Here is a 115343-nt window from a genome sequence, read left to right as displayed (position 1 = left end):
TGGGAAGAGATCAAAAACATCCCTGGCGCACTTGATCCCAACGAACTTGGCTAAGGGGTGAAAAATGGAAATCAATGAAAAGCTGCTGCGCCAGATAATTGAAGACGTACTGTCTGAAATGCAGACCAGCGACAAACCCGTCTCATTCCGCACATCGTCAGCGGCAAGCGCGCCACAGACCACAGCGGTACAGGCCGACAGTTTTCTGACCGAGATTGGCGAAGCTAAACAAGGTCAGCAGCAGGACGAAGTGATTATTGCCGTAGGTCCGGCGTTCGGGCTCTCACAAACTGTCAATATCGTCGGGATCCCGCATAAGAATATCTTGCGCGAAGTGATTGCCGGGATTGAAGAGGAAGGCATTAAAGCACGCGTTATCCGCTGCTTTAAATCCTCTGATGTCGCGTTTGTCGCCGTGGAAGGCAACCGTCTGAGCGGTTCCGGGATCTCTATCGGCATCCAGTCAAAAGGCACCACGGTTATCCACCAGCAGGGGTTACCGCCGCTTTCTAATCTGGAACTGTTCCCTCAGGCGCCGCTTCTGACGCTGGAAACCTATCGTCAGATCGGTAAAAACGCCGCGCGTTATGCCAAGCGTGAATCTCCGCAACCGGTCCCTACGCTGAATGACCAGATGGCCCGACCTAAGTACCAGGCGAAATCGGCCATTCTGCATATTAAAGAGACCAAATACGTCGTGACGGGCAAAAACCCGCAGGAACTGCGCGTGGCGCTTTGATAAAGGATAACTCCATGAATACCGACGCAATTGAATCGATGGTTCGGGATGTGCTGAGCCGGATGAACAGCCTGCAAAGCGAGTCCGCTACTCCGGTTGCGGCAAGTTCATCAGCACATACCGCGAAAGTCACGGATTACCCTCTCGCGAATAAACATCCTGAGTGGGTAAAAACCGCGACCAATAAAACTCTGGATGACTTCACGCTCGAAAATGTTCTGAGCAACAAGGTGACGGCACAGGACATGCGAATCACACCTGAAACGCTGCGCCTGCAGGCGGAAATCGCCAAAGATGCCGGGCGTGACAGGCTGGCGATGAACTTTGAGCGCGCCGCAGAGCTAACCGCTGTACCTGATGATCGCATCCTGGAGATCTACAACGCGCTTCGCCCGTATCGCTCTACTAAAGATGAGCTGATGGCTATCGCTGACGATCTCGAAAATCGTTATCAGGCAAAGATCTGTGCGGCTTTCGTTCGTGAAGCGGCAGCGCTGTACGTTGAGCGTAAAAAACTCAAAGGTGACGACTAACTCAGGGACAGGATCATGCGATATATAGCTGGCATTGACATAGGTAACTCATCAACGGAAGTCGCTCTGGCTACCCTGGATGAGGCTGGAGCGTTGAGTATTACCAACAGCGCCCTGGCAGAAACCACCGGGATTAAAGGCACATTGCGTAATGTGTTTGGCATTCAGGAGGCACTTACGCTGGCAGCAAAAAACGCCGGCATCAATGTCAGCGATATTTCGCTCATCCGTATTAATGAAGCCACTCCGGTCATTGGCGACGTGGCGATGGAAACGATTACCGAAACCATCATCACTGAATCCACCATGATCGGCCATAACCCTAAAACGCCGGGCGGTGTCGGGCTGGGTGTTGGCATTACTATTACGCCGGAAGACCTGCTCAGCCGTCCGGCGGATACACCTTATATTTTGGTGGTGTCATCAGCATTCGATTTCGCTGATGTCGCCACGATGATTAATGCCTCGGTACGCGCCGGATACCAGTTAACTGGCGTAATTTTGCAGCAAGACGATGGCGTGTTGGTCAGCAATCGTCTGACTCACCCCCTGCCCATCGTGGATGAAGTGCTTCATATCGACCGTATCCCATTGGGTATGTTAGCTGCTATTGAAGTCGCGGTTCCAGGAAAGGTCATTGAAACGCTTTCTAACCCCTACGGGATTGCGACCGTTTTTGGTCTCAATGCCGACGAGACTAAAAACATTGTCCCGATGGCGCGGGCGCTGATCGGCAACCGCTCAGCCGTAGTGGTGAAAACGCCGTCAGGCGATGTGAAAGCCCGAGCCATTCCTGCCGGGAATCTGGAGCTACAGTCACAAGGCCGTACCGTACGCGTCGACGTAGCAGCTGGCGCTGACGCGATTATGAAAGCCGTTGGTGAGTGTCCGAAACTGGATAACGTCACCGGCGAAGCGGGGACCAATATTGGCGGCATGCTGGAGCATGTACGCCAGACAATGGCTGAATTAACCAACAAACCCAGTCAGGAAATCTTTATTCAGGATCTACTGGCGGTTGATACCTCGGTTCCCGTCAGCGTGACCGGCGGGCTTGCCGGTGAATTTTCGCTGGAACAGGCTGTCGGCATTGCCTCAATGGTGAAATCAGATCGCCTGCAAATGGCGATGATTGCTCAGGAAATCACGCAAAAGCTCAACATTGATGTCCAGGTTGGCGGGGCTGAAGCCGAAGCTGCCATACTCGGGGCTTTAACCACTCCGGGCACAACGCGACCACTGGCTATTCTGGATCTCGGTGCGGGATCGACCGACGCCTCCATCATCAACCCGAAAGGCGAAATTATTGCCACACACCTGGCGGGCGCGGGCGATATGGTCACGATGATTATTGCCCGTGAACTGGGGCTGGATGACCGTTATCTCGCCGAAGAGATCAAAAAGTACCCGCTGGCGAAAGTTGAGAGCTTGTTCCATCTTCGCCACGAAGATGGCAGCGTTCAGTTCTTCCCTGAGCCTCTTCCGCCAACGGTTTTTGCCCGCGTGTGCGTAGTAAAACCTGATGAGCTGGTGCCCCTGCCAGGCGAACTGGCGCTGGAGAAAGTACGGGCCATTCGCCGCAGCGCCAAGGAGCGCGTTTTTGTCACCAACGCGCTCAGAGCGTTACGTCAGGTGAGTCCGACCGGGAACATTCGGGATATTCCCTTTGTGGTGCTGGTTGGCGGTTCATCCCTGGACTTCGAAGTACCGCAACTGGTCACCGATGCACTGGCGCATTATCGCCTGGTTGCCGGGCGCGGCAACATTCGTGGCACCGAAGGTCCGCGCAATGCGGTTGCGACCGGGCTGATTCTCTCCTGGCACAAGGCGTTCGCTCATGGAAAGTAATCTCAACACGCCAGCCATCGTTATCTTCACCACCGGTGACTGCGCCAACGCCTGGAGCGACGTGCTGCTGGGTATTGAAGAAGAAGGGATCCCCTTTGTGATTCAGGAGGGCCATTCAACCGACGTTACGCACAACGCATGGCTCGCGGCATGTCAGTCGCCACTGCTGGTTGGCATTGGCTGCAGTCGCGAAAAACTGATCGTGCACTACAAAAACCTACCCGCGTCAGCGCCGCTTTTTACGCTGATGTATCAACAAGATAACCACGCTCGTCGCAGCATCGGTAATAACGCTGCGCGGCTGGTTAAAGGCATTCCATTCCGGGAATGCCACTCATAACCCACAGGAGACAAGCAGTATGAATAACGCACTGGGACTGGTTGAAACAAAAGGGCTTGTCGGCGCTATTGAAGCCGCTGATGCCATGGTGAAATCCGCAAACGTGCAGTTGGTTGGTTACGAAAAAATCGGCTCAGGCCTGATCACCGTTATGGTCCGTGGTGATGTCGGCGCGGTGAAAGCCGCAGTAGATGCAGGAAGCGCAGCGGCAAGCGCCGTTGGCGAGGTGAAATCCTGCCACGTTATCCCGCGTCCGCACAGCGACGTTGAAGCCATTTTACCTAAATCCGCATAAGTCGTTGCAACCAAGGAGCACAGCGTGAAGCAATCACTGGGATTACTCGAAGTTAGTGGTCTGGCATTAGCCATCAGTTGCGCGGACGTCATGGCGAAAGCCGCCTCCATCACGCTGGTGGGCCTCGAAAAAACCAACGGTTCAGGCTGGACGGTGATCAAGATTATCGGGGATGTGGCCTCCGTGCAGGCGGCCATTTCTACCGGTGTCAATTTCGCTGACCAACGCGATGGGCTGGTGGCTCACAAAGTCATTTCCAGACCGGGGGACGGAATCCTGTCACATAGCGTTGCCCCGGAAGCAGAGCCAACACCCGCCCCCATCCAGGTCGAGCCGCAAGAAGAGATATTGGTGGACAGTACAGCGTCCGAAGCGCCGCAAAATGCGGAGTTGATTAGCTGCAATCTGTGCCTTGACCCAGCCTGTACCCGCCAGAAAGGTGAGCCCCGCTCTCTTTGTCTGCACTCTGGAAAACGAGGTAAAGCGTGATGGATAAACAGCAACTCAAGTCAACGGTCACCAAAGTTCTGGATGAAATGCGCGAGCGCCCTATTCCGCTGGGGATCTCTAATCGTCATATTCATCTTTGCGCTGAAGATTACGTCCGTTTGTTTCCCAATCAGCCTATCAGCGAGAAAAAAGGGCTATTGCAGCCAGGCCAATACGCTGCAGAGCAGACCGTCACGCTGGTCGGACCTAAAGGACAGTTAAAAAATGTGCGTTTACTCGGCCCGCTACGTAGCACCAGTCAGGTTGAAATTTCACGTACCGATGCCCGTACGCTAGGTATTGCTGCCCCGCTGCGTATGTCGGGCAATATCCAGGGCACGCCGGGTATTCGCCTTGTCAGTCCATTTGCTGAACTGGACTTAACATGCGGCGTCATCGTTGCTCAACGGCATATCCATATGTCGCCGCTCGATGCCTTGATCCTGCGGGTTTCCCATGGCGATAAAGTCTCGGTCGCCATTAATGGCGATGAACGCCGGCTGATTTTCGATAACGTCGCCGTACGCGTTTCGCCGGATATGCGCCTTGAGATGCATATTGATACCGACGAAGCCAATGCTGCGGGGGCGGATAATCCTCAGGCATTCGCCACATTGGTGACTTCACGATGAACAACGAACTGCTGCAACGCATTATCGAGGAGGTTGTTTCCCGATTAAAAAAACGCGCGGCAAGCACGATCTCCCTTAGCGTCGCGCAGTTACGGGAAATAGACCCACGGATACTATGCTGCCAGTATTCGTCGCTGCACATTTTACAGGCTGATCTGCTCCTGCTGGAACAAATTGCCGAAAGCAGCTCTGCCAATATGTCGGTGGTCACGATCCACGAAGCGCTGGCATGCGGAGTCCGCGTGAAAATTTCACTACATCACCACTTGTTACCCGCAGTACCCGTGAAAAAACTCGCGCGTCTGCCGCTGGAATTTGGTGACGAACTGGGGCGAGCCATCGTTCTGCATCCTGAAAAACTTCTCAGTTACGCCGACGTCGCCCAATTGCACGATGCGGTTTTAGTGCTACGCCGTCGATGTGTCGTCACTGCGCTGGCTCAGGAAACTGTCAGTACGCGAAATGTCCAATTAATTAAGCAGGAGTGAGCTATGCATCTGGCACGGGTTACAGGCGTTGTTGTCTCCACGCAAAAGTCCCCCTCCCTGGTCGGGAAGAAGCTGTTACTGGTACGTCGGGTGAGTGCTGACGGAGAGCTGCCAGCCTCCCCGACGACCGGGGACGAAGTCGCCGTTGATTCTGTCGGCGCGGGAACCGGCGAACTGGTTTTACTCAGCAGCGGCTCCAGTGCCAGGCACGTTTTCTCCGGCCCAAATGAGGCCATCGATCTGGCTATTGTCGGCATTGTCGACACGCTTTCTCGTTAGGAGGAACTATGGCGATTTATACCCGCACTGGCGATGCCGGCACAACGGCCCTCTTTACCGGGCAACGCGTAAGCAAAACGCATCCACGCGTCGAGGCTTACGGGACGCTGGACGAACTCAATGCAGCACTTAGCCTGTGCGTTTGCGCGGCGAAAAACCCACAGCACCGCAAGTTACTTGAAAACATTCAACTGCAGCTTTTTTGGTTCAGCGCCGAACTCGCCAGCGAGAGCGAACAACCAAACCCAGAGCAGCGCTACATCAGCTCAGAAGAAATTGCAGCGTTGGAAACCGCCATCGATACCGCGATGGGTAGAGTACCGCCGCTGCACAGCTTTATTTTACCTGGCCGCAGCGAAGCCGCCAGCCGTCTGCACTTTGCCCGCACGCTGGCCCGCCGCGCAGAGAGGCGACTGGTCGAGCTCTCTGCCGATATCGACGTCAGACACGTTCTGATGCGTTATATCAATCGTCTGTCCGACTGCTTATATGCGCTCGCACGGGCAGAAGATCATGACGCCCATCAAAACGACATTATTCAGAAAGTGGCTGAGCGCTATCTCTCCGCCATCCGTACATCAGCCATAAAGGAGCCGGCGATGTCTCTGTCTTTTCAGGAACTCCACCAACTGACTCGCGCTGCGGTAACAAGAGCAGAAGAACTTCAGGTCCCGGTCGTCATCAGCATTGTTGATGCGAACGGGACCCAAACGGTGACCTGGCGCATGCCTGACGCATTGCTCGTCAGTAGCGAACTGGCTCCCAAAAAAGCCTGGACCGCCGTGGCGATGAAAACCGCCACGCATGAATTAACGTCTGCGGTGCAACCAGGCGCGGCGCTTTACGGTCTGGAAAGCCATATGCAGGGAAAAGTCGTCACTTTTGGCGGCGGGTTCGCATTATGGCGTGAAGGTTTACTTCTTGGGGGTCTTGGCATCAGCGGAGGAAGCGTTGAACAGGATATGGACATTGCAGAAACGGCCATTGCGGCGATAAACGTGAGAACACATCAATGAATACTTCAGAACTTGAAACCCTCATCCGTAACATTTTGAGTGAACAACTCGCCCCGGCAAAAACAGAAACCAAAGGAAACGGAATCTTTCCGTCCGTTGGTGAAGCTATCGATGCCGCTCATCAGGCTTTTTTACGTTACCAGCAATCGCCATTAAAAACCCGCAGTGCCATCATTCACGCCCTGCGAGAAGAACTGACCCCTCATCTTGCTTCCCTGGCCGCTGAGAGCGCATCTGAAACAGGAATGGGCAACAAAGAGGATAAATTCCTCAAGAATAAAGCTGCGCTGGACAACACTCCAGGAATCGAAGATCTCACCACCACGGCACTGACCGGCGATGGCGGCATGGTGTTATTCGAGTATTCACCGTTTGGCGTGATTGGCTCCGTCGCCCCCAGTACCAACCCGACGGAAACCATAATTAACAACAGCATTAGTATGCTGGCTGCGGGGAACAGCGTTTATTTTAGCCCGCATCCGGGCGCGAAAGCGGTCTCACTGAAACTGATTGCCATGATTGAAGATATTGCTTTCCGCTGCTGCGGGATCCGGAATCTTGTCGTCACGGTCACAGAACCCACCTTTGAGGCTACCCAGCAGATGATGGCACACCCTAAAATTGCAGTTCTGGCGATTACCGGTGGCCCTGGCATTGTTGCTATGGGCATGAAAAGCGGGAAAAAAGTCATTGGCGCAGGCGCAGGAAACCCTCCCTGTATTGTCGATGAAACTGCCGACCTGGTTAAGGCGGCGGAAGATATCATCAACGGCGCATCTTTTGATTACAACCTCCCCTGCATTGCTGAGAAGAGCCTGATCGTCGTTAGTGACGTTGCCGAACGCCTGGTTCAACAGATGCAGTCTTTTGGCGCACTGCTTCTCACTAGCGAAGAGGTAGACAAACTGCGCGCAGTCTGTCTGCCCGAAGGCATGGCCAATAAAAAGCTGGTAGGGAAAAGCCCGGCAACCTTACTGGAAGCCGCAGGAATACCTGTTCCGGCAAAAGCACCTCGATTACTGATAGGTCTCGTCAAGGCTGACGACCCGTGGGTTACCAGCGAGCAACTGATGCCAATGCTCCCCGTCGTCACGGTGAGCGATTTTGACAGTGCGTTAACGTTGGCTCTGAAAGTTGAAGAGGGATTGCATCACACCGCCATTATGCATTCACAAAATGTGTCGCGTTTGAATCTTGCCGCACGCACGCTTCAAACCTCCATTTTTGTGAAAAATGGCCCCTCTTACGCCGGGATTGGCGTGGGTGGTGAAGGCTTTACCACCTTCACGATCGCGACGCCAACCGGTGAAGGAACAACATCGGCACGTACTTTCGCACGCTCTCGTCGTTGCGTGCTGACAAACGGTTTTTCTATTCGCTAATGGGGCCGTTATGAAAAGCTTTTCACTGCAAACTCGATTGTACAGCGGTCAGGGAAGCCTGGATGTGCTCAAACGTTTCACGAATAAGCATATCTGGATTATCTGCGATGGTTTTCTGGCGCGTTCTCCTGTGATTGAAAAGCTGCGCAACACGCTTCCTGCGGATAATCGCATCAGCATTTTCAGCGATATTACCCCCGACCCAACCATTAGCACGGTGGTGCAAGGGATTGCGCAAATGCAGTCCCTGCGACCGGATGTTGTCATTGGTTTTGGCGGAGGCTCAGCGCTGGATGCCGCGAAAGCCATCGTTTGGTTCAGCCGACAGTTTGGTATTGAAATCGAAACCTGTGTTGCTATTCCCACCACCAGCGGCACAGGCTCGGAAGTGACCAGCGCCTGCGTGATTAGCGATCCGGATAAAGGCATTAAATATCCCTTGTTTGATAATGCGCTTTACCCGGATATGGCCATCCTCGATCCAACACTGGTTGTCAGCGTACCTCCTGCCATCACCGCGAATACCGGCATGGACGTCCTGACACATGCGCTGGAGGCTTACGTGTCCACGAAGGCCAGCGACTTTACCGACGCGCTGGCGGAAAAAGCGGCACAAATCGTCTTCCAGTACCTTCCCGTCGCCGTCAGCAAAGGCAAGTGTCTGGCAACCAGGGGAAAAATGCACAACGCGTCAACGCTCGCAGGAATGGCATTTAGCCAGGCGGGGTTGGGGATAAACCATGCGATTGCCCATCAGTTAGGCGGCCAGTTTCATCTGCCACACGGACTTGCCAATGCGCTGCTGCTGGCCCCTGTCATTCATTTTAACGCCCGCGACCCCAGGGCCGCGAAGCGCTATGCCCGTTTCGCTAAAGCCTGCCATTTATGCCCGGATAATGCGAACGATACGGCTGCGCTGAATGCGCTCATTCATCACATTGAGCTTCTCAAAAAACAGTGTGCGTTACCTTCTTTCGTTGACGCACTCAAAGACGGAAAGCAAAACTGGTCACAGCGTATACCGTCGATGGTTCAGGCCGCGCTGGCTGATGTCACGCTGCAAACCAATCCTCGTGTTGCCGACGCCAGTGCCATGCAGGAACTGCTTGAGGAATTATTATGAATACAGCCATGACGGCAGAGTCCACGCTTTATGATGCGCAGACGATACGCGAACGCGTTCGGGCTGCTGGCGTTGTTGGAGCCGGCGGTGCTGGCTTTCCTGCGCACGTAAAATTACAGGCGCAGGTCGATACATTTCTGGTGAATGCCGCCGAATGTGAACCGATGTTAAAAGTTGACCAGCAATTGATGAGCGTCCAGGCAGGTCGACTTATTCGCGGCGTTAAATATGCCATGACGGCTACCGGAGCCAGTGCCGGTATTATTGCGCTCAAAGAAAAATACCAGAAGGCTATCAATGCGTTAGCTCCTCTGCTACCTGCCGATATCCGGTTACACATTTTACCTGATGTCTACCCGGCCGGTGACGAGGTGCTGACCATCTGGATGGCAACAGGCCGGAGGGTCCCACCTGCCGCACTGCCGGTCAGCGTCGGCGTGGTGGTTAATAACGTCCAGACCGTGCTCAACATCGCCAGAGCGGTTGAACAGCAATATCCCGTTACCCGTCGTACGTTGACCGTCAACGGCGCAGTCGCCAAACCAATCACTCTCACTGTCCCTATCGGGATGTCACTTCGCGAGGTGCTGGCGCTGGCGGGAGGCGCAACCGTTGACGATCCAGGATTTATTAATGGCGGCCCGATGATGGGCGGTCTGATTACCTCCCTGGATACCCCCGTCAGCAAGACCACCGGTGGGTTGCTGGTTTTACCAAAATCTCATGCGCTGATTCAGCGGCGAATGCAGGATGAACGCACCGTGCTTTCCGTCGCAAAAACCGTATGCGAGCAGTGCCGTTTGTGTACGGATTTGTGCCCAAGGCACTTAATCGGCCATGAATTATCACCACATCTGCTGGTTCGCGCGGTTAATTATCAGCAGGCGGCCACACCACAGCTGCTGCTCACGGCCCTGACCTGTTCAGAATGCAATGTCTGTGAAAGCGTTGCCTGTCCGGTTGGAATATCGCCGATGCGAATCAACCGTATGCTTAAACGCGAACTACGGGCGCTCAACCATCGTTATGAAGGGCCGCTAAATCCTGAGGATGAAATGGCGAAGTACCGGTTGATCCCGGTTAAGCGCCTTATTACCAAACTGGGTCTTAGCGACTGGTATCACGATGCGCCACTGGCTGAGACTGATTTTTCCACCGATGAAACGACGCTGTTGCTACGCCAGCATATTGGCGCCAGCGCCATCCCATGTGTGCAGCAAGGCGATCGCGTTGTTCGCGGTCAATGCGTTGCCGATGTGCCGACGGGCGCATTAGGTGCGACTGTCCACGCCAGTATTGACGGTATTGTCAGCGAAATCACTGAGCAATCCATCACGGTAATAAGAGGTTAATCATGTCTCAGGCTATAGGGATCTTAGAACTCACCAGCATTGCCAAAGGAATGGAAGCTGGCGATGTCATGTTAAAAAGCGCGAATGTGAATTTACTGGTCAGCAAGACCCTCTGCCCGGGAAAATTCCTGCTTATGCTTGGTGGTGACGTAGGCGCAGTACAGCAGGCGATAGCCACTGGTACATCTCTTGCTGGCGATATGCTCGTTGACAGCCTGGTACTGCCTAATATTCATGCCAGCGTACTCCCGGCAATCAGCGGGTTAAATAGCGTGGATAAGCGTCAGGCCGTCGGGATTGTTGAAACATGGAGCGTGGCGGCCTGTATCTGCGCCGCGGATCGCGCAGTTAAAGCTTCCAATGTCACATTGGTTCGCGTGCACATGGCATTTGGTATTGGCGGCAAGTGCTACATGGTTGTCGCTGGCGATGTATCCGATGTGAATAACGCAGTAACGGTTGCCAGTGAAAGCGCGGGTGAAAAAGGCCTGTTGGTTTATCGTTCTGTCATACCTCGCCCGCATGAAAGCATGTGGCGGCAGATGGTGGAGGGATAATGGAAAGACAGCCCACCACGGATCGTATGATCCAGGAATATGTTCCTGGCAAGCAGGTCACGCTGGCGCATCTTATCGCCAATCCCGGAAAAGATTTGTTCAAGAAGCTGGGATTACAGGATTCAGTATCCGCAATCGGGATTTTGACGATTACCCCCAGCGAAGCCTCAATTATCGCCTGCGATATCGCCACGAAATCCGGGGCGGTAGAGATTGGTTTTCTCGACCGATTTACCGGCGCAGTGGTACTGACGGGCGATGTCTCCGCCGTTGAGTACGCGCTGAAACAGGTAACCCGAACGCTGGGCGAAATGATGCGTTTTACCGCTTGCCCCATCACCCGGACGTAATCTCATGAAACGCATCATGCTAATCGGACCCAGCCAGTGCGGAAAAACGTCGCTTACACAATGCATGCGGGGAGAAGCGCTTCACTATCAGAAGACCCAGGCCATAGTCTGGTCGCCCACAGCGATAGATACACCGGGCGAATATCTTGAAAACCGCTGTCTGTATAGTGCGCTGCTGGCCAGCTCCTGTGAAGCAGACATCATCGCGCTGGTCCTCAATGCTGACGCGCCGTGGTCACCATTTTCTCCCGGTTTCACCGGCCCAATGAACCGACCCGTTATTGGCCTCGTCACTAAAGCCGATTTAGCCAACCCGCAGCGCATTTCCCTCGTTGAGAGCTGGTTAGTCGAGGCTGGCGCGCAAAAAGTGTTTGTCACCAGCGCGCTGGAGAATACAGGGGTCGATGAGATGTTCATTTTTCTGAATGCAAAGGAACTTTCATGTCTCACAAAATAATGGCCATTAACGCGGGGAGTTCCTCGCTTAAGTTTCAGCTGCTGGCGATGCCACAAGGTGAAATGATTTGTCAGGGGTTGATCGAACGTATCGGTATGTCTGATGCGCAGGTCACCCTTAAGACGCCAGCGCAGAAATGGCAGGAAACATTGCCCGTAGCCGATCACCGTGAAGCAGTGACGCTGTTACTGGAAAAACTGCTCAGCCACAACATTATTAGCAGCCTGCAGGAGATCGACGGCGCAGGGCATCGCGTTGCGCACGGCGGGGAATCTTTTAAAGACTCCGCGTTGGTGACTGATGAAACGCTGGCGGAAATCGATCGCCTTGCGGAACTGGCGCCGCTACATAACCCGGTAAATGCCCTGGGGATCACGGTATTTCGCCAGCTATTACCCGAAACGCCAGCCGTTGCGGTTTTTGACACGGCTTTTCATCAGACTCTTGACGAGCCTTCTTTTATTTATCCCCTGCCCTGGCGTTACTATTCAGAGCTGGGTATTCGTCGTTACGGTTTTCATGGCACCAGCCACAAATACGTCAGCGCCCAGCTTGCTGAAAAGCTGGGCGTGCCCCTCAGCGCCCTGCGCGTCGTTTGTTGCCATCTCGGCAACGGCAGCAGCATCTGCGCCATTAAGGGTGGGCAATCGGTTAATACCTCAATGGGATTTACGCCGCAGTCAGGCGTAATGATGGGCACGCGAAGCGGCGATATTGACCCATCGATTTTGCCATGGATTGCCCTGCGCGAAGGCAAAACACCGCAGCAGCTCAACCAATTGCTCAACAATGAATCCGGACTACTCGGTGTCTCTGGCATCTCACCTGACTATCGCGATGTTGAACATGCCGCAGATGCAGGTAATCATCAGGCGGCGCTGGCGTTGACGCTTTTTGCCGAGCGAATTCGCGCCACCATTGGCAGCTATATTATGCAGATGGGCGGTCTGGACGCGCTGGTGTTTACCGGTGGGATCGGCGAGAACTCAGCGCGAGCGCGAGCGGCAATTTGTCGCAATCTGAATTTCCTGGGACTGGCCGTCGATGAAGAAAAAAATCAGCGAAACGCCACGTTTATTCAGACAGAAAATGCGCTGGTTAAAGTGGCGGTGATTAATACCAATGAAGAGCTGATGATAGCGCAGGACGTTATGCGTTTAGCGATATCAGAAACTGTGACATTGGGCATTCCCGCTTAGCGCTGCCGCACCGCAAATTGCGGCAAATCATGGTAATAGCATGATCGCCATGACACTATGCGCCGAAGATTGCTGATCACAAAGGTGAAGACGTGGCTGTTGCGCAATGTCCCGCATCGTGCGGAGAACTTATCCAGGGCTGGATTCTGGGCAGTGAGAAATTAGTCTCCTGCCCGGTCGAATGGTATAGCACCGTTGAGGTCACTTCAGGCTCGCCGCTGGCAGAGGAACGTCCACTTTCACGGGCGATGGTTAATCGGCTATTGCAGCACTGGCAATACCCGGCGCAGATGAGTCAGGATATCCGAATTGATGTCCAGTCAACTATTCCCATCGCTAAAGGAATGGCCAGCAGCACTGCAGATATTGCCGCCACCGCTGTCGCCACAGCACATCATCTGGGCCATCACCTGGATGAGCCTACGCTGGCGCACCTTTGCGTTTCGCTGGAGCCTACCGACAGCACCGTTTTTCGTAAGCTTACCCTTTTCGATCATAACGACGCCTCCACGCAAATTGCCTGCGAAGCCCAGCCTCAACTCGATCTGTTGGTTCTCGAAAGCCCGGAGACCTTGCGTACTGCGGATTATCACCGTATTCCCCGTCATGCCGGGTTACAGGCAGGCGCTCCGGCCCTCAAACGAGCATGGGAAAAGGTACAGGAAGCCTGTATCAGCCAAAATCCTTACCGGATGGGCGAAGCCGCCACGCTTAGCGCAACCGCCAGCCAATTGCTGTTACCGAAACCAGATTTTGATTCACTATTAGCGCTGGTAGAGGAATGTGATTTATACGGTGTTAACGTTGCGCACAGCGGCAGCGTTGTCGGCCTGATGCTGGACAGAACACGTCATGATGTGGATTACATAAAATGGATGCTGACACAGAAAAAACTAACGGTTCACTGGCCAGAACAGCATTTATTGCGGATGGTCACAGGCGGAGTTGAACTGCAATAAGGGTCGCCGCACAGCAGCGACCCGGACAAGCATAAATCGTTACTCAGCTTTGGCTTCGCCGTTTTTCAGTTCACCCATGGCTTTCAGCTTCTTAGAAATATCGCGGCGCTCTTTTGAGATCTCAGCATTTTTGATGATGTAATCATCAACGCGATCTTCGTAATCGCTTTTCATGCTGGCAATAATGCCCTGGATCGCTTCGACGCTCATGCCAGGCTTGATGTAGTCGCTCAGGTTGTCCAACAGCAGGACACGTTTCTGGTTGTCACGGATCTTTTTCTCAACGTCCTGGATTTCACGTTGCAGTTTGTTTTTACGACGGAACAGACGAACAAATTCCAGCACGTCCTGGAAAGAAGGCTTGGTAGTTTCCATTTTTACACCCCTGATAATGTGAGATTCGGATTCGTTAAAACAACGGCTAAAGTGGGTCAACATTACTTTCATGCCCGCCATACTTCAAGTTGCATCTGCATCGACAATGCATGGCTGAAACCTGAATTATCGAGGGTAAAGCCATTGCAGTTACCAATGGTTTTAGCCTTTTTCAGTATCATACCTCTAATCTTTGCTGAATCGAAGCAGCAGTAGAACCAATCCCCTCATCTGCTCTTTATTTGCGCAACGCGCGACAGATTAAATGCGAAAGTAACTCCAGCTGTCGCGCCATCTCCATATTTAACCAAACGTAGCCGTGAATAGGCGTTTCCGCGACATTATCACCTTTATGCTCAGCGATAAGCTGACGCAGCTCCACCACGGTATCATTGAGCTTCTCCGTATTGGCAAGCACTGGCTGCGGGTTACCTTCATATAATGCATGCGTTATTGTCAGTAGCGCCTGCTGCGTCCTGAGCTGGGTTTCACGCAGAGTATGCGCGTTCAGCATAACAAAATGGCTGGTACGGCTGGCCCAGAGCGCATTAATTTGCAGCTCCAGCATGCAGACGAGGTTACGATTAACCGTCTGAATAGCTTCAAAAATGGATTTTTGAATGTGGGTTTCTTTACTGGCAGGGACGATGAGCCCGCGCATTTTGACAACCTCGCTCAACAGCTGTTGTAAATGCTTCTCCAGTCGCGGTTGTTCAAGCAGATTGGGGGAGAGCGCCGCCTGGTACACCCGATTGTACCCGGTTACGCAATGCGCCAGCTGAATACGCCAGTGTATAAATGCCCGTTGTGGCCACACGCCGGTAAACAGCATCGCCAGTAACGAACCGAGAATAACATCGCCACCGCGCCATAACGCCGTATTCATATCCCCAGCGGGCGCGCCCACAACGACAGCAAGCGTAATACCAATCAGCAGCGCCTGATACGGTTTTTTGCCCAATGCCAGCCAACCGCAGAGAAACATCGCCACCGCGCACCATATCAGCATTAGCGGAAGCGAAAAGAGCTCCAGACGCAGTGCCACCAGCCCAAGCACCGATCCCAGGATCGTGCCGCCAATCCGTTCAAAAGCTCGGGGAACAACGTTACCCCAAAAAGAAATAGGCCCCATGATCACCACCAGCGTGATCAGAGGCCATGTACCTTCAGGAATGTTTAACAGGCGTACCAACAGAAAAGTGAGAATAAACGCAAGCGCAATGCGAATACCGTGCACTACACGATAATGACGATACAAACGAATTTCAAAAGGACTCAGTGACTTATTGGCACGCACTCATGCACTCCGTCAGCGAATAGCAAAGAACAAAATTGTACTCGTTTTTTGCCTGAAAATATCATCCTGTTTTGCATCAAAAACAGTTACTTCGACTGCACCGGTATGTACATTTCAATGTCCCAGTAGCCATCCTCCATGCCATTGTTCATGTACACTTCAAAGCAGGGTTTAGCGGCTATTTCGTAAGTCGTATCCTGCATCAGGCGGTCAAAGAACTGATACCAGGGCGTGGCAAAATCATGATTTTCAACGCGCGCAACGGCAATAGCATAGTCGCCACCCGCCACTTCGGTCAGGATCACCCCTTCGCTATTTTCCGGGATCGCAAAATCTTCAGGCACGGATACCACGGTATCGCAACGCAGTTTCTCCGCCGGGACAACGTCAGGATTGTCGTAATAAACGGCTATCCATTCCAGCGGAACAATTTGCTTCCCGTCGACCCACTTCATTAACTGCTCAAAACCCTGCTTTACCGTTTGTTCCCACGGACCAACCATATGAAAACCGGCAATCCTGCGTTTATCGACCTGCTTAATCTCGTACTCCATATAACCTCCGCGATTACACTGTATTTATATACAGTGTAATTTTTAGGTATTACGGCCACAAGCAAATAGTGATTATTATGTGAGCAGATTCGCACTCTTGCCAGTCAGGCATTCCAGGAAATAACTACGCCTTATGGTGGAAATAATCGCTCAGACGCGAGAAAACGCCACCTTCGCTGACGGACTCCAGCGTAACCAGAGGCCAGTGCGCCACCAGCTTATCCCGATCGTAGAGTTCAATTTCACCCACACGCTGATGTGCCGCGATTGGCGCGACCAGTTCTTTCTTATCAAGGACATATTTTGCTTTAATGTTAGCGACTTCCGCTTTAGGCAGGGCCATCCAGAAATCCTGCTCGGTGCCCAGGCTGATTTTTTCTTTGTCGCCATACCAGATCCGTTCAGTACCGACCTGCTTACCGCTACGCAAAACCTGCACCGTATCGAAGTTTTGTTGCCCCCATTGCAGCAGCTTACGCGCCTGGTCTTCGCGCCCTTTCGCACTCTCAGCCCCCATCACAACCGCAATCAGTCGACGTTGTCCATCAACGGCGGAAGCGATCAGGTTGAACCCGGCCCCGGAGGTATGCCCTGTCTTCAGACCATCAACGTTCATGGTTTTATCCCACAACAGGCCATTACGGTTTTGCTGCGTGATTCCGTTCCAGGTAAGGCTTTTCTCACTGTACATATGGTAGAAATCTGGTTCACCATGGATGATAGCCCTCGACAATACGGCCAGATCGTAAGCAGAGCTATGCTGACCTGGCGCATCCAGACCATGGACCGTTTCAAAATGGGTGTCCTGCAGGTTCAGCTTTTGCGCATAGTTGTTCATCATCGCGACAAACTGCGGTTGTCCCCCGGCGATGTAATCCGCCAGCGCCACGCAGGCATCATTACCTGAATCAACAATTAGCCCGCGGCTGAGGTCGCGCACCGAAACACGATCGCCTTGTTTCAGGAACATCAGGGATGAACCGACGAATACCGGATTGTCTTTCGCCCAGGCATCGCGCCCAACGGTGACAATATCGGTTGGACTAATGCGCTTACTGTCGATTGCGCGATCAACAACATAGCCGGTCATCAGCTTGGTCAGACTGGCGGGGTTACGTTGCTGGTGTTCATTACCGGCTGTCAGAATTTGGCCCGTGGTGTAATCCATTAATACCCACGCCCCGGCATTTATCGCAGGCGGCTGAGGGGCGAAGCTGGCGGCATCGGTCGCCCAGGCGGACGTAAAACTCATCGTGAATAGTGAAGCGGCAATAAACAAACGGCGTTTCAACAGCATGTCCTCAGAAAAGGGAGAAATAGCCGTTCTTTTTACGGAAGTTCTGTCGAACAAACTTGAATAAATTGCAAGAAAATGTGACATAAGGCACATTTTCTTGCTGTTATACAAGGCTGTCAGAGACAAACCGCGCGCGAAATTATCCTTTGCGTGGCGCAGTCTCTGCGTGATGACTGCGATGGCGATGGTAGCCGTCGATCATACTGCGGAAAATTTGCCCTGGCGTGTCGCCCAGCGTACACAGGTAAATATGTGCGCAGATGAACAGTAAACCCACAATCGCTAACGCCATATGCAGCACCAGCATTACAGGCCCTGCCGCTACCACCTGCGGGTAGAGGCATAACAACCCTGTGATGATCAACAGCGGAACCAGCGCGTACATAATGGCCAGGTAGGCCAGTTGTTGCAGTGGGTTAAATTTATCCTTTGCCGTTGCGGCAAACGGATGCGGCTCGCCTTTCATGATGCCATACAGATAAAAGCGCGTTTGCAGCAGGCAGCGTGATATCAACCCGTTTAACTTCACGCGATAATGGCAGCCGTTGCCGCTGGTTGCGTTTATTAACACAAAGCCTATCCAGAAGGCCAGCAATGCGAAGCCGCACCAGGTATGCACCTGTACCATCAACGCTACCGGTCCGACAGAGAAGTGGCCAAACAGGCCGCTCAGCAAAAGCAGAATAAAGAGTAGCGCATTTCCCCAGTGCCAACGGCGAACAGCCAGCGAATAGAGGTATTCCCGGTGCTCCTCTCCGGTTGCCGTTTTCGGCGCCAGCATCCGACGTAACAGCGCGTGCGTGATCAACCCTGCAATCATCAGCACAACAATAACGCCCGCATAAATGAGCCACAGCGGCCAGTAGTCCGGCGCATAGTTAAGCTCCGCTCCCCAGATAGAATTCATACTTTACCCTCCTGATGGATCTCTTTACGCCGATAAACACTCACCGGACCACTACGCGTATCCTGCTGGCGATAAACCTCTTTTTGATTGATCCAGTGCTGTATTTCTGGATCATCGCGACGACCAAACTTCAACGCATCCGTAGGACAAACGGAAACGCAGGCGGGTGACTGTCCGACCTCCAGGCGGGTATCCGCGCAGAAATTACATTTGTCTGCGATTCCCGTTTGTGGATTGAGATAACGGACATGGAACGGACAAGCAGCAACGCAGTAGTCACAGCCAATACAGCGGGATTTATCCACCTGCACAATACCGTTTTCATCACGGAATGAAGCACCGGTTGGACAAACGCTGACGCACGGCGCATCTTCACAATGCTGGCAGGAAACACGAACAAACTGGAAGTGGGACAGTGCCTCGGGTTCCTGTTCCGGTGAACGGATCTGCACCTGTAAGCGGCTAAAACCTTCAGGCACGTCATTCAGTACCTTGCAGGCAACCGTACACGCCTGACAACCAATACAGCGTTTTTCGTCATGCAGCATGACATAAGGGTTTGTTGATTGATTCATGATGTACTCCTTTCTCATGCCCGACGAAGCGTAACGCCAGAGGTGTGGACCACCGTACCTGACACCGGACTGGTGACATGCGGAAGCAAATTACCGCAGTGAATTCCGTGCGTCGTCGCGGCTGTTTTGGCTCCTGCCTTGGCGCCAAATCCCATATAGACGAATAGCGTATCGGGTCGAATACCGGCGGTGACCAGCGCTTTGCCTTTTTCCTTACCGGTTGCATTTTCCAGCCAGATGTCATCGCCGCTTTTGATGCCTTTTTCACGGGCCGTTTGCGGGTGGATCCACACAGCGTTGTCCCACATCAACTCACTCAGCAGTGGCACATATTGCGTTGCGCCATTGGTATGAACCGCCACTTTCCCTTGAATAAAGTAGAGTTCATTGTCGCCTTTGAGCGCGAAATTGCGGGCGCGAGGAACACCGTAGCCAGGCAGGAGTGTTTCCAGCTCCGCAGAGTAGAGTTCGATTTTTCCTGACGGGGATTTAAAGCGCAGTTGTTCACCATAGGTGCCGTCGCTATCAACCGCAACCGCGCCCGGATAGCGCGCCACAAACTGACGCACCGCTTCGGGTTCGCGCAGCAATAGCGGAACACCCCACTCCCGATACCCTTTCTGACGTAGCTCAGCAGATAACGCATGATCGCCATTAAGCTGGTACAGCTGACGCGTTTGCATATCCTGCCATGGGTAGAATTGCCCAAGGCCTAACTGAACAGCCAGTTCTTTCCAGATTTGCCAGCTCGGACGCGCATCACCGATAGGCTCTACAACCTGCTGACGCAGGGCATAGGCTGGATTCAGCCCTGACATATCAGAAACTTCTTCATCGCGCTCAAGGTAAGTACATTCAGGTAAAAGATAATCGGCATACGCCGCGCTTTCGCTTAAATAGACATCGCAGCTGACCACCAGGTCGAGCTGTTCAACAGTCTTAACCAGATCTGGTCGACAGGTCACGGTCTGGAAAGGGTTGTGTCGGGACATAATCCATCCCTTCACCGGATACGGCGTTTGATTTAAGACGGCATCAATAATGCTCTGCACTACGCCGCCGCCGGCCGCGATGTACTTGAACTGCGGGGCAACCAGATCGATACGCTGCGCCGTTGGTTTGGGTAACTTGGCATCGGGTTTTGCCAGCACGGGAGCAACTTTCTCTCCGGCCAGCTTATTGTACGTTGCCGCCGCTTTTTTCTGATACAATCCCCCCTCACGCTCAATATTTCCAAGTAACACATTGAGGGTGAAAATCATGCGCCGCATATCAATTTCTTCTTGCGAAAACGTCGCACGATGACCCGGACTGACGATGGCGTGAGGCGCGCAGGCGGCCATTTCGCGGGTGACCCGGATAATCACATCTGCAGGCACATCAGCGAGCTTTTGCGCCCATTCCGGCGTGGTCTCTTGCACCGCTTCAGCCAGTTGGTCAAACCCTGTGGTGTAGCGTGCCACAAAGTCTGCGTCATACAGATTTTCTTTGATCATGACGTGACACATCGCCATAAGCACCGGTAAGTCACCGCCAGGCTTAAGCGCATGCCATTCATCCGCTTTGCTGGAGAAGACGGACAAACGGGGATCAAAACTGACCATCTTCGCGCCCTTTTCCTGCGCGGCCATCAGTTCATGCGTGTCGGCAACTTCAATGCCTTCATAGAGGTTATGGCCAAAAGAGACCATATAACGGGTATTGACGATATCCATGGCTAAATCGCCGCCCATCATAACTTTAGCGGCAATCGCTTTTCCGGCGGGACATGTCGACGCGTGAGTAAACGTGTTCGGCGATCCAAAAGCCGTTGCGAGATGAAATAAATGGCCAGAAAGCGAACCGGACTTGGAAGAGAATACGACCCCCTCGGGACCATGCTGCGCTTTTATTGCCGTCATTTTCTCGGCAATTTCTTTATATGCCTGCTGCCAGCTAATCACCTGCCATTCACCGCTCCCGCGAGGTCCTGTGCGTTTCATCGGTTTAACAATACGATGCGGGTCGTTGACCAGGCTAACACCGCTGCCTCCGCGCGCGCAGACACGCGTCCCCTGCTGAGGCGCATTAGGGTTTCCTTGAATAAAAACCGTCTTATTATTAATTACCTGAGCCTGAATTGGGCAGCGAAAAGAACACATTTCGCACAAACTTGGCGTCAGGGATGTTTTCCCTTTTATGTGCTCGGGAGAATTCCGCGCCAGTGCGCCTGGTGGAAAACTGCCTATCGCACAGGCTGAGCAACCTATACCCACCCCTCGTAAAAAATTACGCCGACTTATGCTCATATAACCTCCTGTTATTAGATATATCCAATTATTATATGGAGTTTATATTATTAATTTTTAACCTCACTCACATTTTATTACAATGCATACAAGCGCATTAATAAAAATATAAGGTCGTTGTTTTTAAAAGACTTTTAAAACATCCAGAAAACAGAAAATGAAATAACAATAATGGTTATCAATTAACTTATTTCCCAAGGTGTGATTTTAAGAAAGTTTATTCCAGTAATTTCCTTTAACGGTAAGAAAATAATTAATCATTCGTTCGAAGCCGTGTTCAGCGCAATTTTCTTGCGTAGGCCATTCCGCATCGATAATCCTCTTGCTGATTACCTCGCTATTTTTTGGTATTCTTGGATAAGCGCTAAATTGATCCCGGACATAACTGAACAATGAATGACGGCAAGCAGCAACCTGGCTTTCTCTTCCACGATTACGAGACTTTTGGTACCCATCCGGCGCTGGACAGACCCGCACAATTTGCGGCCATCCGCACAGATAACGATTTCAACATTATCGGTGAACCTGAAGTCTTTTATTGCAAACCCGCAGACGACTACTTGCCACAGCCAGAGGCGGTGCTGATTACCGGCATCACACCGCAGGAAGCACGTGAAAAGGGAGAAAATGAAGCTGCTTTTGCTGCGCGTATTCACGCCCTGTTTACCGTGCCGAAAACCTGCATTTTGGGCTATAACAATGTGCGCTTCGATGATGAAGTGACGCGAAATATCCTGTATCGCAATTTCTACGATCCCTATGCATGGAGCTGGCAGAACGATAATTCGCGCTGGGATCTGCTGGATGTAATGCGAGCCTGCTATGCCCTGCGTCCTGAAGGTATTAACTGGCCAGAAAATGACGATGGCTTGCCCAGCTTTCGCCTGGAACATTTGACCAAAGCGAATGGGATTGAGCATGCCAATGCCCACGATGCAATGGCCGATGTGTATGCCACGATTGCGATGGCGCAATTAGTCAAGTCACGCCAGCCTCGTCTGTTTGAGTATCTCTATAGCCATCGTAATAAGCACAAGCTGGCGGCGCTAATTGATGTGCCGCAGATGAAGCCGCTGGTCCATGTCTCGGGCATGTTCGGCGCATGGCGCGGTAACACCAGTTGGGTGGCGCCAATGGCCTGGCATCCGGAAAATCGCAACGCGGTTATCATGGTCGATCTGGCCGGTGATATTTCACCACTGCTCGAACTGGACAGCGACGCGCTGCGTGAGCGGCTCTATACCGCTAAGGCAGATCTGGGAGATAACCCCGCAGTTCCGGTTAAACTGGTGCACATCAACAAATGTCCGGTACTGGCACAGGCGAACACCCTGCGCCCGGAAGATGCCGATCGTCTCGGTATTAACCGCCAGCATTGTCTGGATAATCTCAAAATTCTGCGCGAAAACCCCCAGGTGCGCGACAAAGTCGTGGCTATCTTTGCCGAGGCAGAACCCTTTGCGCCATCGGATAACGTAGATGCCCAGTTGTACAACGGCTTTTTCAGCGATGCCGACCGCGCCGCGATGAAAATCGTTCTGGAAACCGAACCGCGCAATTTACCGGCGCTGGATATCACCTTTGTCGATAAACGCATTGAAAAGCTGCTGTTTAACTACCGCGCGCGTAACTTCCCTGGAACGCTGGATGAAGCCGAACAACAGCGCTGGCTGGACCATCGTCGTCAGGTATTCACGCCGGAGTTTTTGCAAAATTACGCCAATGAGTTACAGATGCTGAGTCAGCAATATGCGGATAACAAAGAAAAGCTGACGCTGCTGAAAGCGCTCTGGCAATATGCGCAAGAGATTGTATAAATCCCACGTATAAAAAAACGGAGAACATGTCTCCGTTTTTTTTCAGCTAAATGCAATTATTACGCGATATCTTCGTCGTACTGCGGGACCGGGTTGCGGAAGCTTTTGGTCACGCAAGCCAGGTAGATCAGACCGATACCCGCCCAGATCAGGCCCAGAACCATTGAGCTTTCTTCCAGGTTCACCCACAGCGCGCCAACGGTCAGCGCACCGCACATTGGCAGGAACAGGTACTGGAAGTGATCTTTCAGCGTCTTGTTACGCTTCTCACGGATCCAGAACTGGGAGATTACCGACAGGTTAACGAAGGTAAACGCCACCAGCGCACCAAAGTTAATCAGCGCCGTCGCCATCACCAGGTCGAAGTTGATTGCCAGCAAAGCAATCGCACCAACCAGAATGATGTTCATGGACGGAGTACGCCATTTCGGGTGTACATAACCGAAGAAGCTTTTCGGGAATACGCCGTCACGGCCCATCACGTACATCAGACGCGCAACGCCTGCATGCGCCGCCATACCGGACGCCAGTACGGTAATGGTAGAGAAAATCAGCGCGCCTACCTGGAAGAACTTACCCGCAACATACAGCATGATTTCCGGCTGCGAAGCATCTGGATCCTTAAAGCGCGAGATATCCGGGAAGTACAGCTGCAACAGATAGGTGGAGACGATAAAGATCAGGCCACCAATCAGAGCAGTCAGGAAAATCGCACGCGGGATCACGCGCTCAGCGTCTTTGGTTTCTTCTGACAGGTTGCTGATACCGTCAAAACCGGTGAACGAGAAGCACAGGATGGTCGCACCGGTGATCATCGGGATCACGTGCGCATCACCAGACCAGAACGGACGGCTGCTTGCCAGCGTACCGGCCCCTTCCCCTTCGAACACGCCATAAACGACCATGCCGAGGATCACCGCAATCAGCACCACCTGCAACAACACGATCACAGTGTTGAAATTGGCGACGGATTTGAGGCTACGCAGGTTGAAGGCGGTCATAAAGGCCACCAGCGCCACCACGAACATCCACGATGGAATCGAGGGCACCAGCGCTTCAAAATATATTTTCGCCAACAGAATGTTGATCATCGGCGCGAACAGGTAGTCCAGCAGCGATGACCAGCCAACCATAAAGCCAACGGTCGGGCTAATGGATTTCTGAGCGTAAGTGTAGGCAGAGCCTGCAGACGGATAGCGGCGTACCAGTTTACCGTAGCTTAGTGCGGTAAAGAGGATGGCGATCAGTGCAAAGGCGTAAGCTGTCGGGACGTGACCATCGGTCATTCCTGAGACGATACCGAATGTATCGAACAGCGTCATCGGCTGCATATAGGCAAGGCCCATCATGACAACCGGAACCAGCGTAAGCGTTTTACGTAATTCCACGCGAGAGGTGTTTGGAGTAGCGTTATGCGACATGGTTATCCCCCATTACGGCGAAAACCGTCGCGTAAGCAAAAAATTGCCCCATTTTTTGTTAATCCTCAGCGACAACAACTGTCGATTTTTAAGTAAGTATCTATCCGGTACGAAGCCCGGCCTCTTTTATGAATGATTGGTTTGATGCAAAAAAATAACCGACGCGTATTAAAACGTCGGTTAATGTCATTTTTTGCAAGCGGCGTATTTTGCACTAATTTGGAGAGAAATAACAAGAGATTGAAGCCACTGTAAAAAAATATTTTTTCTCAACTGATTGATTTATCAGCATCCGTTTTAACGTACACCCCGGCAATAGCACTATTTGCTAAAATCTCATCCCGCCACCAGGCGCTGGCAAGCCCGGCGGTCTGTTCATTCCACCCTATCCATACGGGTTCAAACAGAATTTGTCCGACCACTTTCTTCTCAATCAGCGCGCCGCTGTCCAAAAATCGCTGCGCCAGATAACGTGGAATATATCCGCATCCGAGACCACTGATTTGCAGCTCCAGCTTGGTTTTGAAGTCAAAAACGGTAATCGCTTCCTGATCGTCCAACACCTGAACACCGGAGATGTTCACTTGATGCGCATTTTCTCCCACCACGATGGCGCGAAATCGTCGAATAGTGCGACGATTTAACGGTTCCTGTTCCTGCGCCAAGGGGTGATGCGGCGCAACAACAAACACCTGTTCCAGAGCACCCAGCCGCGCAAAGCCAAATTCGCTCCCCGCAGGCGGTTCATGCATAGCGCCGACAATAATATCCGCCCGCCCCTGAGTCAGTGCATCCCAGGAGCCCCCCAGCACGCCGTTAATAAATTTCAGACGCGTCACACTGTGACGTTGATAGAACGATTCGATGAGGGGGGCCAGCAGTGAAAAGGGAAACGTATCATCGACGCCGATAACCAGTTCATTTTCCCAGCCTTCATGCAGCTTAATGGCTTGCTTTTCGAGTTCGCGAACGGAGTGCAATACCTCTCGCCCCTTTTCCAGCAGCATTTGGCCGGTGCGGGTAAACTTAGCCCGGTGTCCACTGCGATCTAATAACTGAATATTAAGATCGCTTTCCAGTTTATGGACGGTGTAGCTAAGCGCAGACGGCGTCTTATACAATTTTGCCGACGCCGCCGCGAAACTGCCCTCTTTTTCTAACGCATCGAGAATGATAAGAACGTCCAGCAGTGGTTTCATACTCGCCCCCTGGCGGTATACAGCGACACTCTGCTGGCCTGTCACTCCATCGGCATCACCAGCGGATCGGGATACTGGTACTCAAATCCAAGCTCATTACAAATACGGCTGCCATCAATGACTTTACCTTTACCGTTATCCGCACCGCCGCGAAATTCTGGAGGTTCCATCCCCAACTGGCGGGCCATCTGTGGATAGAACACGTTACGCGCCGGATGCAAAGGCGCACATATATTATAGATGTGTCCCCCTTTAGGCGCTTGCAGCAGCAACGTGATGGCAGAAACGACATCATCCAGATGCACCAGATTGACGCCATGGTTTCCATCCGGCGCCGTCTTACCCGCGAAAAAGCGGCCGGGATGTCTTCCCGGGCCAACCAGCCCGGCCAGGCGCAGAATATCTACCGAGGTGCCTGGCAAGTTGTGCAGCCAGTCTTCAAGTTCTTTCAGCACACGCCCGCTGGCGGTGACCGGGTTACGCGGTGTTCCCTCTTTTACGATGCCCTGGACATCGCCATAGACCGATGTCGAGCTGGTAAAAATAATCCGCGGGATCCGGTACGCCAGCGCACTATCAACCAACTCCTGCATGGCCTGCAGGTAAAATGCCTCCCCCGGCCCGCTACGGCGAGCAGGTAGCGTAATAACCAGTGCATCAGCGTCCATCAGTGCGTCGAGATCGTCGGTCTCACAGACCAGTTCAGGCTCCAGGCGCAGCGAGTAACTCTCGATACCGCTCATGCGGGCCGCTTCCACCCCATCTAATGTGGTTTTGCTGCCGGTCACCTGCCAGCCTCTCGCCGCCAGCGACATGGCTAACGGCATGCCTAACCAACCTAACCCGACAATTGCGACCTTTTTCATGCCTTCTCTCCTGACTTTTGGCCTATAACGCAAGGCTACGCCAGCCCACGGTGGCTGACAATTCATAGTATCAATATGAAATGAATTAATGATCAAAAAAAGCCCTTGCTTTCCGTAGCTAAAGTGGTTTACGTTAAAAGACATCAAATGAATAAACATTCATCGAGAAAATTTATGACACGCGCTCAATTTAAACACCATCATCACCATCATCCTGACTAGTCTTTCAGGCGATGTGTGCTGGGAGACATTTAAATCTTCCAGCGGTGCATGAGCGTATGAGAAAGCCCCCGGAAGATTTCTTCCGGGGGCTTTTTTTTGTGCGTGACCCAAACTGATTCAGACAGGATAACAAGGAACAAACAATGTTAGACAACACCCGTTTACGCATAGCTATGCAGAAATCAGGCCGTTTAAGCGACGATTCACGCGAATTACTGGCCCGTTGCGGCATTAAAATTAATCTTCACACCCAGCGCTTAATTGCGATGGCAGAGAATATGCCGATTGATATTCTGCGCGTGCGTGATGACGATATCCCGGGTCTGGTGATGGACGGCGTCGTTGATCTTGGCATCATTGGGGAAAACGTTCTGGAAGAAGAGCTGCTCAACCGTCGGGCACAGGGTGAAGATCCTCGCTATTTTACCCTGCGTCGTCTGGACTTCGGTGGCTGCCGTCTTTCGCTGGCAACCCCGGTTGATGAAGCCTGGGATGGCCCGGCCGCGCTGAACGGGAAGCGTATCGCCACCTCTTACCCGCACCTGCTCAAGCGTTATCTCGATCAAAAAGGGGTGTCATTTAAATCCTGTCTGTTAAACGGTTCTGTCGAAGTCGCACCCCGCGCGGGCCTGGCCGATGCGATCTGCGATCTGGTCTCAACCGGTGCGACGCTTGAAGCCAATGGTCTGCGTGAAGTGGAAGTGATTTATCGCTCTAAAGCGTGTCTGATTCAGCGCGACGGCGAAATGGCCGCAGCCAAGCAGCAGTTGATCGACAAACTACTGACCCGCATCCAGGGGGTTATTCAGGCTCGTGAATCCAAATACATCATGATGCACGCCCCGAGCGAGCGTCTGGACGAAGTCATCGCCCTGCTGCCTGGCGCTGAGCGCCCTACCATTCTGCCACTGGCGGGTGATCAGCAGCGCGTGGCGATGCACATGGTCAGCAGCGAAACCCTGTTCTGGGAAACAATGGAAAAACTGAAAGCGCTCGGCGCCAGCTCAATTCTGGTGCTGCCGATTGAGAAGATGATGGAGTAACGACCATGAGCTTCAATACCCTGATTGACTGGAATAGCTGTAGCCCGGAGCAGCAGCGCGAACTGCTGATGCGCCCGGCGATCTCCGCCTCTGAGAGCATCAGCCGCACGGTGGCCGAGATCCTTGAGAACGTCAAAAATAATGGCGACCGGGCGCTACGTGAATACAGCGCGAAGTTTGATAAAACCGAGGTCGGCGCACTGCGCGTCACCGAGGAAGAAATTCAGCAGGCCAGCAGTCGCCTGAGCGACGAACTGAAACAAGCCATGCAGGCGGCGGTGCGTAATATTGCTACTTTCCACACCGCGCAAATCCTGCCACCGGTGGACATCGAAACCCAGCCGGGTGTCCGCTGCCAGCAGGTTACCCGCCCTATCGCTTCCGTGGGCCTGTATATTCCAGGGGGATCGGCGCCGCTGTTCTCTACCGTATTAATGCTGGCGACCCCGGCGCGTATTGCGGGCTGCAAAAAAGTGGTGCTGTGCTCGCCGCCGCCAATTGCCGATGAAATCCTCTACGCTGCGCAGCTATGTGGCGTGAAAGAGGTGTTTAACGTGGGTGGCGCGCAGGCTATTGCCGCGCTGGCGCTGGGTACGGAGTCTATTCCAAAAGTCGATAAAATATTCGGGCCGGGCAATGCGTATGTGACCGAAGCCAAACGCCAGGTCAGCCAGCGTCTTGACGGCGCCGCCATCGACATGCCCGCGGGCCCGTCCGAAGTATTGGTTATCGCCGACAGCGGCGCAACGCCGGATTTTGTCGCCTCCGACCTGCTCTCTCAGGCCGAGCACGGCCCGGACTCGCAGGTGATCCTGCTGACGCCGGACGCTAAGCTTGCAGAGGGCGTTGCCGAAGCCGTTGAACGCCAGCTCGCCGAGCTGTCCCGCGCCGACACTGCGCGTCAGGCGCTCTCCGCCAGCCGCTTAATCGTGGCGAAAGATCTGGCGCAGTGCGTTGAAATCTCCAACGCCTACGGTCCGGAGCACCTGATCATTCAGACCCGCAACGCACGTGACCTGGTTGATGACATTACCAGCGCCGGTTCGGTGTTCCTTGGCGACTGGTCGCCGGAATCCGCAGGCGACTACGCTTCCGGCACCAACCACGTGCTGCCAACCTACGGTTATACCGCAACCTGTTCCAGCCTGGGGCTGGCTGATTTCCAGAAACGGATGACCGTACAGGAATTAACACCACAAGGTTTCTCTGCGCTGGCCGCCACCATTGAAACCCTGGCCGCGGCTGAGCTGCTGACCGCCCACAAAAATGCCGTCACCCTGCGCGTTAACGCCCTGAAGGAGCAAGCATGAGCACTGACAACGTTCTCAGCGTCACTGATTTAGCCCGTAAGAATGTCCGCGAGTTAACGCCTTATCAGTCTGCCCGCCGTCTTGGCGGTAACGGCGACGTCTGGCTCAACGCGAATGAATACCCCACCGCCGTTGAGTTTCAGCTCAGTCAGCAAACGTTGAACCGCTACCCAGAGTGCCAGCCGAAAGTCGTGATTGAGAATTACGCGCAGTATGCAGGCGTCAAGCCGGAGCAGGTGCTGGTCAGCCGCGGCGCAGATGAAGGGATCGAACTGCTGGTGCGCGCTTTTTGCGAACCCGGTAAAGATGCGATTCTGTACTGCCCGCCGACTTACGGCATGTACAGCGTCAGCGCCGAAACGATTGGCGTTGAATGTCGTACCGTCCCGACACTTGACGACTGGCAACTGGATTTACAAGGTATCGCGGACAAGCTTGATGGCGTAAAGGTGGTTTACGTATGCAGCCCAAATAACCCAACGGGCCAGTTGATTAAGCCACAGGATCTGCGTGCGCTGCTCGACATGACGCAGGGTAAAGCTATCGTGGTTGCCGATGAAGCGTATATCGAGTTTTGCCCGCAGGCCACGCTGGCAGGCTGGCTGTCTGAATATCCGCACCTGGTGATTTTACGCACGCTGTCCAAAGCGTTTGCTCTCGCCGGTTTACGTTGCGGGTTTACGCTGGCCAATGAAGAGGTTATCAATCTGCTGTTAAAGGTGATCGCCCCTTACCCGCTCTCTACGCCGGTGGCGGATATCGCCGCCCAGGCGCTGACGCCGCAAGGGGTTGCCGCCATGCGTCAACGCGTAGAGCAGATCCTGCAAGAGCGTCAGTATCTGGTAGATAACCTGAAAACAATTCGCTGTGTAGAACAGGTTTTCGCTTCTGAAACCAACTATGTTCTGGCGCGCTTCATCGCATCGAGCAGCGTATTTAAATCTTTGTGGGATCAGGGCATTATCTTACGAGACCAGAACAAACAACCCTCGTTAAGCGGCTGCCTGCGAATTACTGTCGGAACCCGTGAAGAGAGCCAGCGCGTCATTGACGCCTTACGTGCGGAGCAAGTATGAGCCAGAAGTATCTTTTTATCGATCGCGATGGAACCCTGATTTCTGAACCGCCAAGTGACTTTCAGGTTGATCGCTTTGACAAACTGGCTTTTGAGCCGGAAGTCGTTCCTGTTTTGCTGAAACTGCAAAAAGCAGGCTATAAGCTGGTGATGATTACCAACCAGGATGGACTGGGAACGCAGAGTTTCCCGCAGGCCGATTTTGACGGTCCGCATAACCTGATGATGCAAATTTTCACCTCTCAGGGCGTGGCATTTGATGAAGTGCTGATTTGCCCGCACCTGCCGACGGACGAATGCGCTTGCCGGAAGCCAAAAGTGAAGCTGGTTGAGCAGTACCTGGTTGAACAGGCCATGGACATAGCAAACAGCTACGTCATTGGTGATCGTGCCACAGATATTCAGCTGGCTGAAAACATGGGAATTCGCGGATTGCGTTATCACCGTGACACCCTGAACTGGGCGATGATCGGCGAACAGTTGACCAAGCGTGACCGCTACGCGCACGTTGAGCGCAATACCAAAGAAACGCAGATTGACGTCAAAGTCTGGCTGGACCGCGAAGGCCAAAGCAAAATCAATACCGGCGTTGGCTTCTTTGACCACATGCTGGATCAAATCGCCACTCACGGTGGTTTTCGCATGGAGATAGCCGTTAAGGGCGATCTGTATATTGACGATCACCACACCGTAGAAGATACCGGTCTGGCGCTGGGTGAGGCCTTAAAGCTGGCATTAGGCGATAAACGTGGCATCAACCGTTTTGGTTTTGTCCTGCCGATGGACGAGTGTCTGGCACGTTGCGCGCTGGATATCTCCGGGCGTCCGCACCTGGAATACCGCGCTGAGTTTACCTACCAGCGCGTGGGCGATCTGAGCACGGAGATGATTGAACACTTCTTCCGCTCACTCTCTTACACCATGGGTGTCACCCTGCACCTGAAAACCAAAGGGAAAAATGACCACCACCGCGTGGAAAGCCTGTTTAAAGCCTTTGGCCGCACGCTGCGTCAGGCAATTCGCGTAGAAGGCGACACGCTGCCCTCCTCAAAAGGAGTGTTGTAATGAACGTAGTGATCCTGGATACCGGCTGCGCCAATCTGAACTCGGTGAAATCCGCCGTCGCGCGCCATGGATACGACCCGGTTGTCAGCCGCGATGCGGATGTGGTGCTCCGTGCCGATAAGCTGTTTCTACCCGGCGTGGGTACCGCGCAGGCGGCTATGGACCAGTTGCACGAGCGTGAACTTATTGAGCTGATTAAGGCCTGTACGCAGCCGGTGCTGGGGATCTGCTTAGGCATGCAACTGCTTGGGCGGCGCAGTGAAGAGAGTAACGGTGTCTCCCTGCTGGGCATTATTGATCAGGACGTCCCTAAAATGACCGATTTCGGTCTGCCGCTGCCGCATATGGGCTGGAATCGCGTTTATCCGCAGGCGGGGAATCGTCTGTTCCAGGGTATTGACGATGGGGCGTATTTCTACTTTGTCCACAGCTATGCGATGCCAGTGAACCCATGGACCATCGCCCAATGTCATTACGGCGAACCGTTTACCGCGGCAGTGCAAAAGGACAATTTCTTTGGCGTGCAGTTCCACCCGGAACGTTCGGGTGCGGCTGGGGCGCAGTTGCTGAAAAACTTTCTGGAGATGTAATGATTATTCCGGCATTAGATTTAATCGACGGCACGGTGGTGCGTCTTCATCAGGGCGATTACGCACAGCAACGTGATTACGGCAACGATCCTCTGCCCCGCTTGCAGGATTACTCGGCACAAGGCGCACAGGTACTGCACCTGGTCGATCTGACCGGGGCAAAAGATCCGCAGAAACGACAAATACCACTGATTAAAACGCTGGTTGCGGGCGTCAATGTTCCGGTGCAGGTGGGCGGCGGTGTGCGTACTGAAGCGGACGTTGCGGCACTGCTTGACGCCGGTGTGGCGCGTGTGGTGGTCGGTTCGACGGCGGTTAAATCCCCTGAGGAAGTTAAGAGCTGGTTCGAACGTTTTGGCGCCGACGCGCTGGTGCTGGCGCTGGACGTGCGTATTGATGAGCAAGGTAATAAACAGGTTGCGGTCAGCGGCTGGCAGGAAGATTCCGGGGTTTCGCTGGAAGAACTGGTGGAAACCTATTTGCCCGTGGGTCTGAAGCATGTGCTGTGCACCGATATTTCCCGCGACGGTACGCTGGCGGGTTCGAACGTCGCGCTTTATGAAGAAGTGTGCGCCAAATATCCGCAGGTGGCGTTTCAGTCATCTGGTGGCATTGGCGGAATCGAGGATGTGGCGGCCCTGCGCGGGACCGGAGTACGCGGCGTGATTGTCGGACGCGCCCTGCTGGAAGGTAAGTTCACCGTTGAGGAGGCCATCCAATGCTGGCAAAACGCATAATTCCTTGTCTGGACGTTCGCGATGGACAGGTGGTAAAAGGCGTCCAGTTTCGCAATCACGAAATTATTGGCGACATCGTCCCGCTGGCAAAACGCTATGCCGATGAAGGCGCAGATGAACTGGTGTTCTACGATATCACCGCTTCCAGCGATGGCCGTGTAGTGGATAAAAGCTGGGTGTCTCGCGTGGCGGAAGTGATCGACATTCCGTTCTGCGTTGCCGGCGGGATTAAGTCCATCGATGATGCGGCGCGTATCCTCTCCTTTGGGGCGGATAAAATATCCATCAACTCCCCGGCGCTGGCTGACCCGGAGCTTATCACGCGGCTGTCGGACCGCTTTGGCGTACAGTGCATTGTGGTGGGTATCGATACCTGGTATGACGCCGAAACCGGTAAATATCACGTTAACCAGTACACCGGGGATGAGAGCCGTACCCGCATCACGCAGTGGGAAACGCTGGACTGGGTGCAGGAAGTGCAGAAACGTGGAGCTGGCGAAATCGTGCTGAACATGATGAATCAGGACGGCGTGCGTAATGGCTACGATCTGGAACAGCTGAGAAAAGTGCGCGACGTTTGCCATGTACCGCTGATTGCCTCCGGTGGCGCGGGCACCATGGAACACTTCCTCGAAGCCTTCCGGGATGCTGACGTTGACGGCGCGCTTGCCGCCTCCGTCTTCCACAAGCAAATTATCAATATTGGCGAATTAAAAGCGTACCTGGCAACACAGGGCGTGGAGATCAGGATATGTTAACGAAGCAACAATGCCGCGAGCTGGACTGGGAAAAAACTGACGGACTGATGCCAGTTGTCGTGCAGCATGCGGTCTCCGGCGAAGTATTGATGCTGGGTTATATGAACCCGGAGGCGCTGGATAAAACGCTTGAAAGCGGTAAGGTAACCTTCTTCTCGCGGACCAAACAACGCCTGTGGACCAAAGGTGAAACCTCTGGCAACTTTCTTAATGTGGTTAACATCGCGCCTGACTGCGACAACGACACCCTGCTGGTGCTGGTTAACCCGATTGGGCCAACTTGCCACAAAGGCACCTCAAGCTGCTTTGCTAACACCAGTCATCAGTGGCTGTTCCTGTATCAACTGGAACAACTTCTGGCTGAGCGTAAAACCGCCGATCCGGCAAGCTCTTACACGGCCAAGCTGTATGCCAGTGGCACCAAACGCATTGCGCAGAAAGTGGGGGAAGAAGGCGTGGAAACCGCACTGGCCGCCACCGTGCACGATCGTTTTGAACTGACGAATGAAGCTTCTGACCTGATGTACCACCTGCTGGTTCTGCTACAGGATCAGGAGCTTGATCTGACCACCGTGATTGAGAACTTACGTAAGCGTCATCAGTAATCGGCAGACGTAAAAAAACCGGGCGCTGTGAACTGCCCGGTTTTTTTGTGCTCAGAATAAAACTGCTGTCGGCCTGCTACGCTCTGGCTTTGTAACCACGCAGCGCATTTCGCCCCAGCACGATACCGGCACCAATCATTCCCCCCAGCAGAACGGCCAGTACCAGGGTAATGGCTTTTTTCGGACTGTCACGACGAATCGGTAACGTTGGTTTCATCACGTAGCGATAGGAGTGCAACTCTGCCCCTTCAAGCTTAAGATTTCTGATATCCAGCAGTTTTTGTTTTGTCTGGAAGTAGTTATCAGACAATATCAAAGGACGCGTAGCCTCGTGTTCAACCATAGATTTCAGGGCATCGCTACCCAACAGGAACATACTGTCCTGCGTAACCTCCTGAGTTTGCTGGATTTGGGGCTTAATCACACCGGCCTGTTCTGCATAACGCAGCGCCTCCTGGATTTGCTTGATGCGCAAATCTTTTTGTTCCTGAGCAACCACTTCCTGGGTCTTCAGAGAGTCTTCAAGAGTACTGGTTTGCAGCTTGATGTTATCAGTCAGGTCAAGCTCCAGCTCTTTGGCAACTTTTTCATCAGTTTGTTGAATGTATTCAGCCAACTGACGCTGAGCTTCTTCTGGTGATCCGCCAACATAAGAGACAGATAACGGCAACTGTTGGCCTTTAACAGACTGCTCAATTGACAATTTCTCTGGTTTTTCTTGATTATCAAGCGCTTCAGCCAATGCAGAGAAAGAAGTACTGAAACGACCAATAACGTTTGTCTGCAGTTCAGTCACCTTAGGTGCGCTGGCACCATACATCACGTTAAGCGCGTTGTTATAGGTGGCAATCTGTCCGACATCAGGTTGAGTAATAATTGCAGTAGAGGTCCATTTCTCTTTAGCAATCGCCAGATAGCCCACCGCCAGTACAATGGCAACGACAATCGCAACAACAATAGTGACTTTCCCGCGCCATAATTGCACCAGCAAATCAATCAGATCAATCTGTTCCGGATCGTTACCACGCCCGGACATGTTGTTATCACTTACAGACATAGTTACCTTAATTAATGAAGAACTTAAACTCGAATTAGTTTAGCTATAAATTGAAGCAATTCCATAGGATTAATGATAAAAAAACAAATTAATTGAGAGATTTTGATTGGCATTTTAGTCACTGGAGATAAAGGGAAGGAATTTAAAAGAAGTGTCAATACAGAAAGGTCATTCTTCGTAGGAAAAGCGTCAATCAGCGGGTTAAATGTCAGTAAGCGTAAATGCCGAACGATCTCGCCAATATATTCGCCACATGAATATTTATTAACTTACCACTAAAAATGGCATGAGTAAAAAGGATAACCATTAGCTTTTTTGCCATCTGACGGTATTATTCCAGTTTTCGTTGCACCAGATAGTGCCTGGCTGCTTTTTAGCCGAAAAGAGGAACGAACATGAAATACTTGGTTACGGGGGCCGCTGGTTTCATCGGCTTCCATGTTAGCAAACGCCTCCTTGAGGCTGGCCACCAAGTCGTCGGTATCGATAATCTCAACGATTACTACGACGTGAGTCTTAAGCATGCCCGTCTGGAGCTGTTGGTACACCCCGGCTTCCATTTTCATAAGATTGATTTAGCCGACCGCGAAGGTATGTCAACTCTTTTCGCTTCCGGGAATTTTGATCGTGTGATTCATCTCGCTGCACAGGCTGGTGTACGTTATTCACTTGAAAATCCGCACGCTTACGCAGACTCCAATCTCACAGGTTTTCTGAACATACTGGAAGGTTGTCGGCATAATAAAATTCAGCATTTACTCTATGCCTCTTCCAGCTCGGTATACGGTCTGAATCGAAAAATGCCCTTTTCAACGGACGATTCCGTCGATCACCCCGTATCCCTGTATGCGGCAACCAAAAAAGCCAACGAACTGATGGCCCATACCTATTCCCATCTGTACGGATTACCCACCACAGGCCTGCGTTTCTTTACCGTGTACGGTCCTTGGGGCCGCCCGGATATGGCGTTGTTCAAGTTCACCAAAGCGATGCTGGAAGGGAAAAGTATTGACGTCTATAACTACGGCAAAATGAAGCGTGACTTTACCTATATTGATGATATCGCAGAAGCAATCATTCGCCTGCAGGATGTTATTCCTGAGCCCAACGGGGAGTGGACTGTCGAAAGCGGTTCCCCAGCAACCAGCTCCGCGCCGTATCGCGTCTACAATATCGGCAATAGTGCACCGGTAGAGCTGATGGATTATATCAAGGCGCTGGAAGATGCGCTGGGTATAGAAGCGAAGAAAAACATGCTACCACTTCAGCCCGGTGATGTATTGGAAACCAGCGCGGACACTAAAGCACTGTATGATATTATTGGATTTAAACCTGAAACAACGGTTAAAGATGGAGTGAAGAACTTTGTTGACTGGTATCGTAACTTCTACAACGTTTAATTACTAACCTGTTTAAAGTAAAAAGGCCTTTAATAAGGCCTTTTTTGTGGGGATGATAATTAATCACTGCCGAACAAATCGCGGGTATACACTTTTTCTGCAACATCAGCCAATTCTGATGTCATACGATTAGAAATAATAACATCTGCTTCATTTTTGAACGCGTTAAGATCGCGCACTACCCGAGAATGGAAAAATTCATCCTCTTCCATGACGGGTTCATAAATAATAACGGGTACCCCCTTGGCCTTAATACGCTTCATGATCCCCTGAATAGAGGAGGCGCGGAAGTTATCCGAGCCAGACTTCATGATCAGACGGTATACGCCCACCACCTTCGGCTTGCGCGCGAGGATAGAGTCAGCAATAAAGTCTTTACGCGTACGATTAGCATCAACGATTGCACCGATGATGTTATTCGGCACCGATTCGTAGTTGGCTAGCAGTTGCTTGGTATCTTTCGGTAAGCAGTAGCCACCGTAGCCAAAGGATGGATTGTTGTAATGATTACCAATACGCGGATCCAGACAAACGCCTTCAATAATTTGTCGGGCATTTAGACCTAAGCTTTCAGCGTAGCTGTCTAATTCATTAAAATATGCTACACGCATAGCAAGATAAGTATTAGCAAAAAGCTTAATTGCTTCAGCTTCAGTGGAATCAGTAAATAGCGTTGGAATATTTTGTTTTACTGCACCTTCCTGTAATAACTCTGCGAATCGTGTGGCGCGTGCCGAAGACTCCCCAATAACAATACGTGAGGGATGAAGATTGTCATAAAGAGCTTTTCCTTCTCGCAAGAATTCAGGCGAGAAAATGATATTATTCGTACCTAAACGTTCTTTGACCGACTGAGTAAAACCAACCGGGATGGTTGATTTAATAATCATCACTGCCTGTGGATTCACTTCCAATACATCGCGGATGACTGATTCCACGCTAGAGGTATTAAAATAGTTGGTTTTAGGATCGTAATCGGTCGGTGTAGCTATAATGACATAATCGGCATTTTTGTAAGCATCTTGCTTGTCAGTTGTTGCACGAAAATTAAGATTTTTCGTTGATAGATACTCTTCTATCTCTTTATCAACAATGGGGGATTGCTTCCTGTTAAGCATATCCACTTTAGCCTGCACAATGTCCAGCGCGACTACTTCGTGATTTTGGGCAATCAAAATACCGTTTGAAAGACCGACATAACCTGTTCCTGAAATAGTTATTTTCATTTGCTCTGACTTCTTCTGGTTAATCATTTTGAGGAGATACATTCCCCAACAACAGAAACGATGAGTAGGTTTTGTAACTCTGATGTCGATGACCTGTCAAGGCGATGCAGTTAACAGGAATGCTAACATTATATCGCTATTCTTCTTAGTCCTGTGCATCTTCCCCTTGTAACATAGCGTTTACTACAATAAAAAAGCCCGGAGGAGCGCTCCGGGCCTGGATTCACAGTTTGACTAAATCAGATTAATCCAGCCATTCGGTATGGAACACGCCTTCTTTATCAGTACGTTTATAGGTGTGCGCACCGAAGTAATCACGCTGAGCCTGAATCAGGTTCGCCGGCAGTACCGCAGAACGGTAGCTGTCGTAGTAGGCTACAGCAGCGGAGAATGTCGGTACCGGAATACCGTTCTGCACCGCGTAGGCCACGACATCACGCAACGCCTGCTGGTACTCGTCGGCGATGTTTTTGAAATACGGTGCCAGCAGCAGGTTGGCGATGCCTTTGTTTTCAGCGTACGCGTCAGTGATTTTCTGCAGGAACTGGGCACGGATAATGCAGCCCGCGCGGAAAATCTTCGCGATTTCACCGTAGTTCAGATCCCAGTTGTACTCATCAGACGCAGCACGCAGTTGAGAGAAGCCCTGCGCGTAGGAGACAATTTTGCCCAGATACAGCGCACGACGGACTTTTTCAACGAACTCCGCTTTATCGCCAGCCAGTTTAGCCTGCGGGCCGGACAGCACTTTAGATGCTGCAACGCGCTGGTCTTTCAGAGAAGAGATGTAGCGCGCGAATACGGACTCGGTGATCAGTGACAGCGGTTCGCCCAGATCCAGAGAGCTCTGGCTGGTCCATTTACCGGTGCCTTTGTTCGCTGCTTCATCCAAAATCACGTCAACCAGGTATTTACCGTCTTCGTCTTTTTTGGTGAAGATGTCTTTGGTGATGTCGATCAGGTAGCTGCTCAGCTCGCCTTCGTTCCACTCGGTGAAAGTGGTGGCCAGCTCTTCATTGGACAGGTTCAGACCGCCTTTCAGCAGAGAATAGGCTTCAGCAATCAGCTGCATGTCGCCGTATTCGATACCGTTGTGGACCATCTTCACGTAATGGCCCGCACCGTCAGCGCCGATATAGGTCACGCACGGTTCACCGTCTTCCGCCACAGCAGCGATTTTGGTCAGGATCGGAGCAACCAGTTCATAGGCTTCCTTCTGGCCACCAGGCATGATAGACGGGCCTTTCAGCGCCCCCTCTTCACCGCCGGAAACACCGGTACCGATGAAGTTAAAGCCTTCTGCAGACAGTTCGCGATTACGACGAATGGTGTCCTGGAAGAAGGTGTTGCCGCCATCAATGATGATGTCGCCTTTATCAAGGTACGGCTTCAGGGAATCGATGGCAGCATCAGTGCCAGCACCTGCTTTCACCATTAACAGGATGCGACGTGGGGTTTCAAGAGACTCGACGAACTCCTTCACCGTGTAGTGCGGAACCAGCTTCTTACCTGGATTCTCGGCTACAACTTCTTCGGTTTTTTCACGGGAACGGTTGAAGATGGAGACGGTATAACCACGGCTTTCGATGTTGAGCGCCAGGTTGCGCCCCATCACTGCCATACCGACGACGCCGATCTGTTGCTTGGACATTATATACTCCTGTCAGGTGTTTAATATAAGTATATAGGTATAATATCTTAAAATATGGCGCACATAAAGCGTGCTTGATTGCCAAAAACTAAAAATATATTATTAATGATGCTTTCGTAATGCTCTAATGACATAGAATGTAAAATAATATAAGACTTGACACCAATTAAGTTTAAGATAGTTTCGATAAAATTTTAGCTGAAGAAAAAGCATTTTAAATTTATTTGATGAAAGACTCTCATTTCCCTCTCGATAATAAGCTAATATTTCATTTAAGCAAAAAGCTTTTTGTTCAACCTCTAATATTTTCAGCCAAAGAGCCATATCCTGCCTCTTTCTTAAATTAGGCATATACATTTTCCCAAGCTTTTCAACATCATATATTGCAGTAAGGCATCCTATAACGTTAGATTTTAATAATTCATTATAACAAATTTCATTTGGTGGTATAATTTTTTTAGTCTCTTCACCTTGATTATTAATTTTGACATAAGCTGTATAGGTAAAACTGTAACCATTGATATTCATGAAAGAGATTTGTCTTTCAAGTTTTGAGGGATGCCATAAATCATCACTATCTAAAAATGCAATGAATCGTCCGCTAGCATATTCAATTGCTTTGTTTCTAGAAATCCCAGCACCGCTATTTACTTTATTTTGGAAAACTTTTATTTTTGGATTCTTTTCTGCCAGCGCCTGTAATAAAGGGAAAGTTCCATCTGTTGAACAATCATCAACAACAATTAACTCCCAGTTTTTATAAGTTTGACCAATAACAGAGTTAATTGAATTTAGTATATATTTCTCTGAATTGAAAGACGGCATTACAATAGATACTAGACTATTCATTTTTTCGAAAAAACCTCATTGACGAATTGGGTTAAGCTATATTTCTTTGAAATATCGAATGATTTTTTTGAAAGGGCCATATACTGCAACGGTTTGTCATAAAAAGAATTAAGCATTCTATGTAGTTCCGCAGAAAAATCTTCCTCTATGATATATGACAAAAGCTCTGGACTTTCTTTTAATAAATAGCGAACATAACCAACGTCAGTAGAAATACAAACTAACCCTTCAGACATACCTTCAATAACTACTCGAGGTCCTGTTTCTGACAGAGAAGGATTAATTAATATATCATTATCTCGATATAACATATTTAAAGGTTCGCCATTCTCAACAGAACCAATAAGAGATATGCAATTCTTGCAAACTGAGGAAAAAACTCTATCATGCAATTTATGATATAAAGGGCCATCGCCGACAATAGTTAAATGAAATTGTCTAGAGGGATTGTAAACCTTATAATCGATTAAAGAATCTATCAACTCTTCCAGCCCCTTAGCAGGCTGTAATCTTGAAACACAAATCAACTTCAGTGCTTCATTGATATGTGATGCTTTGTATTCTTTATTGTTTATTTCATCTAGACTGATTGTACTTTCAATTAATACTTTAATTTTCCCCTTCAAAAAAAAAGGAATATTTTTCAATACTGACGGTCCATTACAACTGGCCGAGTTAAAAAAAGCCGATATACATATAAGATAATACTCAGGGAAAAAAAACATTAAACGTATTATTTTTTTTATGGTGCTATTATTACTTTTCCGTATTACGTCTAAGGGGTTTGAAGTAAAATGATAGTTGACCAATTTATTTTTTGCATATATCAAGAAAAGCCATGAGAATGGTTCCGGTGTTCTGACATAAATCTGTTCAGATAGGTGCGAAAGTTTTTTTATACCATCTTTTATAAGAAAAAAATGCCGATAAGATTGATGATATTTAGAAAATCTTGGCAATGTAATTAGATTAACGTTTTTATTTTCAAAATAAACGTATTCATTTGTTACGTTATCATCAATAGTATTAGTTAATAAAGTTACACTGCCATAGGCATTGACAAATTCATGAAGATATTTAGCATGAATTCTATTTATAAAAAAACCATTTCTAAATAATTTAATTTTCCAATTTGAATAAATGCCGACGCTCATTGTTTTCTCACCACTGTACAAGGAGGTACTACTTTACCTGCAGGTATCACTGCACCTGCCGTAACCACGCTATTTGCCGCGATCCAAGAACCTTTTCCTAAAATGATTCTTTCCTGATGTCCCCTTGAGTATCGATAGCTACCATTAAGTTTTCCATGGTTAGCATCTACAACAACCACATTCATAGCAATCAAAACTTCATTTTGTATAATAATTTTTTCACGGGACATAATATAAGCGTTTGGCCCAATATATATATCACAGCCACAAATAATTTTTTCAACCCCGCGTAGCACAGCAGTTGAAGATACTTGAAGATTTTTACCGCACCCTCCCATACCCAAAGAATACAGAAACCCCCTAAATCGCATAATAGAAGGCATATCAGGTAGCCACACTAGCAACAACCTAATAAAGTAGGAATATATTAACAATATTTTATGCTTCATGTTTAACCTTCATTTTGTTAATTATTGAATAATTCAACATAAGAATGATAAATATTGATTGAAAGCTATCAAACAAAATAGCCCCCTTGAACATCATCAAGATAGCGTAAAACCCTACGGCTATTAATATAAAATTATCATTATTAATTTTCAATGTAAAAACATTCCTGACACCTATCACTGATATTAAGACAAACAGCCAAGAAATCATCCCTACGTAGCCTACAGCAAATAATAATCGATACCAGCCAACATCAGTGTTCATATAATAATCATTATTGTCACCATACCATTTAGAATCCCCAATAAAACTAAAATCGGACCAAGAGTATATATACATGTTTATATTTGTCTGGATCGAACCTGTTTTTGTTCCAGACTTGAAAACTTCAGTAATCCAATTTATAAAAAAATCTTTAAAATCAGCGGGGATAAAAATAATGATAGCGGACAAACAAATTGCAATGGCAATAATCATGTTTATCATTGTTTTAGAGAATGATAATATATTTGTTATTTTTAATAAAATAATAGCCACGATAAATATGCCCACAATTGAGGATCGAGCTGAAATCAATGCGGATAAAGCAATAAGTAAGATAATTATATAATCCTTTAATGTCATCTGAAACTTACGTTCTCTGTAATAGATATAGAGTAAATAGCTTAAAAAACATAGCACCTGAACAAAGCCTGTCGAATAAGCAGAAAACCCTGTAATACCAATCATACGCAAGGACATTAGTCCATTAAGAGCTTCACCACCACCAATTAAATCAAAGGATTTTTCACTTATTAAATTTAAATACCAATTCTGAAATGGTTTATACAGTAGCATAGATATTATAAATAAACTATTCAAAAAACCAGCATAACCGATGGATTTAAGTACATTTAGCCTATTGCAACTAAATGTAATAATATAAATATATTTAGAGACTATAGTTATTAGTGCATACATACAAATAGTTCTGATAATATAAATATCACTCTCTCCAAAATTATTGATATAACTAATAACTGAAACCACAAAGAATAAAAATAGAGAAAGTAATATAGATATTTTCGGAAGATAGATAAGTTTTGTTTTTAATGTGTTTACAACAAATAGCATGAACCAAAACAATAAAACCAAATAAGATGATGGGATTTGATAAGGTAAAAAGAAATAATTAACGTTAAATATAAAATACAGTATTAAAATAGTATTGAAAAACAAACCAAATCTGGTTTGTTTTTTAATATTGTGCGAAGTTGTCATATTCACTATTCCTTAAAACTAAATTTTGAAAGTTCTGTTTAGTTCACTAAACAAACATTCAACTACTAGTTTTTTAGGATATTTTTTTATCTCTCGAAGATATCTTAGCTTACCAAACCGGACAGAATATTTTACTAATGCGGCGCATAGCCATTTATTATTCTTACTCTGCAGGTTAGTTAATCTCTTTTCGAGAATATGCTCAATATGCGTTCTATTTTTTAAACAATATTGATGATATAGGGATATGCTGTCAGAAAAAATATTTCTCCTTTTTGTTCGAGATAGAGAGTTATTGAGCACTCTGTAGCTAAAAACAATCTCATTTAAGTTTCCAAATTTAGCACCTAATTCATGCATCTTCATCCATAGAGCTAAATCCTCGGCAAAATGGTAACCATCTTTACCATATTGGATGTGATGATCTTCAAGAAACTTTCTCCTAATCATGACTGATGGATGAGCGAAAGGTACCGAAGTGCACAGACAGATATCAATCATATCCGTTAGTATTGGTACCAATCTTAACCCAAGAAGCTCACCATTCTCATCGATCTCATAATAATGCGAGCCAATAACATCCAGTTTATTTTCATCAATATATTGAAACTGCAGTTGTAATCTATTCCGATGAGAAATATCATCGGAATCCATTCTTGCTATGTATTGTCCCTTGGCTCTGCATATTGCATTATTCAAACTCGCCACAATTCCCATATTTTGTTGTTCAATAATTGAAATTCTAGAATCTTGTCTGCTATATTTTTCTAATATATCTTTAGTGCTATCGGTAGACCCATCATTAACAATGATAAATTCAAAATCTGAAAATGTTTGATTCAGTACTGATTCTATTGATTCAGATAGATATTTCTCTGCATTATAAACCGGCATTATTACAGAGATCATAGTCATTTCATATTCTCTTCATTTTTACGATTCACAATTGAAACTGTTCTTAGCATCTTCAAGAAAGCATCAGCAACTTTTGCATTTGAGAACTTTGTGTTATAAATCAGTTGTGATCTATTTTTCATTACATCAATCGATGACTGATCTGCTGATAAAATTCTAGTAAGTCCATCCGCCAAACTGTAAACATCCTGCACTTCAGTAAAATAACCATTCCCATCAATCAAGTCTACTAAGCCCCCGGTCTTCGTAAATAGGCAAACGTTGCCGGTGGCTAAGCCTTCTAGGGCAAACATAGATAACCCTTCAAAGCGACTAGGAAGAATGACTAAATCAACTGATTGTAGTGTCTCGATCAAAGCCTTATGGTTGATACTATCTATAAATGTTATACACTCAATATTATCAGCTAGTTTTATTAACCTTTCTTTATATTCACCATTCCCAATTACACATAAATCAAGATTATCTCTTAGTTTTGGATCAATTAAATTTAAAGCAATAAATAAATCCTCAAATCCCTTTTGAATATAGCCCTCACGTTCCATCCTTCCTAGCATAATTGCTTTAAGTTTATTACCATTGTCTATTATATTTTCAAACTTTGGATCTGGAAATATAGTATTAGGAATGATATTAAAGTTAACCTCTCCAATTTTAATTACATTATCAGAAAAGTAATATTTTTTTACAAAATCAATATGAAAACTGTTTGTTGATGAAATCCATTTTATTTTTTTCGATACTATATTTTTAATTAAATATTTCTTTATCTTATAAATTAAACTTGGTACAAAAAATGTATATTCAGTCTCAGATGTTGAATGTACACGGACGACAGTTCTACTCATAATCTCTTTGTCTAAGAAAGAAATTAAAAATGGCTGATCGAATGTTTCGATAAATAACAACTCATATCCATCATCTTTCATTAATTCATTTATTGTTTTCGCCCTTCGGTATTCTGATAAAAACTTCCCAAAAAATTTTAAGCTATGATTTATATCTAATCTTCGCACTTCTAAACGTTCGGAATTGATTTCCTTTTCATTCTTAAGTAATGTCGGAGTGAGTACCGTGATGTTAATATCATCTGAATATTGTAACAATGAATAAATCAGATTCAAATATGCGTTTGCATAACCATTATTAAGAGGATAGAAATCTTGGCAATAGAATAATATTTTCCTCACGTTTATACCTCTATATTTTTTATTTTATTCAATGCAGATCTAATAACCATATGCATATCATAATATTTATATTCAGCTAATCTCCCCCCAAAAATTATTCTTTCTTCTTTTTTAGCTAGTTGCTGATATTTTTTGAATAAACTCATATTTATGTCATCATTAATCGGATAATATTCTTCTTTTCCAAGAGACCAATCCGTAGGATATTCTCTAGTTATGAGAGTCTTAGATGATTTATTTTCAAAGGAAAAGTGTTTATGCTCAATTATTCTTGTATATGGAACATCCTTTTCTGTAAAATTTATCACAGCATTACCCTGAAAGTTATCAACATTTAATATTTCACTCTCAAATCTCAAACTTCTATACTCTAATGTTCCAAAACGATATTCATAAAAAGCATCAATTGGCCCCGTATATATTACCTTACTGGCTAACGAGTTATAATAAACTTTATCTTTTAAATAATCTGTATTTAATCTAACTTCAGTATCTCCAATCATTTTTTCAATTAAGCAGGTATAACCTTCAGTTGGAATCCCCTGATATTTATCATTAAAGTAGTTATTATCAAATGTGAACCTAACGGGTAATCTTTGAATTATAAATGGCGGTAACTCTCTCGCACTTCTCCCCCATTGTTTTTCAGTGTAACCCTTAATCAAAATTTCATAAATATCTTTACCAACTAATGAAATAGCTTTTTCTTCTAAATTTTCTGGTTCTTTACCATTTAGTATTTTTCTCTGCTCTGCAATGATTTGTTTTACTTTATTTGGATCAGCCTCTCCCCATAGCTGATAAAATGTATTCATATTAAATGGTAAATTATAAATTTTATCTCTGTACACTGCTAAAGGTGAATTTGTGAATCTGTTAAATTCTGAAATTTCATTAACATAATCCCATACTTCTTTATCGTTTGTATGAAAAATATGAGCACCATATTTATGAACATGAATATCATGTACATTTTCAGTATAAATATTTCCACCAATATGGTCTCTTTTTTCAAGCATTAGTATTTTTTTGCCTTTCTTAGACAATTCTCTAGCACAAACAGAACCAAACAATCCAGTACCAACGATGATATAATCGTACATCCCCCCCCCTTAAAATATATTAATTTTCTTTCGCTTAAGAAATAAAAACATAGTAGTTACAACAAAAAGTTCTGTAATAAATATTGCGATTCCAGCCCCAACTGCACTGTACTCATAAACTAATGGAAATATTATCATAAGATTTAATAATGCCCCAAAGAATAAAATCATGCTAAATTCTTTTTTGTATGAGTGCGATAACATTGTTTGTACACCAAAAATATTACTCAACGAAATAAAGAATGGGACAAAGGCTAGCCATTTTAATATCTCTACTGAGTTGATATAATTCTCCCCTGCCACTGTCAATATTATGTATTTCGAAAAAAAGAATAAAACACATGACCCGATAAGGGATAATCCGCCAACATATTTAACACTTGTTTTTATAAGATCTAATGCTTTTTCATAATGCTCATCGAAAAGATTATTTACTCTAGGGAAAATTGCCTGAAAAATTGGTCCTAGCAAACCTTGAGCTGCATTACGTACTATATTTGCTGCATTAAAATATCCAACGGCAACAGGACCACTTATGAAACCTAGTATAACAGTTATGCTTACTGTATAAAGACTTATAGATGAAGTTGAAAGAAATACATGTATACCTTCTGTATACCTAAGCTTTATTTCTGACCAACTAAAATTGTAGCCTTCTATCCATTTATTATTAATAAGAATAATACATGAAATTAATCCGGCCAAAAAATTAACCCCACTTTGTAAAAGTGCGGCCAGCCAAATATCTGTTGGACTATTTACAAATAAAAAAGTCAACGGTATTATCAGGAATCTTGAAAAGATTGTGCAAAAACTTATCCACTTCATTCTCTCCAATCCCTGATATAGCCACACAGGATATATCACATTTCCTAGCAGCATAGGGAAAAAACATAATAGAATTAACCAGATTTCTCTATATTTGGGTATACAAAAGATCATTAAAATGAAAAGAATACACGAAATAAATAATAATATTATTTTTGCATTTATTATGCTCCAGAATATAATGGAAAGTTTATTTTTATTATTAGCATGTTTAGCTATTTTTTGTGTTCCTGTCCAGTTAAAACCATAATCAGTCAATAAAACAAGATACTGTATTGTTGCTTGGCTAAATCCAAGTATACCAAAATGTTCAACTCCAAGAACTCTTACTAGATAAGGAAATGTGATAAGAGGAAGTATATAAGAACTTCCTTGAACTAATAATAAATATAATATATTTTTCTTTATTGAATTGTTCATAATCTGGCTTGCTGGTGTGTTTATGTATCCGCCAGGCAGGCTACCGCCTTGGCTTTGTTGCTACCAATGCACATAAATACTATTTCTTCAATCATCCTATAATAACGTTTTTATCTAATATATAACCAACATTTTAGTTCCATTTTTTACAAATAAGAACTAATGTAGCTTAACAAACTAAAGGCAGTCAAAGATGGCATTTTTAGTTACGCAACCTTACTGCCTACTGGCATCAATTTATTAAGTTTATGTTTTAGGCCTTATTATTATTAAGACTTTCCATTATTGACTCTCGAAACTTCGCCCCTTCCTTCAAGTTCCGCAGACCATACTTCACGAACGCCTGCATATAGCCCATTTTTTTACCGCAGTCGTAGCTGTCGCCTGTCATCAACATCGCATCAACAGACTGTTTTTTCGCCAGTTCTGCAATAGCATCCGTTAACTGGATACGGCCCCAGGCACCAGGTTGTGTGTGCTCTAATTCTGCCCAAATGTCAGCAGACAGTATATAGCGCCCTACGGCCATCAGATCGGAATCCAGTGTTTGTGGCTGATCGGGTTTCTCAATGAATTCAACGATACGGCTGATTTTACCTTCGTTGTCCAAAGGCTCTTTGGTCTGAATAACCGAATACTCGGACAGATCGCCTTCCATACGCTTAGCCAGAACCTGACTGCGCCCCGTTTCATTAAAACGAGCAACCATGGCAGCCAGGTTGTAGCGCAGAGGATCCGCACTCGCGGTATCAAGAACGACATCAGGGAGCACCACAACAAACGGGTTGTCCCCAACAATTGGGCGAGCACAGAGAATTGAATGACCCAGCCCTAGCAATTGAGCCTGACGAACGTTCATAATAGTTACGCCAGGAGGACAGATGGACTGCACTTCAGCCAGCAACTGGCGCTTAACACGCTGCTCAAGCAACGATTCGAGTTCATAAGAGGTGTCGAAGTGGTTCTCAACTGCGTTCTTAGACGCATGAGTCACCAGGACGATTTCTTTAATGCCAGCAGCTACAATCTCGTCGACAATGTATTGAATCATCGGCTTGTCTACGATCGGCAGCATCTCTTTTGGGATTGCCTTAGTAGCCGGCAACATGTGCATCCCCAGGCCCGCTACCGGGATAACTGCTTTCAAGTTAGTCATTCTATCTCCTACCTCTTAACGGCTGATAAAGTATAGACTTTAGCCGTATGTTAGCCAGTATCGCTGGCTCCATCCTTAACGCCAAATAGGCTGGTTAAGGTAAACCGAATGCAAACACTACACTTCACCAGCACAGAGGTGAACTCAGATTCTTCGGAAACGTGCTGAAATTACCATTTATTATACCGTTTCCGAAAAATCGTTGCTAACTACGTCCCGGATGTTAATTGCAACAATAATCACTCAGAGACAAACGTAATGTCATCTTTCTTATCGTGCAAAAATTCGTATTTTAAAGTGCGATCCAGTCCCTGAGACAATGTGTACGGCGCCACAAAACCTGATGAGTGGACTTTCGTTGCATCAAACTGTGTGGTGGCACAGAACTTCTTCACGCGCACAGAGCTGACAGCATATTTTTTGCCGGTCACTTTACCCAAAATATCAAAGCAATAGCCACCTAACATGCCTAAAGCGTAAGGTAAGTGTGCTGAGGGGATTTTTTTACTTAAGCTCTGTTCAACTTCGGTAACCAGTTGATTCATATTGAGATCGGGCTTATCAACATAGTTATAAACCTCGTAACCAGCTGTCACATTCTTCAGTTTATACTTAATAAACTCAACAATATTACCCACATAAGCCATTGATTTATAATTCGTACCAGCCCCAACCATCATAAACTTACCACCTGCAATCTGCTTGAGCAGGTTATAAACATTGCCACGGTTGCGCTCACCAAAGATAACGGTTGGACGAATAATAGTCAGCGAACGATCGCCCGGCGCTTTCGCATGCCATTCACGGAGAACCTCTTCCGCTTGCCACTTGCTTTTACCGTAGTGGTTGAAAGGGTCGTGCGGATGATTTTCGTCAGGATTGGTTTTGTTCAGACCATAAACGGCAACTGAACTGGTAAAAATGATGTTCTTAACATCATTTTTCTCCATAGCAGCCAATACATTGCGCGTCCCTTGAACGTTCACATCATAGTAGAGTGACGTAGGACTGACATCATCACGGTGTTCAGCTGCTAACAAAACGATTGTGTCATAGCCTGAAAGCGCCTGATCCAGAGCTTGTTGATCGCGAACATCGCCAATTTGCGTGATTTGCGGATAGAAGTGACTTTGCTGTTTATCCAGATTGTGGATATCAAAATCTCCAATAGCCGTTTCCAGGAGTCTGGTCCCCACGAATCCCGAGGCACCGATGAGCAAAACTTTATCGTTCATAAATCACTTTGTCTGTTCAAAATACAAGAATCATATGATAAAGATGAGCATCTTCCCTGAGTAGTCAACGCTGCCCAGCCCCAGCTTTAACAGTAATTGAGTGATTATAATCTTTTAGCCAATGATATCCAGTAAGATTATGGTGGGGTTACCTCCCATGCCCCGGCAGTCGAAAATTCACCGCTTCTACATTCACCACCTGATGGTTTACACGGTCAATGTCAACTGAACTTTGCCCGGTTTCGTTTACCGCATGGATATTCGCCAGCGATAGCAAGGTGTCCTGTTTGGCCATAAATTTACCGCGTACATCCTGGCGCAGATCGAAGTGCATCTTGAGCGCGGGTCCCGTCTTGGATTGCTGCATGACCTTGATGTTGCGTAAGAAAAGGTGCTGCGGTTGGTTGTGCAACTCCAGCGTGGCGCGCTTCATCTCTAGATTAGTGATGGCCACAAAAGACGTGGCATTACCGGAGGAGATCTGGATGCCACGTAATTTGTATTCCAGTTTCGAGTTATCCAGATGAATATTATTTAACTTAAAATTTTGCGGAATGGATAAATATCGCCCTTTGATGACGCCATAGCCAATGAGCATACCTGCGCTATTCTCCATATTGATATTATCAATAACGAAATTATCACATCCATAAATCGCGACCGTTGCATTATCAATACCCGCTTTCTTACTGAAATCCGGAGTGATATTTCGCGCGGTAATATTACGAATGACAAAATGTTTGCCGTTCTCCACATGGATTAACTGTCGGCAGTCGGAACCGGTGATGTTCGCCACCACAAAGTTTTTTACCGCCAGTTCCTCGGGATAGCTATTGTCATAAGTACTCCCCGCCAGCCCGATACCGATACCCCAATTCACATTGCCGTTAGTACAGTTGATACGTTCGATAACATGATCAGAAATGAGGATATTGCTGTCATTTATCGCCACATTCCACTCGATAGCGTCACCCTGCAAATCGCTAAAACGGCTGTTCGTGATCTTTACGCCGTCCATGCGGTTATGAAAGCCCTGACGCAGGATCCCATAGTTAGCACGCGTAACGGTAATATCCTCGATCGTCAGATTACGCATCAGCCTTGAGTTTTTGCCGCCAATATAGATTTGCGTTACCGGAGCAAAACCACTCATGGCAATCCCTTTTATTACGCAGTCCGACCCCCGCACATCGAGGGTAACATTCCTCAGGCTCCCGCCCTGCCCGCCCATCACCTTGCATCCATCCTGCAGAACAAAGCGCCCACGCCCATTGCCGCTTATGCGGCCTTGAACGGATAGCGTTTTGCCTGGCGGAATAACAATCGCGGTATTAATATTCTTACATTCCAGCCCTTGTGGTACGACTACCGTTTGCCCTTCCGTGAATGCCTGCCTGAAGGATGCGACCCAATCCTTTGGGTTGTAATCCTGAATATTGACGCTGCCAGATGATTCAAGCGCCCGACCAACGGGAGAGTGCAGCACGACAAGCGCAGAGCCTGCCGTCAGAAAAGTACGACGTGAGAGTTTTTTTTCTGACATACAACCTCGATTTACATCGTTTGCAGCAGACTGGCTAACTGTTTATTAATCGCTAACTGATTAAATTCAGTTTCAATTTTTTCTCGCGCGCATTGCACAATCGGTTGCACCTGCTCACTGTCGAGTTGGCTGAATGCCGCCAACCGTTCAGCCAGCGCCTGAGCATCGTTTTCCGGCGCCAGCCAGCCAGATTTACCCGATTCCACCAGCTCAGGGATCCCGCTGTGAACCGTCGAAATAACCGGGATCCCCACCGCCATCGCCTCCATCAGCGCTACCGGGATCCCTTCCATATCGCCATCCCTGCCGGTGATGGAAGGCAACAGAAATACATCTGCCTGCTCAAGCATCTCCTTCACATGATGGCTGGGTTTAAAGCCGGGCATCTCAATCACATCATCGAGTTGGTATTGTTCGATCAGCGTCCGCAGACGACGCTCCCAGGGACCAATGCCAAGAATGCGATAGCGAAATAAGACGCCCTGCTCTTTCAACTGCCGACAGGCTTCGATGGCGACGTGCAGCCCTTTTTTCTCGGTTAAGCGCGCGACAGAGATAATCTCCAACGGCGCGGCTGGCGATTTCAGTTGGCGGGGGGTAAAGCGCGTCATATCGATTCCCATACGCGAGACGGCAATTTTCTGCGGCGGACATCCCATGTTTTTTAACCGTCCGGCCCAGAGATTGCTGATGGGCAGCATCAAGTCACCGCGCTGAAACAACTGCTTATATTCGGGGGTATAGCGGGCCAAAACGTCCCGGTGTGAAATATCAACTCCATGAAATACCGTGGCTATTTTCCCGCGGATCATCCCAAGCTCACGCAGTTTGGCAGCCGTCACACCTGCCGGGCCAAAGTGCGCAATAAAGACATCCGCCTGAAACGCCTGCGGATTTCCACCGCAAATAGCCGCCAAAATCAAATTGCGCGCCTCGTCGCCATAGCGAGAGGCATTCAGCGCTTTCCAGGTGGCCGCACGGGTGATGCCCTGCAATGCAGCAGCCGCCCTGAATTTCAGCTTTGCCAGTTTGCCGTCCGGTTCATTCAGCAGCCAGCGCGTTTTATCGCCCAATTGGTAGGCATTAAATGAGGCATGCGTATTTTCAAGATCGCCCTTATGCATCGCGACAATCTCCACCTCATAGCCCATATCGATAAACGCAGTGATCTGATTTAACACAAAGGTCTCTGAGGAGAGTGGAAATTTAAGCAGGAAAAAACCAATCTTCATTTTTCCCCCTCAATGCGCGTTAATACCGACTCCACCATGCGCACCCCACGTTCGCGTTCACGCATAACCGCATCCCCTACCCGTATGTTCAGTTCGGGAAGCTGTCCGAGAATATCGCCGACCCTGCCCTCCAGACTGCCATCTAAAAGATGGCGAATATCGACGGCCATTTCCGGTAATCCCAGTTGCTGCATGATCCCTGCCGACTTGTGCTCGTAGTTAATGGCGATGGCGGGTGTCATAAAATTCATCGAAATGATGGCAGAGTGCAGGCGGGTGCCCACGGTCAGGTCGCATGCCCCGAGAATTTTACCCATCTCAAGGTCGTTGAGTTCATCCATGACCACGTGATAACGGGCCGGATCGTTAACATACTGACGCAGGTTCAACGCCACCATACGGTCATCTTTGTTGTAACTATCAATACCGGTACAGGTTGACAGCGCTATCACCTGGTATCCTTCAGCGAGAATGCGGTTCACTACCCCGGCAAAGGCTTGTTCATAGGCCTGTTGCGTGGTTCCCAGACGCTTATCAAATGGCGCCAGCTCACGCAAAGTAATGGCCACAGTCTTCTGCTTTGCCGCCATGTGCAACCAGTGCTGTACGGCGTAGCCCGGCTCAAAATCCTGATGATGATTGTCGACCAGCCAGGCGGTATCCACGCCAGCTTCCACTTTTTCCGTGGTTATTGCGCTGCGTTTCATCAGTTCCAGACTGACTGATTCGCGCAAAATCAGCGCATTACAGTGACCAAAAACGTAGTTAGCCAGTTGATTAAACTGCTCATCCTGGAATGGCCCCACGCTGTGTCCAATCATGTACAGCGGTTTTTTTGCCATAAATGAACACAGGGCATGTTCGAACTGCGGCACACCATACAAATCGACAAAAAACGATCCGCCGACCTGGATAATGGCGTCGTAGCGCGACAGTAAACGGACAAAATCGGTAAATCCCTGGGCGATAGCGATGTTGCGCAGATTGCCGGAGTCAGTAACGCGCGAAAGCAACACCTGGTGCTGATAGCGACGGCGCAAGACCTTCTTCACCCGTCCCATGACGCCCGCAGCATTGTTGTGTTGCTTCATCTGCGAATATAACGGATCGCCCATCACCGGACGGTTGAGTAACCATGAGGAGCTTACCGGGTAGCGGCTCATAACATCGACTTCAGTCTCGGGACGCTGCGCGTTAATGGCATCCAGCAAACCGCGCAGAATAGCGCTATCCCCTCGGTTCCCGCAGGTATGGTTGCCCAAAATTAATAGTTTCATTATGACCTCTTAAAGCGTTGTTCTTATCCTGCACGGAGTAAGGTTTTCATTTTTTCATTGCGACAAAGCTGACGTTTTATTTCCACCACCAGCGGATGGCGCGACAGCACAATCATCACCGCAAACGCCAGCGCTCCCGCCGCGATTTGCAACCCTAGCACCGCGATTAACGGTAGTTGGTTGCGCAGGGTAAAACCCAGCACATAGCTCACAACAACGGTTGGCAAGGAGAGATACAACGGTAGCCACAGACTGAGCATGTACTGACGGTAGCTGGAGCCGAGGACAGGTTTGATCATCACGAAATAGCTGAGGATGGTGTTAATCACCTGCACCAGCAAAAAGCCCAGCGTCACGCCTGTCGCCCCCGCCAGATGTCCACCGATGAAAATGGCCGGAATAAACAGAAAGGTTTTGAACACATTGAATTTGAAGCTGATATCAACCCGCGCCTTCGCCATCAACAGCGAACCGATCGGATTCCCGACAGAGCGCAGTAGCCCGACAATGCACAACAGTTGCAGGATGGGGACAATACCATTCCACTTCTCGCCAAATACCAGCGGCACCAGATTGTTTGATACCACCATTAATCCCAGCAGCGCCGGAAAATTGATGATCCCGACCACCGACAGCAGCTTGTAAAAATTCACCCGCAGTTTTTCGCTGTCGTCCTGAATTTTGGCAAACGCCGGAAACAGAACGCGAGTAATGATCGGATTCAGTTTGATTGGTGGTACAACCGCCACGTTCCAGGCAAGATTGAATCCACCCGCGACGCCTGCCCCCAACGTTCTGGCTAACAGCAGCGTAGAAAGGTTGGTATTGATGTAATTAATGATGCTATCCGCCGTCAGCCATGCGCCGAAACGTAGGTTTGACGAAACGGAAGCCAGCGAGAAATGCAGCCCTGGACGGTAAATCTGGCGACCAAAATAGCCGAACAGCAGCGTACGTAGCGTACTGTTCACCAGATACCCCAGAATGGCCGTCAGCGCGAGCGGCCAGAAATGGGCACTGACCACGGTAAAGGTAAAACCGGCCAGCACCGAACTGGTCTCAATCATGCCGATTTTGTTAAAGGCCAGTTCTTTTTGCATCAGCGCGCGAAACTGCTGCCCGTGCGGTATTACCACAAACGCCAGTGATAACGCTTTGATGAGCGGCGCCAGTTCAGGATTATTGAGTACGCTGGCAATCGTCTCGCTAAGCAGAAACATCGTCACGCATACCACAATACCGAGTCCAACATTGAGCCAGTACAGGGTGGTCAGCTCAAGGTAGCCAATCTCTTTACGCTGAATAATGGAATTGGCAATGCCAAAGTCAGACAACGTGTCGGCCAGCGCAATGATCACCAGCGCCACGGTTAACAACCCGAACTGATGATTATCAATAATCCGCGCCAGGACGGTCATCTGGATAAGCCCCAGACCTATAATGATCACCGTGGCAATCGCAGACCACTTCGCGCCATTCAGTGTTTTTTCTCGTAAGCTCATGTTAATACGCCGCTTTGTTCACAAAGCCTTTAAATATCGTCAGAAAAACAATTTTGATATCGAACCATAGGCTCCACTCGCGAATATATTCGAGGTCAAATTCCACACGTTTTTCCATTTTTTCCAGCGTATCGGTTTCCCCCCGCCAGCCGTTGATTTGCGCCCAACCGGTAATGCCCGGCTTCACCTTATGGCGTAACATGTATCCTTCGATTAGTTGGCGGTACTGTTCGTTATGCGCCACCGCGTGCGGACGCGGCCCGACGATAGACATCCCTCCCGTCAGCACGTTAATAAACTGCGGTAACTCATCCAGTGACGTCCGGCGCAGAAAATTCCCCACCGGCGTCACGCGCGGATCGTTTTGCGTCGCCTGCGTCACCACCGCGTCGTTTTCCATCACTTTCATTGAACGAAACTTCCAGACTTTGATCGGCTTCCCATCCATGCCGTAACGGGTCTGGCGGAAAATTACCGGTCCTTTTGAGGTCAGTTTCACCAGTAATGCAATGCCGCACAGCACCGGGGAAATCAGCAGCAGGATCAGCGTGGCCAGCACGATATCTTCCGCGCGCTTCAACAGACGGTTAATTCCCGAGAGCGGCGTGTCATACAGCGGCACCACCGGAACACCGTTCATCTCTTCAATCCGTGAATGCAGGATGTTGAAGGTAAAGACATCTGGGATGAGGATCACTGAGCAGGTGGTGTCGGCCAGATCACGTACCAGTTTTTTTACGCTGGCGCCATCGCTCATCGACATAGCGATATAGACGTTATGAATGCGTGAGGCTTTGGCGTCATCCACCAGCTGTTGCAGGTTCCCGGCCCAGTCGCGGGAGTTTTTGCCGGGGATAGGATCGTGATAGACACCGGCCACTTCAAACCCCAGCCACGGTTCATGGCGAAAGCTGTCCAGCAGCATTTGTCCGGCGGGCAGGTTGCCTGCCACCGCGACCCGGCGGGTGTTGTAACCGCGATTACGCAGCCATCCCGCGCCGTAGCGAATAAACGAACGACTCAACACCAACCCTACGCTTGACAGCAGATACCATGCCAGCCAGACCGCAAGACGGTTATCGAAATCATTATTAAAGGCAATTAAGCCTGCGCTAAAAATCAGGCTCAGCGTCCAGTTTTGCAGCAACAGCACCAGCTCAGTGGATATTTTGACGCCGCGCCAGGAGCGATAAAAATCCGTTATCCCGCCGAGCATCTGAAAAACCACCAGCGTGATCAACGCCACCAGCAGGTGCATGTACAGGAAAGGCAAACCGCTTAATTCGCAGATTACCCATAGCCCGCCAAACATGATGGTGATATCCGAAAAGCGTTGCACCATCGAAATTAACGACGCATTGGTTTTGGCGCGTTCGCGCTTCTTTAGATGTGTCATCGTGGTTCCTGTTAGTCGCCTTGGCCCATCATCGGGCAAAGGAAGCACCGGCATTACTGATTCAGCAACGCCAGAAGAGTGCGCGTTCGCGCTTCCATCAACGGAATATCTCCGCGCGATTCCACGTTCAGGCGCACCACCGGTTCGGTATTGGAAGAGCGTAAATTGAAACGCCAGTCGACAAACGACATGCTGATGCCATCCGTTCTGTCCACCGTCAGCGCTTCCCGGGAAAAGTGCTGCTCCACGCGCGCAATAGCCGCCGTCGGCTCTGCCAGCGTACTGTTTATTTCTCCACTCGCCGGGTACGCCGCCATCCGGTCACGGACCAGTTCGCCCAGTGACTGTCCTTTCAGACACAGCAGCTCCGCCACCAGCAGCCACGGGATCATCCCGCTGTCGCAGTACGCGAAATCGCGAAAATAGTGATGCGCGCTCATCTCGCCGCCGTAAATGGCATCTTCATGGCGCATACGCTCTTTGATAAACGCGTGTCCGGTTTTTGACATCACCGGTTTACCGCCGGCCGCCGTCACCACATCCACGGTATTCCATGACAGGCGCGGGTCGTGGATAATTTTCGCCCCCGGATTCTTCTCCAGAAACGCTTCCGCCAGCAGACCGACAATGTAGTACCCTTCTATAAACTGGCCTTTTTCATCGAACAGGAAGCAGCGGTCAAAATCCCCGTCGAAAGCAATTCCCATATCCGCGCCGTGTTCAATCACCGCGTTACGCGTGTCTGCCCGGCACTCCGGCAGCAGAGGATTGGGAATACCGTTGGGGAAATTGCCATCCGGCGTGTTGTGAATTTTGATGAACTCGACCGGCACGCCCAGCGCCTTAAAACGGGCTTCAATGGCATCCACCACCGGGCCTGCCGCGCCGTTACCGGAATTGAGCACCAACTTCATCGGTTTCAGGTTGCCGGGATTGATGTAACCCAGCAGATGGTCGATGTAGGCATCGCGAGGATTAATCCGCTGGTAGCGGCCACGTCTGCTCTCATCAACCGCCGGGAAGTCATTCGCTTCCGCCAGATGCTGCACGTCGCGCAGACCGGTATCGCCGCTGATGGGCCGCGCCCCTTCCCGCACCAGCTTCATGCCGTTGTAATCCAGCGGATTATGGCTGGCGGTCACTTCAATGCCGCCATCAACGCCAAGATGGAAAGTGGCAAAATAAATCTCTTCGGTGCCCGACATACCAATATCCAGCACATCCACCCCTGCATCCTGCAGTCCTTTCGCCAGCGCCAGCTTTAGCGTCTCGCTGGTCAGGCGCACATCGCCGCCGAGGACGATGGTTTTTGGCTTCAGGCACTCGCCGTAAGCGCGGCCAATGCGCCACGCAATCTCTTCATTTAACTCTTCGCCCAGTCGGCCGCGGATGTCATACGCTTTAAAACAGGTCAGTTTTGTCATGATTTACCCTTTTTCAGGCAACAGGAGGCCCTGACTCTTAATGAGCCTTTTTAATGAGTGTTAAATGCATTGCCTGGTGCGCATCAGCGCATCAGGCATCAGGCGCGCCCGTATCTGTCCGCAAACCGCACCACATCATCCTCATCGAGGTAAGATCCGGAGCGTACTTCAATCAGATCGAGCGGAATTTTCCCGGGGTTCTCCAGACAGTGGGTTGCCCCGAGAGGAATATAGACAGACTCGTTTTCAGCGAGCAGTTTGATATCATCATTAATTGTCACTTTCGCGGTGCCAGCGACGACAACCCAGTGCTCAGCCCGATGATGATGCATCTGCACGGACAATCCCTCGCCAGGCTTGACGGTAATTCGCTTGACCTGGTAACGGTCTCCGGCATCAATGGAGTCATACTTGCCCCACGGACGATAAACTTCGCGGTGAATGTGGTGTTCATGGCGTCCGTCAGCTTTAATTTGCTCCACCACTTTTTTGACATCCTGTACCGCGTTGCGATCGGCAATCAGTACCGCATCTTTGGTCTGCACCACCACCAGATCTTTCACCCCAACGGTCGTCACCAGCCCGGATTCGGCATAGACGTAGCTGTTTTCCGTTTTGTGGCTAATGACGTCGCCGTGATGCACATTACCTTCAGCAGTATGGGCGCTGATTTCCCACAGCGATGACCAGGAGCCGACATCGCTCCAGCCTGCGTTCATGGGCATCACCACCGCATCGGCCGTACGTTCCATTACTGCATAATCCACAGACTCTTCCGGGCAGGCGAGAAACGCCTGTTCATCAACGCGAATAAAATCGAGATCGGGATCGACGGTACTCATGGCGTTCTCGCAGGACTCAAGGATGTCGGGACGATACTTTTTCAGTTCCTCCAGGTAACGACCGGCCCGGAACAGGAACATACCGCTGTTCCAGTAGTAGTCGCCGCTTGCCACATATGCCTGTGCGGTTTCCAGATTAGGTTTTTCAACAAACTGCGCCACCTCAAAAGCCACCGCGTCAGTATTTGCTGGCGAAATCTCGCCTCGACGGATATAGCCATAGCCGGTCTCCGGCTGGTCCGGAACGATACCAAACGTCACCAGTTTACCCGCGCTGGCATACGGCATCGCATTGCGAACCGCTTCGCGAAATGCCTCTTCGTCGGCAATCATGTGATCGGCCGCCAGTACCAGCAGCAGCGGATCGTCCCCCGGACACTGATGTTTTGCCGCCAGCGCAGCCAGCGCTATCGCCGGCGCCGTGTTGCGTCCGGCAGGTTCGAGAATAATGTTCTCGGTCAGTTTGTGCAGTTGCCGTAACTGTTCCGCAACGATAAAACGGTGTTGTTCATTACAGATAACCACCGGACTTTCGCACTCCACACCGTTCAGACGGCAAATCGTCGTCTGCAACATGGTGAGATCACCTTTCAGACACAGGAACTGCTTTGGATACAGTACGCGAGACAGCGGCCATAAACGGCTCCCCGAGCCACCGGCCATCACTACCGGAAAGAGTTTGTTTTGACTCATCATGTACCCCGAATATCAGCAATAAATTGACTCAGCACGTTTTCTTTATCCAGCGTGCGTTCGGCATACTCACGTGCCACCGTGTTAACTTTTGGCATGGTTAGCGCCTGTTGAATCCCGCCAACCAGCGCATTCACTGATTCAGGCTCGACACACACCGCGATGCCTGGGTGAGCGTTACACAACTGACCCAACTCGGTCTCAGGTTCGGCGGTAATCACCGCGTTACCGCCAACGGCGAGAATATTAGTCAGTTTGGACGGCAGTACCGCATCCGCCGCGCCGCGCTTTTGTACGACCAGATGACAGTCCGCGAGCTTGAGCAGCGCAGGCAGCGCGTCATAAGATTGCAGCGGAAAGAACATTACGTTACGCAGGTCGCGTTCGCTGGCCATGGTCTCCAGCCGCGCTTTACCCCCGCCCTGCCCGACAATCGCAAACAGCCAGGGTTGCTCACTCAACTGGGTCGCCGCCTCGATAACGCTCTCCAGCCCCTGCTTTTCACCGATATTGCCCGAGTAGAGAATGATTTTTTGATCTGCGGGCAATCCCAGTTTCTGGCGCAACGCCAGGACATCGGCGTCGGTCACGTCACGAAAGCGCGCCACTTCCGACCAGTTGGGAAAGAAAATAACCTTGTGTGGCGCAACACCTTTTTCCATGGCTTTGTGCATCATGGAACGGGAAATCGTCGAAACATTATCCATGTTGTGCAAACCACTGCGTTCAAAGGCGCTGGCCAGTTTCGCCACCATACCGCGCTTACCTTTGCCCGCCATACCAAGTCCCAACATGGCATCGACTTCATAATCCTGAATGTGGAGCAGCGTGCGTGCGCCGCTGAGTTTTGCCAGCAAGCGCATACCCGGCGTACAAAACAGCGTCGGCACCACGCCGATGATGCGATCCGGCTTCCAGCGACGTTGCGCCAGCAGCGGGAAGAAACTGCTCAGGGCGAAACTGCCCAAATGCAGCAGGCGCTTGAGCGTTGAGGGTTGCTCAGGCACATACAGCGGACAACGCCAGACAGTGGCATCCCCCTCCTCGCGACGATAGCGCCAGGATGAATAGCGACCATTAACTTTCCATTGCGGATAATAAGGCGGCGCGGTGATCACCCGAACGTCATGACCTTGTTGCGCCATCCACTCCACCATTTCACCGGTGTATTTGCCGATACCGGTCAGCTCCGGCGAGTAGTTGATGCCATACACCAGGATCTTCATAGCCCAGGCACTCCGGTCTGGCTTGCCGGGCAGAAGTAAGCCCGGCTGTTGGCGTGTACGCTGTCACTGGCCAGAATTTGCGTTACCGCCAGCCAGCGGTAGGCATCATGTTGGGCATCAGGCAGTTGCAGGTCGTTTTCTGATACACACAGACGAAATCCCAACACGATGTAATGCGTTGAGAAACCATCCCCGGAAAAGTTGTCGTCATAGAAGTGCTGCCAGACACCATAAAACTCAGCGGCGGACAGCGGTAGACGCACCCCCAACTCAGCTTCAGTCAGCCGTTCAAAAGCCGCGTGGAGCGATTCATCTTTTTGCACACGACCGCCGGGAACGAACCAGTAGCCCTGCGCCGGACGATTGAGACGCTTACCGAGCAGAAACTCTCCCTCGGCATTTTCCACGATCAAATCGATAGAAATCAGCGGGGTTGAACGTACAACGGTGGCAAAATCCTCATGACGTAAAAACATGCTTACCCCCGATAACGCTGCTGGTTTTCAAGGAACCACTGCCAGGTGCTGGCAAGCCCTGCCTCAAGTGATATCTCGTGATACCAGCCCAACTGATGCAAACGCGTAACGTCGAGCAATTTACGCGGCGTCCCGTCCGGTTTACTGGCGTCAAACACCACGCGTCCCTTATAACCCACTACCTTTGCGATGGTCTGGGCCAGCTCACGGATGGTGCAGTCCACGCCGGTACCCACATTGATGTGCGACAGCATCGGCTGGGTATATTCCTGCCAGACTTCCTGAGCCAGCTCCATCACGTGGATACTGGCTGCCGCCATATCATCCACATGCAGAAACTCGCGCATCGGCGTACCGCTTCCCCACACAACCACATCCGGCGCATTTTGCTCGCAGGCTTCGTGAAAGCGGCGCAGCAGCGCCGGGATCACATGCGAATTGCTTGGATGAAAGTTGTCATGCGGCCCGTACAAATTCGTCGGCATCACCGAGCGATAATCACGGCCATACTGACGGTTATACGATTCACACAGCTTGATGCCGGCTATTTTGGCAATCGCATACGGTTCATTGGTCGGCTCCAGTTGCCCCTGCAAGAGTTCGCTTTCGGCTATTGGCTGGGTAGCATGTTTGGGATAAATACACGATGATCCGAGAAACAGCAGTTTATTCACGTTATGCAGATGCGCCTCATGAATAATGTTGCTCTCAATCATCATATTTTCGTAAATAAAATCAGCGGGATAACTGTTATTGGCTACAATTCCTCCCACTTTTGCCGCCGCCAGGTACACCTGGTCAATACGTTCAGCGGCGAAGAACTGACGCACCGCGGCTCCGTCCAGTAGGTTAAGCTCATCGCGGGTACGCAGCACCAGTTCAACATTATCTCGTTGGGCCAGCTGTCTTACGATGGCGGACCCCACCATCCCGCGATGGCCCGCCACAAAAATACGTTGTTTCTTCATCCTCAATACTCCAGCGCGATGGCGACCTCGTATCCGTGCGACTTCAGCAGGGAATGTTTCTTCGCTGCTTCAAGGTCGTTAGCGACCATTTCTGAGATCATCTGGCGCAACGTGATTTCCGGTTTCCAGCCGAGTTTTTCATGCGCTCTGGCCGGGTCGCCCAGCAGCGTTTCTACTTCTGCCGGACGGAAATAGCGCGGATCGACGGCGATTATCACATCCCCAGGTTTCACACCCGGCGCATCGTGTCCGGTCACGGAAACCACAATGCCTTTTTCATTCACGCCCTCACCTTCAAAACGCAGTTTGATACCCAGTTGCGCCGCCGCCATTTCTACAAACTGACGCACGGAATACTGCACACCGGTGGCAATGACGAAATCTTCCGGCTGATCCTGCTGTAGCATCATCCACTGCATTCTGACGTAATCTTTGGCATGCCCCCAGTCACGCAGCGAATCCATGTTGCCCAGGTACAGGCAAGACTCCAGACCCTGAGCGATGTTGGCAATGGCGCGAGTGATTTTACGGGTGACGAAAGTTTCACCACGGCGTGGAGATTCGTGGTTAAACAGAATGCCGTTACAGGCATACATACCGTAGGATTCACGGTAGTTAACGGTAATCCAGTAGGCGTAAAGCTTAGCTACCGCATAGGGCGAACGCGGGTAGAACGGCGTGGTCTCTTTCTGCGGGATTTCCTGCACCAGGCCGTACAGTTCTGAGGTGGAGGCCTGATAGAAACGGGTCTTCTTTTCCAGACCGAGGAAGCGGATAGCCTCCAGCAAACGCAACGTACCAATGGCATCGACGTCCGCGGTGTATTCCGGTGAGTCAAACGACACCGCGACATGACTCATGGCGCCCAGGTTATAGACCTCGTCCGGTTGGACCTCTTTTAAAATACGGGTCAGGTTGGATGAATCCGTCAAATCACCATAGTGCAGATGGAATTTGGGGTTGCTTGAATGTGGATCCTGGTAGATATGGTCCACACGTTCGGTGTTGAATGATGAAGCGCGACGCTTAATGCCGTGTACTTCATACCCTTTTTCCAGCAGGAATTCTGCCAGGTAAGAACCATCCTGCCCGGTTACGCCAGTGATGAGAGCGACTTTTGACATGTTATTACCTCTTCAATGATCCCCTCAGGGAGTAACTTTCTCAACGCGTTCGCGCGTGACTACTGCGGGGTTTCCCCGACAAACGACATTTGCTGGCAGCGATTTAAATACGCTGCTTCGTGCTCCAACGACGGTGCCATCGCCAATCGTCACGCCTGGCGCGACAAAGACATCTGTCGCCAGCCAGCATTTATCGCCAACCACAATCGGTGTGGCGTTAATATCAAAATATTGGCTGGCGTAATCATGACTTCCGGTGCATAAATAACTTTTCTGCGAAATCACCGCATGGGCGCCAATCGTAATATTACCTAACGTGTATAAAACCGCGTCATCGCCCACCCAGGCATAATCTCCCAGGGTTAATTTCCACGGATAAGTAATTTTTACTGAAGGTCGAATAACTACGTTTTTTCCTATTTTCGCACCGAACATTCGTAATAAAAACGCACGCCAGCGATACATTACCTGAGGTGACCAGCGAAATAGTGTTGCCTGTACCGCCCACCATAATTGCACTTTAATGACGCCGCCACCGCGAAAACCTTTCGGCACGTTAAAGCCGCTTAAGTCTTGCATAATGTGCCCTTACGTTTTGCCATATAAGGTTTTGGTTTTACCGGTTGTACGTAACCGTAAATATTCAGAAACCCCAGTAAAAAAACCTGGCATATGTAATATCTGCCGCTGCACTTTTTTTGCATCGCGGCATAATTCCAGATTATTCGTCGTTGACACCCCGCCCATCGAAAACTCGGACACCAGCCCGTCCAGTTTTTTGAAAGCGTAACCAGATTTATATAGTCTGGCAGCCAGCGCGTAATCGGACGATATTTTATATTGCAAATCATAGCGCCAGACATTCAGTCCTGAGAGCGGAAAAAAGATGGCCTGATGGCTGGCAGGCAGGCTGTGATAAATATACCAACCCGGCTTTGCCCGGCGCTTAATTTTGTTGCCATTGCCAAAATCCAGCAACGCGTCGCCGATAACCATGGCTTTATCACTCTGCGTTTTTAACTGGCGGATGAACTGAGCCGCGTCGGCATGCAGAATATCGCCGGAATTGAGGAACAGTGCAAACCGCCCGCGCGCCATCGCAATGCCTTTGTTCATCGCATCATAAATGCCGTTATCCGGCTCGCTGACAAACCGTAACTGGTGCTCTCCACCGAGTCCTTCAAGAAACGCCGACGTACCGTCAGAGGAGCCCCCATCGACAACAATCCACTCAAAACTGATATCGCCTGCCTGCGCCAGGTGTGCCAGCGAGGCGTGAGTTTTGACGATCCCTTCCAGATTGCGAAAGGCGACGGTAATAATACTGAGCAGCATGTGATTTACCTCGCGATATTCAGCGCCTTGCGCAAAATAAACGGACATACAATTAAAAAAGCGTATTCCGGACTAAATACTGACCCTGTAAAAAACAGCGACAGCGGCGTAAAAAGATATAGCTGCACCCGATAATTCTGATTATCACCAAAAGCAGTGATCATCATCTTCATGACTTTCCCCATGTACCACAGGGTTAATATCACGGCGAACCATGAAAAATAAATAATCAGCAGATACAAACCATTGTCTATCGTTTTACCCACATCCGCACCGTTAAAAATTCCGAATGACGCGACATATTCATAAAGCGAACCGAATCTTACTACACCATCAACATGCATTAGCGAATAACCGACCATTACTAACGGACCTACGATTCGATAATACGATGATGAACCCTCGGTTCCTAAATCTCCAAGGCGCGTTGCGATGTACGGAAACGCGAATATCACACCGACTAAAAACACGCTTAATGAGATTATCGCCAGCGGCAGCTTCTTTTTTATCGCATCCTTATTCAGGTACTGGAACGCCCACTCCAGGAGATAAAACAAAATAAACGTCATTACCCCTGAAAACGATCCTGATAATATTATCCCTGCCAGAATCATAGCATCGGACTTAGGCGTTTTGATACCAAACTGTTTGATACCGAGCCAAATTGAGATTAACGCCAGAGCGAAGAATGCCGGTTCAAAATAAAGTGCGGTGGTGCGTTTTCCGCCAAACTTAATAAAGTTCAGAACATAGCTGTTACTGTAAATAAGATATTTCGAAATAACTTCCATTAAACTGCTGCCGCCGCTGAGAATGATCTGTGCCATTTCAACTGCCGCTAACCCCACTACCAGCCCAACGACCAGCCAGAAAAAGCGCAGGATCTTAATGTAGTTATGCGGCGAAATGGTTTTGAAGCGAATGCTCCACACCATGCCAATAATCACCACGGTATAGACAAACAGCATCGCGGACGTGACGTACTTACTGGCATCCAGCGATTGACCGAACAGGTAGTTAAACGCCGTCAATCCTCCCCCCACGCCCAGCGCTATCATTAATTTTTTAATATTGATGCGCTCGACAAACAGCAACAGCAGAACGGGCAAGAATGTGACAATCGTTATCGGGAAGCTCTCGCCAAGCTGGGCAAGTTTGACGTTAACCAGCAGATAAAGCAGCGGTAGCAGCAGATAGCTACAGATTCTGATAGAACGAGACATATTCCTCCAGCATCTGTTGCCCACTGTATGCCACCCGGCTGCGCTGGCTGAACTCGGCAAGCGACGTGTCGAATACCGCCTGCGCGATGTCTGATTTTTTCAGTTGTACCAGCCGCAGTACATCCGCTTCACTGAACGTTTTACCGCCCGCTTTCGCCAGCACCTCCCGTGCAGCCTCGCTGTGCGTAGCAATTACCGGTACGCCGATGGAAAGCGCTTCGCACAGAATCAGCGGGTAATTATCAACGCGGGAGCTGAACACCAGTCCATCCATCTCGTTAAGCGCATTCATCAACGTTCGCTTATCGCTTTCGAAGCCATGATTGATAACGTTATCGCCAACAAAGGGCGAAAATTTGCCGAAGGTATGCAGCTCAATTTTTTCTCCCAACGCCATCAACTCCTGCACCAGCTGCTGATTGGTTTTACCGTCATAGCGCAGGTCATGAGCCACTACAGCGATTTTCGGTCTGCCGTGTGGCTCATATTTGGCGGGCAGGTCGGCAAGAATGGCTTCGGTTGCCACATCAATACCGTTGTTAATAATGCGGCAGCGCCCCACGCCATACAGGCTGTTGAACGCGTCGGCCACATGCTGGCTGGGAGAGATAAACTGGCAGCCAAGCGCTAACATGTCGCGAAACATCTGCCGTTTTCCGGGCAATTGCTGATGGGCTTTGTCAATTTTTACCGGCGGATAGTTACTCAGCGTCGGGCATTTCTGGCAGCCCGTTTTCCAGCTTTCGCAACCATCGGTGAAAGCACAGCGTCCGGTCACGCTCCAGTGATCATGCAACGTCCAGACAAAGGTGATGTCCGGTTTATGCGCCTTCACCTTTTGGCAAAAGGCCACCACCTCTTCCAGATTCAACCAGTAGCTGTGCAGCACATGAAAATGCAGCACCAGCGGGCCGGAAGTGCGGGTCACCGTACGGTATAAATTATTGAGATTGCCGAACAGATCGCGGTTAGCGAAACGAAATAGCGCAATATTCGCCACCGATGTCAGACGCGGCGTATGTTTGATAACATGCGGATAATCCCTGTGGCTGGTGCTTTTCTTGCCACCTTTGCCATAGCCGTACACAAAGCGCGACGACAGTCCTTTCTCCAGCGCACGAAGATGCAGATCTAAGGCTACGCCTGCCGCTCCACCTTCTGCGAGTCGCACATTAAATTGCAAGATATTCATTTTGTTACCTTCACTCGTGCTTTCTCGCCCACCACCAGCGTGTTGTCAGGGATGCTATCCACCACCACGCTCCCGGCGCCAATGGTCACGTTATCGCCGATAGCGACATTGCCGAGTACAGTGACGTTAGCCCCCAGCTCGACACCGTTACCGATGACCGGACAGGACAGATCTTTGTCGCCAGGATTGCCAATGGTGACACCGTGGCGCAGGGTTAAATCGTCCCCTGCCACCACGTGTTTATTGATCACCACGCCATAACCATGATGGATGGTCAAACGACGACCGATAGATGCAGCGGCCTGAATTTCATAACCAAACAGGCATTCAGTGATCAGGCGATACAGCACCAGCACCGGCGCAGCCCACAGGTTGTTCAAGATATTTTTTTTACGCCAGACGGAGCAAAAATGGGCAATCCGATAGGCCACTACCATGCAGCAGGGGCGCAGACTCCAGCCGTTCGCGCGTAAATCTTCCAGCATACTTAGCGTCCTCGCAGTCCGTCGGCCAGACGCTTACTGTTGCGAATCGAAAGCAACGTCAGCAGCGTGCGCCAGTTCATTCGTTTATTGCGGATCTGGTAGAGCGTAAACAGCTGATATTTCTTACTCGCCCGGTCAAATTTACCTTTGTGCTTGCGATAGAACTGAAAGTAGCCGGAGAATTTATGCGGTGATGAGGTAATGCGCATCTCACCATGGTTAACATGCAGGATCTGCGTCGCCTCTTTGACCTTCCACGGTTTGCCGTACGCCACCACCATCCTGAGGAAAATGTCGTAATCCTGCGCGGCTTTCAGTGTGGTATCGAACAGGCATGCTTTAAAACGCCATGCCCATGTAAACACCTGATTACCAATAATATTGCGCTTATAAAACTTTCGTCTGGAGTAAACTGACTTCGGATAGAGCGGCAGACTGGTTGGTTGCGAATACACTTCGCCTTCGCAAACATAATCATTGGCGTACAGAAACGCGTGCGTGACCAGTTGATGACGATGCTGCAGAAACACGCTCAGGCGATTCGGCGTCCATTCATCATCATCATCAATACCCGTAATATATTGCCCACTGGCCTGCATGATGGCCTGATTGCGTACCGCGCAGGCCCCGGCATTCGTCGCATTATGCGTATAGGACACGCGTGGGTCGTTGAGTTCCTCAACGAACTGCTGCAGTTGCTCATACGAGGAAGAACAGTCATCGACAATGATCATCTCCCAGTGAGGATAGTCCTGGCGCAACACCGATTTAATCGCCCGAATGGCCAGCTGTTGGCGATTCCAGGTTGGCATATAAATTGAAATTAGTGGGTTTTCTGTCGTCATTTTCGTTTCCCAAATAAAGTTGCCTGATGGCGCTACGCTTATCAGGCCAACATTCGATATGCGTTGCTGTTCGTTATCTATTTCGAATCCGACGTGTATTCGTATTCGTAATAACCGTAATCCTGATACCCACTGGCACGGCGGAAGATAGAGTTCAGGATCACCCCCTTCACCTGAATGCCGTTTTGCTCAAACCGGCTCAGGCTGGTTTCCACCTCTTTCAACGTATTAACCGCATAACGTGCCACCATCAACGTGGTGCCGACATGACGGCCAACAATCGCCGCATCGGTCACCGCCAGTATTGGCGGGGTATCTATCAGCACCAGGTCATAGTGCTCGCTGGCCCACGTAATCAGTTCGCCAAAGCGTTCACTCATCAGAAGCTCTGAAGGGTTAGGAGGGATTTGTCCGCGAGGGATCAGATCAAAATTCGCAATAGAGGTCGGTTTCGCGCAGGAGGTAATATCTCCCTTACCGACGAGGAGCTCGGACAGACCGTTGACGTTATTGGTCCCCAGCAGTTCGTGGGTATAGCCTTTGCGCATGTCGCAGTCGATCAACAGCACGCGTTTATGAGTCTGGCTAATGACCGCCGCCAGGTTAGCGCAGACAAATGTTTTACCTATCGACGGGCTGACGCCGGTCAGCATCAACACGTTGTTGCGCGCCTGCATCATGGCGAAGTGCAAACTGGTACGCAGGCTGCGGACCGCTTCTATGGCGAGATCCGTTGGATTCCCCACCGCCAGTAACTGGCTTTGTTTGTAGCGCTTCACACCTTTAATGGTCTGAACGTTATCACGCGCTTTTTGCCATTCTGAAAGCGGGATGCTGGCATACACGCTGATGCCATGCTCTTCCAGCGCCTGCGGGCTTTCAATACCGCGATTAAACAGGGAACGCAGCAATACGCCAACCACTGAAAGCATCAAACCAAGAATAATGCTACCGAGAATAATCAACGCCTTTTTCGGCTTCAGCACGCCTGGCTGGGCAATCGCGGGATCGACGATGCGTACATCTCCGACCGTACTCGCCTCGGTGATCTTCAGTTCCTGTTGCTTATTTAACAGTTGCATATAGACCTGCTGACCGGACTCCACATCGCGGGTCAGCCGGACAATTTCCTGCTGCGTTTTCGGCATTGCAGTAACACGTCCGTTCAGCTTGCTTTTCTCATCTTCCAGCGCCTGGCGTTTTTCCAGCAACGTGCGATACGCCGGGTGCGCTTTGGTGAATAACTTGGAGATTTCCGCTTCTTTAAAGGTCAGTTCGTTGAGCTGTGCATCGATATTTACCATGGAGTCCAGCACCGCTTTAGCTTCCAGCGGCAAATCCACGGAGTCTTTATCCTGGCGGAAGGCATTCAGCTTGTTTTCAGCAACGTCCAGACGGTTACGCACCTCAGGCAACTGTTTTGCCAGAAACGCCAGACTTTTAGCGGCCTCTTCTGACTTACGTTCGACGTTTTGTTGCAGATAGTTGCGGGTAATACTGTCGAGGATCTGGCGGATTTGTTCGCGGTCTTCGCCGGTAAAAGTCAGGCTCAATACGCCAGTATCTTTGCCGGTTTCTGTCACCATCAGGTTATTTTGCAGGGTGTTAATCATGCCCAGTGTGGAAAATTTGCTGACGGTAAATTGGCTTTCAGGACTGGCATGAATCGCCTCAACCAGCATCGTCACGCCACCGTGATTCAACAATTGCCCAACCTGACCACGGGCGCTAAATCCCCCATCACTGACTAATTGATAACTTTTGTCGTTCAGCACGCTTAGCGTAAAGGTCTGTTCCTTCATCGCCTTTGGCAGAGTAAAGGTGGTGACATTAACGGTTTCATTCTGGCGCCCCATCAACCGATCCCAGCCTGCGCCAAAAATCGGAAATGTATCTTTCGTCACCGCGATATCCAGATTGAGATCGTCTACCGTTTTTCCCAGTACCAGCCGTGACTGAATGAGCTGAATTTCCGCTTCCGAGGCCGGCGGTTTATTCGACAACGCCGAACCAATATCCTGTACCAGCGAATTCCCGGTATTTTGCTCAATTTGCACCAGCGCATCCGCACTGTAGATCGGCGTGGCAAACAGCGTGTAAACCGCCGCACACACGGCAAAAGCTGCGGTAATGCCGAGCACCCACCAGCGAGCCTCCACCACCGTCCCTACCAGACGACCAATATCGATTTCATCATTGCCCGTAACCGGCGCGGCAGACTGTTTTACTTTTTCTGTCATTGTTTTCCCTGCTCCGCGTTCAATGCCTGAGCCCATTGGCGGGCAGACCGTTCAAGTAATGTGTACACCGCGTCAAACGCATCCCGACTTTTACGGTACGGGTCGGGAATTTCGCGTTCGCTGTCCCAGTGACCAAAGAGCATCACTTTGCCGCGCATCTCCGGCACCATTTCACACAGGGCTGAGATATGGCGTTTTTCCATGGTCAGGATCAGGTCATACTCCCGGCACATGCGTCCCGAGATCTGCCGGGCACAATGATTTTCCAGTGACAGGTTGTGCGCCTGCGCGACGCTGATAGCACAGGGATCCGCACCTTTACCCACCAGCGCCCCGAGACCCGCAGAAGAGACCGTCAATGCCGGATGAAACTTCCTTAACAAGCGTTCCGCCGTTGGGGAACGGCAAATGTTCCCCACACAGACAACTAATATTTTGTTAAACATGACGATTACCAGTTGTGAAGGTCGCTGGCCGTGTCCGTCATATAGCGAACACCGCTAATGGTCGGCAGCAACTGATTGATCAAACGGTTCCAGCGGGCAACCGGTGCGGTCGTGACATACACCACATCGTAAGGCTGGAGTCGGAATGACGTCGCCATCACCAGCGAAGTCGCATCGGACATATCAAGCTGATAGATATTCGCGATCTTGCCGTTGTTCCCGCTTTCGCCTTTCAACGGACGAATAACGAAAATGCCGCTGGCGTTGGAGGTAGTCAGATCGATACCTTCCGCATTGCCAAGCGCTTCAGTGAGCGTCATACCGCTGAAGTCCATTTTGAGGGTGCTCTGCTTTTTCACTTCCCCCATCACGAAGACTTTCAAATCGTCATTACGCGGAACAAACAGAATGTCGCCAGGATAGAGCAGACGGTTCTGGCTCAGATCGCCATTTTGCATCAGCGCTTGCAGTGAAATACGTTGCTCCTGCCCTTTGTGAGTCAGTACAACATTGCGCCAGTCAGCCGCCTCGGTGAGACCGCCTGCGGCGTTAATGGCATCAAGAATGGTAAGCGGTACGTTGGTGATGGCCTGCTGGCCAGATTTGTTCACCTGCCCGGAGACATAAGCCTTCTGCGAGCGGAAAGCGGCGATATTAACGTCCACCTGCGGGTCAGCGATGTACTTCGCTAAGCGCCCGGTAATATCACTACGAATTTCGGCTAACGTTTTTCCCACCACGCTGACTTTGCCAATATAGGGGTAAAACATGGTGCCATCCGGCTGCACCCAGTTGCCGGTATCGCTTGAGCTACGATACTGCCCGGCCGGGGTCGTAAGTTCAGGATGATCCCAGACGGTCACATTCAGGACATCGCCCGGACCGACCCGATACTGATATCCTGCAATCTCCTGCTCCAGCGAAATGTTAGGCTGCGCAACATTCGGACGAGGACGTAATTGCTCGACCAGTCGCGGGGTCAGTGGATAAACATTCACCATCCGATTGATATCAAAATCAGCGTCCTGCTGTTTAATCACATCTTTGCCCATCGTAGACATATTGCTGCCCGGAAGCACGGTACAACCGTTTATCAAGATTACCGATACCAGGACTGGTATCAATTTAAGTTTGGAGTTCATCATTGATTATTTATCACTTTGGCAGAGTAATTATCACGTGCGTTCTAAATAGCGGCTTCGCCTGTACACATTTACCTTGCCGTTAATTGAAAAGGAATTTAACTGGCATCAATCCTAAAAATAATGGATTCATCTGCGGTCTCTTGACAGAATAATTCAGGCTTGTTTTCAGGTGGCCAGACACGCTACCGCCCCTGGCTTCATTAGCTACCAATGCACTGATTAATTTAAATTTTTATCTTCTCCTTTATTTTCATCACATTCAGAACAGCAACGCATCGGGAATAACGTCACTGGTTGATGAGGAAATATTTATCTTTTGATTATTACCGGAAGAATTGTTGCAGCTAAGTGAATAGCAGGCAAGATAACAAGCCTCAGCTCACTTGCTTTTAAGAATAATATTAAGGCTATAATTTATATATTTTTAGGATTTTATCGATATTGACAGCATTGCTAAATAAATACACCACCTGCGATATTTCCTAAATACAATTAGCTAAAGAAAATTATTTCCTGTAGTTACATTACGGCTATTTCCCGCTGGCATCCTGATATAACCACCAGAGAAATCCCTTTCCGGCATTGCATTTTCCGCCAGTTTTACCCATGATCGAATTGTGACAATTGTCATACAACTATGGGTATAGCACTTACTATGGAATGGATTGCCGATCCGTCAATCTGGGCCGGACTCGTCACGCTAATCGTGATCGAACTTGTTCTTGGCATTGATAATCTTGTTTTTATTGCCATCCTCGCGGAGAAACTCCCTCCTGCCCAGCGGGATAAGGCGCGTATTACCGGGCTCCTGCTGGCGATGGTCATGCGACTGCTGCTGCTGGCATCAATATCCTGGCTGGTGACGCTGACTACGCCACTGTTCAGCATTCGCGGCCTCAGTTTCAGCGCGCGCGATCTGATCATGCTGTTCGGCGGTTTCTTCCTGTTGTTTAAAGCCACAATGGAGCTAAACGAACGGCTGGAAGGAAAAGACAGCGACAATCCCACCCAGCGTAAAGGCGCTAAGTTCTGGGGGGTGGTCGCGCAAATAGTGGTTCTGGACGCCATATTCTCTCTGGATTCCGTTATTACAGCCGTCGGGATGGTCGACCACCTGGCGGTGATGATGGCGGCGGTGATTATTGCCATCAGCCTGATGGTGCTCGCCAGCAAGTCGTTGACTCGCTTTGTCAACAGCCACCCAACCATCGTTATTCTGTGCCTGAGCTTCCTGCTGATGATTGGTTTCAGCCTGGTCGCCGAAGGGTTCGGTTTCCACATCCCGAAAGGTTATCTGTACGCCGCTATCGGCTTCTCGGTCATGATCGAAGCCTTGAACCAGCTGGCAATCTTTAACCGTCGTCGCTTCCTGTCAGCCAATCATACCTTGCGCCAGCGCACCGCCGAGGCGGTGATGAGGTTGCTGAGCGGTCAAAAAGAAGATGCCGAACTGGATGCCGAAACCGCTGCTATGCTGGCGGATCACCAGGAAGGACAGATTTTTGCGCCTCAGGAACGGCGGATGATTGAGCGCGTACTGAATCTAAATCAGCGTACCGTCAGCAGCATCATGACCTCACGCCACGACATTGAACACGTCGATCTCAACGCACCCGAAGCAGAAATTCGCGCTTTACTGGAAAAAAACCAGCATACGCGTCTGGTCGTTACCGGGGAAGACGAGCAGGAAGAACTGCTGGGCGTAGTGCATGTCATCGACCTGCTGCAGCAGTCTCTGCGCGGTGAGCCGCTCGACTTACGCGTTCTGATTCGTCAGCCGCTGGTGTTCCCGGAAACGCTGCCGCTGCTTCCGGCGCTGGAGCAGTTCCGTAATGCCCGCACGCACTTCGCTTTTATTGCTGATGAATTTGGTTCTGTCGAAGGGATCGTGACGCTCAGTGACGTGATGGAAACCATCGCCGGTAATCTGCCAAATGAAGTAGAAGAGATTGACGCCCGCCATGATATTCAAAAAAATGCTGATGGTTCGTGGACGGCTAACGGTCACATGCCGCTGGAAGATCTGGTGCAGTACGTCCCTATTCCGTTAGATGAAAAGCGTGAATATCACACCATTGCCGGGCTTTTGATGGAATATTTACAGCGTATTCCGAAAACCGGAGAGGAAGTTCAGGTTGGCGACTACCGACTAAAAACCTTGCAGGTGGAAAACCATCGCGTGCAAAAAGTCCAGTTGATACCGCTACACAGTGAAGAAGAGATGGATTACGAGGTGTAAATCACCCGCCGGATGGCGCATCAGCCGCCATCCGGCAATTTGAATCAGAGTTTATCCAGCAACTTCTTAACATCTTTACCGTTGCGGGAGTCTTTATTGCGATCGGCCCAATCGTTCAGACGACGTTTCGCTTCATCCTGCAGATGCTTACGCAACAGCTGATCAACCTGCAAGTTATAGTTCAGCGCCTGCCACTGGCCATAAACCCTGAGAGGAACCGGCGTGGCTTTCAGGAACTTAATCAGCTTGCTTTCGCCATCCCAGCCGCCCAGCACGCGAATGTTAAACTGCGTGTCGCAATTCTGCTTCACCAGATCTAACGTCCCCTTGCCCGTCAGCGCAAGCATCGCAGACTCACCGGCCATGTTATCCAGCGTAACCTCGCCGTTATCCAGCGTCAGATCGGTTACAAAGCGATCCAGTCGGGTGACGTTATCCAGGTTTTGCTGTGATTTAACATCACCGCCGCTGCGTTCTACGGCTTGTTGTATCATCTGCTGGAAGTTCATCCCTTCCATTCGCGTATCGCTCATTTCGACATGGGCCTGGCCTTGCCAGCTATGACGAAACGCCTGGGCGTCAATATCCGAGCCGGAAAAATCTCCCGCCAGTGACAGCTTACCGGTCAGCGCGATGGGGTAGTTGAAGGCTTTCAGGATTGTGCCAATTTCTACACCTTCCAGTCGCGGATGAAAGACTGCTCGCGGCTCATCTTTTCTGGCGTCCAACGTACCGGGAAGCGAAACATGTCCACCGTCATTTTTCCCTTCCAGTTGCACGACCTTCAGTAAGCCGAACTGGTTATCTATTTTTGCCGAGACATTCTCAAACGCCATTTTACGCCACAATACCTTGTCAGCCTGTAACGTGATGTCTGCCGAGAATCCCTTGAGTCCCTGGTAAGAGACAGCATCAACCTGCGAAGCAATGACGGGACGCGCCAGCGTCGCCTGACTCTGACCTTGCTGAACCTCACCGTTTGTCGCTGCCACAGCATCGCGTTGCACCATCAGATTGTCCAGATTGAGCTGACCAAATTTCAGGTCGACGAGCCATTCGGGTTTATCTAACAACGACACCTGGGCTTGCCCGGCGAGAGAGCTGTCGTTAGCGGTCAAATGAATCTGGCTAAACGCGAGCTGTTTTTTCTCTTCCAGCCACTGCGCCTGAAGCTGCCCCTCACCTTTAATTCCCTGCGACGGTAGATCGGCCCCCTGTAGTTGCCAGCTTAACTGCTCAATATTAGCGGACAAATTATGCGGGTAGTCGGAGGCATCGACGGTGCCGTTTAAGGATAACGCAAGGTCACGCTGATCGCGGTTCACGCGCCCGGAGAAATCAAACGTACCACGGTGTTGGCTATCCTGTTCCATCTCCAGACGAATATCGCGAACCGTAACCTGCTCGTCGTCTTCATGCTGGAATACCAGAACGCTGTCGGCCACGCGCAGACTAGCGATATCAAACGACCATCCTTTGTCTTCCGCCAGATCGGGCAATGTATTGTCTTTGGGAGCAACGGGCGCATCTTGTCCACGCACCGCCTCAGTTTGCGGGGTCAGTTGAATCACAGCCCCCTTGAGCATCACCTGCTTCACGCTGAGCTGATGACTCAACAACGGCCACAACGCGACGTCGAGACGCATATTGTCGGCACGAATCAGGGGTTCACTGGCACCTTCTGCGGTTAACACCATGCGTCCCGAGAGGATGCTCAGCTGAGGCCATACGTGCCAACGCAGAGGACCATCCAACTGCAGCTGATATCCGCTACGCACAGCAACCTGCTTGACCATATACGCACGGAAATCATTCGGATTCACCAACAGTACTAACGCAGAAAAACCGGCCACCAGCACAACCAGCAGGATCATCAGCGTTGTCAGAAATCGTCTCATGCTATCCCCAATGGACTGAAAACATTCAGTCTTTATCGATCCGGCTGGCAACAGCGCCCTGCTGATCGCGATACTTTGCATCCTGACGACGGTTGTAAGGTCGCGCAGCCGGACCGGAAAGCGGTTCGAAACTCAACGCGCCAATCGGCATGCCTGGGCGCAGGGCCAGCGGTAATTTTCCGGAGTTGTAGAATTCCAGTACGATGCACCCTGACCAGCCCGGATCGATACGGTGTGCGGTAACGTGTACCATCAGTCCCAGACGCGCTAATGAAGAACGTCCATCTAACCAACCGACGAGATCGGAAGGCAACGTCACGGATTCGAACGTCACCGCCAGCGCAAGTTCACCCGGATGCAGGAAAAATGCCTCGCCGTCCTTGAGGACGATTTCATCGCTCATTACACGATCCAGCGCGGCGCTGACTTCATCTTTCGGTCCACTCAAATCGATATACGCCGCCGTATGACCGCGGAACGTACGGAATTTGTTACCAAGACGCACATCTACCGTGGCGCCATTGATTCGCTCGACAGGAGGGCGTGGAGTGATCGACAGGCGACCTTCATCCAACCAGGCTTCAATATCTCGGTCACATAAACGCATGGCACTTTCTCCTTTCGTGCTTCAACCCCTTAATGCCAGGTGCGTTAAGGGTGAACCAGGTTATCACTGAACGGTACACAATTCGCTGAACTTATTCAAAGAACTGGCTGATTTTAGCCTTCAGAATATCGATGGCGATGCGGTTTTTACCCCCGCGCGGCACGATGATGTCGGCGTATTGTTTTGAAGGCTCAATAAATTGCAGGAACATTGGACGTACGGTTTTTTGGTATTGCGCCATCACCGAATCCATAGAACGACCACGCTCGTTCACATCCCGTTTAATACGGCGCATCAGGCAAATATCCAGCGGCGTATCAACAAAAATAGAGAAGTTCATCTCGTCACGCAAACGCGCGTCTGTCAGCAGCAGAATGCCCTCCAGGATGATCACTTTCTTGGGTTCGATATGAATAGTGTCTTGCGTGCGCGTATGCTCAACATAGCTGTAAACGGGGAGTTCAATGGCGCTTCCGCGTTTAAGCGTTTGTAGATGTTGAAACAACAGGCTGTGATCCATCGCGTTCGGATGGTCGTAGTTGGTTTTTACACGTTCTTCCATCGACAGATGGCTTTGATCTTTGTAATAGCTGTCTTCGGGAATAACGCCAATATGTTCGTCACCGACTTGTTCACGTAATTCGCGATAAAGCGTGCTGGCAATAAGACTCTTGCCGGAAGCCGATGCGCCGGCGATGCCGATAATGACGCACTGATGGGACTGATCAGTCATAAATTTAGCGACCTGATTAACCTGGATGTAAGGAAGGGCGGCGTCGAAACGCCAAACGCGGCAATTATAGGGATTTCAGCGGCGCGATGCCAGTCCAGCCTGCACCAATGCTTTCCTTGTCGCAAATTAAAATGATCAGTTTTAAAGCAGGTGCTAAATTTATCTATCAGCCTTAGGAATTAATAGCTTGAGAGTGTTAATTTATGAGCAGCTGGCGTATAAATTGTAAATTGTTTGTACTAGCATAATCGCAGATTAAACATGATGTATCCGGCATATCTCCCGGACGACATCGGCTATTTGGGTAGAGTGGTAATGAGTAAACAATCCCAACATGTTTTAGTTACCTTACCTCATCCTCTACTGCGCATGGCCAGTTTAGGTCTGGTGGCTTTCATTTTTACGCTATTCTCGCTGGAACTGTCACGTTTCGGTGCGCAGCTGGCCCCGCTTTGGTTCCCAACGTCAATCATGATGGTGGCTTTTTACCGTCATGCGGGAAAGATGTGGCCGGGAATCGCGCTGGCTTGTTCATTTGGTAATATCGGCGCGTCCTTACTCTTCTTCCCCGGTGAATCGCTGAGCTTCACCTATACGGCTATCAACATTATTGAGGCTGTCGTTGGCGCAATGCTATTGCGAAAACTGCTGCCCTGGTACAACCCCTTACAAAATCTTAACGACTGGGCGCGCCTGGCATTTGGCAGCGCCGTGGTTCCTCCCGTGTTGGGCGGCTTGTTACTGTGGTTATTGCTGCCAAAGGAAACCTCGTTAAATACCCTCCTTATTTGGGTGCTGTCAGAATCCATCGGCGCGCTGGCGCTGGTGCCGCTAGGTTTGCTGTTTAAGCCCCATTATCTGCTTCGCCACCGCAACCCGCGGTTACTGCTGGAAACCGTCATCACACTTCTGGTGACCTTAACGTTCAGTTGGTTGTCCATGATGTATCTTCCATGGCCTTTTACCTGCGTTATCGTCCTGTTGATGTGGAGCGCTGTTCGTCTACCGCGAATGGAGGCATTTTTAATTTTCCTCAGCACTGTGATGATGGTCTCGATGATGTTGGCCGCAGACCCTTCTCTGCTCTACATCCCCAAACCCAACTTGATGACCAGCCTGCCGTGGCTGCCGTTTTTGATGATCCTGCTGCCGGCCAATATGATGACGATGGTGATGTACGCGTTTCGGGCTGAACGCAAACATATCTCTGAAAGCGAAACGCGCTTTCGCAATGCCATGGAATATTCCGCGATTGGCATGGCGCTGGTAGGGACGGAGGGGCAATGGCTCCAGGCGAATAAAGCGTTGTGCCAGTTTCTGGGCTACAGCCAGGATGAGCTACGTTCGCTAACCTTCCAGCAATTAACCTGGCCGGAAGATCTGAATAATGATCTCGAACAGCTGGATATGCTGGCACGTGGGGAAATCAACAGCTACTCCATGGAAAAACGCTATTACACGCGTTCCGGTGATGTCGTCTGGGCCTTGCTGGCCGTTTCGTTGGTGCGTCATAGCGACAATACCCCCCTCTACTTTATTGCACAGGTTGAGGATATTAACGATCTGAAGCATACCGAGTGGATTAACAAACGGCTGATGGAGCGCATTACCCTCGCCAATGAAGCCGGGGGAATTGGCATCTGGGAATGGGAGCTGCAGCCTGACGTAATCAGTTGGGATAAACGCATGTTTGATCTCTATGACGTCCCCGCGCATATCAAACCCAGCTGGCAAGTCTGGTATGACTGCGTTGTGCCCGAAGATCGTGAACATGCTAAAAATGTCATTCGCGATTCGCTGGCCGCTCGTGCTCCCTTTAAGCTCGAGTTTCGTATTGCGGTCAAAGATGGCGTGCGGCACATCCGCTCACTGGCAAACCGGGTACTGAATAAAGACGGTGAAGTTGAACGCTTTCTTGGCATCAATATGGATATGACCGAGGTGAAGCAGCTTAACGAAGCGCTGTATCAGGAAAAAGAACGGCTGCACATTACGCTGGATTCGATTGGCGAAGCGGTGATTTGTATTGATGTCGATATGAACGTGACCTTTATGAATCCAGTCGCAGAGAAGATGAGCGGCTGGCAGCAGGAAAGTGCGATCGGCATTCCGCTGCTGACGGTACTGCGTATTACCTTTGGCGATAACGGTCCGCTGATGGAAAATATCTACAGTGCTGACATGTCGCGCACTGCCATCGAGCAGGAAGTCGTTCTGCATTGTCGCAACGGCAGCAGTTATGATATTCAGTACAGCATCACCCCCCTCAGCACTCTCGATGGCGGCAGTATTGGCTCGGTGCTGGTGATTCAGGATGTCACCGAGTCACGTAAAATGCTGCGCCAACTTAGCTACAGCGCCTCGCATGATGATCTGACGCAATTGGCAAACCGGGTCAGCTTCGAAAATCATCTCAAACAGTTACTGCATACGGTTCACGACACGCACCAACGGCATGCTTTGGTTTTTATCGATCTGGATCGCTTTAAAGCGGTGAATGATCGCGCAGGCCATGCCGCGGGCGATGCCCTGCTGCGTGAACTCTCTTCACTTATGCTGAGCATGCTGCGTTCCAGCGACATGCTGGCGCGCCTTGGCGGCGACGAGTTTGGTCTGTTGCTGCCGGATTGTAATATCGAAAGCGCCCGCTTTATCTCAGGTCGCATCATCAGCGCCATCAACGATTATCATTTCATGTGGGAAGGCCGCTTGCACCGCATTGGCGCCAGTGCGGGGATTACGCTCATTGATGAAAAAAACCATGTCGCCAGCGACGTCATGTCTCAGGCGGATATTGCCTGTTATGCGGCGAAGAACAGTGGACGTGGGCGAGTCTGCGTGTATGAACCCCAGCAAAGCGAGGCTCATGCTGCGCGAAGCCAACTGTCATTGGATGAACAAAGACACACCATTACCCACAACCCAATGTTAATCATCGCCAGGGGCGTGGCCTCCCCGCGTATACCAGAGACGTTTAGCTTCTGGCTCCTCTCGCTGCGTTTAGGGACAGCTGAAGGGGAGATTATTGAAGAACACGCTTTCCGTGCCGGGCTGGTCGATCCTACATTAAATCAGGCGCTTGACCGCCGGGTATTCACCGAGTTCTTCCAGAGTGCTGCCCCGGCCGTCGCCAGTAAGGGACTCAGCATTGCCCTGCCCCTTTCCGCCGCCGGACTGCTGAATACAGAACTTGTTGACGAACTGCTGGGGCAATTGCAAAGAAGTCCGTTACCACCACGACTGCTGCACCTGACCGTTCCGTCTAACGTGATAAAAACAAACCCAACGCAGGCTATATCCACATTACATCGACTGCGTCAGTGCGGATGTCGAATTATTTTAAGTCATGTCGGTCGCGATTTAGAGCTGTTTGACAACCTGAAGTATCGCATGGTTGATTACCTTCTGCTCGACAGCGAGCTAAGCGCCAGCACCCACGGTAACGTGATTGACGAAATGTGGGTGTCCATTATCCAGGGCCATGCTCAGCGTCTGGACATTAAAACCATCGCCGGTCCGGTGCAGTTGCCGCTGATCATGGATGCGCTTTCTGGCATCGGGATTGATATGATTTATGGCGATATCATTGCCGACGCCCAACCGCTGGATCTGCTACTGAATACCAGTAATTTCGCCATCAACTGACGGCTGCCAACCATCCGTATACCAGATATGTAATAACGCATAGGAGCGCCAGGGTTTCCAGCGCTCTGCATACCGCCGTATCTGGGCGGGCGTCATGCCGGCAAAACGTTGTTTAATCAGATAGTCATCCGGCAGAAAAACATCTTTCGCCTGCCAGCCCCGCAGCGCAAAGTAGTTGGCGGTCCAGCGCCCTATTCCGGGGAACGTTTGCAGATGTTTGACGCCTTGCTCGATATCGGCAGGCGCTTGTGTCGCAAGCGTTCCATCCAGCGTCGCGCGAGCCAGATGAATTAACGCTTCAGCGCGTTTGAGCGGCATCCCTAACGCTTTCAGGTGTAATGGTTCGGCATCAGCGAGCGCTTCAGGGGTAGGGAAACACACATACTCTGGGGCATCCTCCAGCGTTTGCCCATAAGTATGCGCCACTTTCGCCGTCAGTTTCGCCGCCATAGCCACGCTGACTAACTGCCCTAAAATCGCTCGTACTCCTTGTTCAAAAGCATCGACACTGCCCGGCAAACGCAGTCCCGGACGCGCTGCCCCAAGGCTTCCCAGCGCGCTGACGATTTGCTGCGGGCAACAGGTAAGATCGAATAAACGCGTCATTTTAGCCAGACACTCTGCGGCAACCGGCTGTAGCCCCTGACTCAACGTCACGTGTAGTTGATGGGTGTGTAGGTCCGGTATCACGCGCACCAGACCACGATGATTCCCGACGGACAGGCTTCTGACATAACGCAGATCCCCCACGGTTTCTACCCCTTCCACCGCACGGGCGGCCAGGAACCCTAGCATCCAGGGCCAGTCGTAAGGCGGTTGCCAACTCAGCGTGAACATTGCATTTTCCTTTTCCAGCAAACCTACAGCATAAACGGTATTCAAACGATACGCCTTGCTTTCATATTCCAGTTGTCGGGACGTCAACATTTCGTTAAAGTCACGCCCCTTCTTCACTGGCATGGGGATTTTTACGGTGTTTATTGGTTTTGACTACGGTACGGCAAACTGTTCAGTGGCCGTTATGCGAGACGGGCAGCCACAGTTGCTCAAAATGGAAAATAACAGCACGCTTCTGCCCTCAATGCTTTGTGCGCCAACGCGCGAAGCGGTCAGCGAATGGCTGTATCGGCATCACGACGTTCCAACCACGGATGATGAAACGCAGGCGTTATTGCGCCGTGCGATGCGCTATAACCGCGAAGAAGATATCGAGGTTAATGCCAACAGCGTGCAGTTCGGTCTGGCTTCGCTGGGTCACTATATTGACGATCCGGAAGAGGTGTACTTCGTTAAATCACCAAAATCCTTTCTCGGTGCCAGCGGTCTGAAACCGCAGCAGGTTGCGCTGTTTGAGGATCTGGTCTGTGCCATGATGCTGCATATTCGTAATCAGGCACAAAGCCAGTTGCCGGAAGCCATCACCCAGGCCGTTATTGGTCGCCCAATCAACTTCCAGGGTTTAGGTGGCGATGACGCCAATATTCAGGCGCAAGGTATCCTTGAACGTGCGGCAAAACGCGCTGGTTTTCAGGATGTCGTCTTTCAGTACGAACCGGTAGCAGCTGGTCTGGATTACGAAGCCACGCTGCAGGAAGAAAAACGCGTATTGGTCGTGGACATCGGCGGGGGTACGACTGACTGTTCATTGTTGCTGATGGGACCGCAATGGCATCAACGCGCCGATCGCGAAAACAGCCTGCTGGGGCACAGCGGCTGCCGCGTAGGCGGGAACGATCTGGATATTGCGCTGGCCTTTAAACACTTGATGCCGCTCCTCGGCATGGGTGGAGAAACGGAAAAAGGCATCGCCTTACCTATTCTGCCCTGGTGGAACGCGGTCGCGATTAACGATGTCCCCGCGCAAAGTGAGTTCTACAGTAGTGCCAACGGACGCTTGTTAAACGATCTTGTACGTGACGCCCGGGAAGCCGATAAAGTCGCGCTGTTGCTCAAAGTCTGGCGCGAGCGTCTGAGCTACCGCCTGGTGCGCAGCGCAGAAGAGAGCAAAATCGCGCTGTCCGACCAGAACATAGTTACGGCGGCAATACCGTTTATCAGCGAAACGCTGGCCACCGATATCAGTCAACACGGACTGGAAACCGCACTTAATCAGCCCCTGGCGCGCATTCTCGAGCAGGTGCAACTGGCGCTGGAAAACGCGCAAGAAAAGCCGAACGTGATTTACCTGACCGGCGGCAGCGCGCGTTCACCGCTGATCAAAAAAGCTCTCGCAGAGCAGCTTCCGGGGATCCCAATTGCCGGTGGCGATGATTTCGGTTCCGTTACCGCTGGACTGGCCCGCTGGGCTGAGGTTGTTTTCCGCTAAGCCGCTCGCAAGCTGAAAGGTGTGCATATTGACATCACCGTTGCTGTGGCTTATTTTCAGGAGTGAGGGTTAGGGAAGGTTTCCCCTCCCCCTGGTGTCTTAGTAAGCCGGTAAGCTAATGACTAAGAGTATCACCAGTATGATGACGTACTTCATCATAACCCTTTCCTTATTTTGGCCCCTTCCTCGGGAGGGGCTTTCCCGTTCCAGCGTCCCGCTGAAATCTCTGGCTTACCTCCTTTTTGCCTTGAACGCACTCTAACGCACTATTTCTTGTTCGCCGTTTTCAGCGCTAAATGTTGCGTAACGCCTCGCAAAGCCGCATCAGCATTCAGACGAATCCCGACAGTGTTTCATAATTCCTCCATTTTTCTCCCTTGTTCGCTGGCTAAACTAGTATCATTCCGCGAATCGTTTCAGGATGAGAAACCCATAACAATGAAAGGCAGTAACAAATCCCGCTGGGTGATAGCAACTGTGATCGTCGTGACCGCCATCGCCGCATTCTGGTTCTGGCAAAGCCGCAGTGAACCCCAGGGCACCGCACCCGGCGCGACCAAACCAGCACAGCACTCGCCAGGAGCTGGGCGTCGTGGTATGCGTTCCGGGCCGTTGGCTCCCGTTCAGGCCGCCACCGCCACCGAGGAAGCCGTTCCACGTTATCTGACGGGGCTGGGCACTATTACTGCCGCCAATACCGCTACGGTGCGAAGCCGGGTAGATGGCCAGCTCATCGCGTTACACTTCGCGGAAGGGCAACAGGTAAAAGCCGGCGACTTGCTGGCAGAGATAGACCCCAGCCAATTTAAAGTTGCTCTGGCTCAGGCGCAGGGGCAACTGGCAAAAGATAAAGCCACGCTGGCGAATGCCCGTCGCGATCTTGCGCGTTATCAGCAGTTGGTAAAAACCAATCTGGTCTCCCGCCAGGAGCTGGATGCCCAACAGGCGCTGGTAAATGAGACGTTAGGGACAATCAAAGCGGATGAAGCCAGCGTCGCCAGCGCCCAATTGCAGCTCGACTGGAGCCGTATAACCGCGCCTGTCGATGGACGGGTCGGTCTGAAACAGGTGGATGTTGGCAACCAGATTTCCAGCGGTGATACCACCGGCATCGTCGTCATTACACAAACCCACCCCATCGACTTGATATTCACCTTACCCGAAAACGACATTGCCACCGTGTTGCGGGCGCAAAAATCGGGGAACCCGCTAAAGGTCGAAGCCTGGGACCGTACTAATTCGCAAAAACTCAGCGAAGGTCTCCTGCTGAGCCTCGACAATCAAATCGACGCAACCACCGGAACCATCAAAGTTAAGGCCCGGTTTAACAATCAGGATGATGCCTTATTCCCGAACCAGTTCGTTAACGCCCGCATGCTGGTCGACACGGAACAAAATGCCGTTGTCATCCCCACTGCTGCCCTGCAAATGGGTAATGAAGGTCACTTTGTCTGGGTGCTGAACAGCGACAATAACGTCAGTAAACACCTGGTTAAACCAGGTATCCAGGATAGCCAGAAAGTGGTGATTACCGCCGGACTGTCCGTGGGCGATCGCGTAGTGACCGACGGTATTGACCGCCTGACGGAAGGGGCCAAAGTTGAAGTCGTAGAGGCGCACGACACCTCTGTAACAGACGAAAAAACTACGCCGCGCGGCTACGGAAAAAAAGGAGCTAACTCCTGATGCAGGTGTTACCTCCTGGCAACTCAGGCGGCCCATCGCGCCTGTTTATTCTGCGCCCCGTCGCCACCACGCTGCTGATGGTCGCCATTTTATTGGCAGGTATTATTGGTTATCGCTTCCTGCCGATCGCCGCTTTACCAGAAGTGGATTACCCCACAATTCAGGTCGTAACGCTCTACCCCGGCGCCAGCCCGGACGTTATGACTTCGGCGGTAACCGCGCCGCTTGAGCGTCAGTTTGGACAAATGTCCGGCTTAAAACAGATGTCCTCGCAAAGCTCCGGCGGCGCTTCGGTCGTCACGTTGCAGTTTCAACTGACGCTCCCGTTGGATGTCGCCGAGCAGGAAGTTCAGGCTGCCATTAATGCCGCCACAAATTTATTACCGGGCGATCTGCCCAACCCGCCGGTTTACAGCAAGGTAAACCCGGCGGATCCACCGATCATGACGCTGGCTGTCACCTCCAGCGCGATGCCGATGACGCAGGTGGAAGATATGGTCGAAACCCGCGTCGCCCAGAAAATCTCTCAGGTTTCCGGCGTGGGTCTGGTGACGCTTTCCGGTGGGCAACGTCCGGCTGTCCGCGTGAAGCTTAATGCGCAGGCCATTGCCGCGCTCGGTCTGACCAGCGAAACCATCCGTACGGCCATTACCGGCGCCAACGTCAACTCGGCTAAAGGCAGTCTTGATGGCCCAACGCGCGCCGTCACGCTCTCAGCTAACGACCAGATGCAGTCTGCGGATGAATATCGTCAGCTTATTATTGCCTATAAAAACGGCGCGCCGGTTCGTCTGGGCGATGTCGCGAGCGTTGAGCAAGGGGCAGAAAATAGCTGGCTGGGCGCATGGGCCAATAAGCAACAAGCCATTGTGATGAATGTTCAGCGCCAGCCGGGGGCAAACATCATTTCCACTGCTGACAGCATCCGCCAAATGTTGCCGCAGCTCACTGAAAGCCTGCCTAAATCAGTAAAGGTCAGCGTGCTTTCCGATCGTACAACCAATATTCGTGCATCCGTAGCCGACACCCAGTTTGAGCTGATGCTGGCGATTGCGCTGGTTGTTATGATTATCTACCTGTTTCTGCGCAATATCCCGGCAACGATTATACCCGCGGTCGCCGTGCCGCTGTCGCTAATTGGCACCTTCGCGGTAATGGTTTTTCTTGATTTCTCTATCAATAACCTGACCTTAATGGCGCTAACCATCGCCACCGGCTTTGTGGTGGATGACGCCATCGTGGTGATTGAGAACATTTCACGTTATATCGAAAAAGGCGAAAAACCGCTGACCGCCGCCCTGAAAGGTGCGGGCGAGATTGGTTTTACCATCATCTCTCTGACTTTTTCGCTGATCGCCGTGCTGATCCCACTGTTGTTTATGGGCGATATTGTCGGGCGATTGTTCCGCGAGTTTGCCGTAACGCTGGCCGTGGCGATCCTGATTTCTGCGGTAGTGTCGCTCACCCTCACGCCGATGATGTGCGCCCGCATGCTCAGTCAGGCATCGTTACGTAAACAGAACCGCTTCTCGCGCGCCTCGGAACGGATGTTTGATCGCGTTATCGCCGCGTACGGTCACTGGCTGGCAAAGGTACTCAACCATCCGTGGCTGACGCTCAGCGTGGCGCTTGGCACGCTGGCGCTAAGCGTCATGCTGTGGGTCTTTATTCCAAAAGGCTTCTTCCCGATACAGGATAACGGCATCATCCAGGGCACGCTGCAGGCACCGCAGTCCAGCTCGTTTGCCAGCATGGCCCAGCGTCAGCGTCAGGTCTCAGATGTCATCCTGCAAGATCCGGCGGTTGAGAGCCTGACCGCTTTTGTTGGCGTGGACGGCACCAATCCGGCATTAAACAGCGCACGTATGCAAATCAACCTTAAGCCACTGGATGAACGCGACGATCGCGTGCAGAAAGTGATCGCGCGGTTACAAGAGGCAGTAAACAACGTTCCCGGCGTCGACCTCTATCTTCAGCCTACGCAAGACCTGACGATTGATACTCAGGTCAGCCGGACGCAATATCAATTCACGCTGCAAGCAACCTCCCTGGATGCGCTCAGCACCTGGGTTCCCCAACTGTTGGAAAAGCTACAACAGCTACCGCAGGTGTCTGATGTCAGCAGTGACTGGCAGGACAAAGGGCTGGTAGCCTATGTGAACGTCAATCGCGACAGCGCCAGCCGTTTAGGTATCAGCATGGCAGATGTCGATAACGCCCTGTACAACGCCTTCGGCCAACGCCTGATTTCAACCATCTATACGCAGGCAAACCAGTATCGCGTCGTGTTAGAACATGACACCGACACGACGCCAGGGCTTGCGGCTATGGAGACTATTCGTCTGACCAGTAGCGACGGCGGCGTGGTGCCGCTCAGCGCTATCGCCAGCATTGAACAGCGTTTTGCCCCGCTGTCGATTAACCATCTCGATCAGTTTCCGGTGACAACCATCTCGTTCAATGTGCCAGACGACTATTCATTGGGCGATGCGGTACAGGCGATTCTGGATGCCGAAAAAACGCTTAACCTGCCAGCGAACATTACCACCCAGTTTCAGGGCAGTACGTTGGCCTTCCAGGCCGCGCTGGGTAACACTATCTGGCTGATTGTGGCGGCGGTTGTCGCGATGTATATCGTACTCGGCGTGCTGTATGAAAGCTTTATTCACCCGATTACCATTCTCTCCACGCTGCCCACGGCGGGCGTTGGCGCACTGCTGGCGTTAATGATTGCCGGCAGCGAACTGGACGTCATTGCGATTATCGGCATTATTTTGCTCATCGGTATCGTCAAGAAAAACGCCATCATGATGATCGACTTTGCCCTGGCCGCAGAGCGCGAACAGGGTATGGCGCCGCGTGAAGCTATCTTCCAGGCCTGTCTGCTGCGTTTTCGCCCGATCCTGATGACCACGCTGGCGGCGCTGCTGGGCGCATTGCCCCTGATGTTAAGCACCGGCGTGGGCGCAGAGTTACGCCGTCCATTAGGGATTGGCATGGTCGGCGGTCTACTGGTAAGCCAGGTATTAACCCTGTTCACCACCCCAGTGATTTATCTGCTGTTTGACCGTTTATCGCTGTATGTGAAAAGCCGCTTCCCACGTCAGGAAGAGGAAGCGTAAATGAAATTTTTCGCGCTTTTCATTCATCGTCCGGTGGCGACTATTCTCATTTCTGTGGCCATCACTCTGTGCGGCATACTGGGCTTTCGTCTGCTACCGGTGGCCCCGCTGCCGCAGGTGGATTTCCCGGTGATTATGGTCAGCGCCTCATTACCCGGCGCGTCTCCCGAAACGATGGCCTCCTCTGTCGCCACCCCGCTGGAACGCTCTCTGGGCCACATCGCGGGCGTGAACGAAATGACTTCAAGCAGTTCGCTTGGCAGCACACGCATTATTCTCGAATTTAAATTCGACCGAGACATCAACGGCGCTGCGCGAGACGTTCAGGCCGCAATCAACGCCGCACAAAGCCTGCTGCCTAGCGGAATGCCCAGTCGCCCAACGTACCGCAAAGCTAACCCTTCCGACGCGCCGATCATGATCCTGACGCTCACTTCTGATACGTATTCCCAGGGTGAACTGTACGATTTTGCGTCGACCCAACTGGCGCAAACCATCGCGCAAATCGACGGCGTGGGTGACGTGGACGTGGGAGGAAGTTCTCTGCCTGCCGTGCGCGTAGGACTCAACCCGCAAGCGCTGTTTAACCAGGGCGTATCGCTGGACGACGTGCGTAGCGCAATCGACAACGCCAACGTGCGTAAGCCGCAGGGAGCTATTGAGAGTGAAACCCATCGTTGGCAGGTACAAACCAACGATGAGCTGAAAACAGCAGCCGAATACCAACCGATTATCATCCACTACAATAACGGCGCTGCGGTGCGGTTAGGTGACGTTGCGTCTGTGAGCGACTCGGTACAGGACGTGCGCAACGCGGGGATGACCAATGCCAAACCAGCCATTCTGCTGATGATCCGCAAGCTGCCGGAAGCCAATATCATTCAGACTGTAGACAGCATTCGGGCTAAATTGCCGGAATTACAAACGCTGGTCCCGGCCGCCATCGATCTGCAAATCGCCCAGGACCGCTCGCCGACCATTCGCGCCTCGCTGGAGGAAGTTGAACAGACGCTGATTATCTCCGTGGCGCTGGTTATCCTGGTGGTCTTTGTCTTTCTGCGTTCCGGACGTGCAACACTCATCCCCGCCGTCGCGGTTCCGGTCTCGCTAATCGGCACATTTGCCGCCATGTATTTGTGCGGATTCAGCCTGAACAACCTGTCGTTAATGGCGCTAACCATTGCCACGGGTTTTGTCGTCGATGACGCCATCGTGGTACTGGAAAACATAGCCCGCCACCTCGAGGCGGGAATGAAACCACTTCAGGCCGCGCTACAGGGCACGCGCGAGGTGGGCTTTACGGTTCTCTCCATGAGCCTGTCGCTGGTCGCGGTATTCCTACCGCTGTTGCTGATGGGCGGCCTGCCGGGGCGATTGCTGCGTGAATTTGCCGTCACGCTGTCGGTGGCAATCGGCATTTCCCTGCTGGTGTCACTGACATTAACGCCAATGATGTGTGGCTGGATGCTCAAATCCAGCGCCCCGCGCGAACAAACGCGTAAGCGGGGATTTGGTCGCGTGTTAGTGGCGCTGCAACAGGGTTACGGCACATCGCTTAAATGGGTACTGCGCCATACGCGACTGGTGGGCGTGGTACTACTCGGCACCATTGCGCTAAACATTTGGCTCTACATTTCCATCCCAAAAACCTTCTTCCCTGAGCAGGATACAGGCGTATTGATGGGCGGGATCCAGGCTGACCAAAGCATCTCTTTCCAGGCGATGCGCGGCAAACTGCAAGACTTTATGCAGATCATCCGCGACGATCCGGCGGTGAATAACGTCACTGGCTTCACCGGTGGTTCCCGGGTCAATAGCGGGATGATGTTTATTACCCTCAAACCACGCGATGAACGCCGTGAAAGCGCTCAACAGGTGATCGACCGCCTGCGCGTCGCGCTGGCCAAAGAGCCGGGCGCGAATCTGTTTCTGATGGCGGTGCAGGATATTCGCGTCGGTGGACGCCAGGCCAACGCCAGCTATCAGTACACACTGCTGTCCGACGATCTGGCGGCGCTACGTGAATGGGAACCTAAAATTCGCAAGGCGTTAGCCGCCCTGCCCCAACTGGCGGATGTCAACTCCGATCAACAGGACAATGGCGCGGAGATGAATCTGATTTACGATCGCGACATCATGTCGCGTCTGGGAATCGATGTTGCCGCCGCCAACAGCCTGTTGAATAACGCTTTCGGACAACGGCAGATTTCGACAATTTATCAACCGATGAACCAGTACAAAGTGGTGATGGAGGTTGATCGACGTTACACCCAGGACATCAGCGCGCTGGACAAAATGTTCGTCATCAACAATGACGGTAAGGCGATCCCGTTATCGTACTTTGCCAAATGGCAACCGGCGAATGCCCCGCTGTCGGTGAATCATCAGGGCTTGTCCGCCGCGTCAACGGTGTCGTTTAACCTGCCGACAGGCTCTTCACTTTCTGAAGCGACGGAGGCCATCAACAGAACGATGACCCAGCTTGGCGTTCCCTCGACGGTTCGCGGCAGTTTTGCCGGTACGGCACAGGTCTTTCAGGACACCATGAACTCGCAGGTGATCCTGATTATCGCCGCCATCGCAACGGTCTACATCGTGTTGGGCATGTTGTATGAAAGTTATGTTCACCCGCTGACTATTCTTTCCACACTGCCTTCGGCGGGCGTTGGGGCTTTACTGGCGCTGGAGCTGTTCAATGCCCCGTTCAGCCTAATCGCCCTGATAGGGATCATGCTATTAATTGGCATTGTGAAGAAAAACGCCATCATGATGGTCGATTTTGCGTTGGAAGCGCAGAGAAACGGTAAGTTGCCACCGGAGGAAGCCATTTTCCAGGCTTGCCTGTTACGCTTTCGCCCAATAATGATGACCACGCTGGCTGCGCTGTTTGGCGCGCTGCCGCTTGTGTTATCCGCAGGTGATGGCTCCGAACTGCGCCAGCCTTTGGGGATCACCATTGTCGGCGGGCTGGTGGTTAGTCAACTCCTGACGCTGTACACCACACCCGTGGTGTATCTCTTTTTCGACCGTCTGCGTCTGCGTTTTTCACGTAAAAATAGCAAACCGGTAGCAGAGTTATGACAGAACTTCCCGACAGCACCCGCTGGCAACTTTGGATTGTGGCATTCGGCTTTTTTATGCAGTCGCTGGATACCACCATCGTCAATACCGCGCTTCCTTCGATGGCCGCCAGCCTCGGAGAAAGCCCGTTACATATGCATATGGTCATTGTGTCATATGTATTAACCGTTGCCGTAATGCTGCCCGCCAGCGGATGGCTGGCGGACAAAGTTGGCGTGCGCAATATCTTCTTCACCGCCATCATCCTGTTTACGCTTGGCTCGCTGTTTTGCGCCTGGTCCGGCACGCTCAACGAGCTGGTGATGGCCCGCGTCTTACAAGGCGTTGGTGGCGCGATGATGGTGCCGGTTGGCAGACTAACGGTGATGAAAATCGTCCCGCGTGAGCAATATATGGCGGCGATGACGTTTGTCACGTTACCCGGCCAGATTGGCCCATTGCTGGGTCCGGCGTTAGGCGGCGTTCTGGTTGAGTATGCCTCCTGGCACTGGATATTTTTGCTGAACATTCCGGTTGGCATTGTCGGCGCGATAGCAACGTTAATGCTGATGCCCAACTACACCATGCAAACGCGACGCTTCGATCTTTCGGGATTCGCGATGCTGGCGGTCGGCATGGCGGTGCTAACGCTGGCGCTCGATGGCAGTAAAGGAACCGGCATCTCCGGTATCACGCTGGCGGTGCTGGTTATCTGCGGGACGTTGGCTATTGCGCTATATTTGAAACACGCCCATCGTAATCCACGCGCGCTGTTTAGTCTGAATCTGTTTCACACACCAACCTTCTCGTTAGGTCTGCTCGGCAGTTTTGCCGGACGTATCGGCAGCGGTATGCTGCCGTTTATGACGCCAGTGTTTTTACAGATTGGCCTCGGTTTTTCGCCTTTTCATGCCGGGCTGATGATGGTCCCGATGGTGCTCGGCAGTATGGGCATGAAGCGCATTGTGGTGCAGGTCGTTAACCGCTTTGGCTACCGTCGTGTACTGGTCGCCACCACGCTTGGCCTGTCGCTGGTCAGCCTGTTGCTGATGACCACCGCGCTGCTCGGCTGGTATTACGCCCTGCCCTTTGTGCTGTTCTTACAGGGAATGGTCAACTCAACGCGTTTTTCATCCATGAATACCCTGACGCTAAAAGATCTGCCAGACGATCTTGCCAGCAGCGGCAACAGCCTGCTGTCGATGATCATGCAATTGTCGATGAGTATCGGGGTGACTATCGCTGGCCTGTTGCTAGGTATGTTTGGTCAGCAGCATATCGCTATCGACAGCGGCAGTACGCATACCGTCTTTATGTACACCTGGCTGTGCATTGCATTCATTATTGCGCTGCCCGCCATTATTTTTGCCCGCGTGCCGAACGACACGCAAACTAACGCGGTGATCTCACGGCGCAAAAGGAGCACCTGATGAAGTTCTGGCGGCCCGGTATCACCGGCAAACTGTTTCTGGCGATTTTCGCCACCTGCATTGTGTTGCTGATCAGTATGCACTGGGCCGTACGCATTAGCTTCGAACGTGGTTTTATTGACTATATCAAACACGGTAACGAGCAGCGTCTGCAAATGCTCAGCGACGCGTTGAGCGAGCAGTATGAGCAGCATGGCAACTGGCGGTTCTTACGCAATAACGATCGCTTTGTTTTTCAGATCCTGCGCTCTTTTGAACACGACAACGACGATGATAAACCCGGTCCCGGCATGCCGCCGCACGGCTGGCGTACCCAGTTTTGGGTTGTTGATCAAAACGCTCGCGTGTTGGTCGGTCCGCGCGCTCCGGTCCCTCACGACGGTATGCGCCATCCTATCCGCGTCAACGGTAGCGAAGTGGGCGCCGTGATTGCCTCTCCCGTAGAGCGTTTAACGCGTAATACGGATATCAATTTCGACATGCAGCAAAGACGCTCCAGTTGGCTTATCGTCGCGCTTTCTACGATCTTGGCAGCGCTGGCAACGTTTACGCTGGCACGCAGCCTGTTGGCCCCGGTCAAACGACTGGTGGAAGGCACGCATAAACTGGCGGCAGGCGATTTCACCACCCGCGTTGCGCCGACCAGTACCGATGAACTGGGCAAACTGGCGCAAGACTTCAACCAGCTTGCCAGTACGCTGGAAAAAAACCAGCAGATGCGGCGCGACTTTATGGCCGATATTTCTCACGAACTGCGTACGCCGTTGGCGGTGCTACGCGGCGAGCTGGAAGCTATTCAGGATGGCGTACGCCAGTTTACCCCCGACTCCGTGACCTCTTTACAGGCCGAAGTCGCAACGCTCACCAAACTGGTGGACGATCTTCATCAGCTCTCCATGTCCGATGAAGGCGCGCTGGCCTACCAGAAAACATCGCTGGATCTTATTCCCCTGCTGGAAGTGGCAAGCGGTGCATTTCGTGAACGCTTTGCCAGCCGGGGACTGACGATACAACTTTCTCTCCCGGACAGTATGACGGTATTTGGCGACAGGGATCGTCTGATGCAGCTGTTCAACAATCTGCTGGAAAACAGCTTGCGCTACACCGACAACGGCGGCGGGCTGCATATCAGCGCTGAACAACGTGAACGAATGGTGTTATTAACCTTCGCTGATTCCGCTCCCGGCGTGAGTGAAGAGCAGTTGCAGAAGCTGTTTGAACGGTTTTATCGCACTGAAGGCTCGCGTAACCGAGCCAGCGGTGGTTCCGGCTTGGGGCTGGCGATTTGCGTCAATATTGTACAGGCGCATAATGGCCTGATCCGCGCCGCTCATTCGCCTTTTGGCGGGGTTAGCATTACAGTAGAGCTACCGCTCGAACGCGATTTACAGAGAGATGTATGACTGAGTTACCCATTGATGAAAACACGCCGCGTATTCTGATCGTGGAAGACGAGCCCAAGCTGGGACAACTGCTTATCGATTATCTGCGTGCAGCAAGTTACGCGCCTACGCTCATCAGCCATGGCGATTTGGTGCTGCCTTACGTGCGTCAAACGCCGCCCGATCTGATCTTGTTGGATCTGATGCTGCCCGGTACCGATGGCCTGACACTGTGTCGGGAAATTCGCCGTTTCTCTGAAGTTCCCATCATGATGGTAACCGCAAAAATCGAAGAGATTGACCGTCTGCTGGGACTGGAGATTGGTGCGGATGATTATATTTGTAAACCCTACAGCCCGCGCGAAGTCGTTGCTCGCGTGAAGACGATCCTGCGCCGTTGCAAGCCACAGCGCGAACTGCAACAAATGGATGCAGACAACCCGTTGATCGTCGACGAAGGTCGTTTTCAGGCGTCGTGGCGGGGGAAAATGCTCGACTTAACGCCTGCGGAATTTCGCTTACTCAAAACGCTGTCACACGAGCCGGGAAAAGTGTTCTCCCGCGAGCAGTTGCTCAATCATCTGTATGACGACTACCGCGTCGTTACCGACCGCACCATCGACAGCCACATTAAGAACCTGCGACGTAAGCTGGAGTCGCTGGATGCGGAGCAGTCCTTTATTCGCGCGGTGTATGGCGTAGGGTATCGCTGGGAAGCCGATGCGTGCCGAATTGCGTAATCAGCGATAGTCCAAATGATATCGGGTAAGGAGAAGCAGCCACCAGCACAATGACTTTACCTGCCCGCCCCTCAGCGCTACAATGCCCGCCCTTAATATGGGGGCACTCCCCTAACCGCCTCATTAAGTGAGGCGAGTCTGACCTGTCATCAGAACGAGATAATTATGTTTAAACCGGAACTCCTTTCCCCGGCGGGAACGCTGAAAAATATGCGTTACGCTTTCGCCTATGGCGCAGATGCTGTGTATGCGGGCCAACCGCGTTATTCACTGCGCGTACGCAACAACGAATTCAACCACGAAAACCTGCAGCTCGGCATTAATGAAGCCCATGAACTGGGTAAAAAATTCTATGTGGTGGTTAACATCGCCCCGCACAATGCCAAGCTGAAAACCTTCATTCGTGATCTGAAACCGGTGGTGGAAATGGGGCCGGATGCGCTGATCATGTCGGACCCGGGTCTGATTATGCTGGTGCGCGAGAACTTCCCTGACATGGATATTCACCTGTCGGTGCAGGCTAATGCCGTTAACTGGGCGACGGTCAAATTCTGGAAGCAGATGGGGCTGACCCGCGTGATCTTGTCTCGCGAACTGTCGCTGGAAGAAATTGAAGAGATCCGTACCCAGGTGCCCGATATGGAGATTGAGATCTTCGTTCACGGTGCATTGTGCATGGCCTATTCCGGGCGCTGCCTGCTCTCTGGTTACATCAACAAGCGCGACCCGAACCAGGGCACCTGTACCAATGCCTGCCGCTGGGAATACAACGTGCAGGAAGGGAAAGAAGACGTGGTAGGCAATATCGTACATAAGTACGAGCCGATCCCGGTACAAAACGTCGAACCCACATTGGGTATTGGCGCGCCGACAGATAAAGTCTTTATGATTGAAGAAGCCCAGCGACCAGGTGAGTACATGACCGCGTTCGAAGACGAACACGGCACTTACATCATGAACTCGAAAGATTTGCGTGCCATTGCCCACGTTGAGCGTCTGACGCAAATGGGCGTGCATTCGCTGAAGATCGAAGGCCGTACCAAGTCATACTATTACTGCGCGCGTACCGCGCAGGTTTATCGCAAAGCAATTGATGATGCCGCTGCCGGCAAACCGTTCGACCCGCAACTGCTGGAAACGCTGGAAGGTCTGGCGCATCGCGGTTACACCGAAGGGTTCCTGCGCCGCCATACGCATGACGACTATCAGAACTACGAATACGGCTTCTCTGTGTCAGAGCGTCAGCAGTTTGTTGGCGAATTTACCGGCGAACGTAAAGGCGAACTGGCAGCCGTGCTGGTAAAAAATAAATTTACCGTCGGCGACAGCCTGGAATTGATGACCCCACAGGGCAATATCAACTTTACCCTTGAGCAGATGGAAAACGCGAAAGGCGAAGCCATGCCGGTTGCTCCGGGCGATGGCTACACCGTGTGGATGCCGGTACCTGAGGATATCGATCTGAATTATGCCTTGTTAATGCGTAATTTTGCCGGTGAGTCCACACGCAACCCGCATGCTAAGTAGTTAATTACGGTTATTTTTCAGCGTTCGGAAGATTCTTAGAAATCGATCACATACCGTTTCGTTCATTAAGGGTATTATCCCACCCGCTGAAAAACATAACCCATAAATGCTAGCTGTACCAGGAACCACCTCCTTAGCCTGCGTAATCTCCCTTACGCAGGCTTATTTTTTGCCTGCCGGTTAAACACGCCGGGTTCTCCCAATTCAAATCACTACAGTCAGGCGAAAAAAAACCGGGCATTACGCCCGGCTCATGAGGTGATTAGAACTTAATGTGCAGCTTCTGGCTTGTGCTTTTGCGCACTCTGGAAACCATAGGTCAGCTCATTTTTCTCTTTATCCAATTCAACGGTTACCTGACCACCATCCACAAGCGAACCGAACAGCAGTTCGTTGGCCAATGGTTTTTTCAGGTTGTCCTGAACAACACGCGTCATCGGACGTGCGCCCATTGCGCGGTCATAGCCTTTCTCAGCCAGCCAGTTACGTGCTTCCTGGCTTACTTCCAGCGAGACGCCTTTCTGATCCAGCTGTACCTGCAACTCGACAATAAACTTATCAACAACCTGATGTATCACCTCAGTAGAGAGGTGATCGAACCAGATAATGTTGTCGAGACGGTTACGGAATTCCGGCGTAAACACTTTTTTGATTTCGCCCATCGCATCAGTGCTATTGTCCTGATGAATAAGCCCAATCGATTTACGTTCGGTCTCACGTACCCCGGCGTTGGTGGTCATGACCAGCACCACGTTACGGAAGTCCGCCTTACGGCCATTATTGTCGGTCAGCGTACCGTTATCCATTACCTGCAGCAGCAGGTTAAAGACATCCGGGTGCGCTTTTTCGATTTCATCCAACAGCAGGACCGCATGCGGGTGTTTAATGACCGCGTCGGTCAGCAAACCGCCCTGGTCATAACCGACATATCCCGGAGGCGCACCAATCAGACGGCTGACGGTGTGACGTTCCATATACTCGGACATATCAAAACGCAGCAGCTCAATGCCGAGCGCTTTGGACAGCTGCACCGTGACTTCGGTCTTACCAACGCCAGTCGGTCCGGCAAACAGGAATGAACCGACAGGTTTATGCTCATGTCCAAGACCGGCACGGCTCATTTTGATCGCTTCAGTCAGTGCCTCAATGGCTTTATCCTGTCCGAATACCAGCATTTTCAGACGGTTACCCAGATTTTTCAGCGTATCACGATCGCTCTGCGACACGCTCTTCTCCGGGATACGCGCAATGCGGGCCACCACGGACTCAATATCGGCTACGTTAACAGTTTTCTTGCGCTTGCTGACCGGTAACAGACGCGCACGTGCGCCCGCTTCATCGATCACGTCAATGGCTTTATCCGGCAGATGACGATCGTTGATATATTTCACCGCCAGTTCAACCGCGGCACGCACCGCTTTAGCGGTGTAGCGAACGTCATGGTGCGCTTCGTATTTCGGTTTCAGACCGTTGATGATCTGTACGGTCTCTTCTACCGACGGCTCAGTGATATCAATTTTCTGGAAACGGCGCGCTAACGCCCGGTCCTTCTCAAAAATATTGCTGAATTCCTGATAGGTTGTGGAGCCTATTACACGGATTTTACCGCTGGAGAGCAGAGGCTTGATTAAGTTAGCCGCATCCACCTGGCCGCCCGAGGCCGCACCCGCACCGATAATGGTGTGGATCTCATCAATAAACAGGATGCTGTTGGTATCCTGTTCCAGCTGTTTCAACAACGTCTTAAAGCGTTTTTCAAAATCGCCGCGATATTTGGTGCCCGCCAGCAGCGACCCGATATCCAGAGAGTAAAGGGTGCAGTCCGCCATGACTTCCGGCACGTCGCCCTGGACAATACGCCAGGCAAGGCCTTCGGCAATCGCGGTTTTACCGACGCCAGATTCCCCCACCAACAGCGGGTTGTTTTTTCTGCGACGGCACAGTACCTGAATGGCGCGCTCCAGCTCTTTGTCCCGGCCAATGAGCGGATCAATTCCACCCACACGGGCAAGCTGGTTAAGGTTAGTCGTGAAGTTCTCCATACGGTCCTCCCCGCCAGCTTGCTCTTCGTTATTTGGCTGATTCCCGGAGTCAGAAGACTGACTTGGTTCGTCTTTGCGCGTGCCATGAGAAATAAAATTCACCACGTCCAGACGACTCACTTCATGCTTACGCAGCAGATAGGCCGCCTGAGATTCCTGCTCGCTAAAGATAGCTACCAGAACATTTGCGCCGGTAACTTCATTGCGCCCGGAGGACTGAACATGGAAGACCGCACGTTGCAGTACACGCTGAAAACTCAACGTTGGCTGCGTGTCGCGCTCTTCTTCACTGGCAGGCAATACGGGTGTGGTTTGTTCAATGAAGGCTTCGAGTTCCTGACGGAGCGCCACCAGATCCACAGAACACGCTTCCAGCGCTTCGCGGGCCGATGGGTTACTGAGCAACGCCAGTAACAAGTGCTCGACGGTCATAAACTCATGTCGGTGCTCGCGCGCTCTGGCGAAAGCCATGTTTAAACTGAGTTCCAGTTCTTGATTGAGCATAGGCACCTCCCCCAATATTTATGCCTGCATTCAGGCTTTTTCCAGCGTACACAGCAACGGATGCTCGTTCTCCCTCGCATATTTGTTCACCATCGATACTTTGGTTTCAGCCACTTCGGCAGTAAACACGCCGCAAATAGCTTTACCTTGATAGTGAACTGCAAGCATCAGTTGCGTTGCACGTTCTACATCATAAGAAAAGAATTTTTGTAACACGTCAATAACAAACTCCATCGGAGTGTAATCATCATTGATTAATATCACTTTATACATAGATGGCGGTTTTAGCGCGTCGCGCAATTTGTCTTCCGCCAGCAGATCGAAATCCAGCCAGTCGTTCGTCTTACTCATTGTCAGTCGTCATCTTCAGTTACGGTTTCCGGCAGAAAATGTTGCCGCTGACAAGCAGCCTATGCACACACTCAATCTACCTCAAGTATTAGATAACTATCATCTATTAGTGTCATCCGCGACATCTGTCACAGAACCGACAATAGCGTTAACTGCTTCAAATTTTGATGCATTTTTACCCTATTCCATCCGTCTGACGCTTGACGCCCCGCCTGATTTCTCTAAATTGTAGTTTCGAGAGTTGGCGAGGTTTTGAACAGCCCCCACTCCGCAACCGGTTCATTCCATCTTACTTATATAAGATCTACGAAGGATGTCGAAGTATGGAAACGGGTACTGTTAAGTGGTTCAACAACGCCAAAGGGTTTGGTTTCATCTGCCCCGAAGGCGGCGGCGAAGACATTTTCGCCCATTACTCCACCATTCAGATGGATGGTTACAGAACGCTAAAAGCCGGACAGTCTGTCCAGTTTGATGTCCACCAGGGGCCAAAAGGCAACCATGCCAGTGTCATCGTGCCTGTCATTGAAGCAGAAGCCGTCGCATAACCCTTCTGTCTCATTGTGTACATCCCGCAGTCAAAATGCCAGCCCTTGCGGCTGGCATTTTTATCTCGACAGTATTACTCCCGCGCCAGCGCATCTACCGGATCGAGCCGGGCCGCATTACGCGCCGGTAACCAGCCAAACAAAATGCCGGTAGCGGTTGAGCACAGGAATGCCGTGAGCAGCGCAACGGGTGAGAAGCCAATTTCCCAGCCGGGCAGGAATAACTGTAGCGTAAAGGCGATCAGCATCGACAACGTGATACCCAACGCGCCGCCAACCAGACATACCAGCACCGCTTCAATGAGGAACTGTTGCAGCACATCACTGGCGCGCGCGCCAACCGCCATACGAATGCCAATCTCGCGCGTTCGTTCGGTTACCGAAACCAGCATAATATTCATCACGCCGATTCCACCTACCACCAGCGAAATGACCGCCACCAGCGTCAGGAAGAGTTGTAATGTACGTGTGGTCTTTTCGGCGGTTTTCAAGACGCCGTCCATATTCCAGGTAAAGAAATCTTTCTTCCCATGGCGTAACGACAACAGGCGGGTAAGCTGCTGTTCAGCCTGAGCACTATCAAAACCGTCCTTCACCCGCACGGTGATTGAGTTCAGCCACGATTGCCCCATAATTCGCCCGGACATGGTGCTGTAAGGCAGCCAGACCCGCAGGATCTTACTACTGCCGAACATCGACTGTTTCTCCTCTGCAACGCCAATCACCGTAGCAGGCATATTTCCCACCAAAATGACTTCGCCCACCACCTTCGCTTTATTGGGGAACAACTGACGTCGGGTATTACTGTCGAGCACCACCACCTGCGCCCGACCTGCAAGCTGCTCAGCGTTAAAGGTGGTCCCTTCGCTAAACGTCATGCCATAGACATTGAAATAGTCGCCGCTAACGCCGTTCGCACTGGCAGCCACGTCAATATTACCGTAGCGTAGCCGCAGGTTCTTCGACACCGCAGGCGTCACCGAACTTACCCAGGGCTGTTTCTGCAGCGCGGTTAAATCGTCATATTTCAGCGCCTGTTGATACTGCGGATCGTCATCGCCGAAATCTTTGCCGGGATAGATATCAATGGTATTGGTACCGATAGCGCGAATGTCTGCCAGCACCAACTGTTTTGCCGCATCCCCCACCACCACAATCGAAACCACCGAAGCAATACCGATGATGATCCCTAGCATGGTCAGCAGCGTACGCATCTTATTCGCAGCCATTGCCAGCCAGGCCATGGTGAGCGCTTCGCGAAAACCACTGATAAACTGACTCCAGCCCGACACTGTTTTCACTGTCGGCACGGAGATTTCGCGTCCGCCAGGAGATTTGTGCGGCGGCGGGTTGCGTACAATCTCTCCGTCGCGAATTTCAATTACGCGCTCGGCCTGCGCGGCCACCTGCGGGTCGTGCGTAACGATAATCACCGTATGTCCGCGATCGCGAAGCTGATGCAAAATCGCCATCACCTCTTCGCCAGAATGGCTATCCAACGCCCCGGTGGGTTCGTCGGCAAGAATCACCTGCCCACCGTTCATCAACGCACGCGCAATGCTGACCCGCTGCTGCTGGCCACCGGAAAGCTGGGATGGCTGATAATCAACCCTGTCGCCCAGCCCCAGCCGCTGGAGTAATTCCTGCGCACGAGCCAGACGTTGCTTACGTTCTGTCCCGGCATAGACCGCTGGCACCTCAACGTTTTGCGCGGCGGTCAAATGCGACAGCAAATGATAACGCTGGAAGATAAAACCAAAATGCTCGCGTCGCAGTTGCGCTAACGCATCGCTATCGAGGGTGGAGACATCGCGCCCGGCCACCCGATACGTGCCGCTGGTAGGCTTATCGAGACAGCCGAGAATGTTCATCAGCGTCGATTTACCCGAACCAGACGCGCCGACAATCGCCACCATTTCACCGGCCTGAATGCTCAAGGAAACGTCCTTTAACACCTCGACCTGCCCTTCGCCTGACGGGTAACTACGGCGGATATTGCTCAGCTCAAGCAATGCCGTCATTTCGCTGCCCCAGGATTGCCCTCGCCAGTAATGACTTCATCTCCCTCTTCCAGCCCCTTCACAATCTCCACATCGGTGTCATTGCGCGCGCCGATCACCACCTCACGCTCGCGGGTTTCACCGTTACGCAGCAGCCTGACGTTATAGCGATTATTGCCAATAGGATCGCCCAGCGCCGATAGCGGGATGGTCAGGACATTTTTGACATCCGTGAGCTGAATATGGACCTGTGCGGTCATATCCAGACGCAGGATCCCTTTCGGGTTAGGCACTTCAAAGCGGGCATAGTAGAAAATCGCGTCATTCACTTTTTCCGGCGTCGGCAGGACATCTTTCAGCGTACCTTCGTAGCGCGTCTGCGGATCGCCGAGGACAGTGAACCAGGCTTTTTGTCCGGGATGCAGGTGAATAACATCCGCCTCGGAAACCTGCGCTTTCACCAGCATGGTACTCATGTCTGCTAACGTCAGAATGTTAGGTGCCTGCTGGGCGGCAATAACGGTTTGTCCTTGCAGAGTGGTTATTTGCGTAACCTCACCCGCCATTGGCGCTACAATGCGGGTGTAATCAAGGTTGGTCCTGGCTGTATCAAGAGAGGCTTGATTACGCTTAATCTGTGCATCAATGGTGCCAATTTGCGCCTGTTTGACCGCCATCTCGGTAGCCGCGGTATCGAGATCCTGTTGTGAAACCGCCTGGGTTTTCGCCAACTGCTGCTGACGGGAAAGCGTCACTCGCGCCAGCTTCCACTCGGCTTCAGCCTGTAAACGCTGGGCGCGTAATTCCATCAGCGTCGCTTCAACCTCTTTGATCTGGTTTTGCGCCTGTTCAGGATCGATAACGCCAAGCAGTTGATCTTTTTTTACTTTATCGCCAATCGCGACCGACAGCGTTTTTAACTGCCCACTGACCTGCGCCCCGACGTCAACTTTACGCAGCGCATCCAGTTTTCCGGTAGCCAGTACACTCTGCTGGAGATCGCCGGGACGAACAATTAACGTTTGATACTGAGGTAAAGGCGCATTAAGCGTACGCCATAGCGCAATTATCGCCACAATAAGGATGATGGCGAAGATAAAATAGCGTTTTTTGATTTTTCCCTTGAGCTTCATAAATGTCCCAATTTCCCCCAATACGTCCATCAGAGTGGAGTGTTAAACGTCAACGTTAAATAAATAGCCGTTGAAAAGCGCAAGAATAACAGAGTTATTGATGAATGGTTAAGATCCACTGTGCTGAAATTAATGCCAGGGTATCAATCGGATTTATATTATGAGTCAACTAACTGAAAGCGCTTTTCTTTCCACCAAACCCATCACCAGCCTTGGCCTTTTTTACAGCCTGAGCCGCGGTCAGTTACGGCCTGCACAGTGTTGGGATAAACGGAGCTTTCGGCGTAAGTTTATCTGGCGTTCATTACTGATACCTCGCCTTACCCGGGAATGGATGACTGAACTGGCGCAGTGGCCGGAGCTTGAAAACGTGCTCACCCGTCAACCCCGGCTACCCGTTCGTCTGCATCGTCCTTACCTTGCCGCCAACTTCGATCGTAGAATGCGATTAAATGCGGTGCGTTTTCATTACCATGTTATCCGCAATGCATTCTTACCTGGTGAATTTAACGCCTTATTAAGTCATGACGGCTTACAGTTGGCGCAAATTGAAGGTAAAGATAACGAGAAATTTACCGTGACCATGATGATGTTTCCGGTACTCGATAAAGAGGGTGAAAGTACTATTCTGGTGCGAAATGGCGAGGGTGACGAACTGACTAAAATGACATTTACCTTCTGCGAATATAATGGGAAAAGTACATTATTTATCGGCGGCATGCAGGGTAATTCACAACTTCCGCACGAAGCAACACAAAAAGCGACCAAATCCTGCCACGGAATATTCCCCAAACGCCTTGTTATGGAAGCCATTTGTCGTTTGGCAGAACAATTGAATATCGAAAAGGTAATGGCTGTCAGTAATGAACAGCATATCTTTCGCAGTCCGCGTTACCACGATCAAAACAAAGTGATTCTTTCCGACTACAACGCATTTTGGGCGTCGCTTGGCGGCGAGTGCGACAGCCGCGGGTACTATCATATTCCGCGTGCGCTGGCTCGAAAAAGCGAAGCGGAGATTGCCAGTAAAAAACGCGCAGAATACCGCCGTCGCTATCAGCTACTGGACAGCATCCACGCGCAGCTGTCGTCAATGTTTCGTCACTAATCCGCTCTGCCGCGTGCCAGCCACAGCACGCGGGAAAACATTTTACGCAGCAACGTAGGGACGGCGTCCACGCCACGCCGCCCTGCTTCCATCGCCACCTCGATCGCCAGATCCGGTTTTGACGACCGATGAATCGCCTTGGAGATAATTTTGCGCATATTCATTGGCACATTTTCCGGGATCTGCGCAACACGATGAAAGACATCGGCGAACCCCTGGCGATACATAAAGTGTTCCATATCCAGCGCGGGGAGCATGGTTAAATGATCGCGCTCCTCCTCTCGGTCGTTATTCAATAAACCGCGCACCGTGGCGGCATACTTTTTCCCGGCTTCATCGCCATCGACCAGCACGTGCCATTCAATTCCCATCCGGCGGGCAAACTTAACCAGTGGTTTGAGACCTGACTGAGCAAATTCAATGACTTTAATACCTTCCGCATCAAAGTGATGTCCGCACTGGCGGGCCAGCTCGTTAATGACCCAGGTTTCCGTTTCGCCTTCCACCAGCAGCCAGCAGCGGGCAAACAGCGAAGATGCACGATTGAAACGAATATGGAAAGCGATACGCCGACCGTCCTCCGCGCTGATCCCACCCGGTCCCAGCCGCCAGGCGGCTACCCGGGATGATTCACGTACCAGACGGACAACATGTTCCACCGGCGTGAGAGACAGCAACTCACCGGAGTTGGTGGTCGCCACCCGCTGGAGAGGAAGTAGATTCAGCAAGTGCCAGGCAACCGACAACATGATGGGATGTAAACGCGTTTCCGGGTCTTCTATCAGCAATAAAGGCCGGGCATCTTTATCAAGCCTTAACGTGCCTTTGGCCTGCAACAGCGTCGAGAACAGTCCCAACAGAATAACGCGATGCGTTCGTCCGCCGGGCTTATCAATCATGCGATTAATGATATCCAGATAGCGCCAGCTACGTTGTTCGTTATTGGAGCGGCGACGCATCAGGCGATAGCGGGACTGACCAGAACCCTGCTCAGAAAAATAGTGCTCCAATAGCTGCACCATGGCCGACAGCCCCTGACGAATCTGCCCATCAGTGAGGTTTTGTGGTCGGGTAGCCAGTTCACGCGCCAGAAAATCCAGCTGGCGGGCGGTCACTTCAACATCCGCCGAATCCGGTACCGTACCGTTACGAATGCGTCGCATAAAACGCGCATCACGCAGACGCAACACAGGCATCAGACGCACGAGATGCCGCGCCAGGTCGTTAATGTCGTCGAGATCTAACGGATGACCATCGCCATCAAGAAAACTACGTAGCGTCAGGACAGTCCCGTCATCCGCACACTCGCCCTCCAGACGATAGAATATACGGTGATAACTATCGTTACACGGCGTCCAGCAGGCTTCCAGAGGACGGTACCGACGAACCCGATGACGACCCGGTTGAGATTCTCGAAACGTCAGGATAATGTGCAAATGATGTTCCCGGCCCTGTATATCGCCCGGCGGGAACCAAAAATCCTCACGGTCAAAATGGTACAAATCAGACTCCGGCGACAGCAGCAAGGTTAAAGCATCCAGCAGACTGGACTTACCCCACGCGTTCTCCCCAATCAGCACGTTACTCTGCTCAAGCATCAACGACAGGCGGTTAATACCACGAAATCCAACAATCTCAACGCGTTCGAGAATCATATAGCCTCCGGAAATGCTAACTTTTTCCTTCAAGTTATCAGGAGTATAACGTTAACTGGGCGCTCAGAGCACCCGATATCATCAGGAGGTTAATCGCAGAAACCCAAAAAATTAAGAATATTCTTCTTATGTTTCCCTGTGATTATAATTTCTAAGCTCAATCATCATTTTTAGCTAATTGAACTATGCTTCATTCATCGAATATTCAAAAAGGAATCACGACATATTGCCTTAAATCAAATTTTTTCATCAATTTAACTGGCGAAGGGATGATGTTTTTTTCTAAAATACCCGCTCTTTCATCATCGTCCCTTTAAGCGATGAATTACCGGGCAAGGAACACAAACCCGGAACTTTTAATTGAGGTGGTTATGTTCAGGAAATTAGCAGCCGAATTCTTCGGTACGTTTTGGCTCGTCTTTGGTGGGTGCGGTAGCGCAGTACTGGCCGCAGCATTCCCGGAATTGGGAATTGGATTTGCCGGTGTCGCATTGGCATTTGGTCTGACCGTATTAACTATGGCCTATGCCGTAGGCCATATTTCAGGTGGACATTTTAACCCGGCAGTAACCTTCGGTTTATGGGCTGGCGGTCGCTTCCCGGCGAAAGACGTTATTGGATATGTTATTGCGCAGGTTGTGGGCGGTATTGTTGCAGCAGCGGCTCTGTATCTTATTGCCAGCGGTAAAGCAGGTTTTGATGCAACCGCCAGCGGTTTTGCCTCGAACGGCTTTGGTGATCATTCACCAGGCGGTTATTCCATGCTTTCTGCTGTTGTAATTGAAATTATTCTTACCGCTGGCTTCTTATTAGTGATCCACGGCGCGACCGACAAACATGCTCCGGCAGGTTTTGCACCTATTGCGATTGGTCTGGCGTTAACATTAATCCACTTGATCAGCATTCCAGTCACTAATACCTCCGTAAACCCGGCACGTAGTACTGCAGTTGCCATCTTCCAGGGCGGCTGGGCATTGCAACAATTGTGGTTCTTCTGGGTTATGCCGATTATCGGTGGGGTTCTCGGCGGTCTTATTTACCGCACTCTGCTGGAAAAACGTGATTAATCGATAACAAAAAGGCCTGGCGAAAGTCAGGTCTTTTTTTTCCTCTCTATATTTCCTTTTATTTGCAACTTTACTCCCCTCTTTGCATTGAGTAGTGTGTGCTGGCGCATTTCGTCTTACATCTCAGCAAGGATCGGGCTTTCATGTTTTCAGGGCTGTTAATCATTCTGGTTCCCCTTATTGTGGGCTACCTTATTCCACTTCGGCATATGGGCGCATTAAAACTCATCAATCGCCTGTTGAGTTGGATCGTCTACCTTATTCTCTTTTTTATGGGCATCAGCCTGGCGTTTCTGGATAATCTCGCCAGCAACCTGTTAGCCATACTTCATTATTCTGCTGTCAGCGTGACGGTCATTTTGCTGTGTAATATCGCCGCGCTATTCTGGCTGGAGCGTTCACTGCCCTGGCGGCATAACCACCAGCAAGAGAAACTCCCGTCGCGAATCGCGATGGCGTTTGAGTCGCTCCAGCTTTGCGGGGTTGTTGTGGTGGGTTTCCTGCTGGGTCTCACCGGTCTTTCCTTTTTGCAGCACGCCACCGAAGCCAGCGAATATACATTAATCTTTTTACTGTTCCTGGTGGGGATTCAGCTTCGCAACAGCGGCATGACCCTCAAGCAAATCTTGTTGAATCGCCGGGGCATGATTGTGGCCGTCGTCGTCGTCGCCAGTTCGATGCTGGCGGGGGTTATCAATGCGTTGATCCTCGGCCTGCCGGTAAAAACCGCGCTGGCGATGGCGTCAGGTTTTGGCTGGTATTCGCTGTCCGGTATTCTGTTAACCGAGTCGTTCGGGCCGGTGATTGGGAGTGCCGCCTTTTTTAATGACCTGGCGCGTGAACTGATTGCCATTATGTTGATTCCCGGCATGGTGGGTCGCAGTCGCTCTACCGCGTTGGGGCTATGCGGGGCCACATCGATGGATTTCACCCTGCCAGTTTTACAACGCAGCGGCGGACTGGAAATGGTTCCGGCAGCCATCGTGCACGGTTTTATCCTGAGTCTGTTAGTCCCTCTGCTGATGGCATTTTTCTCCGCCTGACCCTCACTCAAATACCTCTCTGGCGGTAGTCAGCTACCGCCAAAATTGCGCTAAATCAATCTCCTTGCAAGTTGTAGCAGAAATCCCTTTTATCCCTGCGCGCACAGGCATAACCTTAAACATGTATATTAAATATAACTTTAAAAGGTGTGACCATGTTTTGTGTGCAATGTGAACAAACCATCCGTACTCCGGCAGGGAACGGCTGCTCTTACGCGCAGGGTATGTGCGGTAAAACGGCTGAAACTTCCGATTTGCAGGATCTGCTGATTGCTTCCCTACAAGGTCTGTCTGCATGGGCTGTTAAAGCGCGTGAATACGGCATCATCGACCATGAAATTGATAACTTTGCCCCGCGCGCGTTCTTCTCTACCCTGACCAACGTTAACTTCGACTCCCCGCGTATTGTCGGCTATGCCCGCGAAGCGATTGCCCTGCGTGAAGCACTGAAAGCGCAATGTCTGAACATTGATGCGAACGCAGCGGTCGACAACCCGATGGCGGACCTGCAACTGGTCAGCGACGATCTGGGCGACCTGCAACGTCAGGCAGCGGAATTTACCCCGAACAAAGACAAAGCGACGATTGGCGAGAATATTCTCGGCCTGCGCCTGCTGTGCCTGTACGGTCTGAAAGGTGCGGCGGCCTATATGGAACACGCGCACGTTCTCGGCCAGTACGACAACGACATCTATGCTCAGTACCACAAAATCATGGCGTGGCTGGGAACCTGGCCTTCCGACATGAACGCTCTGCTGGAGTGTTCTATGGAAATCGGCCAGATGAACTTCAAAGTAATGAGCATCCTGGACGCCGGTGAAACCACCAAATACGGTCACCCGACGCCGACTCAGGTCAATGTTAAAGCAACCGTTGGTAAATGCATCCTGATCTCCGGTCACGACCTGAAAGATCTCTACAACCTGTTGGAGCAGACCGAAGGTACCGGCGTTAACGTCTATACCCACGGCGAAATGCTGCCAGCACACGGCTACCCGGAACTGCGCAAGTTCAAACATCTGATTGGTAACTACGGCAGCGGCTGGCAGAACCAGCAGGTTGAGTTCGCTCGCTTCCCAGGCCCAATCGTGATGACATCTAACTGCATCATCGACCCAACAGTGGGTGCTTACGACGACCGTATCTGGACCCGTAGCATCGTCGGCTGGCCGGGCGTGAGCCACCTCGAAGGCGACAACTTCGGTCCGGTTATTGCTCAGGCGCAGCAGATGGCTGGCTTCCCGTACAGCGAAATCCCGCACCTGATCACCGTAGGTTTCGGTCGTCAGACGCTGCTGGGCGCTGCTGATACCTTAATCGACCTGGTCAGCCGTGAAAAACTGCGTCACATCTTCCTGGTCGGCGGCTGCGACGGCGCGCGCGGCGAACGTAACTACTTCACCGACTTCGCCACCAGCGTACCAGACGATTGCCTGATCCTGACCCTGGCGTGCGGTAAATACCGTTTCAACAAACTGGAGTTCGGCGATATCGAGGGTCTGCCGCGTCTGGTCGATGCCGGTCAGTGTAACGATGCTTACTCTGCCATCATCCTGGCGGTCACTCTGGCAGAGAAGCTGGGCTGCGGCGTAAACGATCTGCCGCTGTCTCTGGTGCTCTCCTGGTTTGAACAGAAAGCGATTGTGATTCTGCTGACCCTGCTGTCGCTGGGCGTGAAAAACATCGTCACTGGCCCGACTGCGCCTGGCTTCTTTACGCCGGATCTGCTGGCTGTGCTCAACGAAAAATTCGGCCTGCGTTCCGTGACCACCGTTGAAGAAGACATGAAGCAGCTGCTGAGCGCGTAAGGAGTAAAGAATGACAATGCCAACTCATCAGTGCCCATGGCGGATGCAGGTGCATCACATCCATCAGGAAACGCCGGATGTATGGACAATTTCGTTGCTGTGCCACGACTATTATCCGTACCGCGCCGGGCAGTATGCACTGGTCAGCGTACGTAATTCAGCGGAGACCCTGCGTGCTTACACCATTTCATCCACACCGGGAGTAAGCGAGTTCATCACGCTGACTGTTCGCCGGATTGACGATGGTGCAGGCTCACAGTGGCTGACCCGCGACGTGAAGCGCGGCGACTATATCTGGCTGTCCGATGCCATGGGTGAATTTACCTGTGAAGATAAGGCGGAAGATAAGTTCCTGATGCTGGCTGCCGGTTGCGGCGTTACGCCAATCATGTCAATGCGTCGCTGGTTGGCAAAGTACCGCCCACAGGCCGATGTGCAGGTGATCTTTAACGTTCGTTCACCGCAAGATGTTATTTTTGCCGACGAATGGCGCGAATATCCGGTGACCTTAGTCGCTGAAAACAATGCCACCCACGGTTTTGTTTCTGGCCGACTGACGACCGATCTGCTGAAAAGCGTGCCGGATCTGGTCTCTCGTACCGTGATGACCTGCGGCCCGGCGCCGTATATGGATCTGGTCGAAAAAGAAGTCAAAGCGCTGGGCGTGACGCGCTTCTTTAAAGAGCAGTTCTTCACGCCGGTTGCCGAGGCCGCCACCAGCGGTCTGAAGTTCACCAAGCTGCAACCGGCAAAAGAGTTTTACGCGCCGGTGGGCAGTACGCTGCTGGAAGCGCTGGAAAGCAATAAAGTGCCGGTCGTTGCCGCATGTCGTGCGGGCGTTTGCGGCTGCTGCAAAACCAAAGTGGTTGACGGTAACTACACGGTCAGCAGCACCATGACGCTTACCGACGCAGAAATTGCCGAAGGTTACGTGCTGGCCTGCTCCTGTCATCCGCAGGGCGATTTAGTACTCGCTTAAACTCCTTCTTAGCTGCTCCAGGCCGGATAAAGCGTTTACGCCATATCCGGCCTTTTTTTACCGCCAGGCCGAATTCCCTGCCACCGAGAAACGCCCCGCCCCTAAAAACGCGACAGCCAGCGCGCCGATAAAAAAGTACACCATACTCTCAATCGCCCATGCGCCAGTTTTATCCAGTGACCAGGTTTCGCCCATCCCGACCATCAGCCATGCCACCACCATCGTAAAGGCCAGCCCCAACGCCGCCGGACGGGTCAGGATCCCAAGGATAATCAGGCAAGGCGCAACGACTTCCCCCAACAGAACGCCGTAAGCAATAAAGCCCGGAAAACCTTTCGCTACCAGCATGCCGCTGATGCCATCAATACCGGAGAACAATTTATGTAAGCCATGAAATAGCATCAATCCACCAACGGCGATGCGTAACAGAAACTTGCCAAAGTCTTCATGAGTCAGCGTTCGGTTAACTGCATTTAATAGTTTAGTAACCATTTGAATTCATTCCTTGTTTCACCATGCCAGATATCAAACTACGCGTTATCTGCTCGAAATGTAAGCTGCCGAAAATAAGGGGGAAATGAGAAGCATAACTATCATCTTCATCTAAACTTGTAACCGGTATCACATTAAAGGAGATGGAAAACCATGAAACAAACGGTTGCCGCTTTTATTGCTAAAACCCTCGAACAAGCTGGCGTTAAACGCATTTGGGGCGTAACGGGTGATTCATTAAATGGCCTCAGTGACAGTCTCAATCGCATGGGAACGATTGACTGGATGCCGACCCGTCATGAAGAAGTTGCCGCCTTCGCCGCTGGCGCAGAAGCGCAACTAACCGGCGAACTGGCCGTCTGTGCCGGTTCATGTGGACCGGGCAACCTGCACCTGATCAATGGTCTGTTTGATTGCCACCGCAACCATGTTCCGGTCCTGGCGATTGCCGCACATATCCCTTCCAGTGAGATCGGCAGCGGTTACTTTCAGGAGACCCACCCGCAAGAGTTGTTCCGCGAATGTAGCCACTATTGCGAGCTGGTTTCCAGCCCTGAACAGATCCCGCAGGTTCTCGCCATTGCAATGCGTAAAGCTGTATTAAATCGTGGCGTCTCGGTGGTGGTATTACCCGGCGACGTCGCGCTGAAGCCCGCGCCGGAAAGCGCCAGCACGCACTGGTATCATGCGCCACTCCCGGTCGTCACCCCGGAAGAAGAAGAACTCAGAAAACTGGCGCAACTACTGCGTTATTCCAGCAATATCGCCCTGATGTGCGGCAGCGGCTGTGCCGGTGCGCATCAAGAACTGGTAGAGTTTGCGGCAAAAATCAAAGCGCCGATTGTCCACGCCCTGCGGGGTAAAGAGCACGTCGAATACGACAACCCGTACGACGTCGGTATGACCGGGCTGATTGGCTTTTCATCCGGATTCCACACCATGATGAATGCCGACACGCTGATCCTGCTCGGCACCCAGTTTCCCTATCGCCCGTTCTACCCTACCGACGCCCAAATTATTCAGATTGATATCAATCCGGCGAGCATCGGCGCGCACAGTAAAGTTGATATGGCGCTGGTGGGCAATATTAAATCCACTCTCCGCGCCCTGTTGCCGTTGGTGGAGGAAAAAACCGAGCGGAAGTTTTTAGACAAAGCGCTGGAGCACTATCGTGAGGCGCGCAAGGGTCTGGATGATTTAGCCAAACCGAGCGATAAAGCCATTCATCCGCAGTATCTGGCGCAGCAGATCAGCCATTTTGCCGCTGACGACGCTATCTTTACCTGCGATGTTGGTACCCCAACGGTTTGGGCTGCACGCTATCTGAAAATGAACGGCAAACGTCGCCTTCTCGGGTCGTTTAATCACGGGTCGATGGCGAACGCTATGCCACAGGCACTCGGCGCACAAGCGACCGAACCGGGACGCCAGGTCATCGCCATGTGCGGTGACGGTGGTTTTAGCATGCTGATGGGCGATTTTCTGTCGGTTGTCCAGATGAAGCTGCCAGTAAAGATTATCGTCTTCAACAACAGCGTACTGGGATTTGTGGCGATGGAGATGAAGGCTGGCGGTTATCTGACCGACGGCACGGAGCTGCACGACACCAACTTCGCGCGGATTGCCGAAGCCTGCGGCATTACGGGCATTCGTGTGGAGAAATCCTCAGAGGTCGATGAGGCACTGCAAAGGGCGATGTCGATTGACGGTCCGGTACTGGTCGATGTGGTGGTGGCGAAAGAAGAGTTAGCCATCCCGCCGCAGATCAAACTCGAACAAGCGAAAGGTTTTAGCCTGTATATGTTGCGCGCAATCATCAGTGGACGCGGTGATGAAGTGATGGAACTGGCGAAAACTAACTGGCTCAGGTAAAACAGAGGGCATTACCTCACTAAAAAAGGAATGCCCGTGATTGATTTACGCAGTGATACCGTAACCCGGCCGAGCCGCGCCATGCTGGAAGAGATGATGGCGGCCCCGGTCGGGGACGACGTATACGGAGATGACCCTACCGTTAACGCTCTCCAGCAATACGCTGCTGAGCTTTCTGGCAAAGAAGCTGCTATTTTCTTACCTACCGGCACTCAGGCTAACCTGGTTGCGCTGCTCAGCCACTGCCAGCGCGGTGAAGAGTATATCGCAGGCCAGGGCGCACATAACTATCTCTACGAAGCGGGTGGCGCTGCGGTGCTCGGCAGCATCCAGCCGCAGCCTATCGATGCCGCGCCGGATGGCACCTTACCGCTGGACAAAGTGGCGGCAAAAATCAAAGCGGATGATATCCATTTTGCCCGCACACGTCTGCTTAGTCTGGAAAACACCCACAACGGCAAAGTGCTGCCACGCGAGTATCTGAAAGATGCCTGGGAATTCACTCGTGAGCGCAATCTGGCTCTGCACGTTGATGGCGCGCGTATTTTTAACGCCGTCGTTGCTTACGGCTGTGAGCTGAAAGAGATCACGCAATACTGCGACTCGTTCACCATTTGTCTCTCCAAAGGTCTGGGGACGCCGGTAGGCTCACTGCTGGTCGGTAGTCACGACTACATCAAACGTGCTATCCGCTGGCGTAAAATGACCGGCGGCGGAATGCGTCAGGCCGGGATTCTGGCTGCGGCCGGACTGTATGCGTTGAAAAATAACGTGGCGCGTTTACAGGAAGACCATGACAATGCGGCCTGGATGGCGGAACAGCTGCGCGAAGCAGGCGCAGACGTCATGCGTCACGATACCAACATGCTGTTTGTCCGCGTTGGCGAAGAGCACGCTGCTGCGCTGGGCGAGTATATGAAGGCGCAAGGCGTACTGATTAACGCCTCCCCAATTGTACGCCTGGTGATGCATCTGGACGTATCGCGTGAACAACTTGCCGAAGTCGCCGCCTACTGGCGCGCTTTTTTAACTCGCTAAGGAGATGGGCGTGCCGCAACGGATTTTGGTTCTTGGCGCCAGTGGCTACATTGGTCAGCATCTGGTACAGGCGCTCAGCCAGCAAGGGCACCAGGTGCTGGCTGCGGCACGCCGTATTGAACGTCTGGAAAAACTGCAACTGGCTAACGTCAGTTGCCACAAAGTCGACTTAACCTGGCCTGATAACCTGACGCCGCTGCTGACGGATGTTGATACGGTTTATTATCTGGTCCATGGCATGGGTGAAGGCGGTGATTTTATCGCTCATGAGCGCCAGGTCGCGATGAACGTGCGTGATGCGCTACGTAGCATTCCCGTCAAACAGCTTATTTTCCTGAGCTCATTACAGGCTCCGCGGCATGAACAATCCGATCATCTGCGTGCACGGCAGATAACCGCGGACATCCTGCGCGAAGCGGGCGTGCCGATGACCGAATTACGAGCAGGCATTATCGTCGGGGCGGGTTCCGCCGCTTTTGAAGTGATGCGCGATATGGTCTACAACCTGCCGGTACTTACGCCTCCGCGCTGGGTACGTTCGCGTACCACGCCCATCGCGCTGGAAAATTTGATGTACTATCTGGTGGCGCTGTTGGACCATCCCACAAGCCATCACCGCATACTCGAAGCCGCAGGGCCGCAGATATTAAGCTATCAGGAACAGTTCGAACATTTTATGGCCGTCAGCGGCAAGCACCGCTTGTTGATCCCTATCCCCTTTCCGACCAGTTGGATTTCGGTGTGGTTTTTGAATGTTATTA

The 115343-nt window shown here is 51.0% G+C and carries 103 protein-coding genes, 1 pseudogene and 1 other annotated feature (2 of these 105 only partly in view); of the genes and pseudogenes, 49 read left to right on the top strand and 55 right to left on the bottom strand.

The annotated features are described in order from the left end of the window. From pduC to FDX04_RS16380, 19 genes are all read left to right on the top strand, one after another. Positions 1–54, top strand: partial view of a propanediol dehydratase large subunit PduC gene (gene pduC, locus FDX04_RS16470; protein WP_042307581.1) — the 3' end only. 1611 nt of this gene lie to the left of the window's left edge; 54 of the gene's 1665 nt are visible here — the last part of the coding sequence; its start codon lies off the left edge, out of view; its stop codon occupies positions 52–54. 10 nt (positions 55–64) lie between these two features. Beyond that, complete coding sequence (gene pduD / locus FDX04_RS16465) at positions 65–739, top strand: propanediol dehydratase medium subunit PduD (RefSeq protein WP_042307579.1); 675 nt, start codon at positions 65–67, stop codon at positions 737–739. 14 nt (positions 740–753) lie between these two features. Then, positions 754–1272: a propanediol dehydratase small subunit PduE gene (pduE, locus tag FDX04_RS16460; RefSeq protein WP_042307577.1), complete on the top strand. Its 519-nt coding sequence runs from the start codon at positions 754–756 to the stop codon at positions 1270–1272. 15 nt (positions 1273–1287) lie between these two features. Further along, entirely contained in the window at positions 1288–3120 is a 1833-nt protein-coding gene (locus FDX04_RS16455; RefSeq protein WP_042307575.1) for a diol dehydratase reactivase subunit alpha, read from the top strand. After that, positions 3110–3460 carry a glycerol dehydratase reactivase beta/small subunit family protein gene (locus FDX04_RS16450; protein ID WP_061381976.1) on the top strand — a complete coding sequence of 117 codons (351 nt, stop codon included), beginning with the start codon at positions 3110–3112 and terminating at the stop codon, positions 3458–3460. The genes FDX04_RS16455 and FDX04_RS16450 overlap by 11 nt, the downstream gene beginning before the upstream one ends. 19 nt (positions 3461–3479) lie before the next feature. Then, the gene (pduJ, locus tag FDX04_RS16445) at positions 3480–3755 is read left to right on the top strand and encodes a propanediol utilization microcompartment protein PduJ (protein WP_001057752.1); all 276 of its coding nucleotides are present in this window, start codon (positions 3480–3482) and stop codon (positions 3753–3755) included. Between the two features lie 24 nt (positions 3756–3779). Then, a complete protein-coding gene (locus FDX04_RS16440) occupies positions 3780–4244 on the top strand; it encodes a BMC domain-containing protein (protein ID WP_137365973.1) in 465 nt (154 codons plus the stop codon). Next, positions 4244–4876, top strand: coding sequence for a phosphate propanoyltransferase (locus FDX04_RS16435; protein ID WP_042307570.1), 633 nt, complete (start codon positions 4244–4246; stop codon positions 4874–4876). The genes FDX04_RS16440 and FDX04_RS16435 overlap by 1 nt, the downstream gene beginning before the upstream one ends. Further along, complete coding sequence (gene pduM, locus FDX04_RS16430) at positions 4873–5364, top strand: microcompartment protein PduM (RefSeq protein WP_137371253.1); 492 nt, start codon at positions 4873–4875, stop codon at positions 5362–5364. Before FDX04_RS16435 ends, pduM begins: the two co-directional genes overlap by 4 nt. A gap of 3 nt (positions 5365–5367) precedes the next feature. After that, positions 5368–5643 carry a EutN/CcmL family microcompartment protein gene (locus FDX04_RS16425; RefSeq protein ID WP_042307565.1) on the top strand — a complete coding sequence of 92 codons (276 nt, stop codon included), beginning with the start codon at positions 5368–5370 and terminating at the stop codon, positions 5641–5643. Between the two features lie 8 nt (positions 5644–5651). After that, positions 5652–6659, top strand: a complete 1008-nt coding sequence (gene pduO / locus FDX04_RS16420) for a two-domain cob(I)yrinic acid a,c-diamide adenosyltransferase PduO (protein ID WP_137371252.1) — start codon at positions 5652–5654, stop codon at positions 6657–6659. Next, entirely contained in the window at positions 6656–8041 is a 1386-nt protein-coding gene (pduP, locus tag FDX04_RS16415) for a CoA-acylating propionaldehyde dehydrogenase PduP (protein ID WP_137360867.1), read from the top strand. The genes pduO and pduP overlap by 4 nt, the downstream gene beginning before the upstream one ends. A gap of 10 nt (positions 8042–8051) precedes the next feature. Further along, complete coding sequence (locus tag FDX04_RS16410; RefSeq protein WP_137371251.1) at positions 8052–9164, top strand: 1-propanol dehydrogenase PduQ; 1113 nt, start codon at positions 8052–8054, stop codon at positions 9162–9164. Continuing rightward, positions 9161–10516, top strand: a complete 1356-nt coding sequence (gene pduS / locus FDX04_RS16405; RefSeq protein WP_137371250.1) for a cobalamin reductase PduS — start codon at positions 9161–9163, stop codon at positions 10514–10516. Before FDX04_RS16410 ends, pduS begins: the two co-directional genes overlap by 4 nt. A 2-nt stretch (positions 10517–10518) precedes the next feature. After that, positions 10519–11073 carry a propanediol utilization microcompartment protein PduT gene (gene pduT, locus FDX04_RS16400; RefSeq protein WP_137371249.1) on the top strand — a complete coding sequence of 185 codons (555 nt, stop codon included), beginning with the start codon at positions 10519–10521 and terminating at the stop codon, positions 11071–11073. Continuing rightward, on the top strand, positions 11073–11423 hold the full coding sequence (gene pduU / locus FDX04_RS16395; RefSeq protein WP_032939586.1) for a propanediol utilization microcompartment protein PduU: 351 nt from the start codon (positions 11073–11075) through the stop codon (positions 11421–11423). Before pduT ends, pduU begins: the two co-directional genes overlap by 1 nt. Before the next feature lie 4 nt (positions 11424–11427). Further along, positions 11428–11880, top strand: coding sequence for a EutP/PduV family microcompartment system protein (pduV, locus tag FDX04_RS16390; protein WP_061381983.1), 453 nt, complete (start codon positions 11428–11430; stop codon positions 11878–11880). Then, entirely contained in the window at positions 11865–13079 is a 1215-nt protein-coding gene (locus tag FDX04_RS16385) for an acetate/propionate family kinase (protein WP_137371248.1), read from the top strand. Before pduV ends, FDX04_RS16385 begins: the two co-directional genes overlap by 16 nt. 92 nt (positions 13080–13171) lie before the next feature. Continuing rightward, a complete protein-coding gene (locus FDX04_RS16380) occupies positions 13172–14038 on the top strand; it encodes an L-threonine kinase (RefSeq protein ID WP_137360863.1) in 867 nt (288 codons plus the stop codon). 39 nt (positions 14039–14077) lie between these two features. Here the strand turns inward: FDX04_RS16380 and FDX04_RS16375 are convergent, their stop codons facing one another. From FDX04_RS16375 to phsA, 7 genes are all read right to left on the bottom strand, one after another. Beyond that, positions 14078–14413: a DUF496 family protein gene (locus tag FDX04_RS16375; RefSeq protein WP_032939582.1), complete on the bottom strand. Its 336-nt coding sequence runs from the start codon at positions 14411–14413 to the stop codon at positions 14078–14080. A gap of 238 nt (positions 14414–14651) precedes the next feature. Next, a complete protein-coding gene (locus FDX04_RS16370) occupies positions 14652–15710 on the bottom strand; it encodes an FUSC family protein (protein ID WP_038641701.1) in 1059 nt (352 codons plus the stop codon). An 86-nt stretch (positions 15711–15796) separates the two neighbouring features. Then, complete coding sequence (sbmC, locus tag FDX04_RS16365) at positions 15797–16264, bottom strand: DNA gyrase inhibitor SbmC (protein WP_042307550.1); 468 nt, start codon at positions 16262–16264, stop codon at positions 15797–15799. A gap of 124 nt (positions 16265–16388) precedes the next feature. After that, entirely contained in the window at positions 16389–17561 is a 1173-nt protein-coding gene (dacD, locus tag FDX04_RS16360) for a serine-type D-Ala-D-Ala carboxypeptidase DacD (protein WP_069323527.1), read from the bottom strand. A gap of 139 nt (positions 17562–17700) precedes the next feature. After that, a complete protein-coding gene (phsC, locus tag FDX04_RS16355) occupies positions 17701–18468 on the bottom strand; it encodes a thiosulfate reductase cytochrome B subunit (RefSeq protein WP_042307546.1) in 768 nt (255 codons plus the stop codon). After that, entirely contained in the window at positions 18465–19043 is a 579-nt protein-coding gene (gene phsB, locus FDX04_RS16350) for a thiosulfate reductase electron transport protein PhsB (RefSeq protein WP_042307544.1), read from the bottom strand. Before phsB ends, phsC begins: the two co-directional genes overlap by 4 nt. A gap of 14 nt (positions 19044–19057) precedes the next feature. Then, positions 19058–21331: a thiosulfate reductase PhsA gene (gene phsA / locus FDX04_RS16345; protein ID WP_137360862.1), complete on the bottom strand. Its 2274-nt coding sequence runs from the start codon at positions 21329–21331 to the stop codon at positions 19058–19060. Positions 21332–21723: 392 nt separating this feature from the next. Between phsA and sbcB the strand changes: the two genes are divergently transcribed. Further along, a complete protein-coding gene (sbcB, locus tag FDX04_RS16340) occupies positions 21724–23148 on the top strand; it encodes an exodeoxyribonuclease I (RefSeq protein WP_137371247.1) in 1425 nt (474 codons plus the stop codon). Positions 23149–23207: 59 nt separating this feature from the next. On the opposite strand, the gene plaP is transcribed toward sbcB, so the two are convergent. From plaP to FDX04_RS16320, 4 genes and pseudogenes are all read right to left on the bottom strand, one after another. Continuing rightward, a complete protein-coding gene (plaP, locus tag FDX04_RS16335) occupies positions 23208–24569 on the bottom strand; it encodes a putrescine/proton symporter PlaP (RefSeq protein ID WP_003030167.1) in 1362 nt (453 codons plus the stop codon). Beyond that, positions 24559–24621: a membrane protein YoeI gene (yoeI, locus tag FDX04_RS24695; RefSeq protein ID WP_099045591.1), complete on the bottom strand. Its 63-nt coding sequence runs from the start codon at positions 24619–24621 to the stop codon at positions 24559–24561. Before yoeI ends, plaP begins: the two co-directional genes overlap by 11 nt. Positions 24622–24783: 162 nt before the next feature. Next, positions 24784–25768: pseudogene (locus FDX04_RS16325) on the bottom strand (LysR substrate-binding domain-containing protein). Between the two features lie 41 nt (positions 25769–25809). Then, positions 25810–26634, bottom strand: coding sequence for an SDR family oxidoreductase (locus FDX04_RS16320; protein WP_137371245.1), 825 nt, complete (start codon positions 26632–26634; stop codon positions 25810–25812). Between the two features lie 174 nt (positions 26635–26808). Here FDX04_RS16320 and hisL point away from each other — a divergent pair, with 174 nt between their 5' ends. From hisL to hisIE, 9 genes are all read left to right on the top strand, one after another. Beyond that, positions 26809–26856, top strand: coding sequence for a his operon leader peptide (gene hisL / locus FDX04_RS16315; RefSeq protein ID WP_100250077.1), 48 nt, complete (start codon positions 26809–26811; stop codon positions 26854–26856). Next, positions 26832–26954: a sequence feature (His leader region), on the top strand. It overlaps the preceding gene by 25 nt. A 45-nt stretch (positions 26955–26999) precedes the next feature. Then, positions 27000–27899: an ATP phosphoribosyltransferase gene (gene hisG / locus FDX04_RS16310; protein ID WP_137360858.1), complete on the top strand. Its 900-nt coding sequence runs from the start codon at positions 27000–27002 to the stop codon at positions 27897–27899. A 5-nt stretch (positions 27900–27904) separates the two neighbouring features. Further along, on the top strand, positions 27905–29209 hold the full coding sequence (hisD, locus tag FDX04_RS16305) for a histidinol dehydrogenase (RefSeq protein ID WP_137371244.1): 1305 nt from the start codon (positions 27905–27907) through the stop codon (positions 29207–29209). Beyond that, on the top strand, positions 29206–30285 hold the full coding sequence (hisC, locus tag FDX04_RS16300; RefSeq protein ID WP_137371243.1) for a histidinol-phosphate transaminase: 1080 nt from the start codon (positions 29206–29208) through the stop codon (positions 30283–30285). The genes hisD and hisC overlap by 4 nt, the downstream gene beginning before the upstream one ends. Then, positions 30282–31349, top strand: a complete 1068-nt coding sequence (hisB, locus tag FDX04_RS16295) for a bifunctional histidinol-phosphatase/imidazoleglycerol-phosphate dehydratase HisB (RefSeq protein ID WP_042307531.1) — start codon at positions 30282–30284, stop codon at positions 31347–31349. Before hisC ends, hisB begins: the two co-directional genes overlap by 4 nt. Next, positions 31349–31939, top strand: a complete 591-nt coding sequence (hisH, locus tag FDX04_RS16290) for an imidazole glycerol phosphate synthase subunit HisH (RefSeq protein ID WP_042307530.1) — start codon at positions 31349–31351, stop codon at positions 31937–31939. Before hisB ends, hisH begins: the two co-directional genes overlap by 1 nt. Next, positions 31939–32676 carry a 1-(5-phosphoribosyl)-5-[(5-phosphoribosylamino)methylideneamino]imidazole-4-carboxamide isomerase gene (gene hisA / locus FDX04_RS16285; protein ID WP_137371242.1) on the top strand — a complete coding sequence of 246 codons (738 nt, stop codon included), beginning with the start codon at positions 31939–31941 and terminating at the stop codon, positions 32674–32676. Before hisH ends, hisA begins: the two co-directional genes overlap by 1 nt. Continuing rightward, the gene (gene hisF / locus FDX04_RS16280) at positions 32658–33434 is read left to right on the top strand and encodes an imidazole glycerol phosphate synthase subunit HisF (protein WP_137371241.1); all 777 of its coding nucleotides are present in this window, start codon (positions 32658–32660) and stop codon (positions 33432–33434) included. The genes hisA and hisF overlap by 19 nt, the downstream gene beginning before the upstream one ends. Then, complete coding sequence (gene hisIE, locus FDX04_RS16275; protein WP_069323517.1) at positions 33428–34039, top strand: bifunctional phosphoribosyl-AMP cyclohydrolase/phosphoribosyl-ATP diphosphatase HisIE; 612 nt, start codon at positions 33428–33430, stop codon at positions 34037–34039. Before hisF ends, hisIE begins: the two co-directional genes overlap by 7 nt. Positions 34040–34115: 76 nt before the next feature. Here hisIE and wzzB read toward each other — a convergent pair whose 3' ends face one another. Continuing rightward, complete coding sequence (gene wzzB / locus FDX04_RS16270; RefSeq protein WP_137371240.1) at positions 34116–35096, bottom strand: LPS O-antigen chain length determinant protein WzzB; 981 nt, start codon at positions 35094–35096, stop codon at positions 34116–34118. Positions 35097–35491: 395 nt separating this feature from the next. Between wzzB and FDX04_RS16265 the strand changes: the two genes are divergently transcribed. Next, positions 35492–36496, top strand: coding sequence for an NAD-dependent epimerase (locus FDX04_RS16265; RefSeq protein ID WP_137371239.1), 1005 nt, complete (start codon positions 35492–35494; stop codon positions 36494–36496). Between the two features lie 59 nt (positions 36497–36555). Here the strand turns inward: FDX04_RS16265 and ugd are convergent, their stop codons facing one another. The 32 genes from ugd to FDX04_RS16105 form a co-directional block, all read right to left on the bottom strand. After that, positions 36556–37722: a UDP-glucose 6-dehydrogenase gene (ugd, locus tag FDX04_RS16260; protein ID WP_137371238.1), complete on the bottom strand. Its 1167-nt coding sequence runs from the start codon at positions 37720–37722 to the stop codon at positions 36556–36558. A 244-nt stretch (positions 37723–37966) separates the two neighbouring features. Then, a complete protein-coding gene (gene gndA / locus FDX04_RS16255) occupies positions 37967–39373 on the bottom strand; it encodes an NADP-dependent phosphogluconate dehydrogenase (RefSeq protein ID WP_137371237.1) in 1407 nt (468 codons plus the stop codon). 102 nt (positions 39374–39475) lie between these two features. Then, on the bottom strand, positions 39476–40222 hold the full coding sequence (locus FDX04_RS16250; protein WP_137371236.1) for a glycosyltransferase family 2 protein: 747 nt from the start codon (positions 40220–40222) through the stop codon (positions 39476–39478). After that, the gene (locus FDX04_RS16245) at positions 40219–41376 is read right to left on the bottom strand and encodes a glycosyltransferase family 4 protein (RefSeq protein WP_137371235.1); all 1158 of its coding nucleotides are present in this window, start codon (positions 41374–41376) and stop codon (positions 40219–40221) included. The genes FDX04_RS16250 and FDX04_RS16245 overlap by 4 nt, the downstream gene beginning before the upstream one ends. Further along, positions 41373–41825, bottom strand: coding sequence for an acyltransferase (locus tag FDX04_RS16240; RefSeq protein ID WP_137371234.1), 453 nt, complete (start codon positions 41823–41825; stop codon positions 41373–41375). Before FDX04_RS16240 ends, FDX04_RS16245 begins: the two co-directional genes overlap by 4 nt. Then, entirely contained in the window at positions 41815–43086 is a 1272-nt protein-coding gene (locus tag FDX04_RS16235) for a hypothetical protein (protein WP_137371233.1), read from the bottom strand. The genes FDX04_RS16240 and FDX04_RS16235 overlap by 11 nt, the downstream gene beginning before the upstream one ends. 18 nt (positions 43087–43104) lie before the next feature. Further along, on the bottom strand, positions 43105–44001 hold the full coding sequence (locus tag FDX04_RS16230) for a glycosyltransferase family 2 protein (protein WP_137371232.1): 897 nt from the start codon (positions 43999–44001) through the stop codon (positions 43105–43107). Then, complete coding sequence (locus tag FDX04_RS16225) at positions 43998–45191, bottom strand: glycosyltransferase family 4 protein (RefSeq protein ID WP_137371231.1); 1194 nt, start codon at positions 45189–45191, stop codon at positions 43998–44000. The genes FDX04_RS16230 and FDX04_RS16225 overlap by 4 nt, the downstream gene beginning before the upstream one ends. Positions 45192–45193: 2 nt before the next feature. Further along, complete coding sequence (gene glf / locus FDX04_RS16220; protein WP_137371230.1) at positions 45194–46294, bottom strand: UDP-galactopyranose mutase; 1101 nt, start codon at positions 46292–46294, stop codon at positions 45194–45196. A gap of 9 nt (positions 46295–46303) precedes the next feature. Then, positions 46304–47542: a flippase gene (locus FDX04_RS16215; protein ID WP_137371229.1), complete on the bottom strand. Its 1239-nt coding sequence runs from the start codon at positions 47540–47542 to the stop codon at positions 46304–46306. A gap of 253 nt (positions 47543–47795) precedes the next feature. Continuing rightward, on the bottom strand, positions 47796–48698 hold the full coding sequence (gene galF / locus FDX04_RS16210; protein ID WP_137371228.1) for a GalU regulator GalF: 903 nt from the start codon (positions 48696–48698) through the stop codon (positions 47796–47798). 239 nt (positions 48699–48937) lie between these two features. Beyond that, positions 48938–49933 (bottom strand): NAD-dependent epimerase/dehydratase family protein, encoded by a 996-nt coding sequence (locus tag FDX04_RS16205; protein WP_137371227.1) that lies wholly within the window; start codon positions 49931–49933, stop codon positions 48938–48940. Between the two features lie 148 nt (positions 49934–50081). After that, a complete protein-coding gene (wcaM, locus tag FDX04_RS16200; protein WP_137371226.1) occupies positions 50082–51476 on the bottom strand; it encodes a colanic acid biosynthesis protein WcaM in 1395 nt (464 codons plus the stop codon). Positions 51477–51487: 11 nt separating this feature from the next. Next, positions 51488–52708, bottom strand: a complete 1221-nt coding sequence (gene wcaL, locus FDX04_RS16195; protein WP_137371225.1) for a colanic acid biosynthesis glycosyltransferase WcaL — start codon at positions 52706–52708, stop codon at positions 51488–51490. Continuing rightward, positions 52705–53985, bottom strand: coding sequence for a colanic acid biosynthesis pyruvyl transferase WcaK (wcaK, locus tag FDX04_RS16190; protein WP_137371224.1), 1281 nt, complete (start codon positions 53983–53985; stop codon positions 52705–52707). Before wcaK ends, wcaL begins: the two co-directional genes overlap by 4 nt. Before the next feature lie 23 nt (positions 53986–54008). Continuing rightward, complete coding sequence (locus FDX04_RS16185) at positions 54009–55487, bottom strand: MOP flippase family protein (RefSeq protein WP_137371223.1); 1479 nt, start codon at positions 55485–55487, stop codon at positions 54009–54011. Position 55488: 1 nt separating this feature from the next. After that, on the bottom strand, positions 55489–56883 hold the full coding sequence (wcaJ, locus tag FDX04_RS16180; protein WP_137360839.1) for an undecaprenyl-phosphate glucose phosphotransferase: 1395 nt from the start codon (positions 56881–56883) through the stop codon (positions 55489–55491). 53 nt (positions 56884–56936) lie between these two features. After that, positions 56937–58307 (bottom strand): colanic acid biosynthesis phosphomannomutase CpsG, encoded by a 1371-nt coding sequence (gene cpsG, locus FDX04_RS16175; RefSeq protein ID WP_137371222.1) that lies wholly within the window; start codon positions 58305–58307, stop codon positions 56937–56939. A gap of 98 nt (positions 58308–58405) precedes the next feature. Beyond that, positions 58406–59842 (bottom strand): mannose-1-phosphate guanyltransferase, encoded by a 1437-nt coding sequence (cpsB, locus tag FDX04_RS16170; protein ID WP_137360894.1) that lies wholly within the window; start codon positions 59840–59842, stop codon positions 58406–58408. Then, complete coding sequence (gene wcaI / locus FDX04_RS16165) at positions 59842–61068, bottom strand: colanic acid biosynthesis fucosyltransferase WcaI (RefSeq protein WP_137371221.1); 1227 nt, start codon at positions 61066–61068, stop codon at positions 59842–59844. Before wcaI ends, cpsB begins: the two co-directional genes overlap by 1 nt. Next, positions 61065–61544: a GDP-mannose mannosyl hydrolase gene (locus FDX04_RS16160; protein WP_137371220.1), complete on the bottom strand. Its 480-nt coding sequence runs from the start codon at positions 61542–61544 to the stop codon at positions 61065–61067. Before FDX04_RS16160 ends, wcaI begins: the two co-directional genes overlap by 4 nt. A 2-nt stretch (positions 61545–61546) precedes the next feature. Beyond that, a complete protein-coding gene (locus tag FDX04_RS16155; RefSeq protein ID WP_137371219.1) occupies positions 61547–62512 on the bottom strand; it encodes a GDP-L-fucose synthase in 966 nt (321 codons plus the stop codon). 2 nt (positions 62513–62514) lie between these two features. Continuing rightward, positions 62515–63636, bottom strand: coding sequence for a GDP-mannose 4,6-dehydratase (gene gmd, locus FDX04_RS16150; RefSeq protein WP_038641779.1), 1122 nt, complete (start codon positions 63634–63636; stop codon positions 62515–62517). A gap of 24 nt (positions 63637–63660) precedes the next feature. Further along, positions 63661–64215: a colanic acid biosynthesis acetyltransferase WcaF gene (gene wcaF, locus FDX04_RS16145; RefSeq protein ID WP_042307461.1), complete on the bottom strand. Its 555-nt coding sequence runs from the start codon at positions 64213–64215 to the stop codon at positions 63661–63663. Positions 64216–64224: 9 nt separating this feature from the next. Continuing rightward, positions 64225–64971: a colanic acid biosynthesis glycosyltransferase WcaE gene (gene wcaE / locus FDX04_RS16140; RefSeq protein WP_137371218.1), complete on the bottom strand. Its 747-nt coding sequence runs from the start codon at positions 64969–64971 to the stop codon at positions 64225–64227. Positions 64972–64976: 5 nt separating this feature from the next. Further along, positions 64977–66194: a colanic acid polymerase WcaD gene (gene wcaD, locus FDX04_RS16135; RefSeq protein WP_137360834.1), complete on the bottom strand. Its 1218-nt coding sequence runs from the start codon at positions 66192–66194 to the stop codon at positions 64977–64979. After that, the gene (wcaC, locus tag FDX04_RS16130; protein WP_137360833.1) at positions 66169–67386 is read right to left on the bottom strand and encodes a colanic acid biosynthesis glycosyltransferase WcaC; all 1218 of its coding nucleotides are present in this window, start codon (positions 67384–67386) and stop codon (positions 66169–66171) included. Before wcaC ends, wcaD begins: the two co-directional genes overlap by 26 nt. After that, positions 67383–67871 (bottom strand): colanic acid biosynthesis acetyltransferase WcaB, encoded by a 489-nt coding sequence (gene wcaB / locus FDX04_RS16125; protein WP_137360832.1) that lies wholly within the window; start codon positions 67869–67871, stop codon positions 67383–67385. Before wcaB ends, wcaC begins: the two co-directional genes overlap by 4 nt. A 2-nt stretch (positions 67872–67873) precedes the next feature. Next, the gene (gene wcaA, locus FDX04_RS16120; protein ID WP_137360831.1) at positions 67874–68716 is read right to left on the bottom strand and encodes a colanic acid biosynthesis glycosyltransferase WcaA; all 843 of its coding nucleotides are present in this window, start codon (positions 68714–68716) and stop codon (positions 67874–67876) included. A 77-nt stretch (positions 68717–68793) separates the two neighbouring features. Then, positions 68794–70956, bottom strand: a complete 2163-nt coding sequence (gene wzc, locus FDX04_RS16115; protein ID WP_137360830.1) for a tyrosine-protein kinase Wzc — start codon at positions 70954–70956, stop codon at positions 68794–68796. Beyond that, positions 70953–71402: a low molecular weight protein-tyrosine-phosphatase Wzb gene (wzb, locus tag FDX04_RS16110; RefSeq protein ID WP_137360829.1), complete on the bottom strand. Its 450-nt coding sequence runs from the start codon at positions 71400–71402 to the stop codon at positions 70953–70955. The genes wzc and wzb overlap by 4 nt, the downstream gene beginning before the upstream one ends. Positions 71403–71407: 5 nt before the next feature. Then, positions 71408–72547 carry a polysaccharide export protein gene (locus FDX04_RS16105; RefSeq protein ID WP_137360828.1) on the bottom strand — a complete coding sequence of 380 codons (1140 nt, stop codon included), beginning with the start codon at positions 72545–72547 and terminating at the stop codon, positions 71408–71410. A 655-nt stretch (positions 72548–73202) separates the two neighbouring features. Between FDX04_RS16105 and FDX04_RS16100 the strand changes: the two genes are divergently transcribed. Beyond that, positions 73203–74786, top strand: a complete 1584-nt coding sequence (locus FDX04_RS16100) for a TerC family protein (RefSeq protein ID WP_137360827.1) — start codon at positions 73203–73205, stop codon at positions 74784–74786. 44 nt (positions 74787–74830) lie between these two features. On the opposite strand, the gene asmA is transcribed toward FDX04_RS16100, so the two are convergent. From asmA to udk, 3 genes are all read right to left on the bottom strand, one after another. Beyond that, the gene (gene asmA, locus FDX04_RS16095) at positions 74831–76684 is read right to left on the bottom strand and encodes an outer membrane assembly protein AsmA (protein ID WP_137371217.1); all 1854 of its coding nucleotides are present in this window, start codon (positions 76682–76684) and stop codon (positions 74831–74833) included. Between the two features lie 25 nt (positions 76685–76709). After that, positions 76710–77291 (bottom strand): dCTP deaminase, encoded by a 582-nt coding sequence (gene dcd, locus FDX04_RS16090; protein WP_003834269.1) that lies wholly within the window; start codon positions 77289–77291, stop codon positions 76710–76712. A 91-nt stretch (positions 77292–77382) separates the two neighbouring features. After that, entirely contained in the window at positions 77383–78024 is a 642-nt protein-coding gene (udk, locus tag FDX04_RS16085) for a uridine kinase (RefSeq protein WP_003036776.1), read from the bottom strand. A gap of 315 nt (positions 78025–78339) precedes the next feature. On the opposite strand from udk, the gene FDX04_RS16080 reads away from it, so the two are divergent. After that, complete coding sequence (locus FDX04_RS16080; protein WP_137371216.1) at positions 78340–81669, top strand: diguanylate cyclase; 3330 nt, start codon at positions 78340–78342, stop codon at positions 81667–81669. Here the strand turns inward: FDX04_RS16080 and alkA are convergent. After that, positions 81637–82506, bottom strand: a complete 870-nt coding sequence (gene alkA, locus FDX04_RS16075; RefSeq protein ID WP_137371261.1) for a DNA-3-methyladenine glycosylase 2 — start codon at positions 82504–82506, stop codon at positions 81637–81639. The genes FDX04_RS16080 and alkA overlap by 33 nt on opposite strands. Positions 82507–82642: 136 nt before the next feature. Between alkA and yegD the strand changes: the two genes are divergently transcribed. After that, positions 82643–83995 (top strand): molecular chaperone, encoded by a 1353-nt coding sequence (gene yegD, locus FDX04_RS16070; protein WP_137371215.1) that lies wholly within the window; start codon positions 82643–82645, stop codon positions 83993–83995. A 99-nt stretch (positions 83996–84094) separates the two neighbouring features. On the opposite strand, the gene FDX04_RS16065 is transcribed toward yegD, so the two are convergent. Beyond that, the gene (locus FDX04_RS16065; RefSeq protein ID WP_106672390.1) at positions 84095–84154 is read right to left on the bottom strand and encodes a type I toxin-antitoxin system Ibs family toxin; all 60 of its coding nucleotides are present in this window, start codon (positions 84152–84154) and stop codon (positions 84095–84097) included. Positions 84155–84433: 279 nt separating this feature from the next. Between FDX04_RS16065 and FDX04_RS16060 the strand changes: the two genes are divergently transcribed. The 7 genes from FDX04_RS16060 (at position 84434) to yegQ (ending at position 96942) form a co-directional block, all read left to right on the top strand. Further along, positions 84434–85681, top strand: coding sequence for an MdtA/MuxA family multidrug efflux RND transporter periplasmic adaptor subunit (locus FDX04_RS16060; protein WP_137371214.1), 1248 nt, complete (start codon positions 84434–84436; stop codon positions 85679–85681). Further along, complete coding sequence (locus FDX04_RS16055; RefSeq protein WP_137371213.1) at positions 85681–88803, top strand: MdtB/MuxB family multidrug efflux RND transporter permease subunit; 3123 nt, start codon at positions 85681–85683, stop codon at positions 88801–88803. Before FDX04_RS16060 ends, FDX04_RS16055 begins: the two co-directional genes overlap by 1 nt. Further along, the gene (gene mdtC / locus FDX04_RS16050) at positions 88804–91884 is read left to right on the top strand and encodes a multidrug efflux RND transporter permease subunit MdtC (protein ID WP_137371212.1); all 3081 of its coding nucleotides are present in this window, start codon (positions 88804–88806) and stop codon (positions 91882–91884) included. Beyond that, complete coding sequence (locus tag FDX04_RS16045; RefSeq protein ID WP_137360819.1) at positions 91881–93293, top strand: MFS transporter; 1413 nt, start codon at positions 91881–91883, stop codon at positions 93291–93293. The genes mdtC and FDX04_RS16045 overlap by 4 nt, the downstream gene beginning before the upstream one ends. Beyond that, positions 93293–94696 (top strand): two-component system sensor histidine kinase BaeS, encoded by a 1404-nt coding sequence (gene baeS, locus FDX04_RS16040; RefSeq protein WP_137371211.1) that lies wholly within the window; start codon positions 93293–93295, stop codon positions 94694–94696. The genes FDX04_RS16045 and baeS overlap by 1 nt, the downstream gene beginning before the upstream one ends. After that, positions 94693–95415 (top strand): two-component system response regulator BaeR, encoded by a 723-nt coding sequence (gene baeR, locus FDX04_RS16035; RefSeq protein WP_137371210.1) that lies wholly within the window; start codon positions 94693–94695, stop codon positions 95413–95415. The genes baeS and baeR overlap by 4 nt, the downstream gene beginning before the upstream one ends. A 165-nt stretch (positions 95416–95580) precedes the next feature. After that, a complete protein-coding gene (yegQ, locus tag FDX04_RS16030; protein WP_006683890.1) occupies positions 95581–96942 on the top strand; it encodes a tRNA 5-hydroxyuridine modification protein YegQ in 1362 nt (453 codons plus the stop codon). Positions 96943–97211: 269 nt separating this feature from the next. Here yegQ and clpA read toward each other — a convergent pair whose 3' ends face one another. Beyond that, positions 97212–99488, bottom strand: coding sequence for an ATP-dependent Clp protease ATP-binding subunit ClpA (gene clpA, locus FDX04_RS16025; protein ID WP_137360817.1), 2277 nt, complete (start codon positions 99486–99488; stop codon positions 97212–97214). A gap of 30 nt (positions 99489–99518) precedes the next feature. After that, a complete protein-coding gene (clpS, locus tag FDX04_RS16020) occupies positions 99519–99839 on the bottom strand; it encodes an ATP-dependent Clp protease adapter ClpS (protein ID WP_042307420.1) in 321 nt (106 codons plus the stop codon). Positions 99840–100162: 323 nt separating this feature from the next. Between clpS and cspD the strand changes: the two genes are divergently transcribed. Beyond that, positions 100163–100387, top strand: a complete 225-nt coding sequence (gene cspD / locus FDX04_RS16015) for a cold shock-like protein CspD (protein WP_003036813.1) — start codon at positions 100163–100165, stop codon at positions 100385–100387. A 74-nt stretch (positions 100388–100461) separates the two neighbouring features. Here cspD and macB read toward each other — a convergent pair whose 3' ends face one another. Further along, positions 100462–102408 carry a macrolide ABC transporter ATP-binding protein/permease MacB gene (gene macB / locus FDX04_RS16010; protein ID WP_042307417.1) on the bottom strand — a complete coding sequence of 649 codons (1947 nt, stop codon included), beginning with the start codon at positions 102406–102408 and terminating at the stop codon, positions 100462–100464. Beyond that, a complete protein-coding gene (gene macA, locus FDX04_RS16005) occupies positions 102405–103520 on the bottom strand; it encodes a macrolide transporter subunit MacA (RefSeq protein WP_042307415.1) in 1116 nt (371 codons plus the stop codon). Before macA ends, macB begins: the two co-directional genes overlap by 4 nt. A 160-nt stretch (positions 103521–103680) precedes the next feature. Between macA and FDX04_RS16000 the strand changes: the two genes are divergently transcribed. Continuing rightward, positions 103681–104628 carry a VirK/YbjX family protein gene (locus FDX04_RS16000; RefSeq protein WP_137360816.1) on the top strand — a complete coding sequence of 316 codons (948 nt, stop codon included), beginning with the start codon at positions 103681–103683 and terminating at the stop codon, positions 104626–104628. Here FDX04_RS16000 and FDX04_RS15995 read toward each other — a convergent pair. After that, on the bottom strand, positions 104625–106283 hold the full coding sequence (locus FDX04_RS15995) for an ATP-dependent endonuclease (RefSeq protein WP_042307412.1): 1659 nt from the start codon (positions 106281–106283) through the stop codon (positions 104625–104627). The genes FDX04_RS16000 and FDX04_RS15995 overlap by 4 nt on opposite strands. A 371-nt stretch (positions 106284–106654) precedes the next feature. On the opposite strand from FDX04_RS15995, the gene aqpZ reads away from it, so the two are divergent. From aqpZ to hcr, 4 genes are all read left to right on the top strand, one after another. Next, positions 106655–107350: an aquaporin Z gene (gene aqpZ / locus FDX04_RS15990; RefSeq protein ID WP_042307410.1), complete on the top strand. Its 696-nt coding sequence runs from the start codon at positions 106655–106657 to the stop codon at positions 107348–107350. Between the two features lie 143 nt (positions 107351–107493). Continuing rightward, a complete protein-coding gene (locus tag FDX04_RS15985) occupies positions 107494–108393 on the top strand; it encodes a lysine exporter LysO family protein (protein WP_137360815.1) in 900 nt (299 codons plus the stop codon). 155 nt (positions 108394–108548) lie between these two features. After that, positions 108549–110201 (top strand): hydroxylamine reductase, encoded by a 1653-nt coding sequence (gene hcp / locus FDX04_RS15980; RefSeq protein WP_042307407.1) that lies wholly within the window; start codon positions 108549–108551, stop codon positions 110199–110201. 10 nt (positions 110202–110211) lie between these two features. Further along, positions 110212–111180, top strand: a complete 969-nt coding sequence (hcr, locus tag FDX04_RS15975; protein ID WP_079223499.1) for an NADH oxidoreductase — start codon at positions 110212–110214, stop codon at positions 111178–111180. A 57-nt stretch (positions 111181–111237) separates the two neighbouring features. Here hcr and FDX04_RS15970 read toward each other — a convergent pair whose 3' ends face one another. After that, positions 111238–111672, bottom strand: coding sequence for a DoxX family protein (locus FDX04_RS15970; RefSeq protein WP_137360814.1), 435 nt, complete (start codon positions 111670–111672; stop codon positions 111238–111240). A gap of 153 nt (positions 111673–111825) precedes the next feature. On the opposite strand from FDX04_RS15970, the gene poxB reads away from it, so the two are divergent. The 3 genes in view from poxB to FDX04_RS15955 are tightly spaced (at most 36 nt apart) and all read left to right on the top strand, a layout consistent with a single transcriptional unit that may run on beyond the window. After that, on the top strand, positions 111826–113544 hold the full coding sequence (gene poxB, locus FDX04_RS15965) for a ubiquinone-dependent pyruvate dehydrogenase (RefSeq protein ID WP_137360813.1): 1719 nt from the start codon (positions 111826–111828) through the stop codon (positions 113542–113544). 36 nt (positions 113545–113580) lie between these two features. Further along, positions 113581–114582, top strand: coding sequence for a low-specificity L-threonine aldolase (gene ltaE, locus FDX04_RS15960; protein ID WP_137360812.1), 1002 nt, complete (start codon positions 113581–113583; stop codon positions 114580–114582). A 10-nt stretch (positions 114583–114592) separates the two neighbouring features. Continuing rightward, a protein-coding gene (locus tag FDX04_RS15955) for an SDR family oxidoreductase (protein WP_137360811.1) crosses the window boundary here: on the top strand, positions 114593–115343 show its 5' portion. It continues 680 nt past the right edge of the window; only the first 751 of its 1431 coding nucleotides appear in the window; its start codon is at positions 114593–114595; the stop codon falls past the right edge of the window.

The organism is Citrobacter sp. wls615 (assembly GCF_005281355.1).
In the GTDB taxonomy this organism is placed as follows: domain Bacteria; phylum Pseudomonadota; class Gammaproteobacteria; order Enterobacterales; family Enterobacteriaceae; genus Citrobacter; species Citrobacter werkmanii.
This window is presented reverse-complemented; position numbering and strand designations above follow the sequence as displayed.

What these genes read in the sequence shown, in the direction of transcription:
- FDX04_RS16250 (WP_137371236.1), bottom strand. Translation starts at nt 40,222, where the DNA reads ATGAATAGTCTAGTATCTATTGTAATGCCGTCTTTCAATTCAGAGAAA.
- pduT (WP_137371249.1), top strand. Translation starts at nt 10,519, where the DNA reads ATGTCTCAGGCTATAGGGATCTTAGAACTCACCAGCATTGCCAAAGGA.
- FDX04_RS16245 (WP_137371235.1), bottom strand. Translation starts at nt 41,376, where the DNA reads ATGAGCGTCGGCATTTATTCAAATTGGAAAATTAAATTATTTAGAAAT.
- FDX04_RS16240 (WP_137371234.1), bottom strand. Translation starts at nt 41,825, where the DNA reads ATGAAGCATAAAATATTGTTAATATATTCCTACTTTATTAGGTTGTTG.
- wcaD (WP_137360834.1), bottom strand. Translation starts at nt 66,194, where the DNA reads ATGTCTCGTTCTATCAGAATCTGTAGCTATCTGCTGCTACCGCTGCTT.
- cspD (WP_003036813.1), top strand. Translation starts at nt 100,163, where the DNA reads ATGGAAACGGGTACTGTTAAGTGGTTCAACAACGCCAAAGGGTTTGGT.
- FDX04_RS16385 (WP_137371248.1), top strand. Translation starts at nt 11,865, where the DNA reads ATGTCTCACAAAATAATGGCCATTAACGCGGGGAGTTCCTCGCTTAAG.
- gmd (WP_038641779.1), bottom strand. Translation starts at nt 63,636, where the DNA reads ATGTCAAAAGTCGCTCTCATCACTGGCGTAACCGGGCAGGATGGTTCT.
- baeS (WP_137371211.1), top strand. Translation starts at nt 93,293, where the DNA reads ATGAAGTTCTGGCGGCCCGGTATCACCGGCAAACTGTTTCTGGCGATT.
- wcaJ (WP_137360839.1), bottom strand. Translation starts at nt 56,883, where the DNA reads ATGACACATCTAAAGAAGCGCGAACGCGCCAAAACCAATGCGTCGTTA.
- macA (WP_042307415.1), bottom strand. Translation starts at nt 103,520, where the DNA reads ATGAAGCTCAAGGGAAAAATCAAAAAACGCTATTTTATCTTCGCCATC.
- wcaA (WP_137360831.1), bottom strand. Translation starts at nt 68,716, where the DNA reads ATGACGACAGAAAACCCACTAATTTCAATTTATATGCCAACCTGGAAT.
- pduV (WP_061381983.1), top strand. Translation starts at nt 11,428, where the DNA reads ATGAAACGCATCATGCTAATCGGACCCAGCCAGTGCGGAAAAACGTCG.
- wzb (WP_137360829.1), bottom strand. Translation starts at nt 71,402, where the DNA reads ATGTTTAACAAAATATTAGTTGTCTGTGTGGGGAACATTTGCCGTTCC.
- phsB (WP_042307544.1), bottom strand. Translation starts at nt 19,043, where the DNA reads ATGAATCAATCAACAAACCCTTATGTCATGCTGCATGACGAAAAACGC.
- wzc (WP_137360830.1), bottom strand. Translation starts at nt 70,956, where the DNA reads ATGACAGAAAAAGTAAAACAGTCTGCCGCGCCGGTTACGGGCAATGAT.
- FDX04_RS16215 (WP_137371229.1), bottom strand. Translation starts at nt 47,542, where the DNA reads ATGAACAATTCAATAAAGAAAAATATATTATATTTATTATTAGTTCAA.
- hisC (WP_137371243.1), top strand. Translation starts at nt 29,206, where the DNA reads ATGAGCACTGACAACGTTCTCAGCGTCACTGATTTAGCCCGTAAGAAT.
- galF (WP_137371228.1), bottom strand. Translation starts at nt 48,698, where the DNA reads ATGACTAACTTGAAAGCAGTTATCCCGGTAGCGGGCCTGGGGATGCAC.
- aqpZ (WP_042307410.1), top strand. Translation starts at nt 106,655, where the DNA reads ATGTTCAGGAAATTAGCAGCCGAATTCTTCGGTACGTTTTGGCTCGTC.
- dcd (WP_003834269.1), bottom strand. Translation starts at nt 77,291, where the DNA reads ATGCGTTTATGTGACCGAGATATTGAAGCCTGGTTGGATGAAGGTCGC.
- wzzB (WP_137371240.1), bottom strand. Translation starts at nt 35,096, where the DNA reads ATGTCTGTAAGTGATAACAACATGTCCGGGCGTGGTAACGATCCGGAA.
- cpsG (WP_137371222.1), bottom strand. Translation starts at nt 58,307, where the DNA reads ATGACAAAACTGACCTGTTTTAAAGCGTATGACATCCGCGGCCGACTG.
- wcaF (WP_042307461.1), bottom strand. Translation starts at nt 64,215, where the DNA reads ATGCAAGACTTAAGCGGCTTTAACGTGCCGAAAGGTTTTCGCGGTGGC.
- FDX04_RS15995 (WP_042307412.1), bottom strand. Translation starts at nt 106,283, where the DNA reads ATGATTCTCGAACGCGTTGAGATTGTTGGATTTCGTGGTATTAACCGC.
- wcaC (WP_137360833.1), bottom strand. Translation starts at nt 67,386, where the DNA reads ATGAATATCTTGCAATTTAATGTGCGACTCGCAGAAGGTGGAGCGGCA.
- wcaI (WP_137371221.1), bottom strand. Translation starts at nt 61,068, where the DNA reads ATGAAGATCCTGGTGTATGGCATCAACTACTCGCCGGAGCTGACCGGT.
- wcaE (WP_137371218.1), bottom strand. Translation starts at nt 64,971, where the DNA reads ATGCTGCTCAGTATTATTACCGTCGCCTTTCGCAATCTGGAAGGGATC.
- clpS (WP_042307420.1), bottom strand. Translation starts at nt 99,839, where the DNA reads ATGAGTAAGACGAACGACTGGCTGGATTTCGATCTGCTGGCGGAAGAC.
- yegQ (WP_006683890.1), top strand. Translation starts at nt 95,581, where the DNA reads ATGTTTAAACCGGAACTCCTTTCCCCGGCGGGAACGCTGAAAAATATG.
- hcp (WP_042307407.1), top strand. Translation starts at nt 108,549, where the DNA reads ATGTTTTGTGTGCAATGTGAACAAACCATCCGTACTCCGGCAGGGAAC.
- pduD (WP_042307579.1), top strand. Translation starts at nt 65, where the DNA reads ATGGAAATCAATGAAAAGCTGCTGCGCCAGATAATTGAAGACGTACTG.
- FDX04_RS16435 (WP_042307570.1), top strand. Translation starts at nt 4,244, where the DNA reads ATGGATAAACAGCAACTCAAGTCAACGGTCACCAAAGTTCTGGATGAA.
- FDX04_RS16320 (WP_137371245.1), bottom strand. Translation starts at nt 26,634, where the DNA reads ATGAAAAAGGTCGCAATTGTCGGGTTAGGTTGGTTAGGCATGCCGTTA.
- FDX04_RS16425 (WP_042307565.1), top strand. Translation starts at nt 5,368, where the DNA reads ATGCATCTGGCACGGGTTACAGGCGTTGTTGTCTCCACGCAAAAGTCC.
- FDX04_RS16100 (WP_137360827.1), top strand. Translation starts at nt 73,203, where the DNA reads ATGGAATGGATTGCCGATCCGTCAATCTGGGCCGGACTCGTCACGCTA.
- FDX04_RS16455 (WP_042307575.1), top strand. Translation starts at nt 1,288, where the DNA reads ATGCGATATATAGCTGGCATTGACATAGGTAACTCATCAACGGAAGTC.
- wcaL (WP_137371225.1), bottom strand. Translation starts at nt 52,708, where the DNA reads ATGAAGATTGGTTTTTTCCTGCTTAAATTTCCACTCTCCTCAGAGACC.
- FDX04_RS16265 (WP_137371239.1), top strand. Translation starts at nt 35,492, where the DNA reads ATGAAATACTTGGTTACGGGGGCCGCTGGTTTCATCGGCTTCCATGTT.
- FDX04_RS15970 (WP_137360814.1), bottom strand. Translation starts at nt 111,672, where the DNA reads ATGGTTACTAAACTATTAAATGCAGTTAACCGAACGCTGACTCATGAA.
- poxB (WP_137360813.1), top strand. Translation starts at nt 111,826, where the DNA reads ATGAAACAAACGGTTGCCGCTTTTATTGCTAAAACCCTCGAACAAGCT.
- hisIE (WP_069323517.1), top strand. Translation starts at nt 33,428, where the DNA reads ATGTTAACGAAGCAACAATGCCGCGAGCTGGACTGGGAAAAAACTGAC.
- FDX04_RS16000 (WP_137360816.1), top strand. Translation starts at nt 103,681, where the DNA reads ATGAGTCAACTAACTGAAAGCGCTTTTCTTTCCACCAAACCCATCACC.
- FDX04_RS15985 (WP_137360815.1), top strand. Translation starts at nt 107,494, where the DNA reads ATGTTTTCAGGGCTGTTAATCATTCTGGTTCCCCTTATTGTGGGCTAC.
- glf (WP_137371230.1), bottom strand. Translation starts at nt 46,294, where the DNA reads ATGTACGATTATATCATCGTTGGTACTGGATTGTTTGGTTCTGTTTGT.
- pduM (WP_137371253.1), top strand. Translation starts at nt 4,873, where the DNA reads ATGAACAACGAACTGCTGCAACGCATTATCGAGGAGGTTGTTTCCCGA.
- macB (WP_042307417.1), bottom strand. Translation starts at nt 102,408, where the DNA reads ATGACGGCATTGCTTGAGCTGAGCAATATCCGCCGTAGTTACCCGTCA.
- FDX04_RS16080 (WP_137371216.1), top strand. Translation starts at nt 78,340, where the DNA reads ATGAGTAAACAATCCCAACATGTTTTAGTTACCTTACCTCATCCTCTA.
- pduE (WP_042307577.1), top strand. Translation starts at nt 754, where the DNA reads ATGAATACCGACGCAATTGAATCGATGGTTCGGGATGTGCTGAGCCGG.
- sbmC (WP_042307550.1), bottom strand. Translation starts at nt 16,264, where the DNA reads ATGGAGTACGAGATTAAGCAGGTCGATAAACGCAGGATTGCCGGTTTT.
- hisG (WP_137360858.1), top strand. Translation starts at nt 27,000, where the DNA reads ATGTTAGACAACACCCGTTTACGCATAGCTATGCAGAAATCAGGCCGT.
- FDX04_RS16235 (WP_137371233.1), bottom strand. Translation starts at nt 43,086, where the DNA reads ATGACAACTTCGCACAATATTAAAAAACAAACCAGATTTGGTTTGTTT.
- hisD (WP_137371244.1), top strand. Translation starts at nt 27,905, where the DNA reads ATGAGCTTCAATACCCTGATTGACTGGAATAGCTGTAGCCCGGAGCAG.
- FDX04_RS16410 (WP_137371251.1), top strand. Translation starts at nt 8,052, where the DNA reads ATGAAAAGCTTTTCACTGCAAACTCGATTGTACAGCGGTCAGGGAAGC.
- phsC (WP_042307546.1), bottom strand. Translation starts at nt 18,468, where the DNA reads ATGAATTCTATCTGGGGAGCGGAGCTTAACTATGCGCCGGACTACTGG.
- FDX04_RS16450 (WP_061381976.1), top strand. Translation starts at nt 3,110, where the DNA reads ATGGAAAGTAATCTCAACACGCCAGCCATCGTTATCTTCACCACCGGT.
- wcaK (WP_137371224.1), bottom strand. Translation starts at nt 53,985, where the DNA reads ATGAAACTATTAATTTTGGGCAACCATACCTGCGGGAACCGAGGGGAT.
- ugd (WP_137371238.1), bottom strand. Translation starts at nt 37,722, where the DNA reads ATGAAAATAACTATTTCAGGAACAGGTTATGTCGGTCTTTCAAACGGT.
- dacD (WP_069323527.1), bottom strand. Translation starts at nt 17,561, where the DNA reads ATGCTGTTGAAACGCCGTTTGTTTATTGCCGCTTCACTATTCACGATG.
- FDX04_RS16045 (WP_137360819.1), top strand. Translation starts at nt 91,881, where the DNA reads ATGACAGAACTTCCCGACAGCACCCGCTGGCAACTTTGGATTGTGGCA.
- pduJ (WP_001057752.1), top strand. Translation starts at nt 3,480, where the DNA reads ATGAATAACGCACTGGGACTGGTTGAAACAAAAGGGCTTGTCGGCGCT.
- FDX04_RS16055 (WP_137371213.1), top strand. Translation starts at nt 85,681, where the DNA reads ATGCAGGTGTTACCTCCTGGCAACTCAGGCGGCCCATCGCGCCTGTTT.
- asmA (WP_137371217.1), bottom strand. Translation starts at nt 76,684, where the DNA reads ATGAGACGATTTCTGACAACGCTGATGATCCTGCTGGTTGTGCTGGTG.
- wcaB (WP_137360832.1), bottom strand. Translation starts at nt 67,871, where the DNA reads ATGCTGGAAGATTTACGCGCGAACGGCTGGAGTCTGCGCCCCTGCTGC.
- cpsB (WP_137360894.1), bottom strand. Translation starts at nt 59,842, where the DNA reads ATGAGTCAAAACAAACTCTTTCCGGTAGTGATGGCCGGTGGCTCGGGG.
- FDX04_RS16160 (WP_137371220.1), bottom strand. Translation starts at nt 61,544, where the DNA reads ATGTTTTTACGTCATGAGGATTTTGCCACCGTTGTACGTTCAACCCCG.
- FDX04_RS16155 (WP_137371219.1), bottom strand. Translation starts at nt 62,512, where the DNA reads ATGAAGAAACAACGTATTTTTGTGGCGGGCCATCGCGGGATGGTGGGG.
- phsA (WP_137360862.1), bottom strand. Translation starts at nt 21,331, where the DNA reads ATGAGCATAAGTCGGCGTAATTTTTTACGAGGGGTGGGTATAGGTTGC.
- plaP (WP_003030167.1), bottom strand. Translation starts at nt 24,569, where the DNA reads ATGTCGCATAACGCTACTCCAAACACCTCTCGCGTGGAATTACGTAAA.
- clpA (WP_137360817.1), bottom strand. Translation starts at nt 99,488, where the DNA reads ATGCTCAATCAAGAACTGGAACTCAGTTTAAACATGGCTTTCGCCAGA.
- pduO (WP_137371252.1), top strand. Translation starts at nt 5,652, where the DNA reads ATGGCGATTTATACCCGCACTGGCGATGCCGGCACAACGGCCCTCTTT.
- wcaM (WP_137371226.1), bottom strand. Translation starts at nt 51,476, where the DNA reads ATGTCAGAAAAAAAACTCTCACGTCGTACTTTTCTGACGGCAGGCTCT.
- hisF (WP_137371241.1), top strand. Translation starts at nt 32,658, where the DNA reads ATGCTGGCAAAACGCATAATTCCTTGTCTGGACGTTCGCGATGGACAG.
- FDX04_RS16205 (WP_137371227.1), bottom strand. Translation starts at nt 49,933, where the DNA reads ATGAACGATAAAGTTTTGCTCATCGGTGCCTCGGGATTCGTGGGGACC.
- gndA (WP_137371237.1), bottom strand. Translation starts at nt 39,373, where the DNA reads ATGTCCAAGCAACAGATCGGCGTCGTCGGTATGGCAGTGATGGGGCGC.
- hisH (WP_042307530.1), top strand. Translation starts at nt 31,349, where the DNA reads ATGAACGTAGTGATCCTGGATACCGGCTGCGCCAATCTGAACTCGGTG.
- FDX04_RS16230 (WP_137371232.1), bottom strand. Translation starts at nt 44,001, where the DNA reads ATGACTATGATCTCTGTAATAATGCCGGTTTATAATGCAGAGAAATAT.
- alkA (WP_137371261.1), bottom strand. Translation starts at nt 82,506, where the DNA reads ATGTTCACGCTGAGTTGGCAACCGCCTTACGACTGGCCCTGGATGCTA.
- hisA (WP_137371242.1), top strand. Translation starts at nt 31,939, where the DNA reads ATGATTATTCCGGCATTAGATTTAATCGACGGCACGGTGGTGCGTCTT.
- udk (WP_003036776.1), bottom strand. Translation starts at nt 78,024, where the DNA reads ATGACTGATCAGTCCCATCAGTGCGTCATTATCGGCATCGCCGGCGCA.
- baeR (WP_137371210.1), top strand. Translation starts at nt 94,693, where the DNA reads ATGACTGAGTTACCCATTGATGAAAACACGCCGCGTATTCTGATCGTG.
- pduU (WP_032939586.1), top strand. Translation starts at nt 11,073, where the DNA reads ATGGAAAGACAGCCCACCACGGATCGTATGATCCAGGAATATGTTCCT.
- mdtC (WP_137371212.1), top strand. Translation starts at nt 88,804, where the DNA reads ATGAAATTTTTCGCGCTTTTCATTCATCGTCCGGTGGCGACTATTCTC.
- FDX04_RS16060 (WP_137371214.1), top strand. Translation starts at nt 84,434, where the DNA reads ATGAAAGGCAGTAACAAATCCCGCTGGGTGATAGCAACTGTGATCGTC.
- pduS (WP_137371250.1), top strand. Translation starts at nt 9,161, where the DNA reads ATGAATACAGCCATGACGGCAGAGTCCACGCTTTATGATGCGCAGACG.
- FDX04_RS16105 (WP_137360828.1), bottom strand. Translation starts at nt 72,547, where the DNA reads ATGATGAACTCCAAACTTAAATTGATACCAGTCCTGGTATCGGTAATC.
- FDX04_RS16185 (WP_137371223.1), bottom strand. Translation starts at nt 55,487, where the DNA reads ATGAGCTTACGAGAAAAAACACTGAATGGCGCGAAGTGGTCTGCGATT.
- pduP (WP_137360867.1), top strand. Translation starts at nt 6,656, where the DNA reads ATGAATACTTCAGAACTTGAAACCCTCATCCGTAACATTTTGAGTGAA.
- hisB (WP_042307531.1), top strand. Translation starts at nt 30,282, where the DNA reads ATGAGCCAGAAGTATCTTTTTATCGATCGCGATGGAACCCTGATTTCT.
- hcr (WP_079223499.1), top strand. Translation starts at nt 110,212, where the DNA reads ATGACAATGCCAACTCATCAGTGCCCATGGCGGATGCAGGTGCATCAC.
- sbcB (WP_137371247.1), top strand. Translation starts at nt 21,724, where the DNA reads ATGAATGACGGCAAGCAGCAACCTGGCTTTCTCTTCCACGATTACGAG.
- FDX04_RS16375 (WP_032939582.1), bottom strand. Translation starts at nt 14,413, where the DNA reads ATGGAAACTACCAAGCCTTCTTTCCAGGACGTGCTGGAATTTGTTCGT.